The 111,964-nt window shown below is 70.5% G+C and carries 106 protein-coding genes and 4 pseudogenes (2 of these 110 cut by a window edge); 65 read left to right on the top strand and 45 right to left on the bottom strand.

Annotated features, from left to right (window positions below):
• Window positions 1-102, bottom strand: the start of a protein-coding gene (locus ACXKR8_RS05855; protein WP_458271819.1) for a universal stress protein. Its footprint begins 831 nt before the window's first position; only the first 102 of its 933 coding nucleotides appear in the window; its start codon is at window positions 100-102; the stop codon falls past the left edge of the window.
• Window positions 103-342: 240 nt separating this feature from the next.
• Between ACXKR8_RS05855 and ACXKR8_RS05860 the strand changes: the two genes are divergently transcribed.
• From ACXKR8_RS05860 to ACXKR8_RS05885, 6 genes and pseudogenes are all read left to right on the top strand, one after another.
• Window positions 343-786 (top strand): universal stress protein, encoded by a 444-nt coding sequence (locus ACXKR8_RS05860; RefSeq protein ID WP_458271820.1) that lies wholly within the window; start codon window positions 343-345, stop codon window positions 784-786.
• A 16-nt stretch (window positions 787-802) separates the two neighbouring features.
• Window positions 803-3,235 carry a lysylphosphatidylglycerol synthase transmembrane domain-containing protein gene (locus ACXKR8_RS05865; protein WP_458271821.1) on the top strand — a complete coding sequence of 811 codons (2,433 nt, stop codon included), beginning with the start codon at window positions 803-805 and terminating at the stop codon, window positions 3,233-3,235.
• 144 nt (window positions 3,236-3,379) lie between these two features.
• Window positions 3,380-4,981, top strand: a complete 1,602-nt coding sequence (locus ACXKR8_RS05870) for an oleate hydratase (RefSeq protein WP_458271822.1) — start codon at window positions 3,380-3,382, stop codon at window positions 4,979-4,981.
• Between the two features lie 136 nt (window positions 4,982-5,117).
• The gene (locus tag ACXKR8_RS05875) at window positions 5,118-6,053 is read left to right on the top strand and encodes an NADP-dependent oxidoreductase (protein WP_458271823.1); all 936 of its coding nucleotides are present in this window, start codon (window positions 5,118-5,120) and stop codon (window positions 6,051-6,053) included.
• A gap of 33 nt (window positions 6,054-6,086) precedes the next feature.
• A complete protein-coding gene (locus ACXKR8_RS05880) occupies window positions 6,087-6,293 on the top strand; it encodes a three-helix bundle dimerization domain-containing protein (protein WP_458271824.1) in 207 nt (68 codons plus the stop codon).
• Between the two features lie 109 nt (window positions 6,294-6,402).
• Window positions 6,403-6,591 (top strand): annotated as a pseudogene (locus ACXKR8_RS05885) (DUF1918 domain-containing protein); the annotation flags it as partial.
• 158 nt (window positions 6,592-6,749) lie between these two features.
• Here ACXKR8_RS05885 and ACXKR8_RS05890 read toward each other — a convergent pair.
• Entirely contained in the window at window positions 6,750-7,334 is a 585-nt protein-coding gene (locus ACXKR8_RS05890) for a hypothetical protein (protein WP_458271825.1), read from the bottom strand.
• 183 nt (window positions 7,335-7,517) lie between these two features.
• Here ACXKR8_RS05890 and ACXKR8_RS05895 point away from each other — a divergent pair, with 183 nt between their 5' ends.
• Window positions 7,518-8,762, top strand: coding sequence for a sensor histidine kinase (locus tag ACXKR8_RS05895; RefSeq protein WP_458271826.1), 1,245 nt, complete (start codon window positions 7,518-7,520; stop codon window positions 8,760-8,762).
• Window positions 8,750-9,398, top strand: a pseudogene (locus ACXKR8_RS05900) (response regulator). The gene ACXKR8_RS05895 and the pseudogene ACXKR8_RS05900 overlap by 13 nt, the downstream one beginning before the upstream one ends.
• A gap of 179 nt (window positions 9,399-9,577) precedes the next feature.
• On the opposite strand, the gene ACXKR8_RS05905 reads toward ACXKR8_RS05900, so the two are convergent.
• Together ACXKR8_RS05905 and ACXKR8_RS05910 are read right to left on the bottom strand one after the other, a co-directional pair.
• Window positions 9,578-9,928: a mycothiol transferase gene (locus ACXKR8_RS05905; RefSeq protein WP_462100350.1), complete on the bottom strand. Its 351-nt coding sequence runs from the start codon at window positions 9,926-9,928 to the stop codon at window positions 9,578-9,580.
• A 78-nt stretch (window positions 9,929-10,006) separates the two neighbouring features.
• Window positions 10,007-10,513 carry a cupin domain-containing protein gene (locus tag ACXKR8_RS05910; protein ID WP_458271829.1) on the bottom strand — a complete coding sequence of 169 codons (507 nt, stop codon included), beginning with the start codon at window positions 10,511-10,513 and terminating at the stop codon, window positions 10,007-10,009.
• 236 nt (window positions 10,514-10,749) lie between these two features.
• Between ACXKR8_RS05910 and ACXKR8_RS05915 the strand changes: the two genes are divergently transcribed.
• Window positions 10,750-11,133 (top strand): winged helix-turn-helix transcriptional regulator, encoded by a 384-nt coding sequence (locus ACXKR8_RS05915; RefSeq protein ID WP_458271830.1) that lies wholly within the window; start codon window positions 10,750-10,752, stop codon window positions 11,131-11,133.
• Between the two features lie 187 nt (window positions 11,134-11,320).
• On the opposite strand, the gene ACXKR8_RS05920 is transcribed toward ACXKR8_RS05915, so the two are convergent.
• The 5 genes from ACXKR8_RS05920 to ACXKR8_RS05940 all read right to left on the bottom strand — a co-directional run bounded on the left by ACXKR8_RS05920 (window position 11,321) and on the right by ACXKR8_RS05940 (window position 15,039).
• Entirely contained in the window at window positions 11,321-11,533 is a 213-nt protein-coding gene (locus ACXKR8_RS05920; RefSeq protein WP_458271831.1) for a DUF6126 family protein, read from the bottom strand.
• A 198-nt stretch (window positions 11,534-11,731) separates the two neighbouring features.
• Complete coding sequence (locus ACXKR8_RS05925) at window positions 11,732-12,412, bottom strand: CBS domain-containing protein (RefSeq protein WP_458271832.1); 681 nt, start codon at window positions 12,410-12,412, stop codon at window positions 11,732-11,734.
• A 47-nt stretch (window positions 12,413-12,459) separates the two neighbouring features.
• Window positions 12,460-13,239 carry a CBS domain-containing protein gene (locus ACXKR8_RS05930; protein WP_458271833.1) on the bottom strand — a complete coding sequence of 260 codons (780 nt, stop codon included), beginning with the start codon at window positions 13,237-13,239 and terminating at the stop codon, window positions 12,460-12,462.
• Between the two features lie 675 nt (window positions 13,240-13,914).
• A complete protein-coding gene (locus ACXKR8_RS05935; RefSeq protein ID WP_458271834.1) occupies window positions 13,915-14,409 on the bottom strand; it encodes a hypothetical protein in 495 nt (164 codons plus the stop codon).
• Window positions 14,410-14,523: 114 nt separating this feature from the next.
• On the bottom strand, window positions 14,524-15,039 hold the full coding sequence (locus ACXKR8_RS05940) for a sensor histidine kinase (protein ID WP_458271835.1): 516 nt from the start codon (window positions 15,037-15,039) through the stop codon (window positions 14,524-14,526).
• Between the two features lie 95 nt (window positions 15,040-15,134).
• Between ACXKR8_RS05940 and ACXKR8_RS05945 the strand changes: the two genes are divergently transcribed.
• From ACXKR8_RS05945 to ACXKR8_RS05970, 6 genes are all read left to right on the top strand, one after another.
• Window positions 15,135-15,500 (top strand): FMN-binding protein, encoded by a 366-nt coding sequence (locus tag ACXKR8_RS05945; protein WP_458271836.1) that lies wholly within the window; start codon window positions 15,135-15,137, stop codon window positions 15,498-15,500.
• A gap of 590 nt (window positions 15,501-16,090) precedes the next feature.
• Entirely contained in the window at window positions 16,091-17,053 is a 963-nt protein-coding gene (locus ACXKR8_RS05950) for an FAD:protein FMN transferase (RefSeq protein ID WP_458271837.1), read from the top strand.
• Window positions 17,050-17,790 carry a ferric reductase-like transmembrane domain-containing protein gene (locus tag ACXKR8_RS05955; protein WP_458271838.1) on the top strand — a complete coding sequence of 247 codons (741 nt, stop codon included), beginning with the start codon at window positions 17,050-17,052 and terminating at the stop codon, window positions 17,788-17,790. Before ACXKR8_RS05950 ends, ACXKR8_RS05955 begins: the two co-directional genes overlap by 4 nt.
• Window positions 17,787-19,127 (top strand): NADH-ubiquinone oxidoreductase-F iron-sulfur binding region domain-containing protein, encoded by a 1,341-nt coding sequence (locus ACXKR8_RS05960; protein ID WP_458271839.1) that lies wholly within the window; start codon window positions 17,787-17,789, stop codon window positions 19,125-19,127. Before ACXKR8_RS05955 ends, ACXKR8_RS05960 begins: the two co-directional genes overlap by 4 nt.
• Window positions 19,124-19,342, top strand: coding sequence for a ferredoxin (locus ACXKR8_RS05965; protein WP_462100351.1), 219 nt, complete (start codon window positions 19,124-19,126; stop codon window positions 19,340-19,342). The genes ACXKR8_RS05960 and ACXKR8_RS05965 overlap by 4 nt, the downstream gene beginning before the upstream one ends.
• A gap of 149 nt (window positions 19,343-19,491) precedes the next feature.
• Window positions 19,492-19,749: a hypothetical protein gene (locus ACXKR8_RS05970; protein WP_458271841.1), complete on the top strand. Its 258-nt coding sequence runs from the start codon at window positions 19,492-19,494 to the stop codon at window positions 19,747-19,749.
• Between the two features lie 228 nt (window positions 19,750-19,977).
• On the opposite strand, the gene ACXKR8_RS05975 is transcribed toward ACXKR8_RS05970, so the two are convergent.
• Complete coding sequence (locus ACXKR8_RS05975; protein ID WP_458271842.1) at window positions 19,978-20,577, bottom strand: cation diffusion facilitator family transporter; 600 nt, start codon at window positions 20,575-20,577, stop codon at window positions 19,978-19,980.
• Between the two features lie 48 nt (window positions 20,578-20,625).
• Window positions 20,626-22,635, bottom strand: a complete 2,010-nt coding sequence (locus ACXKR8_RS05980; RefSeq protein ID WP_458271843.1) for a heavy metal translocating P-type ATPase — start codon at window positions 22,633-22,635, stop codon at window positions 20,626-20,628.
• Between the two features lie 94 nt (window positions 22,636-22,729).
• Here ACXKR8_RS05980 and ACXKR8_RS05985 point away from each other — a divergent pair, with 94 nt between their 5' ends.
• The 3 genes from ACXKR8_RS05985 to ACXKR8_RS05995 all read left to right on the top strand — a co-directional run bounded on the left by ACXKR8_RS05985 (window position 22,730) and on the right by ACXKR8_RS05995 (window position 25,271).
• The gene (locus tag ACXKR8_RS05985) at window positions 22,730-23,104 is read left to right on the top strand and encodes an ArsR/SmtB family transcription factor (RefSeq protein WP_458271844.1); all 375 of its coding nucleotides are present in this window, start codon (window positions 22,730-22,732) and stop codon (window positions 23,102-23,104) included.
• Window positions 23,105-23,177: 73 nt separating this feature from the next.
• On the top strand, window positions 23,178-23,849 hold the full coding sequence (locus ACXKR8_RS05990) for a response regulator transcription factor (RefSeq protein ID WP_458271845.1): 672 nt from the start codon (window positions 23,178-23,180) through the stop codon (window positions 23,847-23,849).
• A gap of 6 nt (window positions 23,850-23,855) precedes the next feature.
• The gene (locus tag ACXKR8_RS05995) at window positions 23,856-25,271 is read left to right on the top strand and encodes a sensor histidine kinase (protein ID WP_458271846.1); all 1,416 of its coding nucleotides are present in this window, start codon (window positions 23,856-23,858) and stop codon (window positions 25,269-25,271) included.
• Here ACXKR8_RS05995 and ACXKR8_RS06000 read toward each other — a convergent pair.
• On the bottom strand, window positions 25,218-25,631 hold the full coding sequence (locus tag ACXKR8_RS06000; protein ID WP_458271847.1) for a hypothetical protein: 414 nt from the start codon (window positions 25,629-25,631) through the stop codon (window positions 25,218-25,220). The genes ACXKR8_RS05995 and ACXKR8_RS06000 overlap by 54 nt on opposite strands.
• A 774-nt stretch (window positions 25,632-26,405) precedes the next feature.
• On the opposite strand from ACXKR8_RS06000, the gene ACXKR8_RS06005 reads away from it, so the two are divergent.
• Window positions 26,406-28,298 (top strand): Ig domain-containing protein, encoded by a 1,893-nt coding sequence (locus tag ACXKR8_RS06005; RefSeq protein ID WP_458271848.1) that lies wholly within the window; start codon window positions 26,406-26,408, stop codon window positions 28,296-28,298.
• A gap of 266 nt (window positions 28,299-28,564) precedes the next feature.
• Window positions 28,565-28,894, top strand: a complete 330-nt coding sequence (locus ACXKR8_RS06010) for a hypothetical protein (protein WP_458271849.1) — start codon at window positions 28,565-28,567, stop codon at window positions 28,892-28,894.
• A gap of 965 nt (window positions 28,895-29,859) precedes the next feature.
• Here ACXKR8_RS06010 and istB read toward each other — a convergent pair.
• Window positions 29,860-30,633, bottom strand: a complete 774-nt coding sequence (gene istB / locus ACXKR8_RS06015) for an IS21-like element helper ATPase IstB (protein WP_458267423.1) — start codon at window positions 30,631-30,633, stop codon at window positions 29,860-29,862.
• A gap of 44 nt (window positions 30,634-30,677) precedes the next feature.
• On the bottom strand, window positions 30,678-32,192 hold the full coding sequence (gene istA / locus ACXKR8_RS06020; protein WP_458267424.1) for an IS21 family transposase: 1,515 nt from the start codon (window positions 32,190-32,192) through the stop codon (window positions 30,678-30,680).
• Between the two features lie 197 nt (window positions 32,193-32,389).
• On the opposite strand from istA, the gene ACXKR8_RS06025 reads away from it, so the two are divergent.
• A complete protein-coding gene (locus ACXKR8_RS06025; protein ID WP_458271850.1) occupies window positions 32,390-33,667 on the top strand; it encodes an MFS transporter in 1,278 nt (425 codons plus the stop codon).
• A gap of 276 nt (window positions 33,668-33,943) precedes the next feature.
• On the opposite strand, the gene ACXKR8_RS06030 is transcribed toward ACXKR8_RS06025, so the two are convergent.
• Together ACXKR8_RS06030 and ACXKR8_RS06035 are read right to left on the bottom strand one after the other, a co-directional pair.
• A complete protein-coding gene (locus tag ACXKR8_RS06030) occupies window positions 33,944-34,495 on the bottom strand; it encodes a TetR-like C-terminal domain-containing protein (RefSeq protein WP_458271851.1) in 552 nt (183 codons plus the stop codon).
• A 46-nt stretch (window positions 34,496-34,541) separates the two neighbouring features.
• Complete coding sequence (locus ACXKR8_RS06035; RefSeq protein WP_458271852.1) at window positions 34,542-35,378, bottom strand: alpha/beta fold hydrolase; 837 nt, start codon at window positions 35,376-35,378, stop codon at window positions 34,542-34,544.
• A 199-nt stretch (window positions 35,379-35,577) separates the two neighbouring features.
• Here ACXKR8_RS06035 and ACXKR8_RS06040 point away from each other — a divergent pair, with 199 nt between their 5' ends.
• Together ACXKR8_RS06040 and ACXKR8_RS06045 are read left to right on the top strand one after the other, a co-directional pair.
• A complete protein-coding gene (locus tag ACXKR8_RS06040) occupies window positions 35,578-36,240 on the top strand; it encodes a TetR/AcrR family transcriptional regulator (protein WP_458271853.1) in 663 nt (220 codons plus the stop codon).
• Between the two features lie 210 nt (window positions 36,241-36,450).
• Complete coding sequence (locus ACXKR8_RS06045) at window positions 36,451-37,584, top strand: epoxide hydrolase family protein (RefSeq protein ID WP_458271854.1); 1,134 nt, start codon at window positions 36,451-36,453, stop codon at window positions 37,582-37,584.
• 56 nt (window positions 37,585-37,640) lie between these two features.
• Here ACXKR8_RS06045 and ACXKR8_RS06050 read toward each other — a convergent pair whose 3' ends face one another.
• A complete protein-coding gene (locus ACXKR8_RS06050) occupies window positions 37,641-39,554 on the bottom strand; it encodes a hypothetical protein (RefSeq protein WP_458271855.1) in 1,914 nt (637 codons plus the stop codon).
• An 804-nt stretch (window positions 39,555-40,358) separates the two neighbouring features.
• On the opposite strand from ACXKR8_RS06050, the gene ACXKR8_RS06055 reads away from it, so the two are divergent.
• Window positions 40,359-40,883, top strand: coding sequence for a hypothetical protein (locus ACXKR8_RS06055; RefSeq protein ID WP_458271856.1), 525 nt, complete (start codon window positions 40,359-40,361; stop codon window positions 40,881-40,883).
• 33 nt (window positions 40,884-40,916) lie between these two features.
• Here ACXKR8_RS06055 and ACXKR8_RS06060 read toward each other — a convergent pair whose 3' ends face one another.
• The 3 genes from ACXKR8_RS06060 to ACXKR8_RS06070 are packed head-to-tail and all read right to left on the bottom strand — an operon-like array spanning window position 40,917 to window position 43,570.
• Window positions 40,917-41,930: an NAD(P)/FAD-dependent oxidoreductase gene (locus ACXKR8_RS06060; protein ID WP_458271857.1), complete on the bottom strand. Its 1,014-nt coding sequence runs from the start codon at window positions 41,928-41,930 to the stop codon at window positions 40,917-40,919.
• Window positions 41,931-41,940: 10 nt separating this feature from the next.
• Window positions 41,941-42,480 carry an isoprenylcysteine carboxyl methyltransferase family protein gene (locus ACXKR8_RS06065; RefSeq protein ID WP_458271858.1) on the bottom strand — a complete coding sequence of 180 codons (540 nt, stop codon included), beginning with the start codon at window positions 42,478-42,480 and terminating at the stop codon, window positions 41,941-41,943.
• A gap of 7 nt (window positions 42,481-42,487) precedes the next feature.
• On the bottom strand, window positions 42,488-43,570 hold the full coding sequence (locus ACXKR8_RS06070; RefSeq protein ID WP_458271859.1) for a type III polyketide synthase: 1,083 nt from the start codon (window positions 43,568-43,570) through the stop codon (window positions 42,488-42,490).
• A 49-nt stretch (window positions 43,571-43,619) separates the two neighbouring features.
• Here ACXKR8_RS06070 and ACXKR8_RS06075 point away from each other — a divergent pair, with 49 nt between their 5' ends.
• Window positions 43,620-43,805, top strand: a complete 186-nt coding sequence (locus ACXKR8_RS06075; protein ID WP_458271860.1) for a WhiB family transcriptional regulator — start codon at window positions 43,620-43,622, stop codon at window positions 43,803-43,805.
• On the opposite strand, the gene ACXKR8_RS06080 is transcribed toward ACXKR8_RS06075, so the two are convergent.
• Window positions 43,721-44,785, bottom strand: coding sequence for a transporter (locus ACXKR8_RS06080; protein ID WP_458271861.1), 1,065 nt, complete (start codon window positions 44,783-44,785; stop codon window positions 43,721-43,723). The genes ACXKR8_RS06075 and ACXKR8_RS06080 overlap by 85 nt on opposite strands.
• The gene (locus ACXKR8_RS06085; protein ID WP_462100352.1) at window positions 44,782-45,675 is read right to left on the bottom strand and encodes an ABC transporter ATP-binding protein; all 894 of its coding nucleotides are present in this window, start codon (window positions 45,673-45,675) and stop codon (window positions 44,782-44,784) included. Before ACXKR8_RS06085 ends, ACXKR8_RS06080 begins: the two co-directional genes overlap by 4 nt.
• A 156-nt stretch (window positions 45,676-45,831) precedes the next feature.
• Between ACXKR8_RS06085 and ACXKR8_RS06090 the strand changes: the two genes are divergently transcribed.
• A complete protein-coding gene (locus ACXKR8_RS06090) occupies window positions 45,832-47,052 on the top strand; it encodes a sensor histidine kinase (RefSeq protein WP_458271863.1) in 1,221 nt (406 codons plus the stop codon).
• 70 nt (window positions 47,053-47,122) lie between these two features.
• Window positions 47,123-47,791: a response regulator gene (locus ACXKR8_RS06095; RefSeq protein ID WP_458271864.1), complete on the top strand. Its 669-nt coding sequence runs from the start codon at window positions 47,123-47,125 to the stop codon at window positions 47,789-47,791.
• Window positions 47,792-47,838: 47 nt separating this feature from the next.
• On the opposite strand, the gene ACXKR8_RS06100 is transcribed toward ACXKR8_RS06095, so the two are convergent.
• Window positions 47,839-48,261 carry a hypothetical protein gene (locus ACXKR8_RS06100; RefSeq protein ID WP_458271865.1) on the bottom strand — a complete coding sequence of 141 codons (423 nt, stop codon included), beginning with the start codon at window positions 48,259-48,261 and terminating at the stop codon, window positions 47,839-47,841.
• A gap of 196 nt (window positions 48,262-48,457) precedes the next feature.
• Between ACXKR8_RS06100 and ACXKR8_RS06105 the strand changes: the two genes are divergently transcribed.
• Together ACXKR8_RS06105 and ACXKR8_RS06110 are read left to right on the top strand one after the other, a co-directional pair.
• Entirely contained in the window at window positions 48,458-48,631 is a 174-nt protein-coding gene (locus ACXKR8_RS06105; protein ID WP_458271866.1) for a hypothetical protein, read from the top strand.
• Window positions 48,628-49,197, top strand: coding sequence for a TIGR03086 family metal-binding protein (locus ACXKR8_RS06110; RefSeq protein WP_458271867.1), 570 nt, complete (start codon window positions 48,628-48,630; stop codon window positions 49,195-49,197). The genes ACXKR8_RS06105 and ACXKR8_RS06110 overlap by 4 nt, the downstream gene beginning before the upstream one ends.
• Before the next feature lie 136 nt (window positions 49,198-49,333).
• Here ACXKR8_RS06110 and ACXKR8_RS06115 read toward each other — a convergent pair whose 3' ends face one another.
• Complete coding sequence (locus ACXKR8_RS06115) at window positions 49,334-50,065, bottom strand: hypothetical protein (protein ID WP_458271868.1); 732 nt, start codon at window positions 50,063-50,065, stop codon at window positions 49,334-49,336.
• Between ACXKR8_RS06115 and ACXKR8_RS06120 the strand changes: the two genes are divergently transcribed.
• Complete coding sequence (locus ACXKR8_RS06120) at window positions 50,064-50,243, top strand: hypothetical protein (RefSeq protein ID WP_458271869.1); 180 nt, start codon at window positions 50,064-50,066, stop codon at window positions 50,241-50,243. The genes ACXKR8_RS06115 and ACXKR8_RS06120 overlap by 2 nt on opposite strands.
• A gap of 126 nt (window positions 50,244-50,369) precedes the next feature.
• Here ACXKR8_RS06120 and ACXKR8_RS06125 read toward each other — a convergent pair whose 3' ends face one another.
• The 3 genes from ACXKR8_RS06125 to ACXKR8_RS06135 all read right to left on the bottom strand — a co-directional run bounded on the left by ACXKR8_RS06125 (window position 50,370) and on the right by ACXKR8_RS06135 (window position 52,633).
• Window positions 50,370-51,053: a hypothetical protein gene (locus ACXKR8_RS06125; protein WP_458271870.1), complete on the bottom strand. Its 684-nt coding sequence runs from the start codon at window positions 51,051-51,053 to the stop codon at window positions 50,370-50,372.
• A gap of 117 nt (window positions 51,054-51,170) precedes the next feature.
• On the bottom strand, window positions 51,171-51,953 hold the full coding sequence (locus ACXKR8_RS06130) for a maleylpyruvate isomerase family mycothiol-dependent enzyme (protein ID WP_458271871.1): 783 nt from the start codon (window positions 51,951-51,953) through the stop codon (window positions 51,171-51,173).
• 290 nt (window positions 51,954-52,243) lie between these two features.
• Entirely contained in the window at window positions 52,244-52,633 is a 390-nt protein-coding gene (locus tag ACXKR8_RS06135) for a VOC family protein (RefSeq protein WP_458271872.1), read from the bottom strand.
• Window positions 52,634-52,844: 211 nt separating this feature from the next.
• Here ACXKR8_RS06135 and ACXKR8_RS06140 point away from each other — a divergent pair, with 211 nt between their 5' ends.
• The 4 genes from ACXKR8_RS06140 (at window position 52,845) to ACXKR8_RS06155 (ending at window position 56,279) form a co-directional block, all read left to right on the top strand.
• A complete protein-coding gene (locus ACXKR8_RS06140; protein WP_458271873.1) occupies window positions 52,845-53,249 on the top strand; it encodes a BlaI/MecI/CopY family transcriptional regulator in 405 nt (134 codons plus the stop codon).
• A complete protein-coding gene (locus ACXKR8_RS06145; protein WP_458271874.1) occupies window positions 53,246-54,328 on the top strand; it encodes a M56 family metallopeptidase in 1,083 nt (360 codons plus the stop codon). The genes ACXKR8_RS06140 and ACXKR8_RS06145 overlap by 4 nt, the downstream gene beginning before the upstream one ends.
• A gap of 62 nt (window positions 54,329-54,390) precedes the next feature.
• Window positions 54,391-55,623: a sensor histidine kinase gene (locus ACXKR8_RS06150; RefSeq protein WP_458274910.1), complete on the top strand. Its 1,233-nt coding sequence runs from the start codon at window positions 54,391-54,393 to the stop codon at window positions 55,621-55,623.
• The gene (locus ACXKR8_RS06155) at window positions 55,620-56,279 is read left to right on the top strand and encodes a response regulator (RefSeq protein WP_458271875.1); all 660 of its coding nucleotides are present in this window, start codon (window positions 55,620-55,622) and stop codon (window positions 56,277-56,279) included. Before ACXKR8_RS06150 ends, ACXKR8_RS06155 begins: the two co-directional genes overlap by 4 nt.
• Before the next feature lie 238 nt (window positions 56,280-56,517).
• Here ACXKR8_RS06155 and ACXKR8_RS06160 read toward each other — a convergent pair whose 3' ends face one another.
• Entirely contained in the window at window positions 56,518-56,907 is a 390-nt protein-coding gene (locus tag ACXKR8_RS06160) for a DUF732 domain-containing protein (protein WP_458271876.1), read from the bottom strand.
• Window positions 56,908-57,155: 248 nt separating this feature from the next.
• Between ACXKR8_RS06160 and ACXKR8_RS06165 the strand changes: the two genes are divergently transcribed.
• A complete protein-coding gene (locus ACXKR8_RS06165; RefSeq protein WP_458271877.1) occupies window positions 57,156-58,658 on the top strand; it encodes a bifunctional phosphatase PAP2/diacylglycerol kinase family protein in 1,503 nt (500 codons plus the stop codon).
• Window positions 58,659-58,744: 86 nt separating this feature from the next.
• Here the strand turns inward: ACXKR8_RS06165 and ACXKR8_RS06170 are convergent, their stop codons facing one another.
• Entirely contained in the window at window positions 58,745-59,350 is a 606-nt protein-coding gene (locus ACXKR8_RS06170; RefSeq protein WP_462100353.1) for a trypsin-like serine protease, read from the bottom strand.
• Between the two features lie 40 nt (window positions 59,351-59,390).
• On the opposite strand from ACXKR8_RS06170, the gene ACXKR8_RS06175 reads away from it, so the two are divergent.
• Together ACXKR8_RS06175 and ACXKR8_RS06180 are read left to right on the top strand one after the other, a co-directional pair.
• Window positions 59,391-59,573 carry a hypothetical protein gene (locus tag ACXKR8_RS06175; RefSeq protein ID WP_462100354.1) on the top strand — a complete coding sequence of 61 codons (183 nt, stop codon included), beginning with the start codon at window positions 59,391-59,393 and terminating at the stop codon, window positions 59,571-59,573.
• 999 nt (window positions 59,574-60,572) lie between these two features.
• The gene (locus ACXKR8_RS06180; protein WP_458271879.1) at window positions 60,573-60,860 is read left to right on the top strand and encodes a hypothetical protein; all 288 of its coding nucleotides are present in this window, start codon (window positions 60,573-60,575) and stop codon (window positions 60,858-60,860) included.
• Here ACXKR8_RS06180 and ACXKR8_RS06185 read toward each other — a convergent pair.
• Entirely contained in the window at window positions 60,832-62,853 is a 2,022-nt protein-coding gene (locus ACXKR8_RS06185) for a hypothetical protein (RefSeq protein ID WP_458271880.1), read from the bottom strand. The genes ACXKR8_RS06180 and ACXKR8_RS06185 overlap by 29 nt on opposite strands.
• Window positions 62,854-63,043: 190 nt before the next feature.
• Entirely contained in the window at window positions 63,044-63,691 is a 648-nt protein-coding gene (locus ACXKR8_RS06190) for a hypothetical protein (protein WP_458271881.1), read from the bottom strand.
• Here ACXKR8_RS06190 and ACXKR8_RS06195 point away from each other — a divergent pair.
• Window positions 63,682-64,299 carry a hypothetical protein gene (locus tag ACXKR8_RS06195; protein WP_458271882.1) on the top strand — a complete coding sequence of 206 codons (618 nt, stop codon included), beginning with the start codon at window positions 63,682-63,684 and terminating at the stop codon, window positions 64,297-64,299. The two genes, ACXKR8_RS06190 and ACXKR8_RS06195, sit on opposite strands and share 10 nt — an antisense overlap.
• A gap of 6 nt (window positions 64,300-64,305) precedes the next feature.
• Here ACXKR8_RS06195 and ACXKR8_RS06200 read toward each other — a convergent pair whose 3' ends face one another.
• Both ACXKR8_RS06200 and ACXKR8_RS06205 read right to left on the bottom strand, forming a co-directional pair.
• The gene (locus ACXKR8_RS06200; RefSeq protein ID WP_458271883.1) at window positions 64,306-65,880 is read right to left on the bottom strand and encodes a hypothetical protein; all 1,575 of its coding nucleotides are present in this window, start codon (window positions 65,878-65,880) and stop codon (window positions 64,306-64,308) included.
• A 671-nt stretch (window positions 65,881-66,551) separates the two neighbouring features.
• Entirely contained in the window at window positions 66,552-67,994 is a 1,443-nt protein-coding gene (locus ACXKR8_RS06205; RefSeq protein WP_458274911.1) for an NF041680 family putative transposase, read from the bottom strand.
• A gap of 139 nt (window positions 67,995-68,133) precedes the next feature.
• Here ACXKR8_RS06205 and ACXKR8_RS06210 point away from each other — a divergent pair, with 139 nt between their 5' ends.
• Window positions 68,134-68,412, top strand: coding sequence for a hypothetical protein (locus ACXKR8_RS06210; RefSeq protein ID WP_458271884.1), 279 nt, complete (start codon window positions 68,134-68,136; stop codon window positions 68,410-68,412).
• 51 nt (window positions 68,413-68,463) lie between these two features.
• Here ACXKR8_RS06210 and ACXKR8_RS06215 read toward each other — a convergent pair whose 3' ends face one another.
• Both ACXKR8_RS06215 and ACXKR8_RS06220 read right to left on the bottom strand, forming a co-directional pair.
• Window positions 68,464-69,144, bottom strand: a complete 681-nt coding sequence (locus ACXKR8_RS06215) for a hypothetical protein (RefSeq protein ID WP_458271885.1) — start codon at window positions 69,142-69,144, stop codon at window positions 68,464-68,466.
• The gene (locus ACXKR8_RS06220) at window positions 69,141-69,647 is read right to left on the bottom strand and encodes a sigma-70 family RNA polymerase sigma factor (protein ID WP_458271886.1); all 507 of its coding nucleotides are present in this window, start codon (window positions 69,645-69,647) and stop codon (window positions 69,141-69,143) included. Before ACXKR8_RS06220 ends, ACXKR8_RS06215 begins: the two co-directional genes overlap by 4 nt.
• A gap of 118 nt (window positions 69,648-69,765) precedes the next feature.
• Here ACXKR8_RS06220 and ACXKR8_RS06225 point away from each other — a divergent pair, with 118 nt between their 5' ends.
• Window positions 69,766-70,692 (top strand): UbiA family prenyltransferase, encoded by a 927-nt coding sequence (locus ACXKR8_RS06225; RefSeq protein WP_458271887.1) that lies wholly within the window; start codon window positions 69,766-69,768, stop codon window positions 70,690-70,692.
• A 41-nt stretch (window positions 70,693-70,733) separates the two neighbouring features.
• Here ACXKR8_RS06225 and ACXKR8_RS06230 read toward each other — a convergent pair whose 3' ends face one another.
• The 3 genes from ACXKR8_RS06230 to ACXKR8_RS06240 form a co-directional block, all read right to left on the bottom strand.
• Window positions 70,734-73,490 carry a bifunctional YncE family protein/alkaline phosphatase family protein gene (locus tag ACXKR8_RS06230; RefSeq protein ID WP_458271888.1) on the bottom strand — a complete coding sequence of 919 codons (2,757 nt, stop codon included), beginning with the start codon at window positions 73,488-73,490 and terminating at the stop codon, window positions 70,734-70,736.
• Between the two features lie 4 nt (window positions 73,491-73,494).
• The gene (locus ACXKR8_RS06235; RefSeq protein WP_458274912.1) at window positions 73,495-74,829 is read right to left on the bottom strand and encodes an ABC transporter permease; all 1,335 of its coding nucleotides are present in this window, start codon (window positions 74,827-74,829) and stop codon (window positions 73,495-73,497) included.
• Window positions 74,830-74,906: 77 nt separating this feature from the next.
• Window positions 74,907-75,848 (bottom strand): ABC transporter ATP-binding protein, encoded by a 942-nt coding sequence (locus tag ACXKR8_RS06240; protein ID WP_458271889.1) that lies wholly within the window; start codon window positions 75,846-75,848, stop codon window positions 74,907-74,909.
• Between the two features lie 235 nt (window positions 75,849-76,083).
• Between ACXKR8_RS06240 and ACXKR8_RS06245 the strand changes: the two genes are divergently transcribed.
• On the top strand, window positions 76,084-78,696 hold the full coding sequence (locus tag ACXKR8_RS06245) for a WD40/YVTN/BNR-like repeat-containing protein (protein WP_458271890.1): 2,613 nt from the start codon (window positions 76,084-76,086) through the stop codon (window positions 78,694-78,696).
• Window positions 78,697-79,020: 324 nt separating this feature from the next.
• Complete coding sequence (locus ACXKR8_RS06250; RefSeq protein WP_458271891.1) at window positions 79,021-81,408, top strand: ricin-type beta-trefoil lectin domain protein; 2,388 nt, start codon at window positions 79,021-79,023, stop codon at window positions 81,406-81,408.
• Window positions 81,409-81,551: 143 nt separating this feature from the next.
• Here the strand turns inward: ACXKR8_RS06250 and ACXKR8_RS06255 are convergent, their stop codons facing one another.
• Both ACXKR8_RS06255 and ACXKR8_RS06260 read right to left on the bottom strand, forming a co-directional pair.
• Entirely contained in the window at window positions 81,552-83,141 is a 1,590-nt protein-coding gene (locus tag ACXKR8_RS06255) for a sodium/solute symporter (protein ID WP_458271892.1), read from the bottom strand.
• The gene (locus ACXKR8_RS06260) at window positions 83,138-83,467 is read right to left on the bottom strand and encodes a hypothetical protein (RefSeq protein ID WP_458271893.1); all 330 of its coding nucleotides are present in this window, start codon (window positions 83,465-83,467) and stop codon (window positions 83,138-83,140) included. Before ACXKR8_RS06260 ends, ACXKR8_RS06255 begins: the two co-directional genes overlap by 4 nt.
• A 148-nt stretch (window positions 83,468-83,615) precedes the next feature.
• Here ACXKR8_RS06260 and ACXKR8_RS06265 point away from each other — a divergent pair, with 148 nt between their 5' ends.
• On the top strand, window positions 83,616-83,924 hold the full coding sequence (locus tag ACXKR8_RS06265) for a DUF6059 family protein (RefSeq protein WP_458271894.1): 309 nt from the start codon (window positions 83,616-83,618) through the stop codon (window positions 83,922-83,924).
• 42 nt (window positions 83,925-83,966) lie between these two features.
• Here ACXKR8_RS06265 and ACXKR8_RS06270 read toward each other — a convergent pair whose 3' ends face one another.
• Window positions 83,967-84,431, bottom strand: coding sequence for a CocE/NonD family hydrolase C-terminal non-catalytic domain-containing protein (locus tag ACXKR8_RS06270; RefSeq protein ID WP_462100355.1), 465 nt, complete (start codon window positions 84,429-84,431; stop codon window positions 83,967-83,969).
• Complete coding sequence (locus ACXKR8_RS06275; protein WP_462100356.1) at window positions 84,347-85,726, bottom strand: CocE/NonD family hydrolase; 1,380 nt, start codon at window positions 85,724-85,726, stop codon at window positions 84,347-84,349. Before ACXKR8_RS06275 ends, ACXKR8_RS06270 begins: the two co-directional genes overlap by 85 nt.
• Before the next feature lie 341 nt (window positions 85,727-86,067).
• On the opposite strand from ACXKR8_RS06275, the pseudogene ACXKR8_RS06280 reads away from it, so the two are divergent.
• From ACXKR8_RS06280 to ACXKR8_RS06310, 7 genes and pseudogenes are all read left to right on the top strand, one after another.
• Window positions 86,068-86,487, top strand: a pseudogene (locus tag ACXKR8_RS06280) (FadR/GntR family transcriptional regulator); the annotation flags it as partial.
• A gap of 236 nt (window positions 86,488-86,723) precedes the next feature.
• Window positions 86,724-86,918, top strand: a pseudogene (locus tag ACXKR8_RS06285) (GntR family transcriptional regulator); the annotation flags it as partial.
• Window positions 86,919-86,935: 17 nt separating this feature from the next.
• Window positions 86,936-87,397 carry a FadR/GntR family transcriptional regulator gene (locus ACXKR8_RS06290; protein WP_462100357.1) on the top strand — a complete coding sequence of 154 codons (462 nt, stop codon included), beginning with the start codon at window positions 86,936-86,938 and terminating at the stop codon, window positions 87,395-87,397.
• Between the two features lie 274 nt (window positions 87,398-87,671).
• The gene (locus tag ACXKR8_RS06295) at window positions 87,672-88,814 is read left to right on the top strand and encodes a sugar ABC transporter substrate-binding protein (RefSeq protein ID WP_458271897.1); all 1,143 of its coding nucleotides are present in this window, start codon (window positions 87,672-87,674) and stop codon (window positions 88,812-88,814) included.
• A complete protein-coding gene (locus ACXKR8_RS06300) occupies window positions 88,814-90,361 on the top strand; it encodes a sugar ABC transporter ATP-binding protein (protein WP_458271898.1) in 1,548 nt (515 codons plus the stop codon). Before ACXKR8_RS06295 ends, ACXKR8_RS06300 begins: the two co-directional genes overlap by 1 nt.
• A gap of 6 nt (window positions 90,362-90,367) precedes the next feature.
• The gene (locus ACXKR8_RS06305; RefSeq protein ID WP_462100358.1) at window positions 90,368-92,500 is read left to right on the top strand and encodes an ABC transporter permease; all 2,133 of its coding nucleotides are present in this window, start codon (window positions 90,368-90,370) and stop codon (window positions 92,498-92,500) included.
• 10 nt (window positions 92,501-92,510) lie between these two features.
• Window positions 92,511-93,683, top strand: a complete 1,173-nt coding sequence (locus ACXKR8_RS06310) for a flavin reductase (RefSeq protein ID WP_458271900.1) — start codon at window positions 92,511-92,513, stop codon at window positions 93,681-93,683.
• Here the strand turns inward: ACXKR8_RS06310 and ACXKR8_RS06315 are convergent.
• Window positions 93,664-94,323 (bottom strand): TetR/AcrR family transcriptional regulator, encoded by a 660-nt coding sequence (locus ACXKR8_RS06315; protein WP_458271901.1) that lies wholly within the window; start codon window positions 94,321-94,323, stop codon window positions 93,664-93,666. The two genes, ACXKR8_RS06310 and ACXKR8_RS06315, sit on opposite strands and share 20 nt — an antisense overlap.
• Window positions 94,324-94,436: 113 nt before the next feature.
• Between ACXKR8_RS06315 and ACXKR8_RS06320 the strand changes: the two genes are divergently transcribed.
• From ACXKR8_RS06320 to ACXKR8_RS06335, 4 genes are read left to right on the top strand one after another with little or no spacing between them, the layout of a single operon-like run.
• On the top strand, window positions 94,437-95,135 hold the full coding sequence (locus ACXKR8_RS06320) for a hypothetical protein (protein WP_458271902.1): 699 nt from the start codon (window positions 94,437-94,439) through the stop codon (window positions 95,133-95,135).
• A gap of 55 nt (window positions 95,136-95,190) precedes the next feature.
• Window positions 95,191-97,113, top strand: coding sequence for an acetate--CoA ligase (gene acs, locus ACXKR8_RS06325; RefSeq protein ID WP_458271903.1), 1,923 nt, complete (start codon window positions 95,191-95,193; stop codon window positions 97,111-97,113).
• A complete protein-coding gene (locus ACXKR8_RS06330) occupies window positions 97,110-97,625 on the top strand; it encodes an SDR family oxidoreductase (protein ID WP_462100359.1) in 516 nt (171 codons plus the stop codon). The genes acs and ACXKR8_RS06330 overlap by 4 nt, the downstream gene beginning before the upstream one ends.
• Window positions 97,622-97,972 (top strand): hypothetical protein, encoded by a 351-nt coding sequence (locus tag ACXKR8_RS06335; RefSeq protein ID WP_462100360.1) that lies wholly within the window; start codon window positions 97,622-97,624, stop codon window positions 97,970-97,972. The genes ACXKR8_RS06330 and ACXKR8_RS06335 overlap by 4 nt, the downstream gene beginning before the upstream one ends.
• Before the next feature lie 18 nt (window positions 97,973-97,990).
• Here ACXKR8_RS06335 and ACXKR8_RS06340 read toward each other — a convergent pair whose 3' ends face one another.
• Window positions 97,991-98,698, bottom strand: a complete 708-nt coding sequence (locus ACXKR8_RS06340; RefSeq protein ID WP_458271905.1) for a GntR family transcriptional regulator — start codon at window positions 98,696-98,698, stop codon at window positions 97,991-97,993.
• 288 nt (window positions 98,699-98,986) lie between these two features.
• Here ACXKR8_RS06340 and ACXKR8_RS06345 point away from each other — a divergent pair, with 288 nt between their 5' ends.
• The 11 genes from ACXKR8_RS06345 to ACXKR8_RS06395 all read left to right on the top strand — a co-directional run bounded on the left by ACXKR8_RS06345 (window position 98,987) and on the right by ACXKR8_RS06395 (window position 110,293).
• Window positions 98,987-99,340, top strand: coding sequence for a cupin domain-containing protein (locus ACXKR8_RS06345; protein WP_458271906.1), 354 nt, complete (start codon window positions 98,987-98,989; stop codon window positions 99,338-99,340).
• A complete protein-coding gene (locus tag ACXKR8_RS06350; RefSeq protein ID WP_458271907.1) occupies window positions 99,337-100,542 on the top strand; it encodes a CaiB/BaiF CoA transferase family protein in 1,206 nt (401 codons plus the stop codon). The genes ACXKR8_RS06345 and ACXKR8_RS06350 overlap by 4 nt, the downstream gene beginning before the upstream one ends.
• A 62-nt stretch (window positions 100,543-100,604) precedes the next feature.
• Window positions 100,605-101,909, top strand: coding sequence for an acyl-CoA dehydrogenase family protein (locus ACXKR8_RS06355; protein ID WP_458271908.1), 1,305 nt, complete (start codon window positions 100,605-100,607; stop codon window positions 101,907-101,909).
• A 30-nt stretch (window positions 101,910-101,939) separates the two neighbouring features.
• The gene (locus ACXKR8_RS06360) at window positions 101,940-102,959 is read left to right on the top strand and encodes a quinone oxidoreductase family protein (protein WP_462100361.1); all 1,020 of its coding nucleotides are present in this window, start codon (window positions 101,940-101,942) and stop codon (window positions 102,957-102,959) included.
• Window positions 102,956-104,596: a bifunctional 3-(3-hydroxy-phenyl)propionate/3-hydroxycinnamic acid hydroxylase MhpA gene (gene mhpA, locus ACXKR8_RS06365; RefSeq protein WP_458271910.1), complete on the top strand. Its 1,641-nt coding sequence runs from the start codon at window positions 102,956-102,958 to the stop codon at window positions 104,594-104,596. The genes ACXKR8_RS06360 and mhpA overlap by 4 nt, the downstream gene beginning before the upstream one ends.
• Complete coding sequence (locus ACXKR8_RS06370) at window positions 104,593-105,747, top strand: DUF3500 domain-containing protein (RefSeq protein WP_458271911.1); 1,155 nt, start codon at window positions 104,593-104,595, stop codon at window positions 105,745-105,747. Before mhpA ends, ACXKR8_RS06370 begins: the two co-directional genes overlap by 4 nt.
• Complete coding sequence (locus tag ACXKR8_RS06375; RefSeq protein WP_458271912.1) at window positions 105,744-106,610, top strand: fumarylacetoacetate hydrolase family protein; 867 nt, start codon at window positions 105,744-105,746, stop codon at window positions 106,608-106,610. The genes ACXKR8_RS06370 and ACXKR8_RS06375 overlap by 4 nt, the downstream gene beginning before the upstream one ends.
• 68 nt (window positions 106,611-106,678) lie before the next feature.
• Window positions 106,679-107,218 (top strand): nuclear transport factor 2 family protein, encoded by a 540-nt coding sequence (locus ACXKR8_RS06380; RefSeq protein WP_458271913.1) that lies wholly within the window; start codon window positions 106,679-106,681, stop codon window positions 107,216-107,218.
• Between the two features lie 481 nt (window positions 107,219-107,699).
• Window positions 107,700-109,094, top strand: coding sequence for a hypothetical protein (locus ACXKR8_RS06385; RefSeq protein ID WP_458271914.1), 1,395 nt, complete (start codon window positions 107,700-107,702; stop codon window positions 109,092-109,094).
• 162 nt (window positions 109,095-109,256) lie between these two features.
• The gene (locus ACXKR8_RS06390; RefSeq protein ID WP_458271915.1) at window positions 109,257-109,799 is read left to right on the top strand and encodes a universal stress protein; all 543 of its coding nucleotides are present in this window, start codon (window positions 109,257-109,259) and stop codon (window positions 109,797-109,799) included.
• Between the two features lie 77 nt (window positions 109,800-109,876).
• Window positions 109,877-110,293, top strand: a complete 417-nt coding sequence (locus ACXKR8_RS06395; RefSeq protein WP_458271916.1) for a hypothetical protein — start codon at window positions 109,877-109,879, stop codon at window positions 110,291-110,293.
• A 101-nt stretch (window positions 110,294-110,394) separates the two neighbouring features.
• Here ACXKR8_RS06395 and kdpA read toward each other — a convergent pair whose 3' ends face one another.
• Window positions 110,395-111,964, bottom strand: partial view of a potassium-transporting ATPase subunit KdpA gene (gene kdpA / locus ACXKR8_RS06400; protein ID WP_458271917.1) — the 3' portion only. Its footprint extends 86 nt past the window's final position; the window shows 1,570 of its 1,656 coding nt (coding positions 87-1,656); the start codon falls outside the window, past its right edge; its stop codon occupies window positions 110,395-110,397.

The raw sequence follows: 111,964 nt of genomic DNA on the forward strand, positions 1-111,964 counted from the left end.
TGCGCGCAGCACGGCCTCGTCCGCGGCCCAGTCCAGGGCCTCCTGGGCGTGGCTCGAGGCGTCGATGCCCACCACCACGCTTCGTACGGTCGAACCACTCATGGCTAGCTCCTCAGGTAGGGACGTGCGGGCAGCCCCTTGATCCGCTGTGCTGACGCACGGGGCACAACACCCAGCATCCGGTCCTCCCCTCGCCCAGGGCAGGGGCCAACCGGCCCCCGGCCGGGGACCACCGGCGCACACCACGCCGAACGGCCCTGGGGTTGGGGACCGCTCGGCCCTGTCCCGGGCACCGCGCGCGGGCACAGGATGCGGAGTGTCAACCGAGCAGCGAGGTGTCCCATGGACAGAACAGCGAACAGCCCCGCGCGGATCGTCGTGGGAGTCGACGGCTCACCGTCCTCGCGAGCGGCACTGAGCTGGGCGCTTCGCCAGGCCCGACTGGTCGGCGGAGTCCTCGACGCCGTGATCACCTGGGACTACCCGGCGCTGTACGGGTGGGAGGCGCCGATGCAGGACGCCGGCTTCTCGGAGTACGCGGGCAAGGTGCTTGCGGAGGCCGTCCACCAGGCGGTCGGGGACGACACCCCCGTCGACGTCCGGGAAACGGTGGCGCTCGGCAATGCGGCCCAGGTGCTGCTGGACACCTCCCGCAGCGCTGACCTGCTGGTTCTCGGCAGCCGAGGACTCGGCGGATTCGCCGGCGCCACCCTGGGTTCAGTGAGCCAGCACTGCGTCCAGCACGCGACCTGCCCTGTGGTCATCGTCCGGGACCAGGAGCGTTGACCCGGTCGGGGCTGAGATGGAGCAATCCGTCGACGACGGAGGCGTCGGAGTCCTACCCGAGGCCCTCCTCCTCCCGGCCCGGGCGCGTCGTGCCGAGGACCTGATCCGTCTGGTCCTCGGCCTCCTGCTGATCGGCCTGACCCTGCTGGTGGCCGACGCCGCCCAGGACACGGCGGGCGGCCTCAACGCCGACGTGGTCCGAGGCGCAGGTCACGCTCCGTCGCTGCTGCTGGGTGCGGCCCGGTCGCTCTCCACCCTCGCGGTCCTGCTGCTACCGGTCGCGTTCGCCGCGCAGCGGATCATCCGACGCGACACCGCCCGCCTGGCCGACGGCGTGCTCGCGGCTGCCCTGGCCTACGCGTCGGCCCTCGCTGTGGACCTGTGGGTCACCCACCTGGCTCCGCACCCGGTCGTCGCCGCACTGACCCACCCGGCGCCCACCGGGTCGGGCGCGACCGAGCCGGTGCTCGGCCACCTCGCGCTGGTGCTCGCTCTGATGATGGCCGCCGGGGCGACGAAACGACCGCGCTGGACGGCCGCGCTGCTGGTCCTGCCGAGCCTGGACGCACTGACCGCGCTGGCCGGCGGCTACACGAGCGCGCTGTCGCTGCTACTGACTCTGCTGATCGCCTGGACTGTCGCACACGGCACGACCTACCTCCTCGGCGCCCCCAATGCGCGTCCCAGCCTGGAGGGCCTGTTCGCCAGTCTGCGCCGGCTCGGCTTCACCCCGGTGTCCGCGGTCCTGACTCCCGCGACCACGCCGCACGAACCGCACCACTACCTGGTGAACCAGGGGCCGGGTCATCAGGATCTCGATATCGAGATCCTGGACCGGGAGCTGTCGGCCTCCGGTTTCCTGGTCCGGGTCTGGCGACACCTGCGCCTGCGCATCGCGCCCCAGCGCCGCAGCCTGCTGTCGCCGCGTGGTGCGCTGAAGCAGGAAGCGCTGCTCTGCTTCGCCGCCCAGGCCGCCGGCGTTCGCACCCGGCAACTGCTGGCCGCCTCTGAGCTGGGCCCGGACGCCGCCCTGAACGTGTTCGAGCCGCTGACCGGACGCACCCTGGACCAGCTCGCCGACGCCGAGCTCACCGACACCCTTCTGGCCGACGCCTGGGAGCAGCTGAAGCTCCTCCGCGGTCGGCGCATCGTCCACCGCACCCTGGTCCCCGCCTCACTGATCGTCGACGAACACCGCGCCGTCCACCTGGTGAACCTTCAGGACGGCGACATCGCGGCCGGGGACATCGCACTGCGCTCGGACGTCGCCCAACTGCTCACGACCTTGGCCCTGCGGGTGGGACCGGAACGCGCCGTCGCCTCCTCGTTCGCCGTCCTCGGTCGAGAAGCGGTCGGCGCGTCGGTACCGCTGCTCCAACCGCTGGCCCTGTCCGGCAGCACCCGGGCCGCGCTCAAGAAAGCCACCGGCCCCGCTCCACCGCCGGACCTGCTCGCCCAGATCCGCGACGAGATCCTGCATACCCTGCCCCAGGCACCGGTTCAGCCCGTGCGTCTGGAGCGGCTGCGCCCGCGCACCCTGGTGACCGTGTTCGGCGGCACCGTGGCCGGCTACTTCCTGGTGCTCCAGCTCTCCAGCGGGAACGGAAATCCGCTCAGCGCCTTCACCAGGGCGCAGCCCGGCTGGGTGGCCTTCGCCGCGCTCGCCTCGGTCGTCAGCTACGTGGCCGCCACGATGAGCTTTGTGGGATTCGTGCCCGAGAAGCTGAACCTGCGTCAGGCAGGTCTGGTGCAGCTTGCCGGCTCCTTCGTCAATCTGATCACACCCAGCGGGGTGGGCGGCATGGCGATCAATACGCGCTTTCTGCAGCGCGCCGGGATCCCTCCGCGCAAGGCCATCGCCAGCGTGGGCGCCTCCCAGGTGATCGGACTGATTCTGCATCTCCTGCTGGTGCTGGTCTTCGGCTACCTGGCCAGTGGCCACTACAGCCCGTCACTCTCCGCCTCCCCCACCTTGATCGTCGGTCTGCTCGTCGCGGCCGTCGTCGTCCTGGCGGGGGCCGGCGTCGGGCCGGTGCGACGGCGAGCCTCCGCACGGCTGCATCAGCTGTTCGTCGGAGTGCTGCCACGTCTGCTGGATCTGCTCCAGCATCCGCGCAGGCTGGCCGTCGGAATCGTCGGACAGCTCCTGGTCTCGTTGACCTCGGCGCTCTGCCTCTACGGGTGCGCCCTGGCCCTCGGCCAGCATCCTGGCTTCGCCGCCGTGGCGATCGCCGACCTGATCGGCGGCGCCCTGGGAGCCGCGGTTCCGACCCCCGGCGGGGTGGGCGGCGTGGAGGCCGTGCTGAGCGGCGCCCTGGCGCAGACCACCGGGATTCCCTACGCCGACGCGCTGACCGCGGTCCTGCTGTTCCGGCTGCTGACGTTCTGGCTGCCCGTGCTGCCCGGCTGGCTCGCCTTCGCCTGGCTGCAGCGCCGCAAAGCGCTCTGAACGGCCGACGGAAGGGACCGGTCGTCCGCGACGCAGGGGCCGTTCGGCCCTCTGTGTACGCGGCGCCGCGGGCCGAGAGTGGAGACACCCGCCGAACCCGGCGGATGCGCCGCTTCGGCGCGGGAACCAGATGCGGGAGCAATCATGGGCAACGGCGGACTCGGCAACAAGGCCTACGTGGTGGGTGCGGGCATCGCCGGCATGTCGGCGGCGGCCTTCCTGATCCGGGACGCCGACTTCCCGGGGGAGAACATCCACATCCTGGAGGAGCTCCCGGTCCCGGGCGGTTCGTTGGACGGCAGCGGCGCCGCCGAGCAGGGGTATGTGACCCGTGGCGGGAGAATGCTGGAGGACGAGGCCTACACCTGCCTGTGGAACCTGCTGGAGACCATCCCCACCCTGGACGACGCGGCGGTCTCGGTGCGCGAGGAGATCCGGGAGTTCAACGAGAAGTGGCCCACCGAGGCCCACGCCCGGCTGATCGGCCGCGACCAGGGCATCCTGGACGCCTCGCAGCTGGGGTTCAACGCCCACGACCGGGTCGAGCTGGCCCGCCTGCTGGCCCTGCCGGAAGCGGTGATCGGGTCGCGGCGGATCGACGAGTTCTTCTCCGAGCACTTCTTCGCCACCAACTTCTGGGCGATGTGGCGCACCACCTTCGCCTTCCAGAACTGGCACAGCGCGATCGAGCTCAAGCGCTACTTCCTGCGCTTCATGCAGGAGTTCTCCCGCATCCACACCCTGTCCGGGGTCCGCAGGACCCGGCTGAACCAGTACGACTCCATCGTCCGCCCGCTGCACAGCTGGCTCACCGAGCAGGGCGTGCACTTCGAGCACGGCGTCACGGTCACCGACGTGGACTTCACCGGCACCGCCACCGGCGTCAGCGCCGGCCGCCACGCGCAGCGGATCCACCTGGAGCGCGACGGCAGCCCCGAGGTCTGCGAACTGGGCACCGGCGACCTGGTGTTCCTCACCCTCGGCTCGATGACCGCCGACGCCGGCCACGGCGGTGACCACACCGTCCCCGAGCTGGTCCGCGACCACCGCGACGGCGGCTGGGCGCTGTGGGAGACCCTGGCCCGCAAGGCCCCCGACTTCGGCCGCCCCGGCGTCTTCAACGGCAATGTCGGCGAAGCGAAGTGGGAGTCCTTCACGCTGACCATGCGCAGCCCGCTGCTGCTGGAGCGGATCGAGAAGTTCACCGGCGACGCCCCCGGCGCCGGCGCGCTGATGACCTTCAAGGACTCCAACTGGCTGATGTCGATCGTGGTCCCGCACCAGCCGCACTTCGCCGGTCAGCCCGAGGGCGTGTTCACCCTCTGGGGCTACAGCCTGTTCGTCGACACCACCGGCGACCACATCGCCAAGAAGATGTCCGAGGCCACCGGCCAGGAGATCCTCACCGAACTGCTCGGACACCTCGGCTTCGCGGACATCGCCGAGGAGGTGCACGCCACCACGACCGTGACCACGGCGATGATGCCCTACATCACCAGCCAGTTCTCCCGCCGCAGCACCCACGACCGCCCGCTGGTCATCCCCCGCGGCGCCACCAACTTCGCCTTCCTCGGCCAGTACGTCGAGCTGCCCGAGGACGTGGTCTTCACCGTCGAGTACTCGGTCCGCGGCGCCATGCACGCCGTCTACGGCCTGCTCGGCATCGACAAGACCGTCCCCCCGATCTACCACGCCCTCTCCGACCCCAAGACCGCGTTCCTCGCCCTGAAGACCGCCTTCGCCTGACATCGCCGAGCGGCCCGGCGCTCACCGCGCGGTGGGGACCGAGTCGGAATAGAACAGAAGGCGGAGGCCGAGCAGGCCCGCCTCCATCCCTTCGCACTCCCGCACTCCCGCACTCTCACGATCGAGGAGTTCCACCATGAAGGCTCTCGTGGCCACCGGATACGGTCCGCTCGACAAGATCACCATCACCACCGCCACAACGCCCAGCCCTGGGCCCGGGCAGGTGCTGGTGAAGGTGCAGGCCGCCGCGCTCAACCCGCTGGACCTCGCCCTGATCACGGGGGCAGCCAAAGCGCTGTTCCCGGTCGAACACCCGCTGACCGTGGGGATGGACGCCGCGGGAACCGTCGAGGCGATCGGCAGCGGCGTCACCGGCTACGCACCTGGCGACGCGGTCATCGCCTTCGTCGGCCAGGCCGGCTCGGTGGCCGAGTACACCGTCGTCGATGTCGGCCCCCACCTGGCCGAACGCCCTGCCGGGCTCAGCGCGGAGGCCGGCGCGGCCATCCCCGAGTCCGGTATGACCGCCACCTGCCTCCTGCGCGCCGTCGGCCTCGGCGCAGGGCAGAGCGTCCTGATCATCGGCGCCACCGGCGGTATCGGCCTCTATGCCGTCCAGCTCGCGCGGGCGGCCGGCGCCCGGGTGATCGCCACAGCCACGCAGGAGGACGCTTCCTACCTCCGTGCACTGGGGGCGGATGAGACCGTCGACTACAGGACGGGCGACCTCGTCGCGGACACCCTGCGCCTGGTGCCCGGCGGGGTGGACGTGGTCGTGGACCTGATCAACAGCGGCGCCGCCCTCGCCGGCACCGCCCGCGCCGCCCACCCCGGCGGCAAGGTGGTCTCTCCCCTGAACGGCCCCGTCGACCTCGGGCGGGACATCACCGGCACCTACATCGGCAGTTTCACCGCCGAGCCCGGAGACCTCCAGGATCTGGCGGACCGGGCGGCATCCGGCGCGCTGCAGATCGAGATCGGAGCCCGCTACCCCTTCGACGACGCGGTCCAGGCCGTCTCCGACTTCGCCGGCAAGCACCTGCGCGGAAAGGTGGTCATCGCCCTCCCCTGAGCGTGCCCACCGGATGCAGGGGGAAGGAGACACATGTCCCCGGCAATAGCCGACAACGAGACATTCACCCAGATTGCCGCCCGACTCAGAGGCGACTACGGACAGCGCCGAACCCCGGAGCAGATCGACACGGCCGTCACGGCCGCGCTCGACCACTTCAGCGACAGCCGGCTCCGTGCCTTCGTCCCCGTCCTGGCCGAACGCCGTGCTCGCGCCGCCCTGGAGTCGACTGCGGCCTGACTCCCACTTCCGTCGCCGCCAGGGATCGGGCCTGTGGCCTCAGGCCGATCGCGGACACAGCCGCCCGCGGCGGCACCCGTACACGCAGAGGAGAAAACGGATGTCCATGATGACAGCTGCCCTCGGAGACGAGATCGTGGTCGAGAAGACGCGCACCGGCACCGTCCGCAGAGACGGCGAGGTCGTCGGACTGCACCATCCCGACGGCACTCCCCCGTTCGACGTCCGCTGGTCGGACAACGGCCGGACCACGGTGTTCTTCCCCGGCCCGGACTCGCACATCGTGCACCTCACCCACGGCACAGACCGCGCGTGACCGCCCTCCCTTGGATCCCTGCCAGTTCAGCCGGACCGGTCGGGCCGGTGGTTTGGGTGGCGCGCCCCAGGCAAGAGCACCAATCGGTGCGGACCGGATGACTGCTGAGACCACCGTCGTGCTCCGCTCGTGGCTCGGATTCACGGTCGGCGACCCAAGAGCCTGGGACGGCGCCCCGCGCCGGCGGTACGGCCGAGGAGGGCTGCCTGTTCTCTCTTGAGAAGGGTGAATCGGTCGCGCGTGTAGGCTCTCAACTCCCTTCCAGGGTAGGCGATGAGTGATGTGTGCTCCTCGTAGCGACCTTGTGACCATCGTGCGGCGGTGATCTCGTAGCCGGAGACATGGGCACACAGCTGGAGCAGAGAAGGGGGCATTTCCTGCTCGATGAGAAGATCGGCCTTGGTGACCACGACGTCGCGCATCGCCTGGATGTTGGGGATGAAGATGGTGGTGGCCCACGTGCGCCACTCGCTGAGCTCGTCCGCCGTGGGCGGTATCTCATGGTCGAACGGATCGCGCCCATCGGGTCGGGCGTACTTCTCGGCGAAGGTGTCGTAGGTCCTGCTGTTGGCCTCCATCAGCGCGAACAGAGGGCCGTAGAACTCACTCAACTGCAGGTTGACGCGAGCCAGGCGAGCCTGTCGTTGTGCCAGTCGCACACTGTTGAGGTAGGTCGCCAAGTACCCGACGAGTGCCAGTCCACCGGTCACGAGCAGTGTGTTCATGGATGTTGATGCTAGAGCGTGGTGAAGCGAATGGCGTTCGGTTGCCCGGGGTAGGTGATCTCTTGCAGAAAAGGGACTTGACGTCCTCTGAGACCCGGCCCCGGCGTGGTGGTACTGGGTTCACCATGGATGCGGATACAAGATCCATGGCAGGCCCGTGTTGAGGTGCTCTAACGTCGAGCCATGACGATTCCACCCCGGTTGGGGCGCCTGGCACGGCGGGCGCGGCGGGACACCGGCTTCCTGGCCACGGGTGTCCCGGTGCACCTGGCGCTGGTGCCCGTGTGGTCCTGGGGCGCGACGACCACTGCCAGGACGGGGAACTGGGCGCTCGCGCTCCCGGTGTCCGTCGCCCTGGTGCTGAGCGGCGTCCCGGTGCTGACGGCGGTTCAGCGGTACCGGCACCGGGCGCTGCTCGGGGTGGACATCCGTCGCTCGGCGCCCGTGCCGCAGCGGTGGTCGCCGGCCACGGCCCTGCGGTGGCTCTCCTCGCCGCGCGCCTGGCGCCAGGTCGGGTACCACCTGCTGCTGGGCCCGCTGCTGGCCATGTCGGAGCTATTGGTGCTGGCGGCGGCGGCGGTGGGTCTGGCGGGCGCCACCGGGTACGGCTGGGTGTGGGCGGTGCCGGTCGGAGTGCGGCGCGACTGGTTTGGCTGGGCGACGCTGATGCCGTGCTACACCGTGCTCGGCCTCTTTCTGCTGTCCCTCCTTCCCTGGCTCGCCGGGGTGGTAGCCCGGGCGGAGTCGCGCTCCGCCGTGGCGCTGCTCGGACCCAGCCGGGCCGATCGGCTCCAGGAGCGGGTCGCGTACCTGGCGGGCAGCCGCACCGACCTGATCGAGGCGGTCGATGCCGAGCGCCGCCGGATCGAGCGCGACCTGCACGACGGCACCCAGCAGCGGCTGGTCTCGCTGGCGGTCAACCTGGGACTGGCCATGGCCACCCGCCCCGACCTGCCGGGCGAGGCCCGCGAGGTGCTGGCGGAAGCGCACCTGGAGGCGAAGGCGGCGATCGCCGAACTCGGGGATCTGGTACGCGGGTTGCACCCGGCGGTGCTCGAAGACCGGGGCCTGGACGCGGCGTTGTCCGGACTGGCCGCCCGAGTTCCGCTGCCGGTGCGCCTGCGGGTCGAGCTGCCGGAACGGGCGGCGCCCGCCGTGGAGTCGGTTGCGTACTTCGTGGTCTCCGAGGCGCTGGCGAACGTGACCAAGCACGCCGGCGCCTCGCGGGTCGAGGTGACGGTCCGACGGGTCGGGACGGTCCTGCGGGTGAACGTCACCGACGACGGGCTGGGCGGCGCCGACCCCTCCGGTGGCACGGGGTTGAGCGGGCTGGCCAAGCGGGTGGGCTCCGTCGACGGCGTCTTCCGGCTCAGCAGCCCCGTCGGGGGACCGACGACCGTGACGGTGGAGCTGCCGTGCGCGCGGTGATCGCCGAGGACTCGGTGCTGTTGCGGGTCGGCCTGGTCAAAGTGCTGGAGATGGGCGGCTTCCAGGTCGTCGCGGAAGTCGGCGATGCGGAAGCGCTGTTGGCCGCCGTCGAGGAGCACCAGCCCGAACTCGCTCTGGTGGACGTCCGGATGCCGCCCACCTTCACCGACGAGGGCGTGCGGGCGGCCGCGGTGATCCGCCGCGGCCGGCCGCGCACGGCGGTGGTCCTGCTCTCGCAGTACGTGGAGGAGCGGTACGCCACTGACCTGTTGGCGACCAACACGGGCGGAGTGGGCTACCTGCTCAAGCAAACGCGTGGCCGATGTCCAGGACTTCGCAGCAGCGGTACGGCGGGTGGCCGAGGGGGGAACGGCGCTGGACCCCCAGGTCGTCGCCCAACTTCTGCTCCGCCGCGGCGACCCCCTGGCCGTTCTGACCCGGCGCGAGCGGGAGGTGCTGGCCCTGATGGCGGAGGGCCGGTCCAACGCCGGCATCGCCGAGGCGCTGACGGTCAGTGAGAGCGCGGTGGCCAAGCACATCAACAACATCTTCGCCAAACTCGACCTGCCGGTGGCCGATGCGGACCACCGCCGGGTGCTCGCCGTGCTGCGCTTCCTGGGCGCGTCCAGGGGCTGAACCCCGGGGGCACGCCTGCCGTCATCACGGCGACGGGCTCGGCGCCGGCCCACGCTGCGCCGCGTCCGGGGGCACGGGGACGCTGACCGCGGTGACGTTGTAGCACAGGGTCCAGGCCAAGGTCGGCGGTGGCTGCATGTCGCCTTCCTGGAACCGGCCACCCGTCTGGGCGACCTCGGTCATCGCGCTCCGGTGGGCGATGTCACGAGTACGGTCGCCGCCTTTCCGCAGTGCCGCGAGGAGCGCCACCGCGGTGTCCTCGGGGAGGACCTGCCAGCGCCCCTCGATGTCGTCGTCCCCGAAGGGCTCGGGATCGGCTCGGCCAGAAAGCCCCACACCAGCCAGCGCCGCTCCATGTACACCAGGTGATTGAGCAGTTGGAGCGGTGACCATCCGGACGGCAGCCGACTGGTGCGCAGCTCTTCCTCGCTCAGCCCCTCGATCTTCCGGGCGACAGCCGAGCGGTAGTAGTCCAGGAAGCCCAGCAGCAGCGCGGCCGGGTCGGCCTGGCTGCGGTCCGGCTTGTGCATGCCGCGAGTCACCACCCGAGCTTGCCACAGCGAAACGTGAGAGGCCTGCTCAGTCGAATCGAGATGGCCCGTGTTCCGTCATTGCTCCCGGCCCATCATGACGACCGCGATGACGGCGTCCACGGAGTACGGATTCCGCCAGTGGTGCGGGGTGCCCTGCTGGGCGAACGCCTGCCCCGCCGACAGCTCCGCGGACGTCCCGTCCTCCATCTCCAGCACGATCCGCCCGGACAGGACGAACCCGACGTCGAGGGTGGACGTGTGGTGGAACTCCGCGGGCGGCGGAGCGTCAGGGGCCTCGGGGGGCACGGTCACCGACCAGAACCGCACCCCGCCCACCCCTGGGAAGAACGGCGACTCCACCGCGTCGTCCCCTGATTCCAACGCGTCGCCGCCCGGCAGCACCCCGTCGCCCTCCCAGAGCCGGCCCAGGCCGCGCCCGTCCGGGACGGTATCGACGGGCACGACCTCGTCCCGGGCGATCGTCGAGAGGCCCGCCCCGGTCACCCCGGTTTCGACCACTCGGTAGCTGCTCGGCGGCGGTGTTCCATCCTGCTGCCCATACGTCGGTGCGGATCCGGACATGTAGTGCCTCCCAGTGAGTCAGGGGTGGGTGCGCCAACGCGCGCACGTTCGGCCTCGGCGGCTGGTCTCCCGGGCTCGTGCGAAGCCCCGTCCGTATGCGTTGGCCAGATCGATGTGCACCGGTCAGAACATCCTGACCTGGACACTTACGATTGGTATGTAGCATCACGATAGGCCAGTATGAGAAGGCCTACAAAAGGCACATCCGTGTCCGTTACCGAAGGAGAATGTCCGCAATGGACGCCGCCCAGGGGCCTTGCTCCCGCATCCCGGCCGAGCACGCGGAGTTCGTCCGCCAGATCATGGATCGGGTCGGGGACAAGTGGACGTTGATGGTGATCGCGACCCTGCAGGACGGCCGGATGCGCTACACCGAACTGCTGCACGCCATCCCCGGCATCTCCCAGCGCATGCTCTCGCGCACCCTGTCCCAGCTCCACCAGGACGGCCTGATCACCAGGACCGCCTACGCCGAGGTGCCGCCACGCGTGGAATACGCCCTCGCCCCGCTGAGCGCGAGCCTCATCGGCATCGTGGTCTCCCTGATCGACTGGGCCATCACCCACCACGACGAGATCCGCCAGCACCGGGCCAGCGTCGAGACAGCCGACACCCACTAGCGAGGCACGCCCGCGGGGGTGACCGAAAACTGGAGCGGTCGACGGCGGCCGGGACCGGACAGGACATCGGCCGTTCCGCCGACCCACGGCTCCCTCGCCTGGCGGCATCCATGGCGGTGGCACTGGCGTCTCCCGGCTCAGTTCGCCGGGAGGACCGCGACTATGGACGTCCGGGCGATGCGGTAGCTCAGCGGCCGCGTCCACCGAAGAAGAACAGCAGCATCACGAACCCGGCGAAGATATGGAAACCGATGACGTAGATGAACGCCCTGATCCACACGCCGCGGTTGGCGCGCGAGGTGCCCTCGGTGGAACCGGTCACCGACTCGGGCGCGACCGTGGCCGTGGCCGTGGCCGGTGAAGCCGTGACCGGCTCGGGTACGTGGGTCTGTTCGGTCATGGCGGCGGGGCTCCTTGGGCAAGTAGCGGCGTGGGGTTCTCCGTTGGGCGCAGCTCGGAGGCGGGGGCGGATATGCCGGCGGCCCCGTGTGGTCCAGGCCCGGGCCAGCAGGTCGCCGACGCCGGCGGCGTCGGTCGAAGGGCTGGCGGGAGCGTACGTGCGCCACCCGAAGTGGGCGGACGGCGCACGGCGGCGGAGTCAGTAGAGCTCGTTGAACTGCGGCAGGGGACCCACATGGTGCACATCGTCGAGGCGCACCTGGACGTCGACGACTCCTTCAACCGCGCGGACGACCCTGACCACGGTGGAAGCCGTCCTGGTGTCGTCCAGGGCGCCGCCGATGGTGACCCGGCCGTCCTCGACGGTGGCCGTGAGGCGACCGGTGTCGGTGCCCGGGAGTGCCTGCCTCAGCTCGGCGAGCACGGCGCCGGTGAGCTGCTCGTCGCTGACCAGAAAGACCTTGAGCAGGTCGCTGCGACTGACGATGCCGACCACCTGTTCACGTCCGTCCACGACCGGTAGCCGACGCACGTGGCGTCTCGCCATGATCCTGGCGGCTTGGCTGAGGGTGGCGTGCGGACCGATGACAGCGACGGGAACGGTCATGATGTCGCCGACGGTGATGCCACCTGCCTTCTCGAACTCCTCCAGGTGCAGCAGCATCTCGCGCCGGGTGGGGACGCGGTCACGGTAGGCCTCCTTGGGAAGCAGGTCCCCCTGCGAGACGATGCCGACGATGAGGCCGTGGTCGTCCAGCACCGGAACTGCGCTGATGCGGTGTGAGCTGAGCAGCTCGGCCACGTCTTTGAAGGCGGTCTGGCGGGTCACCGAGATCGGTTCGGTGGTCATGACGTCGCGGACCGTGTGCAGGGTGGTCATGATTGCTCATCCCTTTCCGGGAATGGCGGCGGTCGAAGCCGCGGTGGTCACAGGCGGTGCGGGGTCAGTGGGGTGAGGAGGTCGTCGATATCCCAGCGCAGGGTTTCCGCGACGTCGACGACGCCCTCGACCGCACGGACGCGGTCCAGGAGCGTGTTGGCCTGGCTGCGCCGGGTGGTGCGGGCGTCGAGCAGGATCCGGCCGTGGTCGCAGTCCACCCGCAGGGTGGCTCGGTCGGTGCCGGTGTCGGTGGCGAGGGCGAGGTGGAGGACCTCGGAGCGGATCTCCGCGTCGTCCCGGTTCACGGCCTTGAGCAGGTCGCACAGGCAGACCATGCCCACCAGGCGGTGCTGGTCGTCGGTGACGGGCAGGTGGTGGATGCGGTGCCGTAGGGCCACCCAGGACGCGTCGGCGGCGCTGGTCCGGGCCGTGACGGTCCAGGCCGGGGTGGTCATCAGCTCACTGGCCACGACGGCCGCGCCCTTGCGGCGCAATGCGCGGAGCTGGCGGGTTTCGAAGCGGATACCCCGCGGCGGGATGGCCGTCAAGGCGAGCTTGGCGAGAAGGTCAGAGGCTGCGACCAGGCCCATGACCCGGCGTTCGGCATCGACGACGGGCAGCAGGTCATGGTGGTGGTCGCGCACCGCGGCGACCAGCGTGGCGAAGTCGGTCCTGGGGTTGACCGCGACGACCTGGTGGCTCATCAGGTCACCGACGGGGGTGTGCCGAGGCAGCCCGTCCCAGGGGATCCGCGCGGAGGCGGGACGCGGCTCGCGTGCTGTCGTGCCCGTCGTGCCCGTCGTGCCGTGATGATGTGTCGCTGCCATGGCCTTCTCCTGGTGTCCCTCGTCGTTGACCTCACTGTGCGCGCGCCGGCGGGATCCGGCATGGGGCCGATCGGCCCGGATCGTGCGCCGGACGGCATGCCGTGCCCGCATCGGCGGAACGGGTGCGCGGAGGTAGCAACGAGACGACCACTGGCTGGGGGTTAGGGGGTCGGAGGTTCAAATCCTGTCGTCCCGACCAGCATTCGTGCAGGTCACAGGCCTCTTCCGCCGGAAGGCGGGGACGACCTCCGCTGCTTTCCCGGGCCATGTTGCCGCAGGAGCGGGCCGATCTCGGTCTTGGCAGATTTTCGCTGAAGCCGTGAGCAGTTCCGCCAGTTCGGGAGGCGGCCGCAGACAGGCGAGCCGGTATCCGGTCGAACCGGACCGATCACCGTGTCCTGCCCGGACCGGAGGTCCGCGAACAGATGAAAAGCCGTAGTCCAGCGCGACATCTGCAGGAGAAGCGCTGACTGCCGACGGCCCGACAGCGCTGTGAGACCAGAAGCTCGTTCAGAACCGGTAAAGACCAGCCCACTTCGCGCGTTGTCGAGACAGGATGGGATCACCGGCGCTGCAGAGCGTCGCGGACTCGACCCCGCTCCTCGCTCCGCTGTGAGGCAGCGGGGTCGACTTGGTTGCGGCCGGCTGGCTCGTCGAGAAGACTGCCTGCACCCGCTACACCCCCGTGCGGGCCGCACCGGGTTGCGGTTGCGTCGGCTGCGGCAGGGCCGCGCGGGCCGGGGCGAGGCGCACCAGTGCTTCGTAGGTCGCGACGCCGATCACGATGTGCATCACCATCAGGACGGCCACCGCCTGCGCGGACTGGCCCAGTGCCAGGATGTAGACGTCCGGGAGCAGCAGGACCAGGGTGACCAGAACGGCCATCCGCAGGAACAGCCAGCGCGGATCCGAGCTGATCCTTGTGGTGACAGGCCAGGCGAGGCAGGCGATGACCACACCGATGACGGTCAGCTTGCTGTAGTCGGCGAACTGGAAGTGCACGTATCCCTTGGTCGCGGGGAACACGGCCTCGCTCAGAACGACCAGCAGAGCGTCCGCTGCCAGCGAGCCGACGATCGCGCACAGGCTCGCCAGGACGAAGCGCAGCGGGTCGGGCTGACGGTGGGATGGTGCGAAGTCCAGACGCAGACGCGCGGCGAGCGTGTTCACGGAGAGGGTCCTTCCTTGGCTGCCGGGAGGAATCCCATGGTGGTTGGCACGTGAGGTTGTGAAGCATTCTGCCGCACCAGGTACTAAGAACTGGTTCAGCTGGGCTGAGGGTGGTCAGGGCAGGTCGAGTCGGAACTCGGTGCGGCCCGGCCGGCTGCGGACTGCCAGGGTGCCGTTGTGGGCAGCGGCGACGGCATGGGCGACGGCCAAACCCAGTCCGCTGCCGCCGTCGCTCCGGGAGCGGCCTTCTCCACCGCGGGTGAAGCGTTCGAACAGACGGTCCTGGAGTTTTTCGGGGATGCCGGGGCCGTCGTCGGTGACGGTATCCGTGACGCCGGTGGGGAGCTGTACGACGCGCAGGCGGACGGTGGTGCCGGGCGGGGTGTGCAGGCGGGCGTCGGACAGCAGGTTCGCCAGGGCCTGGTGCAGCCGGTCCCGGTCACCGGTGGTCAGGACGGGGGTCTCGGGCAGGTCCAGCAGCCACTGGTGGTCCGGGCCGGCGGCCTGGGATGGCGGCCAGCGGGGTGCGCAGTTCGTGGCCGGCGTCGGCGGCGAAGCTGCGCAGGCGTTCCTGGGAGGCGTGCCGTTGCGCCAGCGCGGTCTCGACGTGGTTGAGCAGCCCGGCTCCACTACCTGCTCGGTTCCCGCGCCGAGGTAGGCGAGCCGCTGGAAGCGCGCACGCTTCTGCCAAACCGCACCACACCACCGCTCTCGCCGTCCCGGCCGTGGTGGCACCGACCCGGCAGCCCACCGCGCCCGCGACCTCCGCCACACCCGCGCCCGGCACCTCCGCCGCCCCCAAGTCCTCCCAGAATTCCGTGCGCACCGTCACCGGCGGCACCGTGGAAACCCGTTGGGGCCCGGTCCAGGTCAAAGTCACCCTCACCGGAACGAAGATGACCGCCGTCGACCTCCTCCAGCAGCCCGACGGCAACTCCCGCGACCAGGAGATCAACTCCCAGGCCATCCCGATCCTCACCCAGGAAGGTCTGGCCGCCCAGAGCGCGAGAATAGACGCGGTCTCCGGGGCCGGCTACACCAGCGAGGGCTACATCGCCTCCCTGCAGAGCGCCCTCGACGCCGCCAAGTAGTACGTCGGCCCGCCCTCCGCCGCCGCAAGCTTTACGGCTTCCGAAGGTTTTCTGAACCGGTTCCCGCCGGTCGTTCGCGGAGTCTGGGAAGTGGACACCCAGTCGGGTTCCCCCAGGGGCATGACGTGGACGGTGCGCGGACGGCTCCTGGGAGGTCGATTCACGAGGAGCCGTACGATGCCCCACTTCGGTCACCTGCCGGGCGGTCGAGCGGTACGGCAACGCGACCGGGGACGGCGCAGGGTCCAGTTGGCCACTGTCGGGATCAGTGTCGCCGCCGCGGCCGGCTCGATCGTGCTCGCCACCGGCTACGCCCAGTCGCTGCCGGGCAAGGCGGCACCGGCTTCGATACCGGTCCCGGCCACCAGTAAGGCGCCCGCCGCTCCGTCGGCCAGTGGTACGGCCACCCTGGTTCCCCCGCCCACGGCGTCACACGCACCGGCATCTCCGTCTGCCTCGGCGACCCGCCACACGCGCCGACCGGCTGCGGTCGCGCCGAGTCTGACACCGCCTGCCCAGCCGCCCACCACAGCACCGGCACCGGCGCAGCAGCCGCCGCAGCCCGCTCCCACGACGAAATCCGGTGCCTCGTGACCGTGGCCCCCACCGGCCCCGCCACGATCAGCTTCCCGGCGCTCGGCACGACCGCGGTGCTGGTGGTCGCCCAGGGCGCGGCGACGGCAGCGGCCCGGCGAGTGCTGGAGCAGGAGCTCGCGGCGATCGACCTGGCCTGCAGCCGGTTCCGCCCCGACTCCGAACTCTCCCGCGCCAACGCCGCCCAGGGCCGTCCGTTCCAGGTCGGTGCGCTGTTCGCGCAAGCCCTGGACGTCGCGCTGCGCGCCGCCGAACTGACCGGCGGCCTGGTGGACCCGACCGTGGGCCCGGCACTGGCGGCGCTGGGCTACGACCGGACCTTCGCCGCTGTTCGCCCCGAGGACGTCCGGCCTGCGGTGCCTGTTCCGGCAGCCGGCTGGCGACAGATCGAGTGGGACCCCGCAACGCGGTGGCTCCGTCTTCCCGCCGGGACGGCTCTGGACCTGGGCGCCACCGCCAAGGCCCTGGCCGCGGACCGGGCCGCCGCACGGGCAGCCCGTGCGGCCGGCTGCGGCGTGCTGGTCAGCCTGGGCGGGGACCTGTCCGCCGCCGGCGGGGCGCCCGCGGACGGCTGGCAGGTCGAGATCGCCGACCACCACGCCGCTGCGACTCCCGTCCCGGGGCCGGTCGTGGCCGTGCGCGGCGGCGGCCTGGCGACATCCGGGATCGTCGCGCGGACCTGGCGCCGCGGGGGCCGGACCCTGCACCACCTCGTTGATCCCGCTACCGGCGATGTCCCCGCACCCTGCTGGCGCACGGTCAGCGTGGCCGCCGCAACCTGCGTGGACGCCAACACCGCCAGCACCGCCGCCGTGCTCCTCGGTGAACGGGCACCCCGTTGGTTGCAGGAGCGCTCCCTGCCCGCGCGCCTGGTGCGTTCCGACGGCAGCGTGGTCAGTACCGGCGGCTGGCCCGCCGACCCGATCGTCCCGGTCTCCGTCGAACGAGGTGCGCGATGACGACGACCGCCGCGGTCCCACTCGCCGCCGCGGGCCCCAGCCCGCTGTGGTACGCCACCCGGGCCGGCGGCACCGTTGCGCTGGTGCTGCTGACGGCGACCATGGTGCTCGGCATCGTCGTGGGCGGCCAGTACGCACCCAAGCGGATGGCCCGGTTCGAGATCAGCACCCTGCACCGCAATCTGTCGCTGCTGAGCCTGGCGTTCCTGGTCCTGCACATCGTCACCGCGATCGCCGACACCTTCGTCCATCTGACGTGGTGGGACGCGGTCCTGCCGTTCGTCTCCTCCTACCGGACCCTGTGGCTGGGCCTGGGCACCCTGGCCTTCGACCTGCTGCTCGCGGTCCTGGCCACCAGCGCCGTCCGGCTGCGGCTGGGAGTGCGGCGCTGGAAGGCCGTGCACTGGGCGGCCTACGCCTGCTGGCCGCTGGCCGTCTTCCACGGGGCCGGCAGCGGCACCGACACCAAACTCACCCTGCAACTGCTGCTCTACGCGGCCTGCGTGGCCGCGGTCGTGGCGGCCGTGTGGTGGCGGCTGCACCGCGCCGGACCGGAACGGCGCACCGTCCGGATCTGGGCCGGTGCCGCGACCGTGGCAGTCCCGCTGCTGCTGGCCGCGTTCCTGGTCGGCGGGCCGCTCAAGGCCGGTTGGGCCACCCGCGCGACCGGCCCCTCCCCCACCACCGCAGCCGCTGCCGTGGCCGCGTTCCCCGACCGCACGGGAGGACTCCAGTGAACCGGGATCCCGCAACCGCCCTGGCCGACTCGGTGTACCAGCAGCCGCGTGTGCCGTACGGCAGCCGCCTGCTCACCGGCTGGTACACCACCGGACGACCGGCCGACCTGGCCGAGCACCAGCACCGCTACGGCCCGATGCGCCCCTCCCGCGGCCACGAGGCCGCCGGCCTGATCCGGGCCGTGGAGCAGGCCGGACTGACCGGGCGCGGCGGGGCGGCCTTCCCCACCGGCCGCAAGCTGCGCACCGTGGCCGAAGCCCGCGGCCGGGCGGTGGTCGTGGTCAACGCCATGGAGAGCGAACCGGCCAGCAGCAAGGACCAGGTCCTGCTGAACCTGGCCCCGCACCTGGTCCTGGACGGGGCAGCCCTGGCCGCGGCGGCGGTGGGCGCCGACGAGATCCACCTGTGCCTGCCGCGCACCCGCGAGGACCAGCGCCGCGCCCTGGTCCTGGCCGCCTCGGCCCGACGGCACCAGGGGGTCGACACCCTGCCGGTGCAGGTCCACTCGCTGCCGCACCACTACGTCTCCAGCGAGGAGACCTCGCTGGTGCGCTGGCTCAACGGCGGCGAAGCCCGCCCGCTGGCCACCCCGCCGCGCCCCTTCGAGAAGGGCGTCGGCGGGCGCCCCACCCTGATCGACAACGTGGAGACCCTGGCCCACCTGGCCCTGATCGCCCGCTACGGCCCCGATTGGTTCCGCACCCTGGGCACCCCCGGCGCGCCGGGCACCACCCTGGTCACCGTCTCCGGCGCGGTCCGCACCCCCAGCGTCTACGAGATCCCGCTCGGCACCACCCTGGGCACCGTCGTCGACATGGCCGGCGGCCCCGCCCACCCGCTGGAGGCCGTGCTGGTCGGAGGCTTCTTCGGCAGCTGGCTCCCGGCCGGTCAGGCCATGGCCACACCCTTCACCAAGACCGCCCTGGCCGCGGTCGGCGCCGGGCCGGGCGCCGGGGTCCTGGTGGCACTCCCCCAGGACGCCTGCGGACTGGCCGAGACCGCACGAATCCTGTCCTACCTCGCCGCCCAGAGCGCCCGCCAGTGCGGGCCGTGCCTGTTCGGCCTGCCCGCCGTGGCCGAGGACTTCGCCCACCTGGCCTGGGGACGGACCGACTACGACCGGTTCGACCGACTCCACCGCAGAGTCGGCCTGCTGCCCGGCCGCGGAGCCTGCCGTCACCCCGACGGAGCCTCCCGGCTCGCCGCCACCGCGCTGGACGCCTTCGCCGACGACGTCCGCCACCACCTGACCCGCGGCCCGTGCGCGGCGGCAGGCCGACGTCCCGTCATCCACATCCCCGACCACCCGGGACCCGCCCAGGAGGGATGGCTGTGACCGGTGACGCCCGCCTCGGCATCGACCGCATCGCCTGCGAGGGGAGGGGCCTGTGCGCCGAACTGCTTCCGGAACGGATCAGCCTCGACGAGTGGGGCTACCCGATCATCCCCGAGCCCTCGGTGCCCGCCCCTCTGCTCGCCCACGCCCGGCGCGCGGTGGCCGCCTGCCCGGTCCTGGCCCTGCGGTTGGAACGCCCCCCGACCCAGCGCTGAACCCGGCGGCACGGCGAGCGCTGATCTTAGGAGAAACTGCAGGCTTTCCAAGGCAGTTGCCAACAGGTCGCGCCACACACTGGGAGCAGGGCAGTGCGCCGGACGCGGGCCCCATACCCGGGGGTCCCGTCGGCGGCACGCCCGGGGAGGTGAGGGCGACGGACATCCACCGCAGCCTTGAACGCGATCACGCACTGGCCAGGGCAGCGTCCTGGACCCGCGCCACGGCCGTGGCCGCCGTCGTTGCGTGCGCGGCACTCGGGGCAGGCTTCGCGCACGTCCTCCCCGGCCACACCGCCGCGCAGACCGGCACCGGCAGTGGCACCTCGCCGCGCACCCAGCCGGCTCCCGCACAGCCCCCTGCCCCTGGCCAGGGCCCCGGCCAGGTCACCTCCGGTGCGTCGTGAGCGGGGAATTCCCCTCCGCTGTGGCGTTCGCCCCCGCCTGGGGAGTACTGGCCCGCAGGCACCGTCACCCTGGCCGCGGCCCGCACCGCGATCGGCACGGACTGGACCACCGCACTGGCGAAGCTCGGTCTGAACTGACCCGACACCCCGTCAGCTCGCCTGCGGTGCCGCAGGGCGCTGGGCAAGCGGGATGCCCGTGTCCTGGTTCAACCGCCTCGGCTCCCTAGGTCAGCGGTCGCCGGAGAAGATCTCCTCGACCTCGCGGGCCGCGTAGTAGACCAGGACGTATCCGGCGGCCGGGTCCGCCCACCACCAGCCCAGGGCGAAGTTCGCCAGCAGGCCGAGCAGGACGGCGGCGGCCAGCAGCCCGTCGATCATGGTGACCCGGCCCTCGGCCTGCAGCACCGGATTCCCAAGGGCCGCCCCGGTGCGGGCCTTGCCCGCCGCGAGCGCGAACATCACCGCGGCCGTGACCGCGGTCCAGGCGACCCCCAGCAGCGAGTGACCCGGGTGGAAGCCCGCGACCAGGACCCAGGTGCTCTGGACGAGCAGGTACAGGGCCAGGACGGCGAAGCCCGCGCCGATCAGTCCCAGGGCGCGGCGCCGGCGCTCCTCACCGGTGGCGGACAGTTCCCAGAGCACGACGGTGGAGGCGCCGATCTCGATCAGGGAGTCCAGGCCGAAGCCGGCCAGCGCCACCGACCGGGCACTGATCGCGGCCAGCGCCAGCACCACGATGCCGACCACGTTCCAGGCCAAGGTGGCGTACTCCAGCGCGAACCCGCGCCGCAGCAGCGCGGCAGGTGCCGGATCGAGGGGGACGGTCAAGGCGGGGCTCCCATCAGGCGGGGCGTGGGCTGCGCGGAGTAGGCCTGCTCACCGGCCGGCCCCGCCCGGAACCGCGGCGCCGGCTTGAGCTGCGCGCCGCCACGCGGCGTCACGCAGCAGCCGCAGGCCGTTCAGGCCCACGATGACGGTGGAGCCCTCGTGGCCCAGCACGCCGAGCGGCAGCGGCAGGTGGCCGACCAGGTCCCAGACGACCAGGGTGGTGATGAACACCGAGGCGATGACCAGATTCTGCACCACCAGGCCGCGGGCCCGCCGCGAGAGCGCCACCACGGTGGGGACGGTGGCCAGTTCGTCGCGCACGATGACCGCGTCGGCGGTCTCCAGCGCGAGGTCGGAGCCGGCCCGGCCCAACGCGACGCCGATGTGGGCGGCGGCCAGCGCCGGGGCGTCGTTCACTCCGTCGCCGACCACCAGCACCCGGCGCCCGGCGGCTTCCTGCTCCCGGACGACGGCGACCTTGTCCTGGGGCAGCAGCCCGGCACGGACGTCGCCGATGCCGACCTCGGCCGCGAGGCGCGCGGCGGCCCGCGGGTTGTCGCCGGTCACGAGCATCGGCGCGGAACCGGTCAGTGCCGTCAGCGCGGCGACAGCGGCGGCGGCGTCGGGGCGCAGCCGGTCGGCGATGCCGAGGATGCCGACCGGGGACCCGTCGCGTTCGACCAGGACTGCCGTGCGGCCCCCGTGCTCCAGTTCCTCCGCGAGGGCGGTGGCCCTGGCGGACCGCGCGTTCGTGGAGCCGCTCAGCAGCCGGGCCGGAGCGCCGACAGCGACCGCGGCTCCTTCGACTGTGGCGGTGACGCCGATGCCCGGGGCTGAGGTGAAGTCCCGCGCGGTCGGCAGGACCAGGCCGCGCTCGCGGGCCGCATCCAGCACGGCCCGCGCGAGCGGGTGCTCACTGGGGTGCTCGGCCGACGCCGCCAGGGTGAGCAGGGCGTCCTCGGTCAGGCCGCTGCCGGCCAGGGGGCGGATGTCGGTGATCCGAGGGGTGCCCTCGGTCAGGGTGCCGGTCTTGTCCAGCGCCACCGCGTCGACCTGGCCCAGGCGTTCCATGACCACGGCGGACTTCACCAGCACCCCGTGCCGCCCGGCGATGGCGATCGCCGAGAGCAGGGGCGGCATGGTGGCCAGCACCACCGCGCAGGGGGATGCGACGATCATGAAGGTCATCGCCCGCAGCAGCGAGCCGGTCACGGCCGCCCCGAACGCCCATGGGATCAGGAACACCGCCAGGGTGGCGACGACCATGCCGAGCGAGTAGCGCTGCTCGACCTTCTCGATGAACAGTTGGGTGGGGGCCTTGGTCCCGGAGGCCTCCTCGACCATCCTCACGATCCGGGCGATCACCGAGTCGGAGGCGTCGCGCTCCACCGTGACGCGCAGGGACCCGGTGCCGTTCAGGGTGCCGGCGAAGACCTCCTCGCCGCTCTCCTTGGCCACCGGCAGGGGTTCACCGGTGATGGTGGCCTGGTCGACCTCGCTCGCACCGTCCAGGACGCGGCCGTCGGCGCCGACCCGCTCGCCGGGCCGGATCAGGATGGTGTCGCCCAACGTCAGGGCCGCGGTGGCGACCGTCTCCTCGGTGCCGTCGTCCAGCAGTCGGGTGGCGGTGGTGGGGGCCAGGTCGAGCAGGCCGCGCACCGAGTCCTGGGTGCGGGCGGTCGCCAGGGCCTCCAGTGCGCCGGAGGTGGCGAAGATGACGACCAGCAGCGCGCCGTCCATCACCTGACCGATCGTGGCCGCGCCGAGGGCGGCCACGATCATCAGCAGGTCCACGTCCAGGGTCTTCTCCCGCAGCGCCCGCAGCCCGGCCCAGCCCGGCTCCCAGCCACCGGCGACATAGGCGACCGCATACAGCGGCCCCCATGCCCAAGGGCCGGCGCCGGCCAGTTGCAACGGCAGGGCGATCAGGAACGCGACCGTGGCGGCTGCCGCCCAGCGGGCCTCGGCCAGCGCGAACACCCGGGTGCGCCGCCCGGGGGCCGGCGAGTCACCGCGGACCGCGGCGGGAGCGGGCCGTCGGGTGAGGGTCGTGGACATCGGTGGTTCCTTCGCAAGGGCAGGACGGGGGCGACCCGTCCACCATAGCGGAATGATTGAACAGTCATTCACGCATCATCGGTAGGATGCAGGTATGGGACACGGAGTCGACGAGAGAGCGCGCGCCAGTGCACGCGAGCGCCTGGACCACGTCGGCAGCGCGAGTGTGGCCACCATGCTCCAGGCCCTGGCCACCCCGTCCCGGCTGCTGATCCTGGCCCGTCTGGTCGAGGGCCCCTGCGCGGCCAGCGACCTGGCGACGGCGGCCGGCATGGAGCGCTCCGCCTGCTCGCACCAGCTACGGCTGCTGAAGAACCTCGGCCTGGTGGTCGCCGAACGGCACGGCCGCTCGATGGTCTACGCCCTGTACGACAACCATGTCGCCGAACTCCTGGACCAGGCCGTCTACCACGTCGAACATCTGAGACTGGGCCTGACCGACGTCGAGGACATCGCCACCGCCGAATGACGGCGACGTGCTGGACCTCTTGGCCGGTCGACCCTCGCCGCGGATCTAGGCTGTGCGCATGCAGGAGCCGGAAATGAGCGCAGGGGTCGTACGGGTGCTGGTGGTCGAGGACGATCCAGGGATCGCCCGGTCGCTGGTCCGCGGGCTGGACCGGGCCGGATACCAGGCGCACAGCGTCGATACCGGGCGCGCCGCCCTGACGGCCGAGCCGTTGCCCGACCTGGTGCTGCTGGACCTCGGACTGCCCGACCTCGACGGGCTGGAGGTCTGCCGGATGCTGCGCCGGCGCTCGGACCTGGCGATCATCGTGGTGACCGCGCGCGGCGAGGAGGGCGACCGGGTCTCGGCTCTGGACGACGGGGCCGACGACTACCTGGTCAAACCCTTCGGCCTGTCCGAGCTGCTGGCCCGGATCCGGGCGGTGCTGCGCCGCACCCACCCCGCGGTGCCGGAACTGCTGCGGCACGGGCCGCTCGCCGTCGATCCTCGGACCCGCAAGGTGACCGTCGCCGACCACGAGATCCTGCTGACGCCCAAGGAGTTCGACATCCTGGAATGCCTGGCCGTGGATCCCGGGCGGGTGGTGACCCGTCAGGAGATCCTGGAGCGGGCCTGGGACGCGCACTGGTACGGCCCCAGCAAGGTCCTGGACGTCCACATGGCCGCGCTGCGCCGCAAACTCGGCGTCCCCGGAATCGTCGAGACGGTCTACGGCCGGGGCTTCCGCCTCGGCGAACTGGACTGACCGGCGATGACGCGCCGTATCGCGCTGACGGTCCTGGCCCTGGTCACCGTGCTGCTGCTGCTGGCCGTGGTGCCGCTGGGCTGGCTGCTGACCGAGCGTGAGCAGACCTCCTACCGCAGCAGCGCCCAGGCCGACGCCCGAGCGATCTCCTCAGCCGCCGAGGAGCACCTGTCCGATCACAAGTCCGACGCCCTGATGCGCCAACTCCTGGACCAGGCACAGGAACGGGGTGACTGCGCGGCGGTCTACGACGCGCACGGCGCGGTCTTCGCACGCACGTCGTGCAGCACTGCCACGACCGGGAGCGTCCCTGTCCTGGCCGCCGACACCCTCGCGGATCCGACCACCCGCACGAAGGACGCCCACAACCGGCTGACGGTGGCCGAGCCGGTCGGGGACAGCGAGGACGCGGTCGGTGTCGCCGTGCTGGTGCGCTCCCTCGACCCGCTGGGTGACCGGCTCATGGCGGTCTGGGGCTGGCTGGCGCTGATCGCCGTGACCGGGCTGCTCGCCGGGTCGCTGGTCTCGGTCCGCCTGGCCCGCTGGGTGGGCCGTCCGCTCCAGGCGGTCGACCAGGTCGCCCAGCGGCTGGGCGAGGGCGCGCTGGAGGTACGGGCCGAGGCCGGCAGCGGGCCGCCGGAGGTGCGGCGGCTGGCGGCGACGTTCAACACCATGGCGGCGCGTACGGAGACCCTGATCCACGGCCACCGCACGGTCATCGCGGACGTGTCGCACCAGCTGCGGACACCGCTGGCGGCACTCCGGCTGCGTCTTGACCTGCTGGCCGGCGATGTCGACGGCGACGCGGCACAGGAACTGGCAGGTGCTCAGGAAGAGATCGCCCGCCTGTCGCGGCTGGTGGACGGACTGCTCGCGGTCGCCCGGGCCGAGAGCGCGGTACCCAAATCGGTCTCGGTGCGGATCGACGAGTCGGTCGCCGAACGCGTCGCGGCCTGGGATCCGGTGGCGGGCGAGCGGCAGGTGGCACTGACGGCCCACTGCCGCCAGGGACTCAGCGCCCTGCTCGGCACCGGCGACCTGGAGCAGGTGCTCGACAACCTGATCGCCAACGCCCTGGACGCCGTTCCGGCGCGGGGCCGGGTCCGCATCGAGGCGGAGTCGGGGCCGGGCTCACTGGGCCGGGAAACGGTCCACCTCCGGGTGGTCGACGACGGGCCGGGGATGACCGCCCGCGCCAGGGAGTCCGCGTTCCGCCGCTTCGGCAACCCCGAGGCGCGCGGCAGCGGACTGGGCCTGGCCATCGTGCACCGGTTGGTCACCGCCAACGGCGGCACCGCCGCACTCAAGGACACACCGGGAGGCGGCCTGACCGTGGCGCTGGAACTCCCTGCCGCGCGCCCCGCTCGGCTACTCGGCCCCGACGGAGACGGGCTCGGCATGCTCGGCGTCCAGGGCCACTGAGGTCCTGGCAGCACGGAGGGCCAGTAGGGCGAGTACCAGCAGGACGCCTTCCACCACCACGCTGATCAGACCCAGCGGCTCGGTCCAGTTCCCCCTGTCGTCGCTGTAGTCCGGCAGCCCGGGTCCGCGCGACAGGACGAAGCCGACCAGCGGACCCAGCGCCACACCCGCGGCGAGAGGCCATCCGAGCGTCGGCAGCAGCCTGCCGCCCACCAGGAGGAGCAGAGCGCCGAGGACTCCGGCTGCCTCCAGCAGGTAGTAGCCGACACCCACGTACCCGGGGGACTTGCTGCCGGCGAACCCGCCCTGGTCCTGGATGTGGATCCAGGAGACCGCGAGGCACAACACGGCCGCGCCCACGCGAGCGGACCATGAACGTAACACGTTATTCATGCTCATGACACTCTTTTCTTCGTAGGGATACGTCTTTCGTGGACTGCGTCGATGCATTCCCACACTAATGCCGTGACGCCCGTTTCGTGCAAGGCATCAAAATGGCGAGATTCCGCCATCCCAAGTTTGCGTTAATACGTCGGCCGGCTGTGATCAATTCATTTCCCGAGAATGTCACGGCCTCACATGGATTTCCGTGGGCCGGCCACTGCCCCGCGGATGCCGAGTTCATGATCGCGGTGCGGCGAGGCCGCTGCTCCAGCTCCAGGGCCGCAGGATGACTGCAGGACAGGGCGGTCGCCCAGTTTTCCGACCGTCCGAAGGGCTGCCATCTGGCATCTTAGTGACTTCTTAGTAATTGATCTCGCTTTGCGCCAGCTGTGAGGGTATTGACCCGTATCCATCAACTCTGCTTTGCTTCTGCTCGGCAACCGGTACACCACTTGAGGTGGTGTCACCTGGGAAGCTCCCTCAAGCCGCCTGAACAGATACTTCACGACAGCTCTGCGGATCGATAGGGCCCGCATGCTCCTGCTTATTCGAGGTCTCTGCGGGGTGAATCAATTCACCGCGCACAAGGGGGGATCTCGAGTCGGCAGCCATGGGTGCGGATGATCCGCAGAGCTGTCGTGAACCAGGCCCGTGAGGGGCAGTCAGCACCACCGCCCCGCCCGTTCCATGCACGTGATCCCGTGTCGCCCACCGGCAGACACGCCATCAGCATGAGAGGAACCCTCAACCATGGGGACACCCCACGCCCCGCACCGGACTCGGCGCCCAGTCCTGACCGGACTGCTCGGCGTCGCGCTCGCTGCAGCGGCCCTCACCGCCACGGCACCCACGGCCGTGGCCGCGCCGACGGCATCGCACACGCAGAGCAACCCGATCGTCGACCCGTACAGCCCCGCGTACCAGCACGCCTACCGGCACGGCGTGGTACCGACCCTGCAGCAGAACAGCAGGATGAAGTCCTGGGCGGCTGCCCAGGTCTCCCCCAGTGTCGCGACCGGACCGGAGACCCTGTCCTACGGCGGCGGCATCGACGGCATCGGCGTCCAGGACGGCCACTCCAAGGTCTACCTGGTGTTCTACGGCACCCAGTGGGGCACCCAGAGCACCAACTCCAGCGGGGACGCGACCTTCTCCGGTGACGCCAAGGGCGCGGCGCCCGTCGCCCAGGAGATGTTCAAGGGCATCGGCACCGGCAACGAGCTGTGGTCCGCGGACCTGACCCAGTGGTGTGACGGCCCCAATGTGTCGACCGGCGCGACCAGTTGCCCGTCGAACGCCAGCTTCGTCCCCTACCAGAGCGGTGGCGTGCTCGCCGGCGTGTGGTACGACAACGCGGGCGCGTCGCCGAGTACGGCGAGCGGACACCAGCTCGGCGTGGAGGCGGTCAACGCGGCCGCCCACTTCGGCAACACCACCGCGGCGGCCAACCGGGACGCCTACTACGTGATCCTCTCGCCGCACGGCACCAACCCGGACAGCTACCAGAACCAGTACTGCGCCTGGCACGACTACAACGGCGACAGCACCCTGACCGGCGGCGCGGTGACGTCCAACTACGGCGACATCGCGTTCAGCAACCAGCCCTACAACATGGATTCGGGTGCGGGCTGCGGCGTGGGGTTCGTCAACTCCCCCGGCACCCTCGACGGCTGGACCATGACCCTCGGCCACGAGTGGCACGAGATGATGTCCGACCAGAACCCGGCCGGCGGCTGGACCAACAACACCGGCAGCTCCTACAACGGCCAGGAGAACTCCGACGAGTGCGCCTGGCTCAACCCCGGCACCAGCGGTGGCGCGGCCAACGTGACCATGGGCACCGGCACCTTCACCGAGCAGGCCAGCTGGTCCAATGACACCAATGCCTGCGCCATCTCCCACCCGATCGTCGGGGGCGGCAGCACCGGCAACACGGTGACCGTCACCAACCCGGGCAGCCAGAGCACCGTCGTCAACACCGCGGCCTCGCTCCAGATCCACGCCACCGACTCGGGTTCGGGGCAGACGCTGACCTACTCGGCCACCGGTCTTCCGACCGGCCTGTCCATCAGCTCCTCCACCGGGCTGATCTCCGGCACCCCGACCGCCACCGGCACGTCCTCGGTCACCGTCACAGCCAAGGACGGCACCAACGCGACCGGAACCACGAGCTTCAGCTGGGCCGTCACCAGCTCCGGCGGAGGCGGCGGCGGCGTCACCAACGGCGGCTTCGAGACCGGCTCCCTCACCGGCTGGACCTCGGCCGGCAGCACCTCCGCCATCGCGGCGGCCGCCCACAGCGGCAGCTACGGCGCGATGGTCGGCTCCACCAGCGCCAGCAACACCTCCTCGCTCACGCAGACCTTCACCGCCCCGACCGCCACCACCAAGATCTCCCTGGCCTACAAGGTGACCTGCCCCGACACCGTCACCTACGACTGGGCCACGGTCACGCTCAAGGACAACACCAGCGGGACCACCGCCACCCTGCTCGCCAAGACCTGCACCAACGGCGCCGGCTGGAAGACCGCGACCGGCAGCCTGACCGCCGGCCACAGCTACACACTCACCCTCACCAGCAAGGACGACAACTACCCCGGCGACCCCACCTACACCTACTACGACGACGTCACCGTCTCCTGATCAGACCCTGACTCGACGCGCCCCGGGAGGGAACCCCTCCCGGGGCAGCGGCGTCGCACCCATGGCTTCGAGGCGCCACCGAACGGACTCGCACCGACCGAAGGGCCCCGCACATGACCACCGTCCGCAGCTCAGCACGCAGCAGGCGAACCGCGGCCGCGCTGCTCACGGCCCTGACGCTGGGAGGCTGTGCAGCGCATGGAGCAGGCAGTGAGCGCCCGACTCCTACGCCCACCACCGCGACGAGCACCGCAGCAGTCCGCACGGTGACGCTGGATGAACACGCCTCGGGAACCACGGTCACCGTGCCCCGCGGAGCCACGCTGCTGCTCACTCTGCACAGCACCTACTGGGGGGCACCGCACAGTTCCGTCCCCGCGCTCCTGCGACCGCTGGGCGAGGCCACCTCATCGGCAACAGCTGTCGGCCCGAGCTGCCACCCCGGCTCCGGCTGCGGCACGGTCAGCGCCCGCTTCCTCGCCGTCCGGAGCGGGAGTGCCAGCCTGACCTCCTCCCGGAGCAGCTGCGGCGAGGCCATGGCCTGCCCGCCCAGCTCCCGGACCTGGACCGTCAAGGTCGTCGTGACCGCCTCCTGAACCAGGGTGTTTGCGCTGGTTGCGAGCGCAGGAGGAGCCACGCGGCGACCTAGTGACAGGACTCGGCCCAAGGGCCGGTCCGCCACCTCACTAGCCGTACTCGTGGCACCAGCGCACCACGCGGGCCTCGGTCTGAGCGGGAGCTCAGGAGGCTCGGGCGCAGTGAGAGGTCAGGCGTCGAGGCCTGGGCCTCCTGAGGCGTCCGTCCGGTGTCCACGCGGCACCACCACGATGCGTATCCAGGAACCGAACGGTTCCCTGCTTCCAGGACGGTCCGTGCGCCGCTCTCAGTGGAGGTCTGGTCGGCCCGGGTCCAAGAAGACGTCACGGTCCCGCACTCGAACACTTCAGCAGCCGTCGCGGAGCTCTGCTGGAGTCGCTACCAACGAATGAGGGCCTCCTGGATCGCTTGTTGGCGTAGACACCTAACGAGCTACCAAGAGGCCCTGCTTTCATGCCCGGCACCTGCCGCGACCACCCGAACGAGACCCCTGTTCGACCAACACCACTCAAGATCGGAACGACAACAGCCACTTCACCGGCAACCCGCCCGCCAGCGGTGTTCCAGTGCCATAAGACGGGAGGCTGCAAAAGTCGCTTCAAGGTGCACGGCGAAAAGCCCGCGTCCGTCCGGGGGTGCTTTGCCCCCTGGGGATGGACGTGTCCGAGCGGCCACCGCCGGGAAAGGAGCGCAGCCCTTCAGTTGATCCACGCCAGCGGGGACTGCAAAGCCGTTGACAGCCACCCCGATGCACCGAAACGGTATGCCACGCTCATCCTCACGGCTGACAAGCATCTTCTCCCTCGAGACACGACACCCACGAACCCGAGGACTTCAAGGACTTCAAGGACTTCAAGGTGTCAACGGTCATTGAGATCCCCAGGTAGGTGGTCGTGGGTTCACCAGGCTGGTGGCCATCAGAAACCCAGGCCTGTGGTCAGTGGTGCTCCTGGGGTGGGGGAGGTCAGTTCAGAGGGACCACGCCCTTGCCGGCGAGGGCTTCGGCGAGGCGGTGGGAGTCGCCGGTGGTGGTGACGAGGTGGGCGTGGTGCATGAGGCGGTCGGTGCTGGCACCCGCGAGGGTCTTGGGCATGATCGTGTCGAAGCCTGAGGGGTGAATGTTGCTGGTCACCGCGATGGAGCGGCGCTCGTAGGCGGCGTCGATGATGCGGTAGAACGCCTCGGCGGCGTCCTCGCCGACCGGCAGCAGGCCAATATCGTCCAAAACGATCAGATCAGCGCGGCAGATCCGGGCGACGGTGCGGGCGGTGGACCCGTCGACCTTCGACTTGCCGATCGCGGCGGTCAGGGTCTCCAGGGTGAACCAGGCCACCTTCAGGTCCTTCTCGATCGCGGCCTGGGCCAGACCCTCGGTGAAGTGGCTTTTCCCGGTCCCCGAGGGACCGGCGATGACCAGGTTCTCGGCTCGGCCGATCCATTCCAGGGTCGTCAGGGAGTTCTGGGTGGGTTCGGGGATGGTGGAATCCTCGGTGCGCCAGGACGCGAGGGTCTTGCCGGTGGGGAAGTTCGCCGAGTGACGCCGAAGGCGTCGGGTGGCGGCGTCGCGGCCGGTGACCTCCTCGGCGATCAGCAGCCGTAGGACCTCGGCGGGGTCCCAGCGTTGGGCGCGGGCGGTGGCCAGGACGTCGGGGGCGGCCTTGCGCATGTAGGGCAGGCGCATGCGGCGCATCAGCTTGTCGAGTTCCTCGGGGATGGCGGGCGGGTTGGGGAAGGACATGGCGGTGCCGATCGTCTGGTGATGGATAGTCAGGGTGGGTGTGGTCAGCGTGGGTTGTTCTGCTGGCCCAGGGCTTGCCAGCCCGAGGTGCCGCTCTGGGCGGAGTGGCTCTCGTCCGCGCGCACGACCTCGCCCAGGGGCGTGCTGCCCTGGAGGTGTTCCAGGATGGAGACCAGGTCGTCGTCGGCGAAGCGTCCGGCTGTGGCTGCCAGCCCCAGGGCCCGGTCGACGTTGTCGCTGCCCATGACGGTGGCCAGCTCGACCGCGCGGGCCATCTTCGCGCGGATGCGCACCGCGCCGGCGGGTCCGGCCTCCTTGAGCCAGCGCCCCGCCCCGGGGCCGATGCCCACGAACGCGATCTCCGCCTCCGAGCGCGGTGCCAGCCGCGGCGCGAGGATGCTCCGGCCCTCGGGGTGGTCGGGGTAGTGCGCGTCGATGATCTGCGGGACCCCCGGGGTCGACAGCTGGTGGCGCCAGATCTCGGCGAGGTCGCCGGTGTCGGTGCGCGCGGTGATCGACAGTTCCTCACCCACCACCCGGCACCACACCCGCTGCCCGGTATAGCCCGGCGGCGTCGAGTAGCGCACCGCGTTGAAACTGACAGTCCGGTCCGCGCCCACCGTCCTCTCAGCGCCCAGCGCCAACGCCAACGGCTCGGCGGGAAGGACGTGCAAGGTCGCACGTTCGATCTCCAGCCGCAGGTCAGGGATCTGCGCGGTCGAGCGGTGGCGCCGCGCGTTGACCTCCAGGCACCAACTGCGGCAGGCATCGGCCAGCTCGGCGAAGGTGTCGTAGGAGGGCCGCAGGTTCGCGGTGGTGGGCACCAGGTCGGCCTTCGCGATGCGGACCGTGGCCTCCGCGCCGCCCTTGGACTCGGGGTCGTAGGGCACGCAGGAGACGATCTGGCAGCCGTAGTGCCGGCCGGCGGCGACCATCTGCGGGTGCCGCACCGGTATCCCCGCGATGTGGTCGACGGTGACGGTCTTCGCGTTGTCGGTCAGGATGTAGGTCGGCGCTCCGCCGATCCTGCGCAACGTGGTGTCCAGGCAGGCCACCAGGGTGCCCAACGTGCAGTCCCAGACCGGGATAACGACCCGGAACCGCGACCACGACAGCCACGCGCAGAACAGCCAGGTCCGCCGCCCGCCGATGCGCGGGCCCTCGCCCCAGTCGAACTGCAGCCACATCCCCGGCTCGGTGATCCACGGCCGGTAGGAGCGCCGCCGCCCGGACCGCCACGCGCCCTTCGCCGCGTTCACCGCCCGCCTGGTCGAGCGCGCACTGCCCGCGAAGCCCATCCGCACGAGCTTGTCGTGGGCCACGTCCGCCCGGATCGCCGCGTGGGTCTGGTCGACCCACTCCTCGATCTTCTCCAGGTAGGCGTCGATCATCTTCGGCCGCGGCGCGTGCTCGAAGGGATTGAGCCCGTGGTCACGGGCCTGGACATACCGCTTGACGGTCTTGGGGTCGTGCCCGCTCAGGGCCGCCGCCGACCAGACGGTCTCCGTCAGGTCGTACGCCTCAAAGATTTCCATGATCTCTCTGTCAGACTTCGTCATAGGACCTCTCCGGCCGGTAGCTGATGCTCGCAAACACCAGCAAACCGGACGGAGGGGTCTTCTTCAGATAAAGGGAGCGATCAGGAACACCACAGGTCAACAGGCCATCCACCTGGATTTCCGGTGGCCATCAGCCTGGACTCAACTGGCCGCACACCTGGACTCTGCCACGGCCGCCGACATTCAAGGACAGGTGAATGGCTTTAAGCGGTGGGCAGAAGGATCAGACGCCGATTCCCCTCTGGCGGAACCGTGATTTCCTCCTGCTGTGGACGGGGCAGGTCGTTTCGACGATCGGTGCCCGGGTCAGCGGTATCGCGTACCCGCTGATCGTGCTGGCCGTCACCGGCTCGGCGGCGCAGGCCGGCCTGGTGGCCGCCGCGCAGACTGCCCCGTTCCTGATCTGGTTCATGCCGGCGGGCGCCCTCGTCGACCGCTGGCCTCGCAAGCGGATCATGCTCGCCGCCGACGCCGGCCGGGCGGTGGCCCTGGCATCAGTCGCGGTGGCCGTCCTACTCGGACGGATCATGATCGGTTACCTCATCGTCGTGGTGTTCGTCGAAGGGACGCTGTACGTCTTCTTCCTGCTCGCCGAGAGCGCTGCCCTGCCCTATGTGGTGCCCAAACCGCAGTTGCCGGCGGCGGTCGCCCAGAACCAGGCCCGCGATCAGGGCGCCGACCTGGTCGGCCAGCCCCTGGGAGGCTTCCTGTTCGCGCTGAGCCACGCCATGCCGTTCGCGTTCGACGCGGTGTCATACCTGGTGGGCGCCGCCATGACCGCCTCGATTCGGCGGACCTTGGAGGAGGAACGGCCGCCGGAGCGCCGCCACCTGCTGGTGGAGCTCTCCGAGGGCGTGCGCTGGCTGTGGGGGCAGCATCTCCTTCGCGCACTCGTGGCGATCGCGGCGGTCGGCAACCTCGCCTTCAGCGCCCTCGTCCTGACCATCATCGTGCGCGCCAAGGACCTCGGCGCGTCCTCGACCTCCATCGGTGTTCTCCTGGGCCTGTTCGGCGTCGGCGCGATCGTCGGTGCAGTCGCGGCCCCGCCAATACAGCGCCTCGTCCCTCTCAACGTGATCCTGCTCGGCGCTCTTTGGTGGTGGGTCGTGGAGATGGTTGCGCTCGCGCTGGCTCCGACCGTGTTCGCGCTGGGCGCGATCTACACGATCGGCGCCCTGATGGGCCCGATCTTCCAGACCGCCAATACCACCTACCGCTACGCCCTGACCCCCGACCGCCTCCAGGGCCGCGTCTACGGAGTATCCCGAATGATCGGATGGTGCACCCGCCCCTTGGGCGCCCTCCTCGGCGGCATTTCTCTGCAAACGATGGGCGCGGTGCCGACCTTCGCCGCCTTGGCGACCTGCCTGGCAATCGCCGCGACCGCGTCGACGGCGAGCCGGCAGATCAGACGGGCCTCGACGCCGGAACATCACAGAACTGAGCAGGCCGCGGCTCAGCCAGGACCCTCCTAGCCGTTGATCTTGGCCGAAGAGATGTGCGACGGTGCTCCGCCAAGGGTCATCCAACGAGCTACCAAGAGGCCCTGCCTTCATGCCCGACACCTGCCGCGACCACCCGAACGAGACCCCTGTTCGACGAACACCACTCAAGGGTGAGTAGCGTCCCAGCAACTGTCGCCACCTCAGCCGAGCGCGGCCTGCAGGTTCTGGACGCCCTGTGGTCACTCCCCCCGAGGTCGCTGTGCGACCCGGGGGCGGTGGTCGGCCTGGTCGTCCGGCAGGGTCCTTTCACCCATCGCCATCAGCCTGGGCGCTGTTTGTGCCGGTGGCTGCGATTGCCCGCAGGCCGCGGTCGATGAAGGCGATCATCCAGGTGAAGCTGTCGTCGATATCAGTGCTGAACTGGAACCCGCCGACGACTTCCAGGGATGCGAATCCATGCAGGGCAGTGCGTAGCATCCGCAGCGCGTGGATCTTCTGGCTGGGATCGATTCGGTACCCGTGCAGCATGGCCGCCCAGGAGGCGACGACCCGGTTGCTGGCCGCGATGAAAGGGTCCTCGGGTCCGGTCGGGCAGGCTGCGTTGGCCGCGGCGTACCGGCCGGGGTGTTCCTTGACGAACGTCCGCATCGCTTGCGCGCCGGCAGCCAGGGCGTCAGGGCCGGCCCGGCCCTGGATGGCGTCGCGGATGGCGTCGGCGCACTCGGTCATGGCCAGGACGGCGATCCGGTGGGTGACGTCGGCCTGGCTGGTGACGTGCTTGTACAGCGAGGGGGTCTTGATCCCGAGCCGCTCGGCGAGCAGGCCCATGCCGAACTGGTCGATGCCGACCTCATCCATCAGGGCGGCGCCGGCCTCGGTGACCGCCGCTGCCGTGAGTCCGGCCCTAGGCACCTACGGCCGTCTTTGCTAGGAACGGCAGGGCCAGCGCGAGGATCTGATCGGGTGTCTGGGCGTGCGGGTAGTGTCCGGCGCCGTCGATCACGACCAACTCACCGAGACCCGCGGGCAGGTCATCGATGATCTTCTGGCCCTCGGCGCGGGGGTCGGCCCAGTCGGGGTCCAGACTGCCTTCCACTATCAGGACCGGACAGGTGACGTTGGCCAGTTGGGCGCCGGCGTCGCCGGGGTCGGCCTTGCACATGGCCTGCAGCGCCGCCATCCGGCCCGGCTCGCCCAGCTTGGCCTTGATGCGGGCCAGTTCGCCGTTCCAGTCGGCGGGCTTGACCGGGTACGCCACGTCGAGGTACTTCAGCCAGTTCGCCAGCCGCCCGCGGACGATGACCATCGCCATCTGCGTGTACCCGGCCCGGAAGCGCTTGACCCGCACCAGCCCGCCCAGGTCGACCGACTGCGCACGGGTGAACGGGGCCAGTTCGATGACACCTGTGATCACGTCGGGTGCGGTGGCGGCGGCAATCGTCGCGGCGCCCCCGCTGATCGACTGACCGATGATCACGGCCGGGCCGCCGAGGTGGCGTACGACGGCGACCAGGTCGCCGGCGATGTCGGTGCGGCTGTAGCCCTCCCAGCCGAGGCTGGAGTCGCCGCACCCGCGGATGTCGACGTTGGCGACCCGGTAGCCGGCGGCGGCCAGGCCCGGGACCAGGAAGCGGTAGGAGTGTCGACTGTCGCCGATACCGTGCGCGAGGACCACCAGGGGGCCCTCCCCGGTCACGTCGTAGGCGATGGTGTTCGTGCCGATTTCCAGGTACTGGGTCATGGCGTCCTCAAGGAATAGCTAACGATATTACCCAAAGGCTAGTGACGTTAGCTGGATGGGTCAACACCCCGGACACAGAGGATGGCGAGCGGCCGATTTGTGCGGGACACGGTAAGCGCGGGGTGTGCTGCCGTGGCGTGACGGCGATGGGCATCCATTGATTTGTACATCTGTTCTTAAGGCTTGTACGTTTGTGCGCATGCTGCACGTCGAACCGCCGTCGGCGGACCCTCCCGAAAGTGAAACGGCCAAGGAAAGGGCCGATGGCGAACGTCGGACCTCCGCCGAATCGGTGGGCGGGCGGCGCCGGACCCGTCGCAACGACCCCGGCCGCAAGACGAACATCCTGGACGCCACCCTCGACGTCATCGCGGATCATGGGGTGGCCGGGACGACGCATCGGCACATCGCCGCCCGGGCCGCCGTGCCGCTCGGGTCGATCACCTACCACTTCGCCAGCTTGACCGATCTCCAGGCGCAGGCATTCGCCCGGTATGTCGAATTGCAGTCCGCGGTGTTTGAGAACCTGTTCGAGAACGTCGATACGCGCGAGCAATTCGTTGATGTCCTGGTCGATCTCGTCCACGGAGGTCCTGCCAGGCACCGCAGTGCCGTCCTCGGCTTCGAACTGCACCTGGCGGCCCTCCGCAACCCCGGACTCCGAGACCTCACACAGGCATGGACGCAGGACAGCCGCACCGTTCTGGCCCGTTTCACCGGCCCGGACAACGCCGGCCGCCTGGACGCCCTGCTTGAGGGAATGATCATGCATGCTCTGCTCACGACCGCTCCGGAGTCGCGTGAGAGAACGCGGGACGCGATCGACCAGACGCTCGGCCCGGCCGGCCGGCCGGGATCGTGACCGTAGCGTCTGCCGCCGTCCCGGCGGCGCCGACAGGGCGGGAGGTGCCGGCGGGCGCGAGAGCGATGATCGGTTCCCTCGGAAACCGGACCACTGTCGGGCAGGCCCTGCTCGTCGTCGCGATCCTCATGGCCTTGTCCGCTGTGATCGCCGGGACCACCCGCCGGTTCGCACCGCTGTCAAGTGAGAACGAACCCCTTGGAGACCCCCATGACCCGCCACGCGCCCGCGATCGCCGTCCCCGAGGCCGAGCTGAACGAGCTGCGCTCACGGCTGCTCAACACACGCTGGCCGACCCCTTGGCCCGCCACAGGCTGGGAGGCCGGCACCGACTCCGGCGAACTGCGACGCCTCGTCACCTACTGGGCCTCCGCATACGACTGGCGTGCCCACGAAGCCACCATCAACGCCCTGCCGTCCCATCTCGCGGACATCGACGGAACCCCCGTCCACTACCTCCGCTTCGACGGCGAACACGCCGGCGCCCTGCCGATCGTTCTGACGAACGGGTGGCCCAGTTCCTTCCTCGAGCTGACCGCCCTCGCCCGCCGACTGGCTACGCCGTCGCGGTACGGGGGTGACGCCGCCGACGCGTTCACCGTCATTGTCCCCTCGCTGCCCGGATTCGCCCTCTCACCTCAACGGCCCTCGCTCGCGGAGCCGCCGCAGACACATGAGATCTGGCACCGGCTCATGCACGACGAACTCGGCTTCGAGCGCTACGTCGCGCACGGGGGCGACCTGGGTGCCGACATCACCTCCAGGCTCGGCGAAGCTCACCCCGAGGCCGTGGTGGGCATCCATCTGACGGCGATCGCCAGCCCAGTCGCCTATGACCCGGCCGGTGTCACCCCCGAGGAGCAGGAGTACCTCGATTCCGTCGCGGTGTGGTCCGCGGAAGAGGGCGGGTACCAGCACCAACAGAGCACCCGCCCCTTCACGCTGAGCTATGGTCTGGCCGACTCGCCGACCGGGTTGCTTGCCTGGATCGTCGAGAAGTACCGTGCGTGGAGCGACTGCGGTGGTGACCTGTCATCCCGGTTCAGCGACGACTTCCTCCTCACGCAGGCGTCGCTCTACTGGTTCACCGGCAGCATCTCGACCTCCTTCCGGCCCTACTACGAATACGCCCAGCGGCTGACGAGGCGGGTGGAGCGGGTCAACGTGCCCACAGCCCTCGCTCTGTTCCCCGCCGACCTCACCCAGCCGCCCCGCAGCTGGGCCGAGCGCACGTACAACATCACGAGGTACACCCGCATGCCCCGCGGCGGACACTTCGCCGCCCACGAAGAACCCGAACTCCTCGCGCACGACCTCACCGAGTTCTTCCGCTCACACCGGTGAGCACCCCGCACCCACGAGATCACTTCGGCGGCGTGGCAGCGGTCAGTGGTTGGTGGTTAGTGGATGAGCGGTGCGAACAGCACCTTTGTCGTGGGCACCCAGCCGCTGTTCAGATCGTTGCCGATCTTTTCGGACAGCCGCCTGTCGCCGACCAGGATCGTAGGTGGTGACGGCAGCCCGCGGACCAGCCGCCGCAATTGCTCCAGGGACTCCTGGTACTTGGCGCCACTGATGTAGCTTCCACCCATGTTCACGTTGACCAGCAGCGGAAAGTTCGTCGTCATCAGGCCGTTGCTCCGCAGCAGGGACTGCGCCAGATAGGTGGTCTGCCAGTTGAGGGTGCCGGTTCCCCGGTAGAGGGTGATCACCGGTGCCGTCGACCTCGCCATGTCCCTGGTCATGAACGTATGGGCACTGTCGGCGAGCTGGTTTCCCTGCCGCTCGGTGGACCAGGTGACCAGCGAGCTGAGCCGCCATGGGGCGGAGGTCGCGTCGACGGAGGGGATGCCCCATTGGAAGCCGGCGAAGAGGCTCAGCGCCGCCGCGCCCACGCCGACCGCGAGCAGCGGTTCCTGCAGTCTGCGCGGCAGTGGTGCGGTTCGGCCCCGGGGGGCGAGCGGGCGTAGCAGTCCGCCGACGGATCCCAGGCAGATCAGGAAGATGACGAAGGCGGCGAAGGCCATTTTTTCGAAGTAGTAGGAGACGGTGCCGCTGCGGTGGATCTGCCAGGCCGCGAACAGCCCGAGCACCACCACCGTGCCCACCGCGGTGGCCAGAATCAGACGCAGCGTCGCAGTCAACCGGTTCATCGAGAACAACGGGGAGACGATCACCACGGCACCCAGGCCGATCACGGTCGCCCGATCGAGAGGAATCATTGCTCCGTTGGCAACCGACTGCTGGCCGATGTCGAAGGGGGAGAGCAGGCTCAGCACGCTGGGGAGCACGGCGACGGCGACGGCGGCGGCGAGCGAGAGCAGCAGTGCCACCCGGTGTCGGCGTTGGCGGCGGCGGAGCACCAGTAGTCCGGCTGCGATCGGTAGGGCCACGAAGACCATGTAGATGTTGTAGCTGTAGCCGACGGTGATCAGTCCGGCTGCGGCCACCAGTGCGTATTCGACCTGGCCCATCGCCGGGCGTAGTAGTAGTGCCGCGGAGACGGCGAGGAAGGCCAGTCCGACGATTTCGGAGTCGAAGCCCTGGCGGAGCAGTTCGGTCAGTGGTGCGGCCAGGACCAGGCAGGCGGCGACCGTGCAGACTGCCCCTGTTCGCCAGCCGGCCAGGCGTGGGCCGGCGACCCAGCGGGTGGCCCACACCACGCTGGCGCACAGGAGTACGAACGCGAGCAGGACGTAGGTGAAGTAGCGGGACAGGGACTGCGGGGTGCTGAGCGGGACGGTGCTGGAGCGGACGAAGACGTCGACCCAGGCGAACAGGAAGTGTGAGCCCTGCGGGTATTCCGCGGCGGTGTTGCCCAGGGTGGAGACCCGGCCGGCGCTCTGGTGCAGGAAGAGGTAGCCGCCGATGCGGCCGATCGACTCGAAGAGCGCGAAGTGGGAGAAGCGGTCTCCCACCATCATCATGCCGTTGCCGAGCCGGCCGGTGACGCCGCGGTGGACGAAGTGCCACACGACCAGGCCGGTGCCCAGGATGACGCTGTCCGACCAGCGCAGCCGCAGCGGAAGACGTGGCCTGCGGTTGCCGTACCAGCCGGCCAGGGCGATCACCGAGAGCAGCACCGCGCCCGCGGGCAGCGGATCCAGCCGCCAGGGCCACACCGAGGCGATCAGCCCGAAGGCCATCAGCGCACCCGACAGCAGCAGCCCGGAGACCATCAGCCGGTCCACCAGCCCGCCCCCGACCCGCACCAGCGAGCCGATCGCCAGCAGCGCCACCACCAGGGTCAGCACCTGCAGGTGCAACACCCCGAGAACCAGCGGCAGCAACCAGCACAGCACCAGAGCGGACACCAAAACCTTGGGACTGCGACCGCCGAGGCCCGAGCCTGAGGGCCGACGGAGGAGCGCCGACCTCCGCAGTGGACCCTGGACCGGACCCTCGATCAGCGGCCGTACGGCCACGGCGAACGTCCGACCCCCGTTGCGTTCCTGGCCCGTCACTTCCGCTCCCCCGCATCCGAAGAATCATTGGCATTCATCGTCGAATTCACACCCGTATTGTCTGTTTCTTACCACGTGCGACGGAGCCGCCTCGGCGAGACGGCCGTTCCTTGAGTTCGCCCTGCAGCAGGACAGGACGAATGTGCAGAGGCCGCATCCCCGGAGAGGAACTCGCACATGAATACCAGGGGTCGGCCGGAAGAAATCTGGGCGGCAAAAGAACTGGATGCGCCCCGATCCGCGTACAACCCGTACTGACGTCCAGCAAATCATTCCGTCAAAGATGCGCATCCTGAGGTCAACACATTAGCCCGAATGAATATCCTGCCCGTCCTGTTCAGGTTAGGGAGCCGGTAGGTAAGGGCGGGGCCCCTCGACGGGGCGGGGGCCGGCGTGCGTCCCGTCACGCCTGCCGCGCAGGGCGGATGCGTCTCAGCAGGTGATCTTGAGGAGTCGCGCCGGGCGCAGCCGGCGGTGCACATCAGAGGATTGCCGCGGCGTCTGAGCCTCCGGTCCGACCCACCGCGGCTGTTGGAAACGCGGAGGGCGTCCACTGTTTACCGCCAGGGGTCTACACGCGTAACCCGGTCCAGTGATGTCATGTACGCATCGCTCCGGTACCCGCCGGACAGCACCCAAACGGGAGACGCGTCCATGCCCAGAAACCGCCTCACCGCCGTCCTCGGATCCCTCGCCCTCACCGCGGGCGGCCTGCTGCTCGCCACTGCCGGGCCCGCGCACGCCGTCACCGCCTGCTCCCAGTCCTACCTTCCGCTGCCCGACCCCGGCTGCCAGCCCGGCGCCTACAACCCGGTCGTCACCCAGTCCACCATCGGCTCCACCATCTGCGTGTCCGGCTGGACCGCCACCGTGCGCCCGCCGACCTCCTACACCAACGCGCTGAAGGTGGCCCAGATCGACCAGTACGGGTACGCCGACACCTCCACCGCGGACTACGAGGAGGACCACTTCATACCCCTGGAGCTCGGCGGCGCTCCCCGTGACGTGCACAACCTGTGGCCCGAGCCGCGCTACGGCGCCAAGACCGCCACCGGCAAGGACGGTGTGGAGACCAAGCTGAAGAACGCCGTCTGCAAGGGCACCGTCACCCTGGCCGCGGCCCGCACCGCGATCGGCACGGACTGGACCACCGCACTGGCGAAGCTCGGCCTCAACTGACCCGCTATCCCGCCCTGGTCCGCCGCGCAGAACCTAGGCGAGCCGGTTGACGAGGGTGGTGAAAACGGCCGGCAGGCGGGTGGCCGCGGGGACGATGTACGGGGCCAGGCGGCGGCGGTGCCGGATCCACAGCAGCGTTTCGGTGAGCAGTCGGTGTCGGCGTGAGATCCGGAGCCATTCCCGTTCGTAGTCCTGGGGCCGGTCGTTGCGCACGCACTGCACCAGTTGGGCGGCTGCCGCGAACGACAGCGACAGTCCCTCACCGGTCAGCGCATCGATATAACCCGCCGCGTCCCCCACCAGCAGCACGCGCCCGCTCACCCGGGAGGTGACGCGTTGGCGCAACGGGCCGGCCCCGCGCACCGACGTGGCGGTGGCGGACGGGAGGTGGTGCCGGAGCCGGGGGAACTGCTCCAGGTGGGTGTCGAACGCCCCGCGCCGGGCGGTCAGCACCGCGACCCCGACCAGCCCTGGGCCCAGCGGGGTGACGTAGGCCTCGGCGTGCCGGGACCAGTGCACTTCCACGCAGTCGGTCCACGGCTCCATGGCGTAGTGGCGGCGCAGGCCGTAGCGGGGCGAGCGCGGGTCCGGGTGTTCCAGGAGGAGTCGCCGTCTGATCGGCGAGTGCAGTCCGTCGGCGGCCGCGAGGTAGCGGGCGGTGATCCCGCCTGCGGTGACGCTGCGGCTGTCCTGGTGCAGGCCCTGAACCCGGAGCGGGAGCACCGGGATGCCGAGGTCGGCGGCTCGGCGGGCCAGGGCGGTGTGGAGTTCGGTGCGTCGCACGCCTCTGCCGGGGCCCGCACGGAACAGCGCCTGGGCCGCGTTCCGGTCGTCCAGGTAGCGGATGCCGCGCAGCGGGTGTCCGTCCACCTGGACGCCCAGGTCGGCCAGGGCGTGCACGGCGCCGGGCATGAGCCCTTCCCCGCAGGCCTTGTCGATGGGACCGGACCGCGGTTCGACAACGGTGACGTCCAGTCCGGCGCGGGCGGCGTGGATCGCGGTGGCGAGCCCGGCGGGGCCGCCGCCGACGACCAGGAGGTCGATCACCGGTCCGCCGTCACGTGGCCGCGACCGCGGGCACGGCTGCCGGCGCGGCTCCGGCCAGGGCACTGTTCTCGCAGCGGACCCGGGTCGCCAGCAGCGGCAGGTTGAGCGCGGTGAAGCCGATCGCCGTGATCCAGTTGGAGTGCACCAGCGGGAGCGCGGCTCCCTCGACGATGACAGCGACGTAGTTGGGGTGGCTGAACCACCGGTAGGGCCCACCGGTGACCAGCGGCAGTTCGGGCACCACGATGACCCGGGTGTTCCAGCGCGGGCCCAGCGTGCTGATGCACCACCAGCGCAGCACCTGGGAGCCCAGCGCCAGCGCCAGCATCGGCCAGCCCAGGGCCGGCAGGAACGGGCGTCCGCCCAGCCAGGACTCCGCCAAGCAGGCGGCCAGCAGTCCGGTGTGCAGGGCCACCATCACCGGGTAGTGGCCGCCGCCGTACTCGACGCCGCCGCGCTCGCGGCTCCAGGCGGCGTTGCGACGGGCGACCACGAGTTCGGCAAGGCGTTCGACGCCCACCAGCAGGACCAGCAGAGTGTAGGGGATCACGGGGCGGCTACCAGTTCAGGAGGACGAGTTCGGTGCAGAAGCCCGGACCCATCGCGAGGAGGAGCCCGGGGGTCCCGGGCAGGGGCGGGGCCTGGGCCAGCGTGTCCCGCAGCACGTGCAGCACCGAGGCGGAGGAGAGGTTGCCGACCTCGGCCAGCGAACGCCAGGTCATCTCCAAGGCGCGGACCGGTAGTTCCAGCGATTCCCGGACCGCCTCCAGGACCTGGGGCCCGCCGGGGTGGCAGACCCAGGCCGTCACGTCCTGCGGCTTGAGGTCGTGGTCGCCGAGGAAGTCCCGCACCTCGTCGCCCAGCCGGCGGCGGACCAGGTCCGGCAGGTCGGGGCCGAGCACGATCTGGAAACCGCTGTCGCGGATGTCCCAGCCCAGCAGGCGCTCGGTATCGGGGAAGAGATGGCTGCGGGTGGCGGTCACCTCCGGCGTCAGCAGAGGGGCCGGGGACGATTCCTGCCGACTGTGCGGGTGGGTCCGGCCCACCGCGATCAGCGCCGCCGCGCCGTCCCCGAACAGCGCACCGGCCACCAGGTTGGTCATGCTGGCGTCGGTGCGTTGGAGGGTCAGCGAGCACAGCTCGACGGAGAGCAGCAGGGCGACCTGGTCCGGGTGGCCCTCCAGGTAGTCGTGCAGTCGGGCGATCCCGGCGGCGCCGGCCACGCAGCCCAGCCCGAAGATCGGCACCCGCTTCACGTCCGGGCGCAGCCCGAGCCGTCCGGCCAGCCGCGCCTCCAGGGACGGGGCCGCGATGCCGGTCACCGAGGTGGTGACGACCAGGTCGATGTCCTCGCCGCGCAGTCCGGCCTGCGCCAGCGCGCCGAGGACGGCCTGCTCCCCCAGTTGCAGCGCCACCCTGATGAAGGCGTCGTTGGCCTGGCCGAAGCCGGTGAGCGAGGCGTATTCCTCCAGCGGCAGGGCCAGGTGGCGGCTGCGAACCGTGGCGGAGCTGTGCAGGCGTTCGACCACCGTGTGGGCCCGGCCCGGGGCCAGGCACATATCGGCGAACGCCTCAGTGATCTCGGACTGTTGGTACCGGTGGGGCGGGAGCACGCCGTGGACCGCGACGATTCGCGTCATGGCGTCATGGTAGGGGCGATGCGATTCATTTTCCTGTTGACCTACCGTCATGAGGACACACCAGGCCCGCGACCAGGCAGCGAAGCAGGTCTGCGGGCACTGCCCGGTCCGCGAACCGTGCTTGCAGTTCGCGCTGGACGCTCGCGAGCCCTACGGGGTCTGGGGCGGCCTGACCGAAGAGGAGCGGATGCGCCGGACGCAGAACACTGCCAACGCTCCGGCGAGCATCAGGTAGACGGCCGCCTCGGACCACTGGAACCGCCAGTAGCGGCCTGCGGGCTGATAGGTCACCACCTGCCGGAGGTTCAACCGGTCGATCGATGCGAAGCATGCCTGCGGCGTCGCGTTCGTCGCCGCGCAGGCCGGGGTGACCGGTCCGGTGAACGGGCGTCCGGCCGGGTCCACCGTCTGCGTCGAGAGGACCCAGGCTCCGGGGATGTTGACCGCCATGCTCACCGTCATGCGATCGCCCTCCTGGTCGAAGTGCGTCCCCGGTCCCCCGCTCGTCCGGAGCGCGGTGACGGTGTGGTCCGGAGCAGCGAGGTGCGGCCAGACGTTCATGGGCAGCACGACCAGGGCGGCGACGAGAACCGCGAAGGTGACGGCCATCGCAGGCAGGGTCCGGCGGATGAGCAGTCCGACGGCCACGCCGAGGACGAGCGCGAACGCTGCGCAGCCCACCGGCAGGATGTCCCGCGCACCGAAGATCAGGGGGTTGAACCGGTTCGGGATCGCCTGCGGGTTGTAGCCGGGCAGGGCGTCGGCTCTGTCGATGGGCCCGGACCACCAGGTGATCAGCCAGCTGAGAAGCCCCGCGAGGGCCATGCCGGCGAGCGCGATGACGCCGAGCTTCACGGCCAGCCAGCGGGTGCGGGTGGTGCTCTGGTTCCAGGTCAGGCGGAAGGTCCCGGCCTCCAGTTCGCGGGCGACGAGCGGAGCGCCCCAGAACATCCCGATGCCGGCCGGCGCGAGGTAGCTGCCGCCGATACCGACGAAATAGAGGATCGGATAGAGGGTGTCGCCCTTCACCCGGTCGAGGAACGCCGACTGTGCCGCGGAACACGCGGCGGCGGTGCGGCAGGTGGCGATCCCGCTGGAGTCGAACATCTGGTGCAGATTCTGGCCGGTGCAGCAATAGAGGACCGCGACAGCGGCGAGGATGCCGGACGCCGCCATGGCCTGGGTGCGGAATTGGCGCCAGGTGAGCCAGATCATTGCTGCGCCTCCCGTACGGTTCGGTCGCCGCGAGGCGCCGGGTCGCGGCTCATGTACGCCAGAACGAGGTCTTCGAGGCTCGGCTGCGGCGCGCTCCACGCGGGGTGCGCCGCAGCACGGCCGGCCAGTTCGCCGATGCTGACGACGGACGGGCTGCGCCGATCGCCGCCGTCGCCCGGACCGGTGACGACGCGGTGCCCGGCGAGCAGCTCCGCCACAGGGCCGGCCACCTGCACGCGCCCGGACGTCAGCACGATGAGGTAGTCGCACACCCGTTCCAGGTCGGCGATCAGGTGCGAGGACAGGATCACGCTGATGTCCGCTTCGCCTGCCGCGTCGGCCAGGTCCGTCAGGAAGTCACGCCGGGCCAGCGGGTCGAGGCTGGCGACGGGCTCGTCGAGGATCAGCAGCTCGGGCCGCTTGGCGATCGCCAGGGTCAGCGCGAGCTGCGCGCGCTGGCCGCCGGACAGTCCTCCGGCGCGCTGGCCGGGGTCCACGCCGAGCCTGCCGATCCGGCGCTGGGCGTACGGCGCGTCCCAGGTCCGGTTCAGCTTGGCCCCGAGTTTAAGGTGGTCCGCGACCGAGAGCCCCGCGTAGAGCGACGGGTCCTGCGCGACGAAGCCGACTCGTGCGAGCTGCGCGGGAGTCGACCCGGGACGTGCACCGAGGACCTCCACCCTGCCCGAGGTGGGCCGGGTCAGCCCGACGGCCAGGTTCAGCAGCGTCGACTTGCCGGCGCCGTTCGGCCCGACCAGACCGACGACGCGCCCGGCCGGGACGGACAGGGAGCAGTCAGCGAGCGCCCAGTTCGCACGGTAGCGCTTGCCGAGCCCGCGGGCCACGAGAATGGCGGTCATGACGGCTTGCGATCGGTTCGGCGGTGCGGGCATCGGAGGTTTCCCATGGCTCCAACCGTGCCGTCGACGCCCGGGAACGGCGTCCGACCCAGGGGCAGCCCGCAAGCCCTTGAGCTGGCCGCAGGTACCACTGCACGCGTCGTACCCAGGTACGACTCGCATGGCGGACAAGGGAGTTATCGTCTGCACATGGACCCGCCGCACACACCGCTGCTGAAGCGTCTGACACGCGCGCACTGGGTCGCGATCGACTGCGTGGCCGTCCTGTTCCTCACGTTCCTCTACCGGACGACCTTCCGGGGAGCGGGTGGTCTGGCGGGTTCCCAGGCCGCCGACTCCGCCCTCGTCCTCGCCGCCATGTTCCCTGCCGCCTTGCGCAGGATCTGGCCGCGGACGGTGCTGGCCGTGGTCGTCATCGCCTGGGTGGCGGTCGTGGCGCGCAGCTATCTGCCTGAGCAGCCGGCCGTCGCGATCGCCTTCGTCAGCTACCTCGTCCCCCTGCGATTCCCGCGACGTGAGGCGCTGCTGCTACTGATCGGGTCACTGGCGGTGACGACGGCCGGCTTCGTCGCCGCACATCCGTTCCCGAACGGCTACGGCTATCTCATCGGGAACGCGGTACTGATCAGCGGTGTCTGGCTGCTGGGGCTCCTGGTCCGGCAGCAGCGCGCGTACGCGGCGGGAATGCAGGACCTCGCGGAACGGCGCGCGCGGGCGATGCTGGTCGAGGACCGGCTGCAGATCGCCCGGGAGTTGCACGACGTCGTCGCGCACACGCTGAGCCTGATCGCGGTGCAGGCCGGAGTCGCGAACTTCGTGGTCGCCGAGCGGCCGGAAGAGGCTCCGCGCGCGTTGGCGTCGATCGAGGAGATCAGTCGGAGCGCGCTGGCCGAGATGCGCGCGATGCTGGGGATGCTCCGCGCCGACGACCAGGGCGCCGGGCTCGGGCCCGCGCCCGGGCTTGCGGATCTCACAGCTCTGGTGGACCGGACGGCCGAAGCCGGCGTCCGGGTCGTGCTGGATGTCAGGGGCGAGCGGACGCACCTGTCCGCTGGAATCGACCTCGCGGCCTACCGGGTGGTCCAGGAGGCCGTCACCAACGTGGTCAAGCACTCTGCGGCTGACGCCTGCCGAGTCACGGTGACCTACGCGGACGACGCGCTGAAGCTGGAGGTGACGGATTCCGGACGCGGCATGCGTGACGACGGCGGCGTTCGGAGTTCAGGGCACGGCATCGTCGGCATGAGGGAGCGCGTGGGAATGTACAGCGGCGAGTTCGAGGCCGGCCCGGGGCCGGAGCACGGTTTCCGGGTCGCCGCGCGGTTCCCGCTCTGCGGGTCGGGGCTGTCGGACGGTTCGGGCTCGCTTCACCGCTCCGGCCCGTCACCTGCGTCAGGTACGGCGGCGTGACCAGCACGGCGCCCCTCCCGAGGCGGGCGCCCCTCCCGATGCCGGTGATTCGTCCGAGGGCCGCGGCCGAATGATCCGCGTACTCGTCGCCGATGACCAGGCACTCGTCCGCGGCAGCTTCCGCGTCCTCGTCGACACGGCCCCCGACCTCACCGTCGTCGGAGAAGCGGCAACCGGCGCCGAGGCCGTCGAGCTGGCCGGGAGCGAGCTGCCCGACGTCGTCCTGATGGACATCCGGATGCCGGAGCTCGACGGCATCGAGGCGACCCGGCGGATCACGTCGTCGCCGGGCACCTGTGGGGTCAGAGTCCTGATCCTCACCACGTTCGGCATCGACGAGTACGTCTTCGCCGCCCTGCGCGCCGGCGCCGGCGGCTTCCTCCTCAAGGACACTCCCCCGGGCGACCTGCTCGCCGCCATCCGCATCATCGCGGCCGGCGAAGCACTGCTCGCGCCGGCCGTGACGCGCAGACTCATTGAGGAGTTCACCCGACGTCCCGAGGCCGGGCAACGCCCTTCATCAGCACTCGACGAGACCACGGAGCGAGAGCGCGAGGTCCTGACCCTGGTCGGCCTCGGCCTGTCCAACACCGAGATCGCCGACCAGCTGTACGTGAGCCTGTCCACCGCCAAGACCCACATCGGTCGCCTGCTCATGAAGCTTGGCGCGCGCGACCGGGCTCAGCTCGTCATCGCCGCCTACGACGCCGGCTTGGTCCGGCCCCGGTCGCAGGGGTAGGGCCCGTTTGATCCTGAATACCCCTTGGCTGCGGATTTCCTCCGACGTCATGGTGGCCCTGGTCGAGACAGAGCCATGCAGGCGCTTTTGGTGATACCGCCTTCTGCTTCGGAGACCTCGTATTCGGTGCGGCCGTTGTCGGCTGTCGGCATTTTCAGGCATCCCTGAAAGCTTGCACGACTTGAACTCGGGCTGCTGGAGAGGAAGCAGGCCGCCCCCGGGTCATCCGCCGGCAGCCAGTCCCCCTCCAGCTGCAGCGAATCCTTGGCAGCGATCTTCGTGGCTCCGGGAAAGTCGGGCCGATTCTGGGAGCAGGACACGAGCCACACGTCCTGCCGCAGGTCATTCGTGATCCTGTACCCGGAGTTGTCTCCGCTGAGGACGCTGGCGCAAGATGCTGTGGATGCCAGGAACAGGGCCGTGACCAGCACACGAAGCCTCAATGAGGATGTACCGCCCTGCATCACCATGCGATATCCACGTGGCCCCGTCCGTTCCTACTCCCCTAGAGGCCCGGAAGCCGTAAGCGTGCTCGACCGAGATACTCTCACGCCCCGCGGCCGGCCACGGAGTCGGCCGGCGAGGCGACCTGGCCTTCGTTGGTGTAGGTGTAGGTGTAGGTGGTGGTGGACGGGATCGAGTCCGCTCGACACGTGAGGAGACGGCATGATCGACACGACGATGGCCCTGGACCGCTGGGACGCCGGCGCCGGCGGCAGTTGGCGCCGCGTCGCCGCCCGGGACGTGGCCAAGGTCGGCGTGGACCAGGGCTGCGCCGAATTGGACACCCTGCTCGCCCCCGGCGGGATCGCCGGGACCGCCGAGGGAGCGCAGGCATGAACCTCCCCACAGGCCCGGCCGGGCGCCATCGCGCGGTGACCACCGGGTTCACCGCCCGGGTGCGGGGCACGTCCGACTGGAACGCGCCGGCCCCGGTAGCCGGATGGCGCGCCCGGGACGTGGTCGGTCACCTGGTCGACTGGTTCCCGGACTTCCTCAAGAGCGCGACTGGCCTGGTGCTCGACCGCGGCCCGTCACCGGAGGAGGATCCGGTCGCCTCCTGGCAGGTGCACACCGACGCGGTTCAGCGGCTGCTCGACGGGCCCGAGGCGGCCACCCCCTTCCGGCACCCGCTGGTGGGTGAGATGCCGCTGCCGGACGCGGTCGACCGGTTCTACACCTCGGACGTGTTCATGCACACCTGGGACCTGGCCCGCGCCACCGGCCAGGACGAGCGGCTCGACCCGCAGACCTGCGCCGACCTGCTCGCCGGGATGGCGCCGATCGAGGACCTGTTGCGGTCCTCGGGGCAGTACGGGCCCCGGGTGCCGGTGCCGGGCGACGCCGACGCGCAGACCCGCCTGCTCGGCTTCATCGGTCGCGACCCGCTGCGCGACAGGGAATGACGTGCGAGCCGAGGGCCGGGTCACCATGATCGACGGGCACGGGCAAGGCGGGGCTCCCCTCAGGCGGGTGCCCGACCAGGTCCCAGACGACCAGGGTGGTGGTGAACGCCTAGGCGATGACCAGATTCTGCACCTGTCAGCTCACATCCACGGTGATCGCCGCGGTGTGCAGCGTTCCCGCAGTCCGGAACTGCAGGAACAGCCGCCAGTTGCCGGCGCTCGCCAGTTCGGCGTGGAAGGACAGGGTCGGACCCCCGTGGTCACCGGTCACGGCGGTGGTGGGGTGCAGGTGTGCGAAGGCGCTGTCTCCTTCGTGGAAGGCGGTCAGGTGGGCGTAGGTGTCCAGGTAGGGCTGAAGGTCGGTGACGGGCTTGCCGGCCTTGGTGATCGTGACGGTCAGCGGGTGGGCCATGCCCGCCACCAGCCCACCGGTCAGGGAGACGGTGTAGCCGTCGACGGTGGTGCTGGTGGACGCCGGCGGCAGGGCGGTGTCCATGGGCGTGCCGGGCACGTTGACCGTGCGGCTGAGGACGAAGTCGGCGCCTTTGCCGGAGCCGGTGGCGGGGGTGAAGGTGGCGAACAGCCGCCAGGTCCCGGGAGTGAGGGCGGCCAGGGGCGCGGTCCAGGTCCCGTCGGCGGCCATGGTCGGGTGGATGTGCTGGAACCCGGTCAGGTCGGATCGGATCGCGTAGAAGTGGAGCGTCTTGGTCTGGTCGACGGCGAAGCCGGTGACCGGCTTGCCGTCCGGCCCGATGATCGTGAACCGGTAGCCGGATGCCTTCCCCGCAGGCAGCGTGGTGGCGGCGGGGGTGAGGGTGTAGCCGCCACTGGTCGCGGCCAGTCCGTCGCCCGACGGCATGGGGCCCATGCCGTCCATGGTGGGCATCGCGGACGCGGAGGCCGAAGTGGTCGTGGACGGCACGGCACTGGCGGTCATGCCCGGCATGCCGGGCATGACCGAGCCGTTCCTGGTGCTGGAGCCGCAGGCCGCCAGGCTCAGGGCCAGGGCGGACGCCGCCAGAGCCACGGCTGCGGCGGCTCGCTGACGGGAGGTGAGCAGGAGGGAAGAGGACATGGGTACGGTCTTTCGGTGGGCACCGAACAGCGGCGCACGGACAGGGCAGGACCAGCCCCGGCACCCCTCGCGTCGGGCGAGGGGACCGGTGGTCCTGTCAGGTCCGGTCGATGCACACCCTAAGAAGTAGCTGTCGGCCGCCGGCCGGTGGTGGGCCTCGTCGCCGGGCGGCCGGTCCGCTGCCGAGGCGACCGGTCCCGATCAGCACAGTCAGCGCGGCCAGGACCGCGAATGCCATCAGTGGCGCGGCCGGGAGCGTGACGTGGTCTCGGGTCAGGGTGGACACGCAGCTGGTTCCCTGCGCGCCGGTTGCCGCGTCGCTCGGCCGCTGCGCCTGCGCGGCCGGGTTGACGACCAACGGCGCGGTGGCTGCCATGGGATGCGTCCCGGGCAGGGTCAGCGACATCGAGCCGTGGCAGTCGCCCATCGCGGTGGTAGGGGCGCCGTGCATGAGGAACATGCCGACCAGGACCGCGAGCACGGCAAGCAGTCGGGCCGGGCCCGTGTGCCTGCGTGTGCTGTCCACTGCTGTCCTCGCCCTTCCGCGCCCCGGTACTGCCCTGATGACCCGTCGACCGTAGCAGCCGCACACTTCCGCGGCGGGCGCGGTGCAGCGATGGAAACCCACCGTGACACCCAGACCGGTGAACGTGTACAGGGCCAGCGCGAGCAACACGTCGGTGGGGCCGATCAGGCTGCCCCACAGCACCCACGCTCCCAGGACCAGCGCCAGCAGCGGGAAGGCAGCGGGGACCTGACCGCCGCAGCGGTCAGGTCGCACGCACAACGCTGCATCTCACGTCGTGGACCCGAAGGACGTGCCCCTCCAGGCCCATTCACCGCAGGTGTTCCCGCTCTGGAGGCACGTATGCCCTCCCCGCTCGGCGGTGGCGTGTCGTCACGCCCAGTCCTCCGGTTCCCAGGCGTGGAGCAGGTCGAGCAGCTGTGGGTCCCCGTCGAGTTGCAGGGAGTCCACCGAAATGCGCTGGTACTGGTAGAGGACCAGATCACTGGCCGTGCCGCGAATGGAGAGGCCTGCCGCGTCCCGGTCCTCGCCGGTAGCGGGCAGCCGGGTGGTCCGTGCACCGTCGCCGTCGACCGTGAGGCGCCAGGAGCGGCCCTCGGTGGCGTGGAAGTCGAAGGCGGTGGGCTTGTGCGGCCAGGCGCTCCTCGTGAAGCAGGTGATGAACAGGTTCTCCTCGACACCGTCGAGGGCCACCTCGGCCGGCAGCGGCTGCGGGGCGCCCACGGCGACCTGGGCGTCGTAGGTGTGCACCGCGATCTCCTGGACCTGGTGCCGGGCGACGGAACCGCAGGTGTCCGTCAACTGCGTGGGACCCCACGGTGTCCAGCAGCCGCGCTCCGGGCCGGACTCCTGCAGCGCGTCCAGTAGCTCCTGCGTCGTTGCGGCCAACCAGGCCAGCAGGGCCTCGCGCTCCTGAGTCGCGGCAAGGGTGCTCGTGGACTTGGGCGGAGGGTCGGCGTCGGGTCCTGCGGCGACGATGGTGGCCCAACGGCGTCGCCCGGCGCCCAGGTGCTGCACCAGATCCGACAGCGTCCACTCGGGGCAGGTCGGCACCTGCACGTCGAGGCTGGGCGCGGAGGCGATGGCGGCGCGGAAGGCGGTCGCACGTTCGTCGATCAGCCGCAGCAGATCGGGAAACTCCAGAGTCATATGCACAGCGGCAGTTCTACCACCTTGATCCACTTTCCCGACAGCGGTTTTCCCAGCAGGCGACAGACCCACGATCCACTCGATCGCTCCGGCCGCCCCGGCCTCGGCCGGGGCGACTTCCAGGTCGCGACGCATCGCTTCGCTCCGTTCAGCACTTGCTCCCGAAGGTTGCACAGTGCAGCGTGCCGCGTGCACCTGTTCAGTGAATGCCAGCACCTCCGTCGGCGCACAGAGTTGCAACTGGTGCCGGAGCCCCCAACGCCCCGGCCGCGACACAGCCGACCGAGTGACGCCGGTCATGTCCGGTCCTCGTCGAAGCACAGGCAGAAGGGGTGGCCGGCCGGGTCGAAGAGCACCCGGACGTGCTTCTGCGGTTGGTGCTCCGCCAGAGTGGCGCCCAGGGCGACCGCCTCGGCGACCGCCGAGTCCAGATCGCCGACCTGGAAGTCGAAGTGCATCATCGGGCGCTGTTGCCCGTCGGCCGGAGGCCAGACCGGGGCCCGGTAGCCGTCCGCCTGCTGGAACACGAAGAACGGTCCTTGCGGTGAGGCGGCGACGACGGCCGTTCCCGGCTCCTCGTGCCCGATGTGCCAACCCAGGAGTTCGGCGTAGAACCTGGCCAGGCCGCTGGGGTCCGGCGCCTCGATCGTCGTGCCCCACCACATGCCACCCGTCCGTGATTTCATTCCGACAGTCTGCCGCATGATCACGTTCCTGTCGTGGGCCGACCGGCGACTGCCAGGGGTCGCGTGACGTCATGGTTCCGCCGCCCCGAGCCGAACCCGAAGGCAATGTCTACAATGTTGTAGTCGCCTTGTGCCACTCTGGTGGGCGACAGCACTCCCCTCCAGGGGGATCCCGGCAGCAGGGGACGAAGGGCGGAACACCTTGGCAGCGATGGAGCCCCAGCGCCGTCACCACGGCGAGCTCGAGGCCGGGGTCCTGGCCGTGCTCTGGGCAGCTGAGCAGGCGCTCACGCCCGCGGACGTCCAACGCGCCCTGCCCGGGAGCCTCGCCCGCACCACGGTGAACACCATCCTGGCCCGGCTCCACGACAAGGGCCTGCTCATCCGCACCCGTGCGGGGCGGGCCTTCGCGTACGCGCCCGCACAGGAAGCGCAGGACGCGCCGGGGCTCGCCGCCCGGCGGATGCGCTCGGAACTGGAGAAGGAGACCGACCGGCAGACCGTGCTCACCCGCTTCGTCTCCGGGCTGAACCCGGAAGACGAGGAATCGCTCAGGAGTCTGTTCCAGGCCGAGCACGAGCGTATCCAGCCCATGAACGGGGGGACGGCGCCATGACACCGACCGTCTGGGCGCCACTGGCACTGCCGCTGCTCCTGGCCCCCCTGCTCGCCCTGCCCAGCATCCGCTCGCTACCGGACCGGCTCCCGCCACGAGCGGCTGTATGGCTGCTCACCGCGACCTGCGTCGGCCTGGCGGGGGCCGGGGCCGTCGCGCTCGGACTGCTGTCCCTGGCAGCGCTGCTGCAGCTTCCGGTGATCGCAGCCATGGGCCACCTCGAACTGCCGGTCGCCCGTCATCTCGCTCCCCCCGCGGTGGTCCCCCTCGGTGCGGTCGCCGGCCTGCTGCTGGCGGCCGCGGCCCTTCGCGCCGTCCAGGTCCTGGGTCGCCATCGGCGCCAGTACATCAAGGCCCGCGTGCTGGTGGCGGTGCACGGTGCGGGAGGAGACCTGGTGGTGCTGCCCGATTCCCGGCCGGACGCCTACGCCCTGCCGGGCAGCCTGCGACGGGGCAGTCCGGGGAGGATCGTCGTCACCGCCGGCATGCTCCGGGCTCTGGCGGAGGACGAGCGCGGCGTGCTGCTCGCCCACGAGCGGGCCCACCTGTCGGGCCACCACCACCGCTTCGTGCTGCTGGCCGACCTCGCCGTCGCGCTCCACCCGCTGCTGCGTCCCCTGCGCGACGGCGTGGCCTACAGCGTCGAGCGCTGGGCGGACGAGGCCGCCGCCGCCAGGCTCGGCGACCGACGGCTCGTCGCCCGGGCGGTCGGCCGCGCCGCCCTGGCGGGACTGGCCCACCAGCGCGGTGCGACCGGAAGAGCCGGCGTCGCGCTCGGCATGGCGGCAGGACCGGTGCCGCGCCGGGTGGCCGCCCTGCTGGGCCAGGATCCGGCGACAGCGGCAAGAAGCGACCTGCGCCGCCCCGTCCTTGCCGCCGCACTCCTGGCCTCGGTACTCCTGCTCTCCAGCGGCACCGCGCTGGACGCGGCCACCGATCTGCACCAGCAGGTCGAAGCAGGTCAGCAGTACTCACTCACCCATGAGCACGGCGAGGGCAGCGCCACCCACCGGCACCTGCCGGGACACGGCAGGCACGGCAGGCACGGCACGACAGTGCGAACGGGAGCCCCGGCGTGACCTGGTTGGTCTCGACCCCGGCCGCGTCTCTCGGTCGATGGTCGGACACGGTCTCCGGACGACTGTCAGGCCTACGGAGCTTCGCGACGGATTTCGGCGCTCGCCGGCCAGTCGCCGTCGACGGTGCGTCAGCTGTCGTGGTCATGGTGGTGACCTCGGCAGATCGCGGCTTCGAGCAGCAGACTCGCTGGCTGTGGCTGCTGCACGCCGCGCTGGTACTCCCCCTGGTCTGGCGGCGCCGGGCGCCCATGCCGATGTTCTGTGTGGTCGCGGCACTCGCCTTCGTCCAGTGGGTGGTGCTCGTCCATGTCATGCCGGCCGACATCGCCGTGCTCATCGCCCTCTACACCGTCGCCGCCCACTCCTCGCGTCTGCCCACCTGGACGGCCCTCGCCGTCGCCGAGACGGGTGCCTTCCTGGCCGCACTGAGCGGAGCACCACTGCACCGTCACAGCACCTCCGAGGTGCACATCACCAAGACGTTCGTGCTCTACTCCGGCACCGTCGTCGCCGCCGTGGTCCTGGGACTCAACACGCGCGGCCGGCGCGCCCGACTGGCCGTCCTCGAACAGCGGGCCGCGGACCTGGAGCGTGAGCGCGACCAGCAGGCAGCCCTCGCGGTGGCCGCGGAACGCTCGCGGATCGCCCGGGAGATGCACGACATCGTCACCCACAGCCTGTCCGTGATGGTCGCCCTGGCGGACGGATCGGTCTACGCCAACGACCGCACCCCGCGCAAAGCCACTGCCGCCATGCAGCAGTGCGCCGAGACCGGCCGCCAGGCGCTGACGGACATGCGCCGCTTCCTGGGAGTACTCCGCGACGACGAACCTGACGCGCTGCGGCATCCCCAACCGGGAATCGAGGAACTGGCCGAACTGGTCCAGCAGGTGCGCGCGGCCGGCCATCCCACCGAACTGGACGTCGACGGTGCGGCGGAGCTGCTCTCCCCCGGGGCCCAGCTGACGGTGTACCGGCTGGTGCAGGAGTCGCTGACCAATGTCCTCAAGCACTCCCGCGCCGGCTCCCAGGCCTGGGTCGCCCTGCGCTGGACGTCCCACGAGTTGTCGGTCGAGATCCGCGACAACGGATACCAGGAGGGTGCCCGGGCCGAACGTGCCGAACGCGCCGGCCACGGCCTGGTCGGCATGCGTGAACGGACGACCGCTTTCGGTGGAACCCTGGCGGCCGGCCCCGATCCGGACCACGGATGGTGCGTGAAGGCGACGCTCGACCTGACCACGACCAATGCCGCCGGCTCCGGGCCGCTTCGGAACGCACGGGAGCAGGCATGACCATCCGAGTCCTCCTCGCGGACGACCAACCCCTGCTGCGCCTGGCCTTTTCGCTGCTGATCGACTCCCAGCCGGACCTCTCCGTCTGCGGAGAGGCAGCGAACGGGACCGAGGCCATCGAGATGGCCGTCACGCGGAAGCCGGATCTGGTGCTGATGGACGTGCGCATGCCCGGGGTGGACGGCATCGAGGCCACGCGGGAGATCGTGGCTCGCTGCCCGGACACCCGGGTGCTCATCCTGACCACGTTCGACCTGGATGAGTACGCCTTCACCGGGCTGACCGCGGGAGCCTCGGGGTTCCTGCTGAAGAACGCACGGCCGGACGAACTGCTCGGCGCCATCCGCGTCATCGCAGCCGGCGAGGCTGTGATCGCGCCCCGGGTCACCAGGCGCCTCCTGGAGACTTTCGCCCACCGCTTCCCCACGGTCCGGGAGCCGACCGACACCGCGCTGGCGTCCTTGACCGCACGCGAGCGCGGGGTTCTGACCTATGTCGCCCAGGGCCTGTCGAACGCGGAGATCGCAACCGAACTCGGCGTGGCCGAAAACACCGTCAAAACCCACGTCAGCCGGATGCTGATCAAACTGGGCCTGCGCGACCGGGTCCAGGCCGTCGTCTTCGCCTACGACCATCGCCTGGTCCTCCCCTCATGACACCGGGTCCTGCCCCTATGTCCACTTCGTCTGGAGCTGTTGGGGCAGCCTCGCAGCTGACGAGACCAAGGACGTGGTGACCCTCCGGTATTCCATCGCGCGCATGGCGGCGGGGGCGAACTCCCTAAACTGTGTGCCGCCCGCTGGTACCGGATGACACACGGCGGATCGCGCTTCCTCCTCATCCAGACTTCGTCCCACGACAGCGCCCCGAGCCCTGCCTCGGAGCGCACCGGACCTACGGGCCAGGGGTTTTGACCAGTGCATCCACGGTCACATCCTGGCCGGTGCAGTAGACATCGGCAGCGGTGCCCGCCAAGACCTCCGCATCCTTGGCGCCGTAGGTGGCCGCCAGCCCGGCCGTGGCATTCGCCACGGCGGTGCCCGCGCTCAGAGCGGCGCAGAACTGACGCCCGGCCGCCACGATGGAGGCATCGTCGAGCGTGTTGACCAGGTCGGGTGCGTTGGCCTGGGCAGTGGTGACATAGACGGTGTTCTGGGCCGCGGCGGCGATCGCCGCACTGCTGGTCACCACCGGCAAACTGCTGCTCGGGCTCGCCCCGGACGAAGTGCAGCCGGCCAGCGCGAGCAGCAGCGCGACACCGGTGAACGTGAGAGTTCGACGCATCCCCGAAGCATGGCAGCACCGGGTAAGTTTCCACTCTCACCAACCAGGGGGGGATCAGGCCGCCGTGCGACAGTGTCCTCGACTTCAGCACGGCACGCCGCCCAGGGTGCGGCGCCAGCGGGCCGGCACGACCACCCCGGCTGCCCCGCCCCCCCGGCCCCGGCCCGCCTGCGGAAAGCCGTTCCACCGCTCGAACGTGACGCTTCGTCCGAGCGCGTGTTCGGAGCCGATCGGGGTATCCGGCCCCCATGGGACGACTGCAGAACCTCGACGTGCGCCTGTTCGACCGCGTGGCCGCCGCGCATCCCCGCGGACTGGACCCGGTCCTGCCGCGCCTGGGACGCAGTGCCAACCACGGAATGCTCTGGGTGGCCGGGGCCGCCGCGCTCGGGCTCTCGCGCAACCGGAGCGCGCGCCGCGCCGCCATGCGCGGTGTCGGCTCCCTCGCCCTGGCGTCCACCGCCGCCAACGTCGTCGCCAAGCAGTTGGCCGGCCGCCGACGCCCCGTCAGCACCGCTGTACCGATCGCACGCCGACTGCTCCATCCGCCGATCACCACCTCCTTCCCGTCCGGGCACACCGCCTCGGCAGCAGCTTTCGCCACCGCTGTGGCCTTGGAGTCACCCTGGCTGGGCGCAGCCGCGATTCCGCTGGCAGCGGCGGTGGCGGGTTCGCGCGTCTACACCGGAGCCCACTACCCCAGCGACGTGCTCGCCGGAGCAGCACTGGGCGTCGGCATGGCCGCGCTCACGCTGCGGTGGTGGCCGCTGCGCGACGACGCCCCCGCAGCCGCGGCCCGGGCCCGGGTCCAGGTGCCGGCCCTGCCCGAGGGCCGCGGGCTGGTCGTGGTGGTCAACAGTTCCTCGGGCAGCGCCGACAGCGTGGAGACGGACCTGCTGGCCCAACTGCCCCAGGCGGACCTGCGGATCCGCGAGGGCGACCAGGACCTGCTCGCCCTGCTCGAACAGGCCGCCGCCGACGTCCAAGCAGCCGACGGCGACAGCGCGCTGGGCGTGGCCGGAGGCGACGGCACCATCAACGCCGCGGCCCTGATCGCAGCCAAGCACCGGCTCCCGCTGGCGGTCTTCCCCGGCGGCACACTCAACCACTTCGCTGCCGACCTGGGCATCTTCACCCTGCAGGACGCGGTCGACGCCGTCCAGGGGGGCCACGGCGGATCAGTGGACCTGGGACGGGTCACCCCCAAGGGCGCCATCAACGGCAGGTCAGAAGGCGAGCCGGAAGCGGCCTACTTCCTCAACACCTTCAGCATCGGGGTCTACCCCGAACTGGTGCACGCCCGCGAATCGCTGCAGAAGTACCTCGGCAAATGGCCCGCCCTGGGCGTGGGACTGGTCCGGGTGCTGGCCCAGGGCAGGCCCACCCGCGCGGTCATCGACGGCAAGGAGCGCAGCCTGTGGCTGCTGTTCGCGGGCAACGGACGCTACGACCCGCCCGGCTTCGCCCCCAGCTTCCGCCGCAGCCTGGACGACGGAACCCTCGACATCCGCGTGGTCGACGGCAGCCATCCCATGGCCCGCACCCGGCTGGTGGCGGCCTTCCTCACCGGCACCCTGGCCCGGTCCCGGGTCTACCAGGCCGCCGCCGTCTCCCAGCTGCGTATCGACGGCATCCACGACACCGAGCACTACGCCCGCGACGGAGAGATAGACCCCGCCGCCGAAACCCTGATCCTCGACAAGGCGCTCCACGCCCTGAACGTCTACCTCCCGCACCGCGACGTCGACTGACTCACCGAACGACCCGGGTCAACGGTTGCCGATCGAGCCCGTGCCCCGGGCACCGATCGGTGCCCGGGGCGACAGAGTGCTGGGGGTCAGCACGGGCAGGAGTGGCCGCCAATCATGTTGCTCACCGCGATCCACGGGGTGAAATAGATGTTGTTGCCGGGGCCCTGGCCGGGGCCGTTGCCGATGTTGCCGCCGGACAGGATGCCGTGCTGGAGCATGTTGCCGGACACGACCGGGCCGCCGGAGTCGCCGTGGTCCATCAGGCGCGAATTGCTGCTGGAGTGGGCGCTGCACATGTGGTAAGCGACCCCGGCGCTGCCGTAGTCGGCCTTGACGTCGCAGGAGTCGATGATGCCGCTGCAGTTCTCACCGGTGACGGAGCCGTCGGAGCAGAACGCGCCGCCGTTCCAGTTGAATCCGGTGCCGCCGACGGGCCAGAAGGTGCTGCTGGACGAGCCTCCGTTGTAGATCTCCTGGAGGATCCCGTTACCGTCGACCTCTGTGATCAGCGCGGCGTCGGTGTTGCCCGCGTTGAAGGTCTGCCAGCCGGTGATGCCGACCCGGCGCGAGAACGAGCTGTTGCTGCCGCTGAACCAGGACCAGCCCTGGGGGCCGCAGTGGCCGGCCGTGAGCATCTGCACCGGAGCGTAGTACGGGTCGGTCCAGCCGAACGCGGCCGTGCAGGTGGTCACGTTGAACCAGCCCGGCTGGTTCGGGATGGGGTCCCAGTGCTTGATCTGGATACCGCCCTTCCACCATGGCTGGTCCCACTGCCTGCTCGCCCCGGACTGGGTGTCCTGGGGCCGGACCGCGCTCGGCTTGACGAAGACCTTTCTGACGCAGGTCGCCCAGGTGCGGGTCGGCCTGGATCAGGTCCACCATGCCGCCGTACTGCTTGGCCAGCTCGGCGCGTAGGGCCGGGGTGGGCTTGGTGACGCCGAGCACGACCTGGTTCAGGGCCGGATTGGTGCCGACCGTGCGCCACTTCACCCCGTCGACGTTCTTGTGGGCGCTCAAGGCATCGGCGAGGGCGGTGAGCGCGGCCTGGGAGTGCGCGACCGGCTTGTACACGATGGTGTAGCCGGTGGTCGCGGCGAGCGCCGGATCCTCCCCGCCGGCGAGCGCCGGGCTGGCGTTGTGCTGCGCGGCCAGTGCGGTCCGCGCCTTCGCAATCGCCTGGTCGCCAGTGGCGGTGTAGACGGTGAGGGTATGGGCCTTCTCATCGATCGTGAGGCCGGCGAAGTCCTCGGTCTTGGACTGGATCGTCTGCCCGAGCCGGCCGAGGTCCAGGGTCCTGTTGACGGCGATCCGGTTGGCCGCCGGAGCGGCCGGGGCCGCGGTCGCGCCGCTGGTCGCAAAGCTGGTGAGCAGAGCCGCGACGGATATGCCGATGGCGGTCAGAACACGCGTTTTCCCCACGCTGCATCCCCCTGATCGAAGGTGAAGACTCCCCTGGCAGGGGAGCCAGTGCGATCATTCCAAAACCTGTGAGGTGTCTGTCAACGGAACTGCGGCAGGTGGGACGGGGCCTTCCGGTTCCGGACGGGCCCCAAAAAGCGTCGCGGCGACGTAGTGCGCGGGGGCGGCCGTCGGGGTCGGCGATCAGCCGTTGCAGCGGGGTGCTCAGCAGAGTCGTGGTGCGGGCGAGGTGCGGGGTCCGGTACCGGCGCAGCCGCCCGGGCGGGCGCGGGCCGGTGCGCCCGGAGGCGTGCCAGGCGTCCAGGGCGGCGGCCGACCCGGCGAAGGCGCGGAAGGCCTCGACGGGATCGCAGAGCCCGTCCGCTCCCCCGCTGCCTTCGGCCCCCGGGCTGCGATCCGGGGCGCGGGGGCCCTCTGGGCGGCCTGCTGACCACCGGCTCCTACGCCGCGGACCTGCACGGTGCCGCACGATCGGCGGGGAGTGTGTTCGCTGTCATGACCGTCGTGCTGCCCTGCCTGCTGCGCCTCCTGACGGGCCGTCTGCTCAGCCGCGGCGGCGGACTGCTGACGCCGGTCCTGCCGCTGGTACGGGTGGCGCACCTGGTCGCGGTGGTCACCCTGAGCTACACCAATGCCTGCGGCGCGCTGCAGCAGGTCGTCAGCAGGCCCGATCCGGACTTCCTCCTGCTGAGGGTCCTGCCGCCCGCACGGACGACAGGACCCGAATCCCACTCCACTGATCAGCCGACGGCGGTCAGCGGGTCCAGTGCGGACGCAGGGTGACGCTCAGGATGGTGCGGTACTCGGCCCGCTGGGCAGCCGGGACGGTGTAGGGGCTGCTCGGGTCGGTGCCCTGCACGGAACCGGTGGCCGGCAGCGGCTTGGGTGTGGAGTAGCCGGCGAACAGCATGGTCAGCGTGCCGTTGCTGTTCTGGACCACGGTGGGGTCGTAGACCCGGCCGGAGTAGTAGCCGGACAGGTCGAGCCCGCCGCCGCTCGCCTGCTTCGCCAGGGCGGAGAAGGTGTAGTCGGTGCCGAGCAGCTTCTGCGGTGCGCTCCAGTTCTTCCCGTCCCTGGAGGAGGAGTAGAAGATCTGGTTGAAGGCGTCGCTGTCGCCGTCCGAGGCATAGGCGCCGGAGAGGAACAGCCCGTAGCTGCCGTCCGGGTTGGTGATCACCGTGCCGCGTGAACCGACCCAGCGCAGCACCGAGTCGCTGCTGGAGGCCGGGTCGTTGAGCCCGGCGACCTGGCCGAGGTCGGTGAAGTGCACCCCGTCGTAGGTGTAGGCGGCGCGGACCACGGAGTAGTCCTCGTTGTTGCCGTAGAGCGACTTGGGCTTGTTCTTGCCCTCGCCGATCTTCGCGAGCTGGTCGTAGGGGACGGTCGCCGCGCCGGGGGCGCCGACGCTGCTTCCCTTGGCGACCGCGCCGGTCCCGCCGGTGCAGCCGGTCAGGTCGGTGGCGTCCGCACCGGTGCAGCTGACCTGGACGATGCCTGCGGCGGTGCCCAGGCTGACCGTGACCGCGCCGCCCGCCACGCCGCCCGCCGGCTTCAGGGCGGAGCTGTCGGCCACCGGGATGGTCGCGGCGGGGAGGGTGAGGGCCGCCGTGGTGGTGGTCGGGGCGAAGTAGTTGACGATCTTCTCGGTGTAGAGGACGGCGACGCTGCCGCGCGGCGCCCCCTGGTAGTGCGGCAGGGTGCTGATGATGCCGTCCGGGGCGATCAGACCCGAGGTCTGCGCGGCGGCGGTCGCCGGGATGACGGCATCGGCCTTCACCGCGTCGCCGACGGCCACCTGCACGCCGACCGCGTCGCGGGTGGTGCAGCCGGTCAGCGCGGTGGTGGTCGCGGCCGCGTCGTTGCAGTCAACGGTGTGGCCGTCGACGGTGAAGTGGCCCGGCTGCTCGAAGTTCGCGGTCGAGCCGACGCTGACGGTGACGCCGGCGCCGGTGGGGCCGGCCGGGATGCTGACCGCGGCGGTCGCCGTGCTGCTGCCGCCCATGCCGACCGGCTCGACGGCCGGGAGCCCGGCCAGCGGGTTCCCGCCCTTGGGGGTGAGCTTGTGGACGATCATGTTGACGCCCAGTGCGTCCCCGGTGGGACGGCTCAGGGTGTAGAGGACCTGGGCCCGCTTGCCGCTGCCCGCCTGCCCGTTGCCCCCGTAGCCGGGGACCGACAGCACGAAGGCGTGGCCCTGGCCGTCGTCGTCGGTATTGCCCGTCGCGCACAGCCCCGGGTTCTGCTCCAGCGCCTCGCCGGTGTACTTCCAGCTCCGGCCGTGGTCGGTCGAAGTGGCCGAGACCACCGCCTCGTCGGTGTCCTTGGGCCGGTAGTCGAACAGCCCGGTCAGCGTGCGGCCGCCGTCGTCACTGGTGACGAAGGGGAAGTAGTAGGGCTGCATCGGCAGCACACTGCCCTTGGGCTGGCGCAGCACCGTGCCGGTGGCGGGGCCGGTGCCGTTGTCGGTGGAGCAGTAACCGGTCAGCGGCCCCGGTGTGCCGGTCACACCGCTCTGCGCGGGGACGGCCCCGGTCCCGGCGGGGTCGACGGCCGCGTTGGGGTAGGTCACCCCGCCGACGGAGATCGAGGAGCCGAACGCGGAGTCGCCCTGGGCGAGGGTCCACGGGCCACCCTTGACCTGGTCCACGACCGGGCTGCCGATCGAGTAGGTGAGGTGCTCGCGTGGGTGGAACAGACTGCTCTGCGGGACGGCGGCGACGCAGGAGAGCGTGGCCACGCCGACCGTTGCTGCCGTCGCGATGCGGCGACGAGTCATGGGGAGCCCTTCCAAGGGTGGGGCGGGACAGGATTCGGCGTGATCCTGACCTGTCCGAAGGGGCCGGCGGCAGTGCCTGGAGGGACTGTTCACCCGGTGTTCCGGGGAACACCCCCGCCCGGGCACCCGGGCGCTGACAAGTTGAGCCTGTTAACTCGGTGTTAGGTCCTCCGTGCGAGGCTTGGTCGGCCTATTCGCGCGGGCCGCGCACCGCGATCAGGGCGGTGCCGGCGGCGAAGGCCGCCCCCGCGCACAGGGCCGCACCCAGGTCGCGGCCGGAGTGCACGGGCCAGAACCACGGTGTGCGCCAGGCCTCCGTCAGGGCGAACTCGGCGACCACGGTGTAGGCCAGTGGTCCGACCCAGGCGAGTGCACCGCCGAGCACACCGGCCGACAGCAGGCCGATGCCGCACAGACCTGCGACATCACGCAGCAACTGCCCCGCACCACCCGGAAGTTCCGCACCGGCCGCACCGGCCCCGCCGGCGGCCAGGGCGCCGGCCGCAACCGCCGTCAGCGCCAGGGCGGCGACCAGCCGCAGATACGGCAATCGGCTGCCGGTGCTGCGCTCACTCTCGCCGAACGGGTTGTGGGCCGAGGCCGCGACCACCGAGGCGGCCGCCGCCTCGATCAGCAGCGGCACCTGCTCGGCGGTCCCGCGATCGCCCCTGGCCCAGTGCAGCAGCAGGACGGTGCGCAGGGCGACCCCGCAGCCGGCCAGCGCCGCCAGCGCGCCGGGGACCTGACGGCTGAGCAGGTGCAGCAGTACCAGCCGGGCCGCACTCCCCCACCGCCGCTCCCGGCCGACGCTGGGGCCCGCGGTGGTCAGTGCGGTCACGGCAGCTGCTCCAGGGTGATCCGACCGGCCCGGAGGTCGGCGAGGTGGGCGGCCAGCCAGGTGTGCCGGGTCGCGGCCGGCAGGGCGGCGAAGCGCTGCCCAGCGGCGTGGACCGGGTCACCGGGACCGGGAAGGTCGGCCGGGGCGTCATGGGTGGTGGCTCCCGTGAGTACGACGGCGAGGTCATCGGCGACAGCAGCGTGTACGTCCCCCCGGTGCGCAGGCTCTGCCGCAGCACAAGGGCGGCGGCAATGGCGGCCAGCGGCGCCGTGAAACGGCTGGGGAGCAGCACTCCGGCGGTGAATCCCACGGTGGCGAAGGCGACCAGCGCGACCTCGGTGACCGCGACCGGCCACCACAGCGGTTCGCCCGCCGCCCCCTGCGCGGCGGTCACCGCGTACAGCACACCCACGCAGAGCAGGTTGCCCAGCAGCGCCCAGCAGACGGTGGCAGAGCACGCGGTCGACCGGGCCGCCCAGCGCGGCAGTGCGGTGATGTCCACCTGCTCGGCGATCCCGCGCCGGCGGTCCCGGCCGCCGAGCCAGGCCGCCGCTCCCACCACGAAGGGCGCGAAGTCGTCCACTCTGGACGCTCGGCCCACGAGCTGAAGAGCTTCAGACGCTCCGTACAGGACTTCGAGGGCTGGCTGCGGGCTCGTCATCGCCCACGAACCCCGGCGACCGCTCTGCCAGGGCCCGGTCGCGGGAACGGGTGACGGTGGCAAGCGGAAGCAGCAGGATGCCGATCACGACCGGTCCGGTCATGTAGCGCCATACCGGGGCGGGATTCGCGGCGATGACGGTGAGTTGGAGCGACAGGGTGGGCAGCAGCAGGAGCAGCCACGTCCTGCTGCGTCGTACCCGGGCCAGGCGAAGGACCAGGGCGTAGCAGAGGTAGGCCCAGATCGCCCCGCGCCAGACGAGCCACTGGATCCAGACCGCCGTGGTGGAGGTGGAGTAGGTGCGTTCGAGGCGGTTGAGCCGGTCGGAGAGCGGGTGCTGCTTCTGCAGGATCTTCCAGTACGGGCTCTGTTTGATGTTGGAGCCGTGGTAGGACCAGTTGGCGTGGTCGTAGGTCCAGTTCAGCATGCTCTTGCTGACCCAGGGGGCTTTGATGCTGGTCTGGCCCTGCAGGGCTCTGGGGCCCTGGGTGATGCCCCAGGCGATCTGGGCGTGGCAGAGCCGGGATTTGGCGATGTCCTGTGGGGTGCGGAGCAGGACCCGGCTCCACAGGGCCAGGAGTTGGGAGCCGTCGGCAGCCACGGCCGGGCGGTTCATCGGCGGGGCCATCGTCCAGTCGGCGTCCCAGCAGTTCGCCGCCTGCCCGCTCCAGTCCGACAGCGGTGCCACGGCCGCCATGACCTTGAGGTCGGCCGGGGTGAACGAGTGGGGGGACTCCTTGTAGGAGACGGCGATGTCGGCGACGTTCAGCGCGATGACGGCGTCCTCGTGAGGGAGCTTGACCCCGACGGCAGGGTAGACGACGAGGGTCAGCAGCAGGGCGACGGTGGTGGTGGCCACGCCCGCGGCCAGGATTTTCAGGCGCACGCCCGGGACGAGCAGCAGGATACCGACGACGACCACGACGACGGCGGGGTAGTCGTTGTTGCGGAACACCAGGATGCAGGCGAAACCGGCCGTGATCCTCCACACCGCGGGCCGGGACACGGTCCGGTCGGCGGCCTTGCGCAGCCGCCCGTCCCTGGCGAGTTCGGCCAGCCGGACGCAGCCGGAGAACATCAGGACCGCGCCCAGCACGTAGGGCACGTCCTTCCAGACGAACACGAAGAAGGTGCCGGTCGAGGGCAGGATCACGACCAGGGCGGACGCGGCCGCGGTCCAGCGCGCGCGTACGCCGACGCGGTGCAGCGAGACGGCCGTGTCGGCCATCAGCAGCGAGGCGAAGAAGGTCTGCAGCAGGGTCAGCAGCCAGAGGTTGCCGGTGCCCTGCAGCGACAGCCAGACCAGCGAGTCATAGGCGATCGAGTGGTCCGACACCCAGTTCCCGGTGCTGACCTGCCACACGTAGGTGAAGGAGTCCGGGCTGTACAGCGCCGGCCAGAACGCGGCCCAGTGGACCAGGAACAGCCCCTGGCACAGGACGAGCACCGTGAGCGCCAACCGCCGCGAAGGGGTCAGCCGGCCCCATCTGCGGCCGACGGCACGGGCGGCGGGCGGCATGGCAGGCATGGTCGTTGCTCCCTCATCGTTCGGTTGACGTCTCACGGGAGTTGCACCCCCTTCGGGGGGGTCGGGCTGGTGATCTCCTCGACCTTGGCACCACTGCGGGCCTGTGCGGGCGGAGTTCACCTGGCATTCACGCTTGCACCCCGATCTGAGGGCCGGGCCTGCTCCTCTTACCTCCCCTGCTACCGCACTCGCCCGGGCAGACCTCGCAGCCCACCTTCCTGACCTGCACTGTTGCCCTTCTGTGCCGACCTCCTCGCAGCCCCGCGGCTTCGCCCCCTACCAGAGGGGAGCGCGGGGTCCGTCGAGCCCGGAAAGGGCTGGCGCTGGTGCTGAGCTCCTCCCGGGCCGCCCAGGAGGACCACTGTCTACATTCTTGTAGACGTCATACCCGGATCCGCTACCGGTACCGTCCTGGACGACTCGCCGTCAGGGCCGGGTTTGTAGAGTGGCCGGGTGGACGCGATCGAAGCAGGGCCTCGCGCCGTCCTGCCCTGGTGGACGGCTCGACCGCACCAATGATCGAAGCGGCAAGGCCGCCCCGCGGCCTTTTGCCCGCCGGCAACAGCGGCTCCAGCCTGGCCCATTGTCCGCTCGTCAGATTTCCACGCCCATAAGTGGATCACGGAAGACCTTGATCCACTTATGAAACGGACCCTAATCTTGTTCTTTATCTACCAGGATCTGCCAGGTCTACCGATGGCCTTGAGGGTTTCGGGGCGTTTGACGGTCTTGCCGACGTCGTAGCGGGGTGCCCGGCGTTTGTTCTTGGAACCGGGTGGCCGTCCGGGGCCGCTGCCTGTGGGTTGGGGAACACGGGTCGGGCAGGCGAGCTGAGCGCGGATGTTCCTGAACCCCCGGCGGACCCGTGCCGGGGTGAGTCGGTCGGAGGCGGTGGGTTTCTCCCAAGGCCGGCGGAGGTCAGCGGCCAGGGGCCGGGCGAGCCGGAGCTGGGTGTGAGCGACAATTAAGATCCAAGTCCAGCGGTCCGCGGCTTCGGGCGTACGGAGTTTCGGGGTGGTCCAGCCGAGAGTCTGTTTCGCGAACCGGAAGGTGTGCTCCAGATCGAAGCGGCGGAGAAATACCTGCCAGAAACGGTCCACATCGTCCGGCGTAGCTGCGGTCTTCGAGGACCATAGCCACACCGGCGGAGCGTCCCGTTCCTTCGATAGGTGCTCAACCTTCAGCCGGATCAACGTTCCCTCGACCAGGGGAAGTTCACCATCGTGATCGAGCCAGGAGGAACGGTGGGTGAGCCTTGGGTGGACCCGGTCCCATGCCTGGGCTTCGGCCCTGCCGTAGTGGGTGGTGTCCGTGACAGTGGTGATCGCGGGCTCGGGCCAGGTCTCCGGCTTGGCGAAGCGGAACTCCGGGCCGTGTTTGGGCGGCCGGCCGTTGACGCCGTGCATCCTCGGTGGTTTCGGCAGACGCATGACGCGGTCGGAGCGGACCCGGCCGACCAGCTCGACCGGCAGGTCGCGCAGGATCCAGGCCAGGCGGGTGACGTCGTAGCCGGCGTCGCTGACGATCACGATGGCCGGGTCCCCGGCCTGCCACTGGCCTGCGGTGACAAGCCGTTCTACGACGCCCCGTAGCTGATCGGCGGTGACCGCGGTCGCGTCATCCGCCGGTCCGAGCCGGACCGCGTCCAGGATCGCGGTCCATGAGGTGGCGCCCGGCTCCAGTACGGCGACGAAGGAGTAGGGCCAGCCCGGAATGAACTGCGAGGCTGTTTTCGCACGGCCGTGGACGTGGCAGAACAGCCGCTCCGCCGAGCACGCCGCGTCCGAACGCAGCCACGGCGACACATCGACCGCCAGCACCAAACGCCCGCCGTCGAAGCGGGGCAGCGACAACCCGGCCAGCACGGTCCGCAGCCGACCCATGTCGATCCGGCCGTGGTTCAGGCCGCCATACATCGCTCCGTGCCCACGACGATGCTCGGGCAGCAGCGTCAAGTCCACCGGGGACTTCACCGCGCCGTCCGCGCACAACAGCGCGTCGGACAGCTCGAACAGCGCATCGCGCCGAGTGGTCAGACACTCGTAGAACTCCCACCGGAAGCGCGACGCCTCCGCGAACGCCTCCCCGCGGACGGCATCAGGCACCAGACTCACCCTCACGGTCTTCGTCGTGGTCACTTGCACATTGGTCGCAGCACATGGTCAGGTGCAGGCCGCCCCCGCGTCCGGTGAATCCTCAGATGAGCGACCATGTTCGAGAGGCCGTTCGAGGCGAGCGCCGTACTCTCTCACCGTGCCTACTCTCCTGGACCTTCTGCAGTCCCTCGATGAACAGCCTGCCGAAGCGGTGATCTACGCAGCTAAGCCCTGGGCGGCCGCCTCAGACGCGGCCATAGCACCATTCGACGCGCCACCACCCAACCTCGCCTATCTACTCGAAGTCGAACTGGCCAAGGACGTCGTCGAAGTGTGGTCGTCCTGGCGAAACGGAGCCCAGCCCAACGCCTCGGAGAAGTGCCAGGCGGTCATCCACTACGCCGAGCACGACGCATACCTGGACGCACATCACTGAACATCGCCACGCAGTGACAAAGGCCTTCGACTGTCGTTGATAAAAAACAAGCTAATCGTGCGTCGGCGCCTGGGTGGTGCAGTTCAGGGTGACGCCGGTGGGGACCAGGCGCTCGACGGAGCCGGGTCGGCCCCCGCTGACGGTCAGCTGGGCGGCATCGAGGTAGCCGATGAAGAGCTGCTTGCCCGCAGGCATCGCCGAGGGGGTGAACACCAGGTCGACCCGGCCGTTGCTCTGCCGCTCGCCCTTCATGACCTGCGTGACTCCGGGGCCCTGACCGTGGCTCAAACTCGCGTCCTCGCCCGGCCCCAGACAGAACTCGCCGACCTTGATGATCACCGGGAGCCCGGCCTCGGCCAGGGCCGCCTGGAGACCGGCGTGGTCACTGAAGTACTTCGCCTTGTCCCAGCTGACGTGCACCGTGCCGTCCGTCTTGGTGTCCACGCTGAACGCGACGGTGTGGACATGCACAGCCCCCGCCCCGGTGCTGTCCCCGGCCGCGGGCGGCGCGGTCGCCGGATGGCCGTAGCTGCTGACGCCGAGCGCCAGCCCGGCCGCCGCCGCGGCGACGACGGAGACCTTGGCCAGGCGCCGCCGCCGGGACCGGGCCCGGCCTGCCGTGGCGATCCGCTCGACCGGGGCGTCCAGGGTGACGCCGTCCATGGACTGCCGCAGAGCGGCCAGGACCTGCTCGTCCCCGACGGTGTCCTCGTTCGTGCTGTGCAGGCTCATGACCTGACCTCCAGATTGTCCGTACTCACAAAGTGGCCGCGCAGGGTCGCGACGGCCCGGGCCAGATGGGCGGTGACGGTTCCGGGCGCTATCCCCAGAGCCGCGGCCGTGGCCTTGGTGTCAAGGTCGAGGAAGACCCGGAACGCGATCACCTCGCGCTGCCGCTCCGGCAGACCGCGCAGCGCCGCGAGCAGGTCGGGATCCAGCCCGGCGTCCGGACCACGGTCACCGGCGGCGACCTCCGGGACGTCGGGGACGACGTCGAGGGCGACCTCGCGCCGCCGTCTGCGCCACCACGACACCCGGGTGTTGAACGCGGTCCGGACCACCCAGGCGCGCGGCGCGGGATGCCGGCGCACCAGGTGCCACGACGTCCAGGCCCGAGTGAACGCCTCGGCGACCAGGTCCTCGGCCAGCTGCCGATCACCCACCCCGGCCAGCACCGCCCGCAGGCACATGTCCCGATTGGCCTCGTAGAACTCGCTGAACTCCAACTGCTTCACACCCCCTCAACGCTTCGGGGCGGCAATCCGCTTACCTGCTGCGCCGGCGACTGCTTCAGCCGGTCATGTCGAGGCCCGTACCTCGATCGATCGCGGGTGCGGTCGTTAGCATCACGATGTGCCCAGCGAAGCAGTCCCCGACCGCAGTCCGATCGAACGTCCCTTCCTCAGGGGAATATGGGCGCTGCTCATGGCGGCCCACCCCGCACCGACCGTCGCCGTCAGCGCGCTGATCACGGTCCTCGCCGCGGCAGCCGGACGCGACGCGGCGGGGTGCTGCCTGGTCGCGCTGGCCGTGCTCACCGGACAGCTCTCGGTCGGTTGGAGCAACGACCTGGTGGACCTGGCCCGCGACACCGCGGCGCAACGCCGCGACAAACCCCTGGTCGGCGGGGAGGTGAAGAGCCGCACCGTGGCCATCGCGGCCGGCGCGGCGCTGCTGCTGTGTGTCCCGTTGTCCCTGGCCAACGGGCTGCTCGCGGGCTGCGCCCATCTGATCGGCGTCGCCGCCGCCTGGTCCTACAACCTCGGGCTCAAGCGCACCCCGCTCTCCTGGTTGCCCTACGCGGTCGCGTTCGGGCTGCTCCCCGCGTTCGTCACGCTGGCGCTGCCGGGCCACCCCTGGCCGCCCGGCTGGCTGGTGGCCGCCGGCGCGCTGCTCGGTGTGGGGGCGCACCTGACCAATGTGCTCCCCGACATCGACAGCGACCTCGCCGCGGGTGTCCGCGGGCTGCCCCAACGCCTCGGCCAGCGCCGGGCCCGCACCCTGGCCGCCCTCGTCCTGCTGGCCGCCTCGCTGGTACTGGTGCTCGGGCCGCCGGGAACACCGGGCCCGATCGAATGGACCGGGCTGGCCGTCACCGGGGCCCTGGCCGTCGCCATCGTGCTGCCGATCGGCGCACCCCCACACTCCGCGTCGGGCTCAGGACCGGGCCCGTCGGACTCAGGACCGGGCACCGCCAGTCGGCTGCCGTTCCTGGCCACCCTCGGGCTGGCCGCCGTCGACGTCGCCCTCCTCCTGCTGCGCGGCACAGCGCTCGGCTGACGGCGACGCCGCGGCGGTTCGAGCCGGGTGGCCAGCCGTCGTCAGCCGTCGGTGTCGGAGGAGGGGATGTACGCGCCAGGTACGTCGTTCGGTGCGAAGATCACACTCTCACCGGGGTAGGGCTGCTTCCAGTTGTGCGTCTCGTACCACGTCAGGTGGTTCATCTGGGCCGGGTTCGCGTAGTCCGGCACCGCGTTGGGACCGGTCAGCCGCTGCTGCGACTTCCAGGTCGCCCACTGCGCCGCGACTGCCTTTTCCGCGGCCGGCACCGGCGTCGTCTGCGGCACGGCCGCCGCACGGGGGTTCTGCGGCGCCGGGGTGTCCACCCCGCAACTGGGCGGCGTGGCCAGGCCGTCGGTCAGCGAGGTCCGGTTGGGCAGGGCGGTGAACGGGGTGTAGTTCGGCTTGCTGGTGAAGGCCGTGGTCATCGGGGTGGCCGCGCTGTCCTTCTGGTTCATCGGGTGGATCCCTAGGATCTGCTCGATGGTGCGGATCATCGTGATCTGCGTGTAGTAGCGGTCGTCGACGACACCGTGCTGGGCCCAGGGGCTGATGATCTGGATCGGCGCCCGGTGGCCGTCGACATGATCGAGGCCGGCCTGGGAGTCGTCCTCGACCACGAAGATCGCCGAGTCCCTCCAGTACGGGCTGTGCGTGATCTCGTCGACGATCTTGCCGGTCGCCAGGTCGTTGTCGGCGACCTGGGCGGCCGGGCTCGCCGGACCGCCGGTGTGGTCGCTGGAGAGCCAGAACATGTTGAGGTTCGCCGGACCGTTCTTCTTGAAGTCCTGGTTCCAGATCTCGTACCGGTACTGGTCCGGGATGCTGGTGTCGAACTTCGGGAAGCCGGGCACCGAGACGCTGTTGAGGGAGGGGATCGGCGAGGAGGAGTTCAGCGTGTAGGCGGTGCCCTGCCCGGTCGTGTCCATGGTCTTGGCGTCGCAGTACAGGTTCTGCCAGGTCGCGGTGGCCGGCTTGGTGAGGAACTGCTGGAACTCGCCGAAGTCCCGCACGGTCTGGCCGGCCGCCTGCGCACCGGTCCACAGGAAGCCCGACGCCTGGTGCCCGAGGGCGTCGTCCTCGGTGTCGTAGCTGCGCAGGTACTCACCGGCGGAGGACTCGGTGTACTCCGGGTCGTCGGCCTGCATCAGCCAGTTGTGTCCCTCGGCGGAGTTGGTGCCTATGTCGTAGGTGTTGTCGTAGAGACCGAACTGCTCGGCCAGTGCGTGCTGGTTCGGCGTCACGTTCTGGCCGAACTGTGCCAGGGCCGGGGCGCCGTTGCCCTGCGGCATGTCGCCGAAGAGCTGGTCGTAGGTGCGGTTCTCCTTGACGATCAGGAAGACGTGCTTGATGGTCGAGGGGTCGCCGATCCGGGCCGGCACCGGCACCGGCTTCGCCTTGTGCTTGTTCGCCGTCGTGACCGCGCCGTTGGTCCAGCCGTTCTGCTGGAAGACCTTGGCGGTCTCGGACTTGATGACACGGTCGCTGGGCAGGGTGAACCGGGTCAGGCTCGACGTCGTGTCGTGGGTGTTGTGCGCGCCGCTGCTGTCGGGCCGTAGTGCGTCGACGCCACGGGTGTTGGAGACGACCACCTTCTTGCCCACGGTGGTGATCTCCGCCGGGAAGTAGTCCGTGGGCAGCAGGCCCACGTAGCTGACCGGCTCCTGCGGGCTGGTGTAGCGGTAGACGGCGACCGCGTCGGCGCGGCCGAGGGTGACCAGCAGGTGGCCGTCGTCGGTGAGCGTCACCGCGTCGGGCTCGTAGCCGACCGAGGCCTCCGGCCAGGGCTTGGTGGAGATGGTCTGGACGACCCTGTCGCGGCTGGAGTCGATGACCGACACGTCGTTGGTGGCCGTGTCGGTGACGAACACCGCCCCCTTCCTGGCGTAGACGGCCGTCGGGTGCAGACCGACGTTGATGGTCCTGACAGCGGCGGAGGGACTGGTCAAGCGGATCACGCTGACCGTGCCGGTCGTGGTGGCACCGGTGATCGGACTGGCCGGCACCTGGGTGTTGTAGGAGTTGAGGGTGGAGTCGCCGGCCTTCGCCGGTCGTCCGCCCTCATTGCTGACGTAGAGCTTGCTGCCGACCCGGACGATGCCACGCGGAGCGTTGCCCACCGCCCAGCTCTGCTCGACGACCCCGGTCGCGGCATTGATGGCGACCACCCGGTTCTGGCCGTTGACGGCGGAGTACACGGTGGAGCCGTCGGCCGAGAACACCGCCGCGCCCACCAGCGCGTGCTTGGCGCCGTCGGCCGGGATCGCGATGGCCACCGGGTTGGCGAGGGTGCCGTCCGGCTGCACGGTGAACCTGGTGTAGCCGTCGGTCTGACCCAGCCACAGCTGCGAGCCGTCGGGCGAGTACGTCGGGCCCTCCTGGCCCACCGCGCTGCTGCTGATGTGCAGGTCGTCCGCCGCGGCGCTGCCGACCCGCTGCTTCACCTGGCCGGTCCTGAGGTCCACGACGACCAGCGCGGCGTCACCGTCGGTGACCGACGCCGCCAGATGGCCGCCGTCCGGACTGACCGACGAGGACATGATCTTGCCGTCGTTGATGACGAGGCGGCTGCCGTACGGCGCCAGGTACTGATCGCTGGAGATGACCTCGCCCTTGGCGGTCACCTGGCCGACCTGCTCGGTGCCGAACTGGTGCGTCGATGCGAATGCGGTGCCGGTGGCGGCCAGGGCCAAGGCGGTCACGCAAGCGGTGACCAGCGTGGCCCGACGGCTGACAGGCTTGCCGAGGAAGACGAACTGCTCCTTCTCGACACCCCTACGGCGGCGCGTTACCTGCATGGGTTCAGCCCTTCTGGGAGGTGGGGATCAGTTCGACGTCGCCGTCGAACTGCCACAGCGGGTTCGGCGCGTCCCCGGTCGGGGTCCGTACCAGGAAGTAGCCGTTCACTTCCTTGGGTCCGTCGCCGTCGGCCACGATCCGTCCGTCCGAGGTGACGTCGAGTTGGTAGACGGCCGTCCCCGGGGCCGCGGCGCCGGGGAGGTGCCAGGTGACGACGCAGCGCCAGTCGTTGCCCGGCCCCGCGGGGTCGACCTGGCCGTCGCTCCGGTCGCACGCTGCGGTGACCCGCAGCTGCGCCTCGGTGACCGCGGGGCGGTGCAGCTGTTCGGTCTGCATCCGGTAGAGGTGGGCGAAGACGGTGGCGACCGACCGCTGCACCTTGGCCTGTGAGATCCCGGAGCCCAGGGACGGGGTGGCTGCGGCAACAGCCCCGAACGTGAGCGCGAGCAGTCCGGCCAACGGCAGCAGGGCGACCATCAGCGCGCGGCGCCCGATGCCGTCGTCGGACACATTGGTGAAGTCCCGCCGCATGAAGAGCTGATAGGCCAACCCGGTCGCGACCACGACCCACACCAGGCTCACCGCGACGGAGACAAGAAGCTCATAGGGCTGTGCCGGGCCGGCGAACAGCCCGTGCCAGGCGATGAAGGCGTAGCCGGGCAGGGCGAGGCGCAGCGCGACCGGCATCGGCAGCAGCTGGGCGAGCTGCATCGCGACCGCCACCAGCGCGGGCAGCAGCAGACCCATCGGAGAGCGTTTCAGCAGAACGGACCCGAGCAGGCCGATCGCCGCGAGTGCGAGGGTGGGCGCGAGCGCGCAGGCCCAGGCGAGCAGGACGTTCCCGGCGGCGTCCGACGGAGTCAGCAGGTGGCCGTCGAGGCCGGCCAGCGGCTGGTCGCCGACTGTCAGGAGTCCGCCGACCGTGCTGGAGACGACCAGTCCGGCCACGAGGAGCAGGATGACGGTGAGGCTGGCCAGTGCCTTGGCCGCGAAGATTCGGCGTGGAGACCTGACCGCCACCAGCAGATGGCGCCAGGTGCCCAGCCGGTCCTCGGCGGCGAACACGTCGCCCGCGACCACCGAGGTGAGCAAGGGCAGGGCCCAGGAGCCCGCGAACCCGAGGACGACCAGCGGTCCGGCCCACCCCGTGGCGTGCATCCAGCGACCGAAGGGGGTGTCGGTGGGCAGCGTGCCCTGCTGGCTGACCGCGGCGACGAACAGTCCCGGCGCGGTCCAGCAGACGAGAACAAGCAGACGGATCCGCCACTGCGAGACGAGCTTGACCAGTTCGAAGCGGCAGGCGCGGGACACCGGCACCCGGCCGGCATCGGGGTCAATGTCGACACCGGCACCGACCCCGGCACCCTCACCGGCATCAGTGTCGGCACCATCGTCGGCGGCGGTCACGGTCACGGTCACCTGTCGGCCTCCTGCGGTTCGGTCAGGGCGAGGAACGCGGCCTCCAGGGGCGACACCACGGGGGCGAGCTCGCGCACCGCGATGCCTGCCTTCACCAGTCCCACCATCAGTTCGTCCAGCGCCGGCACCAGCGCGCTCACGACCAGCACCTCGCCGCCGCGCCAAGCACCGGCACCCTCAAGGACGCGAATCCCGGCCGTTTCGGCGGCCAGTCGACGCGCGGCCTGCGGAGCGGACGTGAGCAGCCGGTAGTCGAGTTCACGGTTCTCGCTCGCCAAGGTGTTCAGCGGCCCGGAGAAGCGGACCCGCCCGGTCACCAGGATGGTGACCTCGGAGCACAGCGCCTCGATGTCGTCCATGCGGTGGCTGGAGAGCACGACGGTCGTGCCCTCATCGGCAAGCCGGGTCAGGACGCCGTGCACGTGCTTCTTGCCCGCCGGATCAAGACCGTTGCAGGGCTCGTCAAGTACCAGCAGCCGGGGGCTGGTGAGCAGAGCGGCGGCCAGCCCGAGCCGCTGGCGCATGCCCAGGGAGAAGCCCCGGGTCCGGTCGTCGGCGACATCCGTGAGCCCGACCTCGTCGAGCACGTCGTCGATCCGCGTCGTCCGCGCGTCCTGGCCGCGCAGGGCAGCCAGTGCGGCCAGGTTCTGTCTGGCGGTCAGCGAAGGGTACAGGCCGGGTCCGTCCACGAAGCCGGCGACACCGCGCGGAGCCGCCAGCGCCCGCCCCACCGGCACACCGAGGATCTCAAGGCTGCCACCGTCGGCGACGGCCAGCCCGAGCAGGAGGCCGAGCAGCGTCGTCTTGCCGGCACCGTTCGGTCCGACCAGGCCGTGGATCCGCCCCAGCCGCAGATCCAGATCGACGCCGTCGAGCGCGACGACGTCACCGAAGCACTTGGTCAACCCAAGCGCCCGCACTGCACGCTGTGTGTCCATAGGCCCCTCTCGCAGGACTCACAGGAAACCTAGGGCGTGACCCACAGCGCAGACAGGGGCAACTGATTGAACGTTCGCGAAACGAACGACCACCAATTCCCCCCACCCTGTGAGACAACGATTTGGCAAAGGTGGCGCACAGCCATCGCTGCCACCACTCCCAGTGTGGTCAAGTCGCCCTGCACACAAGCACAGCAGAGCGAACCAGTGACACCATCCACTTGGGGAGGACCTGTTGACCACAGCACACCGCAGGCGGCGAGGGCTCGCGATCGGAGCCTTCGCCGTCGCCGGACTGATGGCCGTGATACCGGCTCAAGCCGCGACCGGGGGGAACAGCGGAGCGAACGTCTTCGCCCCCGGCGTGGCCAAGGCCCACGCCCAGCACGCGAGCGGCCAACGAACCGCGGCGACCCCCGCGACCGCCGCCCCCGCCGACGACGGGAGCGAGGAGGCCGATGAGATAGCCGAGGGCGCGGCCCAGTGGTCCGAGGCGCGGACCTCCCCCGGTGTGGTCGCGCCCGGGGCCTACGGCGCCGCCTGGAACGCGCTGCAGAAGCTGCCGAGCACCGGGGGCAGCTGGCAGAACGTCACCAACCTCCCCTACAACTCGGACGACCCGCGCTACCGTGACTACGACTCCAACTCCAGCGGCGGGTCAGGCCTGGTGACCGGCCGCACCGCCGCCCTCGCCGCGGACGACAGCGGCCACGTCTACACCGGGTCGGCAGGCGGCGGCGTGTGGCGCTCCAGCACCGGCGGTGGCACGTGGACGCCGATCAGCGACGGACTGTCCGCCCAGTCCACCGGCGCGCTCGCGCTGGACTCCAAAGACCGGCTGTGGCTGGGAACGGGCGAAGCCACCACCAATGCCGATGCCTACCTGGGCAGCGGCGTCTACCTGCTGGACCACCCCGAGCACGGCAGCTTCACCTCCCGTGACCGGGTCGGCGGCACCGAACTGCAGAGCACCAGCATCCACGAGCTGCGCTTCAGCGGCAGCACCGTGTGGGCAGCGACCAGCGAAGGCCTGTGGTCGCACTCCACGGCGCACCTGAACGGGCCCTGGAAGCTGGAGTTCGCCCCCAACCCCGCCTACCTGCCGGGCGGCTCCCTCGCGAACGACCCGTCCTCCGCCTACAAGAACATCATCAGCGACATCGCCTTCGACCCGAAGCACCCCTCCCGGGTGGTCGTCGCGGCCGGCTGGCGTTCCGGCGACACCTACAACGGCTTCTACACCAAGGTCGGCGGCACCTGGCAGCAGCTCACCTCGCTGGGCGACCTACCCGCGGACGCCGCCGACATCGGCAGCGTCACCTTCGCCCGCTCGGCCGACGGCTCGCGCTACTACGCCATCGACCAGTCCCCGGCCGGCCTCGCCGCCGGCACCAACGCCCTGGACGGCATCTTCGTCTCCAAGTCCGGCTCCCCGTTCGGCCCCTGGACCAGGATCGCCGACGCGGCCACCCTCGCCGCCTCCGGCTCCGCCCTGGACGCACCGGGCGACCAGGGCTGGTACGACCAGTTCCTGCAGGTCGACCCCCGCAACCCGGACCACCTCTTCGCCGGTCTCGAGGAGGTCTTCGAGACCAAGGACGGCGGCGCCAGCTGGACCACCCCTGGTCCCTACTGGAACTTCACCTTCCCCTGCTGGAGCATCGACCCGACCAAGCAGACCGGCGACTGCTCCCAGACCACCCACGCCGACCAGCACGCCGTCGCCGTGGGCAGCTACCACGGCAAGCCCGTGCTCTACGTCGGCAACGACGGCGGCGTCTACAAACGTCCGGTCAACGGCGCGGCCGACGCCTCGGGGCACGCCACCGACTGGACCTCGCTCAACGACGGCAGCATCGACACCCTGCAGTACTACTCCGTCGGCGTCGGCAAGGACCTGGCCAACGGCGGCGTCTCGGTCACCGGCGGCCTGCAGGACAACGGCCAGTCCATCCTGCGCAGCAACGACAAGGTCATGGGCTCCAACTTCGGCGGGGACGGCGGGATGACCCTCACCGACCCGACCAACGGCTGCAACATCGCCCAGGAGTACGTCTACCTGGAGATCAACGTCACCCAGAACTGCGCCGCCAACAACGGACTGGGCGCGCCCACCACCTACAACGTGCCGCCGCCGGACAACGCCGCCAGCAACGCCCGCTTCATCGCCCCCTTCACCGCGGACCTCAAGACCCCGACCACCTGGGTGGCCGGCGGCGAGAACGTGTGGGTGCAGACCCAGGGCTTCGCCATCCGCGACTCCAGCGCCTGGGCCAGCGCCTTCGACCTCGGCGCCGGACATGTCGCGACCGCCGTGGCCGCCTCCGGCGGCAAGGTCTACGCCGCCTGGTGCGGACCCTGCAACAGCCAGGGCTTCACCCGCGGCATCGCGGTCGGCAACGCCGACGGCACCGGCTGGCAGCAGATCACCCTGCCCGCCACCGGCAACGTCCCCAACCGCTACCTCTCCAGCCTCGCCATCGACCCCCACAACAGCAGCCACGTCTACCTCGCGGTCAACGGCTTCTCCCGCTCCTGGAACGAGGGCCCCGGCGCCGGCATCGGCCACCTCTACGAAAGCCGTGACGGCGGTCTCACCTGGACCGACATCTCCGCCAACCTGCCCGACATCCCGGCCGACTCCATCGCCCTGACCCCCGGCGGCGGCATCGCCCTGGGCACCGACCTCGGCGCCCTGTACCGGGCGCCCGGCAAGACGAAGTGGAAGGTCATCGGCGAACTGCCCGCCACCGCCGTCACCCAGGTCCTCACCGGCCCCGACGGCAAGCTCTACGCAGCCACCCACGGCCGCGGCATCTACGCGATCGACCTGCGCCCGCTCCACTGACGCAAGGATGCCGGCGTGCCTCCGTCCCGCACGGGACGGAGGCACGCCGGGCCCGCTCCTCCGGCGGCTCCTGGACGTTGTGGGCGATGTCGCGCAGCCGGCTCCGGGTCCTGGAAAGGGCGACGAGGTACTCGCACCGAGGGGACGACCGCCATGAGTAAGCAAAAGGTCGATGACTGTACCTTGTCAACGCCCTGGACCTGATTGCTTGCTGCGGAACATGATCCCTCTTGTTTGCTTCTGTTTCTTTGTCGGGAGTATTGACCCGACAACAAACACGAAGCCACACTGTGCGCCATCTCCCCCACCCGGAAGGCGTCAACTATGCGATATATCAGGAGACTTGCCCCGCTCTGGGTGCTGGCTCTGCTGGCCACGCTGCTGGCGGTGACCGTCGGTCCGGCCCAGGCCGCCGCAGCCACGTCGGTCACCGTGGACGGCAGCCAGGGCGGCCGCACCTTCGACGGTATCGGCGCGATCAGCGGGGGCGGCGGCAACTCGCGCCTGCTGACCAACTACCCGGCGGCCCAGCAGACCCAGATCCTGGACTACCTGTTCAAACCGGACTACGGCGCCAACCTGCAGATCCTCAAGGCCGAGATCGGCGGGGACGCGAACTCCACCGACGGCTCCGAGCCGTCCATCGAGCACAGCAAGGGCACCATCAACTGCAACGCGGGCTACGAGTTCTGGCTGATGCAGCAGGCCAAGGCCCGCAACCCGAACATCAAACTGTACGGTCTGGCCTGGGCCGCGCCCGGCTGGATCAGCGGCGGCTTCTGGTCCACCGACACCATCAACTACCTTGTCTCCTGGCTCGGTTGCGCCAAGCAGGACGGCCTGACGATCAACTACCTGGGCGGCTGGAACGAACGCGGCCACGACGTCAACTGGTACATCCAGCTCCGCTCGGCCCTGAACGCGGCCGGGTACTCGGCCGTGCAGATCGTCGGCGACGACAGCGGCTGGGGCGTCGCGGACGACATGGCGACCAACTCCGCGTTCAACAACGCCGTGCAGATCATCGGCGCGCACTACCCGTGCGCCGGGGGCGACGGCGGCAACGCGGACACCTGCTCCAGCACCGCCAACGCGAAGAACAACGGCAAGCCGCTGTGGGCGAGCGAGAACGGTTCGGAGGACATGAACTCCGGCGCCCCGGCACTGATCCGGTCGATCACTCGCGGTTACGTTGACGCGGATATGACTGCCTATCTCAACTGGCCTCTGGTCGCGGCGATCACTCCGAACCTGCCGTACTCCACCGTGGGCCTGGCCACCGCCGGCTCGCCCTGGTCGGGGAACTACAGCATCGGCGAGAACACCTGGGCCACCGCCCAGGTCACCCAATTCGCGCAACCCGGATGGAAGTTCATCGACCAAGGCTCCGGCTACCTGGGCGGATCCGAGTCCAACGGCAGCTACGTCACCCTGAAGTCCACGAACGGCACCGACTACTCCACGGTCCTGGAGACCACCACCGCAAGCTCGGCGCAGACCGCGAACTTCACCGTCAAGGGCGGCCTGTCCACCGGCACCGTCCACGTGTGGGCCACCGACGTCAACAACCCCAACCCATCGACGGATTTCATCCACACCCAGGACATCACCCCCAGTAACGGCAGCTACTCGCTGACCATGCAACCCGGCTACGTCTACACCGTCACCACCACCACCGGCCAGGGCAAGGGAACGGCTGTCACCACCGCACCGGCCAATCACGCGCTGGCGCTGCCGTACTCCGACACCTACGACGCCGACGCCACCGGCACCGAGGCGAAGTACTTCTCCGACATGCAGGGCTCCTACGAGGTCCAGCCCTGCTCCGGCCGCTCCGGGCAGTGCCTGCAGCAGATGGCGCCGGTCAAGCCCATCGAGTGGCAGGACGACTCCGACGCCTACTCCCTGGTCGGCGACACCACCTGGTCCAACTACACCGTCAACTCCGACGTCTACCTGCGCAGCGCAGGCACCACCGAACTGCTCGGGCGGGCCGGCACCCAGCAGCGCCCGCAGTCGCACATGAACGCCTACTACTTCCGGATCAGGGACACCGGGCAGTGGTGGATCGAGAAGATGTACACCGACGGCTCCAACCACACCCTGGCCACCGGGACCACGACCGCGCTGGGGACGGCCACCTGGCACAAGCTGTCGTTCACCTTCCAGGGCTCGCAGATCAGCGCCGCGGTCGACGGGAACACCGTGGGTTCGGTGACCGACACCTCCTTCACCAGCGGGCAGGCCGGTCTCGGCATCCAGGGCTACCGGACCGACCAGTTCGACAACCTCTCGATCACCCCGGGCAGCGGCACCGCTCAGCCCACGGTGGGCCAGATCACCTCGGGTATCGCGGGCAAGTGTGCCGATGACTACACCGGGTCGTCCACCGCAGGCGCGAAGGTCGACCTGTGGGACTGCAACACCTCACCGGCCCAGCAGTGGACCTTCACCGGAGGCACCCTGAAGGTGAACGGCCTGTGCCTGGACGTCACCGGCGCAGGGACGGCCAACGGCACCCTGGCCGAACTGTGGACCTGCAACGGCGGGGCCAACCAGCAGTGGCAGGTCAGCAACGGCGCACTGCTCAATCCCGTCTCCGGAAAGTGCCTGGACGACCCCGGCTTCAACGCCACCGACGGCACCCAGCTCGACATCTGGACCTGCGACGGCGGCGCCAACCAGCAGTGGAACCCGCCCGCGGGGTCATGACGTCATGACTCCCGTGATTGGCTCCAACTGACGGTCCGGGCAGCTGCCACCACGGCATCTGCCCGGACTCGTCCGTCCAACACCGTCGTCGTCAGCGCCACCATCGCGGGTACCTGACGAAGTCCTCCCGCCGCACCGTGAGATCAGCTGCGTGCACTGCTCAGGGCCCGCGCTTCCAGTTCTGGGTAAGGGACTTGGCCGTCGGTTCGGCCTGCGCTGAACCTGCTGCCGGCCCAGCCGAGGAGGAAACCGACCGGTGCCGACACCAGGCCGGTGGTGTGGAGCGGGAACCAGGCGAAGTCGCTGTGCGGGAAGAGCGCGGTGGGCTCGCCGGAGACGGCGGGCCCGAAGAACTGCAGCAGCAGGCAGCAACCGAGCCCACCGTAGACGGTCCACAGCAGACCGGTGCGGGTGTAGCCCTTCCAGAACAGCTCGTAGACCAGTGCGGGAAGGATCGCCGAGGCGCCCGCGGCGGCGACCACATGGGCGAGGAAGGCGACGGACCAGTTGTAACAGACGGCGGCCAGGACCAGGGTGGCGCAGCCGACGGCGACGGTCGTCCGGCGCACCGCCCTGATCTCGGCCTGTGCCTCCATCTGCCCGTCCCGGGTGGTGTGCGCGAGCACGTCGTGGACCAGCGAGGACGCCGCCGTCAGCAGGAGTGCGGCGACGACGGACAGGCTGGTGATGAACACGGCCGAGACCACGGCTGCCTGGAGCAGTCCGCCGGAGTCGAGTCGGTTGGCCAGCAGCAGCAGGGCGGAGCTCCCGCTGGGGTCGGCCCCGGCGATGACCTTCGCGCCGACCAGTGCGGCGGCGCCAAGACCGAGCACCACGGCCATGATGTGCAGGACGGTGACCGTGCCGAGGGCACTGGCCGCGGAGCGCCGGGCGGCCGCGCCGTCCTGGGAGGCGTTGAGCCGCATCAGCATGTGCGGCGCGACGGCCGCGCCGAGGATCACCGTGACCAGGAGGGACAGTTCTTCGAGTCGCCCGGTGGCGCTGGTTCCCAGCAGTAGGCCGGGCGCGTAGTAGCCGTTCGGATGTCCGCTGCCGTCGGCCGCGCCCTGCAGCAACGCGCTTGGGCCCCAGCCCAGGTGAACCAGCAGGGTGATGACGAGTACGGCCAGGGCGACCAGGAGCAGGACGGTCTTCACGACCTGGAGCAGGCTGATGCCGCGCATGCCGCCCACGGCCGCGGCGCAGATCATCATGACGCCGATCAGTACGGTACAGGCCTGCCCGGCGCCGATGCCGCTCAGTCCGGCCAGATAGGACGTAGCCCGCCCGGCCGCGGACAGTTGCACCATGGCCAGCGGGAGGCAGTAGGACAGGGTGGCGACGGCGCCGGCGATACGCGCGGCCCGGCCGGGGAACCGGGCCCGGAAGGTGTCGCCGAGGGTGAAGCGGCCGATGTTGCGCAGTGGCTGGGCCAGCACCAGCAGCACGCCCATGGCAGCGGCCGAGCCCACGGCCAGGATCAGGCCGTCGTACCCGGCGAGCGCCACGGATCCGGTGGCCGCCAGCAGGATGAGGACGGAGACGTAGTCGCCGCACAGCGCCAACGCGTTGCGCAGCGGGGTCAGCGAACCGCGCGCGGTGTAGAACTCGGCCAGATCGTCGCCGTCCGAGCCGAACATCATGCACAGGAAGAGCGTGGCGCACACGGTCATCAGGAAGGCGAGGATCGGCGTGATCGTCAGTCCGGTGCCGTCGGCGGCGAGGTGGGTCATCGGCCTGCTCCGTCGGTGCGGGTGGGCGCGGTGAGCGGGTCGCAGTGGGTGCGGCAGTCGCGGTCGAACCGGCGTGCGGTGGCCAGCAGCAGCACCGCCTGGGCCAGGAACGCCGCCATGCTGACGGTCAGTCCACCGACGATGTCGGTCGCCACGCCGCTTCCCGGCGTCAGGGGCAGCACCACGACCGCAACGAAGCAGCAGCCGTTCCAGACCAGGAAGCGCCGACGTGAACGCGTCGCGGCCCGGCGCAGCGGGCGCGCCGGCTCGGGGGTGACGGCGGCCGGAGGTCTCGCGCCGAACTGCGAGAGGTCGGACAAGCTCATGCGGTCTCTCCACGTTGAGAGTGATGGGTGTGTGTTGGAACCTTGACGCGCCCGTCTGCGGCTTCCATGATGACCAGGCCGAATGGTTAGGTTCATTTGCTTCGGCCTGACGCGGCGCCCCAGTTAACCCGATCAACGGAGACCGGACATGAACGGGCCAGAACAGTTTCGTCGTGCCCTCAGAAGCCTGCTGGCGGCCCTGGGTGAGGGCCTGATGGTCTTCGGCGGACGGGACATGTATCTCGCGTCCCAACAGGACGACCTGCCGCACTGGCAGTACCGCACCGGTATCGGCATGGTGTTCGCGCCCGGGTGCGACGGGCCGCCTCCCGGCCACCCGGAACGGCTGTGCCCCATGATGCCGCTGACGGGCCAGGAACGGCTGCTGGCCAGGGAGTTGAAGCATCTCGACTGGGCTTCCCTGAAGGGCCGGGACTGGTCCGGTCGGGCCGCATGACGGTGGGGCGGCCCGCGTCGGGCCGCCCCTCGATCGTTGCCGTCAGGCGTTCTTGCCGGGAAGTGGCAGTCTGACCGGAAGTTGCAGATAGGACGCGTGCTCCCCGCCGGTGTGGATGACGTGCTTTCCGCTGTTGCGGGGGAGGTAGTCGCGGGTGGCCGGCATGTGCGCGCCCAGTGCGTTCTGTGAGCTGACGACCAGCCGCAGGGACTCGCCGGGGTGGAACACCAGCCCGACCGGGGTCAGGTCGATCTCGACGTCGACGATCTCACCGGGCGTCAGCTTCTCGACCCGGTCGAAGCTGTGGGCGGGGACGTCGTCGGTGCTCAGCTTCTCGTCCAGGTGCCGGGCGGACACCCGCAGCCGTCCGTTCGAGCCCTTGTAGCGCAGCACGGACGCGCCGTGCTCGGTGATGTCGTGCATCAGCGCACTCCGGCTGGGCACGGTGAACTGCTGCAGCGGCGTGCCGTACCGGTCCAGCTTCTGGACCAGGACGAACAGGTCCATGTCGTCGGCGCCACGGCCTCGACCCACAGGTGCGCCTTGGGGTAGCCGACCAGGGTCGCCCCCTCCTCGAAGCCGACCGTGAAGGAGGCCAGACCCGGGCCCGCCCCGGTGTCGTAGACCACCGGCGTGCCCTCCGCGGCGGGCTCGGCGACCAGCCTGCGGAAGCTGCCGTCCAGGTAGTACCTGACCGAGGTGACGTCCTTCGGGGGGAAGGAGTCCGCGATCCGGCCCTCCCGGTCGCCGCCTTCGAGGTCGAGCAGGCTGTAGCGGACCCGCGGCGTGGTCTCCTCCCAGCCGTTGTCCTCGCCCTTCAGGTAGTGGTCGAAGAACCGGCGCAGGTCCTCGGTGTTGGCCGGGTCGTAGTAGTCGGGCCATTCCTGGGTGCTGTGGACGCGGAGCCACTTGTCCGGCGAGGCGATGCTGCGCCAGGCGCGGAAGGTGCCGGTCACATGCAGGGTGTTGGTGTAACTGGCGACGATGTAGGCCGGCACGGTGACCCGGTCGAACCGGGCGGTCTTGTCCTCCCACAGGCTGTTCATCAGCGGATGGCGCTCCACCTCCGTGAGGATGTCCTCGCGCTGGTTGAGGCCTGCGTAGCTGTTCTTCTGCAGCCGCTCGGCGAAGCCGATGTCGGGCATGCCACCGCGCATGGTGAGATCGCGGTAGATGTCACTGAAGCCCTCCACCGGGTTGATCGCCGCCAGGTGCGGCGGCTGTTCGGCGGCGGTGAACCACTGCGCGTGGGCCAGGTACGAGGTCCCGCTCATCCCGACCTTGCCGCTGCACCAGTCCTGGACGGCCAGCCACTCGATCAGGTCGTAGCAGTCCTCGCCCTCCTGGCGCCCGAACATCACACTGTCGCCCTCCGAGTGGCCGATGCCGCGGGGGTCGGGGTTGCAGACCGCGTAGCCCTGCGCGCACCAGTACGCCGGGTCGGGCCCCTCGAACTTCTGCAGCCCGGACAGGACCCCGTTGTCGATCCCGAGCATGCCGAACAGGCCGACCACGCTCGGGGCGGTGCCCTGGCTCTTGCCGTAGGGGCTCCAGGCGACCAGGACCGGTACCTTCTCACTGCCCGCCGGGCGCAGCACGTCCACGTAGATGGTGACGCCGTCGCGCAGGGTGACCGCGACGTCCTTCTCGAACACGATCTCCGTCGGCAGCGGCCGGTACCGCGGGTCCAACCGGAAGCCGACCGGCAGCGTCCGAACGCCCTGGTCGAACGCGCTCAGCAGTCCGTGCGCAGGCCCCGCCTCATAGCCGGAGGGCTCGAACGCTGTCTCTTCGTGGGTCATCTCTGCTTCCAACTCCGAATGAAAACTCTTGGTTAAATACCCGTATCTTTCGTGTGGTTGGATCCTGCTCTGACGGTAGTTGCCTGTCAAGGACTAGAATCCTTCGCATGTATTCACGCCCGCCCGGTCTCGCCCAAGCTCTCGCCTCCGAGATCGAGGCGCTGATCGGCACCCGCGGCCTGCGCTCCGGCGACCGGATCGCCACCATGGAGGAACTGCGGGAACAGACCGGCTACGGTCGCGCCACCATCGGGGAGACCGCCCGCCTGCTCACCGAGCGCGGCAGCGTCGATGTGCGCCCCGGGCGTGGGGGCGGGCTGTTCGTGGCCCAGGCCAGCCCCATGGTCCAGCTGCGCCAGACCCTGCTGACCGTGCCCCAGGGCGCGACGACCGTCACCGACGCGATCGCGGTCCGTGACGCCCTCGAGGAGCTCATCGCGGTCGAGGCCGCCACGCACCGGACCGAGCAGGACGTCCGCGACCTGGAGAAACTCCTGGACGCGATGCGGCGGGCCGGCGACGAGCTGGAGCCGTTCCTGCATGCCAACTGGTCCCTGCACGAGCGCATCGCCGCGATCACGCCGAACCACCTCGCCCGCGCGATGTACCTCGGCACGATGCGCTGCATCGAGGAACTCTCGGTCCGGGCCGACCCCCGGTCCGCCTCCGCCCAGGACGACTACCTGACCCACCGGCTGGACGTCCACGAGGGACTCGTGGCCGCGATCCGGCACGGCGACCAGGACCGCGCCAGGGCGGCCGTCGCGGCACACCGGGGGAACGCCGAACCGAGCGGGCCCCAGGGTGCCGCCGGCACCGGCGACGAAGCGCGGATCGCCGAACTGGAGCGGGAGAACCAGGAGCTGCGACGCGCGAACGACATCCTGAAGACCGCTTCGGCGTACTTCGCGGCGGAGCTCAACCGCTCCGAGCGGTGACGACCCCTGATGGTGACGACCCCTGATGGGGCATTGGCTGTATCCGATAGGCTTCATGCATGGTCCTGCCTGCTTACCGAACCCGCGCCGAGGAGGTCGTGGTCTTCGTCGAGGACTCGATCGAGAAGCGCGCCCTGCGCCCCGGTGACCACATCGGCACCCGGGCCGATCTGCGCGAGCAGACGGGCGTCGCCAAGGCCACGGTCAACGAGGCGATCCGGCTGCTGCAGGAACGGCGCCGGATCGTGGTCAGGCCCGGCCCCGGCGGGGGATGTTCGTCGCGGCGAACGATCCCGTGGTCCGACTGGGGCGCACCCTGCTCACCGTCCACGGCGAGCCGCTGGCGGTCGCCGGCGCCATCGAGGTCCGCGAGCAGCTCGAACCGCTGGTCGCCGCGCACGCGGCGCAGCACCGCACGGCCAAGGACGGACGCGAGCTCAAGTCGCTGATCACCGCGATGCGGAAGAACCTCGACGACGCCCCCCGGTTCGTCTCGCTCAACTGGGATCTGCACGTCCGCATCGCGGCCATCTCCCCGAACGCCGTCCTGCGCGGCACCTATGTCGGCCTCTACGAGTTCGTCAACCAGGTCTCGCTGGTCAACCCCCAGTCGCACGACCACGAGTACCTGGAGCAGCGGCTGCAGGTCCACAGCGACCTGGTCACCGCCATCGTCTCCGGCGACCCCGCCGCCGCCCGACAGGCCGCGGAAGCACACCGCCACTCCAGCTGAGCCCTGGAGCCGTCGGCCGCGCACCGGGCCTCCGCCCTGGCCGCAGTGCGCCGTAATCAGACCGAACCATTAGGTTTGGTAACCATCGGGCAACCCTGGCGCCGTCGCGCGGCGAAACCCTTGACACGCCCACGGAACCGATGGAGGGTACGGCCTATTGGTTCGGCCCATTTATCTCGGGAGCGTGTCGCAGGGATTGCGGCAGCAGCCCGTGGGCGAGCCCCGTGCGCTCAGCGTCACATCCTTCCTTCGCAGACCACTCGGAGTGTGAAAGATGCTCGCCAAATCCAGCGACAACCGCCGCAATGTCGCCAGAGCGGCCGCAGCTGCCGTCTCGGCGATCGCCGTCGTGTCCGTCGCCGCCTGCGGCTCCTCCTCAGCGACGAAGGAGGGTTCGCAGCAGTCGGCGAACATCGCAGCGGCGAAGGCGGCCATCGCCCCCTACACCGTCCCGCCCACCGACTTCCCGGTGAGCGAGCCGCTCGCACAGAAGCTTCCGGCGGGCAAGAAGTTCGTCTATCTGCAGTGCGGGACGCCCATCTGCGCCGCGGTGGGCACGTTCGTACAAGGGGCGGTCAAGGAGATCGGCGGGACTTACACCGCTGTCAACGCCGGCTCCACGGCGCAGACTGCGCAGGTCGCCGCGGCGACGGCCAACTCATTGAAGCCGGACGCCGTCATCCTCGGCGCGATCGACCCGGCCCTGTTCGGCGGCGGTCTGAAGAAGCTCTCCGACGGCGGCGCCAAGCTGGTCTCGCTCCAGATCGACAAGGACGTGAAGCCGTACGGCATCACCTTCAACTACCTGGGCGCCGACCTGAGTCAGCGCAACGGGAAACTCCTGGCCGACTGGGTGATCGCGAACAAGGGCGCGCAGGCCGACACCGTCCTCTACACCCTGCCCGCCCTGGACCTCTCGGCTCCGCTGCAGAAGTCCTTCCAGGACGAGATGAAGAGCAACTGCCCTGGTTGCAAGGTCCGCGTGGTCCCCCTCGACGTGACCACCATCGGGACCACCGCGCCGCGCACCGTCGTCACCGACCTGCAGGCCCACAAGGACACCAACACCGCGGTCTTCGTGAGCCTCTCGGCGGCCGGGGGCCTGCCGGCGGCGTTGAAGGCAGCCGGCCTGTCGGTCACCACCGTGGGCTTCGGCCCGACCGCCGGCAATCTGCAGGACATCAAGGACGGCTCGCTGACGGCCGCACTGAACATCGACTTCCCGGTGTCGACCTGGACGGCCGTGGACGCGGCCGCACGTCTGGTCGGGGGCGCCCAGCCGACGGCGAGCGAGCAGGCTGGCACCGTACCCGAGCAGTTCCTGGAGCAGAAGGACATCACCTTCGATCCCACCCGCGGCTGGTCGGCGTTCCCCGACTTCGCCCAGCGGTTCGCCAAGCTGTGGCAGGTGTCCTGATGACCGACACCGCGGCGCCACTGCTTCGGATCGAGGGCATGTCCAAGACGTTCCCGGGCCTGAAGGCCCTGGACGGCGTGTCGCTGGAGGTCCGCGCCGGGGAGGTCGTCGCGGTGCTGGGCCACAACGGCTCGGGCAAGTCGACCCTGGTCAAGATTCTGGCCGGGGTGCACCAGGCCGATCCCGGTTCGGTCATCGAGGTCCGTGACGCCGAGGGCGCGCTGGTCGCGGGATCGGCGGCCCGCGAAGGCCTGCACTTCATCCACCAGGATCTCGGCCTGGCCGACATCCTGACCACGGTGGAGAACCTCGGTCTTGGCGCATCGGCGCGTGGACGGGCGTTCGCGCCCGTCCACGGAGCCGCCGAGCGGCGCCGGGCCCAGCAGCTCATCGCCCGGTTCGGCGCCGACCTGGATGTGACGGTCCCGGTCGGAAAGTTGTCGCCGGCGCAGCGGACGATCGTCGCGATCGCCCGGGCACTGGACGGCTGGACCCGTCCGGACAACGTGCTGCTGCTCGACGAGCCCACGGCCGCGTTGCACGGCGACGAGGTGACAGTGCTGTTCGAGGCGATCCGACGAGTGGCCTCGTCCGGGGCCGGGGTCGTCTTCATCTCCCACCGGCTCGACGAGGTGCTCGAACTGGCCGACCGGGTGGTGGTGCTGCGCGACGGGCGGGTGGTCGCCGAGCAGGCCACCAGCGAGCTCGACCACGACGCCATGGTGACGCTCATCGCCGGTCGCGACATCGCCGGGACGGCCGTGACCGGTCGGAACGGGGCCGGGGAGCGGGTACTGACCGTGACCGGCATCAGCGGCGCCGAGATCAGCGACTTCTCGCTGAGCCTGCGGGCGGGTGAGATCGTCGGTGTCGGCGGCATCCTGGGTTCGGGACGGGAGCAGCTCGCACCGATGCTGTTCGGAGCCCAGCACCGGTCCGGTGGCCGGGTGGAGGTCGACGGGAGGGAGCTGGTTCCCGACGACGTCCCGGCCGCGATCGAGAGCGGGCTGGCCTATGTACCCGCCGACCGCCACCGGCACGGCGTGGTGGGGCAGCTGAGCGTCCGGGAGAACCTGACCCTGCCGCTGCTGCGACCGCTGCGCCGCTCCTTCGGCCGGCTCGATCGGCGGGCCGAACGGGAGGAAGCACGCTCCTGGATGCAGACCGTCGGGCTGCGCCCGCCCAACCCCGAGCAACCGCTGCAACTCTTCAGCGGCGGCAATCAGCAGAAGGTCGTGCTGGCCAAGTGGCTGCGCGTCCGTCCTCGGGTGCTCCTGCTCGACGAGCCCACCCAGGGCGTGGACGTGGGCGCCAAGGCCGCCGTCTATGAGTTGGTCCTGGCCGCGGCGCAGGAGGGGACGGGCGTCCTGGTGTGCTCCTCGGACACCAAGGAACTCGTCTCGCTGTGCGACCGCGTCCTGGTGCTCAAGGACGGCCGGGTGGTCAGCGAGATCCCGCGCGAGGCTCTGACCGAAGAACGGCTGGTCCGCGACGAGTTGGGGCTCGAAACGGCCGGAAGCCGCATCAGCACGAACAGACCGGAGTGAGGGAAGATGCAGACGACCGATAGCGTCGTGAGTCCCGAGCGGGCGCCCGACGGCGCGTCACCGGGAGCGGTGCCCGAAGGTGGCCGGCTGGTTCGGTTGCGGCGGGCACTGGCGTTCAGGAACATCTCCGCGCTGTATCTGCTGGCCCTGATGGTCGTGGTGTTCTCGCTGTGGGTCCCGGGCACGTTCCTGACCACCGGGACCTGGCGCTCGCTGCTGTCCGACCAGGCGGTCACCTGCCTGGTCGCGGTCGGACTCGTCATCCCTACCGCGGCCGGAGTCATCGACCTGGCCATCGGCGCCGAGGTCGGGCTCGGCGCGATCCTGGTCGCCCGGCTGCTGGTCGGCCACGTACCCGTCCCCGCCGCGATCGTGCTGTCCCTGCTGGCCGGAGCGGCGGTGGGGGCCTTCTCCTGGCTGATGATCACCAAAGCCCGGATCCCCTCCTTCATCGCCACCCTCGCCGTCAGCTCACTACTGGCCGCGGCAACCGCTTGGATCTCCAGCAGCCAACAGATCGTCAACCTGCCGCCTGGCTTCGCCACACTCGGCACCGGACAATTCCTCGGCATCACCTACCCCGTCTACCTCATGCTCGCCGTCGCCACCCTCCTCTGGTACGTCCTGGAACGGACACCGGCGGGCCGACGCGTCTACGCGACCGGCGGCAACGTCAATGCCATGGGCGGCAGCAGCGAGGCCGCCGTGCTGGCAGGGATCCGGGTCTCCCGGATCATCCTGTTCGCGCTGATGACCTCGGGTGCGGTCGCCGCACTGGCCGGACTGCTGCTGACCTCGCAGCTGTCCACCGGAGACCCCACCGTCGGACCCGGCTACCTGCTCCCCGTCATCGCCGCCGTCTTCCTCGGCTCCACCCAGTTCCGCGGCGGCCGCTTCAACATCTGGGGCACCGTCCTCGCCGCCTACACCCTCGCCATCGGCGTCAAAGGCCTCCAACTCGCCGGCCTCCCCATCTGGATCCCCGACCTGTTCAACGGCACCGCCCTCCTCGCCGCCGTCGGCCTCGCCGCCTGGCGGAAACCTGCGGTGACCCGGCGGGAGGCCGTCCTGCGGCTGATCCGGAACAACACCACCACCGCCTGGGCGGGCAGGCGCGCCCGAAGGACTGCGCTGCTCGCCCGAGCGGCCACCGCCAACGCTGCCGTGCCGTCCGAGCAGACGACCGGCGATGCGTGGGCGGTTCGGTTGCGGCGGGCGGTGGCGTTCCGGAACATCTCCGCGCTGTATCTGCTGGCCTTGATGGTCGTGGTGTTCTCGCTGTGGGTTCCTGGCACGTTCCTGACCACCGGGACCTGGCGTTCCCTGTTGTCCGACCAGGCGGTCACCTGCCTGGTCGCGGTCGGACTCGTCATTCCCACCGCGGCCGGAGTCATCGACCTGGCCATCGGCGCCGAGGTCGGGCTCGGCGCGATCCTGGTCGCCCGCCTGCTGGTGGGCCATGTGCCGATCCCGGCCGCGATCGTGCTGTCGCTGCTGGCCGGTGCGGCGGTGGGGCGCTCCTGGCTGATGATCACCAAAGCCCGGATCCCCTCCTTCATCGCCACCCTCGCCGTCAGCTCACTGCTCGCCGCAACGACCGCCTGGATCTCCAACAGCCAGCAGATCGTCAACCTCCCCACCGGCTTCAGCAAACTCGGCACTGGACAATTCCTCGGCATCACCTACCCCGTCTACCTCATGCTCGCCGTCGCCACCCTCCTCTGGTACGTCCTGGAACGCACACCCACCGGACGCCGCATCCACGCCACCGGAGGAAACCCCCAAGCCGCAACGCTCGTCGGCGTGCGCCCCACCCGGATTATCCTGTTCGCGCTGATGACCTCGGGTGCGGTCGCCGCACTGGCCGGACTGCTGCTGACCTCGCAGCTGTCCACCGGCGACCCCACCGTCGGACCCGGCTACCTGCTCCCCGTCATCGCCGCCGTCTTCCTCGGCTCCACCCAGTTCCGCGGCGGCCGCTTCAACATCTGGGGCACCGTCCTCGCCGCCTACACCCTCGCCATCGGCGTCAAAGGCCTCCAACTCGCCGGCCTCCCCATCTGGATCCCCGACCTGTTCAACGGCACCGCCCTCCTCGCCGCCGTCGGCCTCGCCGCCTGGCGCAGGACTCCCCACTGAAAGAGGCTCCATGTCCAATCCCATCGACCCCGCGCTGTTCCGCGAGACGCTGGGGCACTACCCGACCGGGGTGGCCGTGGTCACCGCGGTGGACCAGGACGGCCACCCGGCCGGCATGGTCGTCGGTACCTTCTCCTCGGTCTCCCTGGACCCGCCGATGGTCGCGTTCTTCCCGGCCACCAGCTCCAGGAGCTTCCAGCAGCTGCGGACCGCCTCGGCCTTCTGCGTCAACGTGCTGGCAGCCGACCAGGAGTCGCTGTGCCGTCTCATCGCGACCGGCGGGGCGGACAAGTTCGACGGTGTGCGCTGGCGGCCCGGGCCGCTCGGTTCGCCCATCCTCGAGGACGCCGTGTCCTGGGTCGAGTGCACCTTCCAGGACATCCGGGAGGCGGGCGACCACTTCGTCGTCCTCGGGCTCGTCCACGACCTGGCCGTCGAGCGGTCGACGCTCCCGCTGCTGTTCTTCCAGGGCGGCTACGGGCGGTTCTCCCCCGGCTCCTTCATCGCCACCCCGGCTGACGACCTGATCCAGGCGGCCCAGCTGGCCGAGACGGTGCGGTCCCTGGTCGAGGACCTCAGCGTCGAACTCGCTGTCAACTGCGGCGTCCTGGTCAAGATCCGCGGGGACGCGGTGCAGGTCCTCGCCGCCAACCGGGGATCCGCCGACGAGCCGTTTCCGCTCGGCCACCGGCAGCCGATCATTCCGCCGCTGGGAGCGGCCTTCCTGGTCGACGCGACGCCGGAGGAGGTCGAGGAGTGGCTGCGGCGTGCCCCGGACTACAGTGACGACCGTCGTGGTCTGCACCGGGACCAGCTCGACAAGGTGCGCGCGTGCGGCTACTCCCTCCTTGCCGCCGAACCGGAACTGCTCCAGCGCCAGCAGGCGGCGTTGTCCGCGTTCGAGCAGTCCGACCGCCTGCCGCGCCACGAGCGCGCGGTGCGGCAGGCGACGTCCGAGCTGGCCGAACTGTTCTGCCCCGATCTGCTGCCCGGCGAGCTGTACGATCTCGCCTCGATCGTCGTGCCGGTCCCCGTCCCCACGGACGCGGGCCTGCCGCCGATGGCGATCCGGATGACGGGCCTGCCCGGCGGCGTGCCGACCGAACGGGTCGAGTCCTGGGTCCACCGGCTGCAGCAGGTCGCGGCCGCCGCCGGAGAGGCCATCACCGGTGCGCGCGGGTGACCGGTGTGCGGAGGTCGGGCGTGAGCAGGTAGGCCATGGCCATGTCGCTGAGCTCGTCCGCGTAACGGCGTCTGGCCGCCTCGTCGGGGACGGGGTCGGGGCGCACGGAGTTGTGGAAGCAGGCGCCGAGGATGGCGCGGGCCACGGTATCCAGCGCCTTCGCCGGGTCGGAGCGCCTGATCTGGTCGGCGTAGGGAGCAGCGGCTTCCAGCAGCAGGCGGTGGATCAGCACGATGGTGCGGGCCCCGCGGTCCAGGGACCTGGCTCCTCGCACCCGCATCAGCTCGGGGAAGAGCGCGCTGCTGTCGGCGAAGGACTGCAGCAGGGCGTGCGCGTAGGCGTCCATCACGCCGGAGAGCGAGGGCTCGGCCGAGCGAAGTTGCTCGGCCAGGTACTCCTCGCGCCGTTCCAGCATCCGCTCGGTCAGGGCGGTGATCAGCTGTTCCCGGTCCTCGAAACGGCGGTAGATGGTGCCGACCGAGACGCCGGCGCGTTCGGCGACGGCGGCGATCGTCATCGCGTCCAGACCGGCCGAGGAGGCCACCTCCTCGGCAGCCTGGAGGACACGGGCCAGTGTGGCGGCGCTGCGTGCCTGCCGGGGTTCCCGGTAGGGCGCCGGGCGGTCCGGATCTTGAATCATGCCCCGCATCGTATCGGTGGCGGGCTCAGCGGAACCCCTTGACAAGCAGCGCACCCTCTTGGGTACTCTCGAAATGCGAATGTAACTTCGCATTCACATATGGAGGTTTGACCATGACCGACGCCCAGACTCCCCCGCCCGTGACCGTGACCCTTGTGTCGGGTCCCACCGGTGCCGAGAGCATCGACGACCTTGAGCTGTTCTACTCCCGCCGCGCCCTGGAGCGCTTCCGGACCAGGCTGGGACGCGAGGGGCTGCTCGAGCTCCTGGCCGCCGACATCGAGGAGGGCAACGCCTTCCTGCGCGAGAGCGCCCGCACCTCCGAGGGCAGCTTCAAGGCTGGCACGACGGTGCTCGCGACGCAGGGCCTCAGCTCGGGAGCGTTCCTGGCCTGGATGGACAAGGCCTTCGCGGGCACCGACGAGAACGCGCTCCTCGCGGCGCACCCCGAGCACTATGTGATGGGCACCGACGCCACCGGAGCGCGCGTGGTCGAGAACATCGGCCCCCACGTCGCCGATTTCTACATGGGCGGCTGGGGAACGGCCGCACTGGCCTGGGCCGAGGACGCGGCCGAACTCCTCCCGGAGTCCGAGTTCCCGCGCAAGATGTCCTCCAACCTCTTCCTCGCCGACGGCACCGTCGTCGGCCGGGCCCTGATCCAGTTCGGCGACACCGCCGACGGCTTCACCGCCAACCTGACGGTCTACTTCCCCAGCACCTGCCCGGACGAGGTCCTGGACCACCACTTGCGGCACTACGCCGTCGAGTTCAGGAACTGGATCGTCGCCGCGGCAGCCGCTCAGGCCTGATCAGGCGCGGGCGACGCTCAGCACTGGTCGGGTCAATCCGAGGAAGGAAACAGACATGTCCGCATCGCCGCATCCGTTCGCCCCGCCTGCTGAGCTCGCCGCCGCCGCGAATGTGACCGCCGCCGCCTACGCCGAGGCGAAGGAGGACCGGCTCGCCTTCTGGGCCAAGCAGGCCCGTCGGCTGAGCTGGGCCACCGAGCCGACCGAGACCCTGGACTGGTCGAACCCGCCGTTCGCCAAGTGGTTCGCCGACGGCGAGCTGAACGTGGCCTACAACTGCGTGGACCGCCATGTCGAGGCGGGTAATGGCGACCGGGTGGCGATCCACTTCGAGGGCGAGCCCGGTGACAGCCGCGCGATCACCTACGCGCAGCTCAAGGACGAGGTCTCCAAGGCCGCCCACGCGCTCACCGAACTCGGCGTCGAGAAGGGCGACCGGGTCGCCATCTACCTGCCGATGATCCCCGAGGCGGCGGTGGCGATGCTCGCCTGCGCCCGGATCGGCGCCGCGCATTCGGTGGTCTTCGGTGGTTTCTCGGCCGAGGCGGTGGCCTCGCGGGTGCAGGACGCGGATGCCAAGCTGGTCATCACCGCGGACGGCGGCTACCGCCGCGGCAAGCCCATGGCGCTCAAGCCCGCCATCGACGAGGCCGTCCTGTCCTGTCCGACCGTGCAGCATGTGCTGGTCGTGCGCCGTACCGGCCAGGACACCGCCTTCACCGAAGGCCGGGACGTGTGGTGGCACGAGATCACCGAGCGTCAGTCCACCGAGCATGTTGCCGCTGCACACAGTGCCGAGCACCCGCTGTTCATCCTCTACACCAGCGGGACCACCGGTAAGCCCAAGGGCATCCTGCACACCACCGGCGGCTACCTCACCCAGGCCTCCTACACCCACCACGCGGTCTTCGACCTCAAACCGGAAACCGACGTCTACTGGTGCACCGCCGACATCGGCTGGGTCACCGGACACTCCTACATCGTCTACGGGCCGCTCTCCAACGGCGCCACCCAGGTCATGTACGAAGGCACCCCCGACACCCCGCACCAGGGCCGGTTCTGGGAGATCATCCAGAAGTACAAGGTCACCCTGCTCTACACCGCGCCCACCGCGATCCGCACCTTCATGAAGTGGGGCGACGACATCCCCGCCCAGTTCGACCTGTCCTCGCTGCGGATCCTTGGATCCGTCGGCGAGCCGATCAACCCCGAGGCCTGGATCTGGTACCGCGAGCACATCGGCACCGGGAAGACCCCGATCGTGGACACCTGGTGGCAGACCGAGACCGGCGCCATGATGATCAGCCCGCTGCCCGGCGTCACCCACACCAAGCCCGGCTCCGCCCAGACCCCCCTGCCCGGCATCAGCGCCACCGTGGTCGACGACGAGGCCCGCGAGGTCCCCGACGGCGGCGGCGGCTACCTGGTGCTCACCGAGCCCTGGCCCTCCATGCTGCGGACCATCTGGGGCGACGATCAGCGCTACCTCGAAACCTACTGGTCCCGCTTTCCGGGGAAGTACTTCGCCGGCGACGGCGCCAAGAAGGACGAGGACGGCGACCTCTGGCTGCTCGGCCGCGTCGACGACGTGATGCTGGTCTCGGGCCACAACATCTCCACCACCGAGGTCGAATCCGCCCTGGTCTCCCACCCCAAGGTCGCCGAGGCCGCCGTGGTCGGCGCCACCGACGCCACCACCGGCCAGGCCATCGCCGCCTTCGTGATCCTGCGCGGCAGCGCCCACAACGACAGCGAACTGGTCACGGACCTGCGCAACCATGTCGGCAAGGTGCTCGGCCCGATCGCCAAGCCCAAGACCGTCCTGGTGGTCAGCGAACTGCCCAAGACCCGCTCCGGCAAGATCATGCGCCGCCTGCTGCGCGACATCGCCGAAGGCCGCGCCGTCGGCGACACCACCACCCTGGCCGACTCCACCGTCATGGACCTCATCCAGACCCAGCGGGGGACCTTCTCGTGATACTGATCACCGCAGCGAACGGCAATCAGGGCAGGCTACTTGTCCCCAGGCTCCTGGCAGCAGGCCAAGCCCTCCGCGCCTGTGTCCGATCCGAGGCGTCGGCGGAATCCCTTCGCGCCGCCGGTGTGGCGGACGTCGTCGTCGGCGACCTCGCCGACTCCGAGGTGATGGCCCGCGCCATGGACGGCATGGAGAAGGTCTACTACGTCGGCCCGACCCTGCATCCCAGGGAGCGGGAGATGGGGTTCGCGGCCGTTGACGCCGCGCGCGCGGCCGGTGTGCAGCACTTCGTCTTCAGTTCGGTGCTGCACGCGATCCTCACCGACCTCACCCAGCACGAGATCAAACGGGACGTCGAGGAGCACCTGCTCTCCTCGGGCTTGGAGTTCACCATCCTCCAGCCACGAACTACATGCTGCGCCACCGGCTCCGACCGCCGATCGAGCAGGGCGTCTTCCTGCTCTCGTGGGCACTCGACCGGTACCAGTCGATGGTCGACCTGGGCGACGTGACGGAGGTGGCCGCCACGGTGCTCATCGACAGCAACCGCCACGCCGGAGCAACATACGAACTCGTCGCGCCCGGGCGCTACACGGCGCACGACATCGCCGAGGTCATCTCCGACGTGCTCGGTCAGCCGATCACGGCCGAGCAGATCGACGCGGACGTATTCATGGCGAGGTCCCTCGGGGCGGACCACCAGAGCCGGTTCCCCTACCAGACCGCGGCCGCACGGGCGATCAGCAAGCGCTACAGCAGCCATGACTTCATTGGGAACCCCAATGTGCTCACCTGGCTGCTCGGTCGGGAGCCGACGACGTTCAAGGAGTTCGTCCAGCGGGAGCTCGTCGCACGATGAATCGCGGCGCGCGACCCGCTACGGCCGGCAGGCGACGTCCAGGGCCCTGCGGATCCGGACCGGATCGTAGGTGGGCGACGCCATCGACAGGACGACGAGGGCGGTGCGGCCGAGGTGGGCCGCCAGTGCGCGGGCGGCGGCGTCCCCGTCGCCCGACTTCACCGCCTGGGCGATGGTGTGGTGCTGCTCGCTGGTGCCCGCCTGCCACTCGAGCGTGTTCCACGACACGAAACAGAGGCGATAGCGCGTGGCATGGTCCGACAGCAGGGCGAGTTCGCGTTCGAGCCGCGGGCCGGACAGGCGAACCAGGGCGCGGTGGAACTGCTCGTGCGGGCGCTCCCACTGCTCGATGTCGCCGGAGCGTGACGTCTCGTCCATCTCCTCGAGCAACTCATCGAGGAGACGCAGATCGTCATCGCCCATACGCGGGACGGCGATCCCGATCGCGAGCGCTTCGAGGCTGATGCGCATGGCATACAGCTCGTCCAGGTCCTCGTCGCTGAACTCCGCGACGCGGGCCCGGTGCTGGGACTCCTGTCGGACGAAGCCCTCCCGCTGCAGGATGCGCAGCGCCTCGCGCAGGGGCCCGCGACTGACTCCGAGCCGGCGGGCGAGCTCGACCTGCGACAGCGGATCGCCGGCGCGCAGTTCTCCGCGCATGATCGCGCGCCGCAGCTCGTGGTGGGCCCTGCTCACCTCGTCGGGATGCGCGAGCTTGTCCGCCACCTCGACTGACCGTGCTGTCATCGCCTGCTGGCCTCTCGCGGGTTCCTCAAAGCGCCTGAACGGATTGCCAGTATCACCGTAGCCCACCACAGCCGCGAAACTGTTGACATTTTTCCGCTGCTCTCCTTCACAATATGGGTCATAACCCGTATTTTCCAGCACTGAGACTCCAAAGTGTTGACATTTTATGGACTCCTCCTAGAGTGAGGTCTCAACACCAGCACCTTCTCCGCTGAAGCCGACAGGCGCACAGACCCTGCCGTCCAGCCAGAACGGAACGCTTCGATCATGTCGATAGACATCGCCCGGCTCGCCCAGGCACAACGCTTCCAGCCCGTCGGCCATCACGACGTCGGCCCCGTCCACCTCTTCGGCGGCGAGTCCTACGACGGCGCCGTGACGGTCGCCCTGTCGCACTACCTGCCCGGCGGCCGCGCGGACCTGTCCCCCGTCCCGGCGGAGACCGTCTACCTCGTGCTGACCGGCGAGTTGAGCCTCACCGACGCCGACGGCCACACCGAGGTGCTCCGTCCCCTCGACGGGGCGCGGCTCACCTCGGGAACCCCCCGCAGCGTGGAGAACCGCACCAACCTCCCGTCGAGCATGCTGGTGATCCGGCCGAACCCGGGGGCCCGGACATGAGCGGGCCGCTCGCCGGGCTCCTCGTCGTCGACCTCAGCCGCGCGCTGGCCGGCCCCCAGGCCGGGATGATGCTCGGCGACCTCGGCGCGCGGGTGATCAAGGTCGAAACCCCGGCCGGGGACGACACCCGGTCCTGGGGACCGCCCTTCGTCCGCGCCGACGACGGCACCGAGGTGTCCACGTACTTCCTGTCCTGCAACCGCAACAAGGAGTCGATCACCCTCGACCTGAAGCGCGGCGAGGACGCGGACGCGCTCGCCCGGCTGGTCGAGCGGGCCGACGTCCTGCTGGAGAACTACCGGCCGGGCACGCTCAAGCGCCTGGGCTTCGGCACCGACCGGCTGATGCGGCTCAACCCGCGCCTGGTGGTGCTGTCGATCAGCGGCTTCGGGCACGACGGGCCCGAGTCCGCCCGCGCCGGGTACGACCAGATCGCTCAGGGCGAGGCCGGGCTGATGTCCCTCACCGGAGCCGATCCGGACCACCCCCAGCGGGTGGGGGTGCCGATCGGCGACCTGCTGGCCGGCCTGAACGGCGCCTTCGGTGTGCTGGCGGCGCTGCGGGAGCGCGACCGCACAGGCAGGGGCCAGATCGTCCGCACCTCGCTGCTCGCGGCGGTGGTCGGGGCCCACGCCTTCCAGGGAACGGGCTGGACCGTGGCCGGCGAGGTCGGCCGGGCGCAGGGGAACCACCACCCCTCGATCGCCCCCTACGGACTGTTCCGCTGCGCGGGCGGCAGTGTGCAGATCGCCTGCGGGAACGATGCCATGTGGGGCCGGCTCTGCGCCGCGTTCCACCTGGAGGCGGACGACCCGCGCTTTGCGGCCAACTCCGGCCGGGTGGCCCACCGGGACCTCCTCGCCAGGCTGTTGGAGACCGCGTTCGCGCCGTACGAACCGGCCGAGCTGCTGGAGCGGCTGGCCGACGCGGGGATTCCCGCGGGCCGGGTCCGCAGCCTCGACGAGGTCTATGAGTGGGAGCAGACCCGCTCCCAGCGGCTGCTGCTCGACGTCGAGCACCCGAGCCTGGGGAAGATCACCCTGCCCGGCTCGACGCTGCGGACCTTCACCGTCGACGACACCGGCGTGGAGACCGAGACCACCTGCATCGGCGACAGTCCCCCGCCCCTGCTCGACGCCGACGCCGACGCCGTCCGCCGGTGGCTGGACCAGCCGCTGCCCTCCGTCGGCACGCCGCGGTGACCTCCGCCGGCACCCCGCAACACCGCTTGTGACCAGTGAGAACGACACAGGAGATGACAAAGATGTCAGCGACCCACGAGACATCCACGAAGCTGGCCGAGGTCCTGGAGAAGGTCAGGGCGCTCGGGCCCACCCTGCGCGAACGCGCGCCGGAGGCGGAGCGCGCCGGACGCCACTCGGACGCCACCATCTCCGACCTGGACGCCACCGGCGCCTTCGCCATCGGCAGTCCCGCCGAGTACGGCGGGTACGAGTTCTCCGTGCGGCAGCAGCTCGACGTCGTCTCCGAGGTCGCCGCGTGGGACGGCTCCGCCGGCTGGACGGTGTGGGTGGGCGCTTCGACCAACTGGATCCCCGCAGGTTCCGGGGCCCGGGTCGTCGAGGAGGTCTACGGCACCGAGTGGGTGGGGCCGCGGGTCGCCGCCTCCAGCCACTTCCCGGCCTCCCGGGGGCGGGCCAAGCGGGTCGAGGACGGCTGGATCCTGTCCGGCGGCCCCTGGACCTTCGGGAGCGACGCGCTGTGGGCCCCCTTCACCAACCTCGGCTGCATCGCCGACGACGGTGAAGGCCCCTACCTGGTGGGAGCGCAGGTGTCCCTGTTCGACCTGCGGTTCCTGGACGACTGGAAGGTCGCCGGGATGCGCGCCACCGGCAGCGTGTCGGTCACCCTCGCCGGTGACGAGCTGTTCGTCCCGGAGCACCGCTGCGTCGACTTCCGCGACATCACCGGCGCACGCATCGACAGCGGCCTCAAGGGGTCCCTCTGGAAGGCGCCGTCGCTGGGCTGGGCGTTCAGCCTGATGGCGGGGATGTCGATCGGTATCGCCCAGGGCGTTCTTGAGCGCTTCCTGGAGCGCTCGGCCGGCCGGCCGATCCGCGGCACCACGTACAAGAACCAGCTGGAAGCCCCGCTGACGCACCTGATGCTGTCCGAGGTCCACTCCAAGCTCCAGTCCGCGACCCTGATGGCCCGGGCCAACGCCGAGGAGACCGACCGCCTCGGGGTGCTGGCCGCGGCCGGGACCCCGGCCGATCCGGAGTACCTGCAGAAGTTCAGCGCCCGGGTCCTGGTGGAGACCGCCTACGCGGCCAAGTGGTGCGCGGAGGCGATCGAACTGCTGCAGCGGAACTCCGGCTCCACCGCGATCATGGAGAGCGAGCCGATCCAGCGGGCCTGGCGCGACGCGCGGGTGATCACCCTGCACGGCGCCCTCAACCTGGAAGCCCTCTCCGAGAACTACGGACGGCTGATGGCGGGATCCCAGCCGCACAACTTCGCCGGCATCACCACCCTGGACCGCTTCGCGCCCGCCCCGGCCACAGCTCCGGCTCCGGCTCCGGCTCCGGCTCCGGCAAACCAGGGCTGAGCGGTGACGAACCGTCAGGCGCAGCCAGGCGTGGCAGCCGCGATCGTCGACTCCCCCGGCGCCGAACCGCGGATCGGCACGGTCGTGCTGCCGCCGCGGACGGCCAGCAGCACCCTGATCGCCGTGGCCGCGGCGCCGTTGAATCCGCTGGACCTGGCCATCGCCTCCGGAACGTTCCACTCGGCCCGCCATGAAGCCGCCTATGTCCCGGGCAGCGAGTGCGTGGGCATGGTGCTCGACTCCGACCGCTATCCGTCCGGCTGCTGGGTCTATGCCGAGTGCCACGCCGCACCGGCCACCCCCGGCGCCTTCGCCACGCAGGTGCTCGTCCCCGACGACGACCTGCTGCCGCTGCCCCACGGCCTCGACCCGGTGTCGGCCGCGGCCGTCGGCAACTCCGGCACCGCCGCGTTCATACCCCTGGTGGAGCAGGCCGGCCTGCGCGCCGGGGAGACCGTGCTGATCCTGGGCGCCACCGGCGCGGTCGGACGGCTCGCCGTCCAGGTGGCACGTCGGACCGGAGCGGGCCGGGTGGTCGGCGTGGCCCGCGACCAGGCCGCACTGGAGCGCCTGCTCTCCCTCGGCGCCGACGCCGTGGTCGTACTGCGCGTCGACGAGGGCGCGGACGACCTGGCCACCCGGCTGCTGGCGGCCGCCGGACCGGTGGACGTCGTCCTCGACGGCCTGTACGGAGTGCCACTGGAAGCAGCACTGCGGGTGTGCGCGCCACGGGCGCGGGTGGTCAACATCGGCAACCCGGCCGGGGCGACCGCGCAGGTGCCGGCCGGGCTGCTGCGCGGCAAGCAGCTGACCCTGTCGGGCTTCGCCGGCCTGCACACCCCGCTGAAGGACAAGCGGTCAGCACTGACCTGGCTGTGGGCCGCCCTCTCCCGCGGATCACTCCAGGTCGAGGTCCGCACCTTCCCGCTCGACGAACTCCCGTCGGTCTGGCGTGCGCAGGCGGCCTCCCCGCACGCCAAGTACGTCCTGCTGCCCAACATCGGCCGTCTCCCCCACCCGCCACGACCCGACCGGAGCACGCGACCGTGACCTACCCTCACCCACCGTCCGCGGTCAGGCCGGAGGTCGACTGCGTCATCGTCGGCGGCGGCCCCGTCGGCCTGCTGACCGCCGTCCTCCTCGGCCAGACGGGCCTCCAGGTGGCCGTCGTGGAACGCCAGGCGCAGCGGTATCCGCTGCCGCGGGCGTGCACCATCGACCACGAGGCGCTCCGGATCCTCCAGGCCGCGGGGTTCATGGCCCAACACACGGACCTGTTCGAACCCTCCCAGGGCGAGCGGGGAGGCTACGAATTCCGCAACGGCGAGGGCGAACTGCTGCAGACCATCGACTGGAACCGGCCGGCCGAGTCGGGCTGGGCGAACACCAATGGCTTCCACCAGCCCGACCTGGAGGCGGCCCTTGAGGACTTGGCGGTCGCGACCCCGGGCGTGCGGGTCCATCGCGGTTACAGCTTCCGGTCCCTGACCCAGCATGGTGAGGGGGTCACCGTACAGCTGGTCTCCACCGACCGGCCGGACGAACCCGTTCAGATCCGCTCACGGTGGCTGATCGGCGCCGACGGGGCCAACAGCGCCGTTCGCTCCCACCTCGGCATCGGCGTCGGGGACTCGGGATTCCAGGCCGACTGGCTGGTGGTGGACTACCTGCCGCTGGTCGAGGAGAAGTGGACCGCCTTCGTCACCCAGTACTGCGACCCGGCGCAGCCGGCCACCGCGGTGAACAGCGGCCCGGGACGGCGTCGGTTCGAGTTCATGCGCCGCGCGGACACGACCGTAGAGGCGCTGGGGCGGGACAGCACCGCCTGGCGGCTGATGGAGCCCTGGGGCGTGACCCCGGAGACGGCCAGGCTGGAGCGGCACGCCGTCTACACCTTCCGGGGCCGGTGGGCGGAGACCTGGCGTGAGGGGAACGTCTTCCTCGCCGGGGACGCGGCCCACCTCATGCCGCCCTTCCTCGGGCAGGGCCTCTGCGCGGGCCTGCGGGACGCACGGGCGCTGGCCTGGCGGCTGGGTATGGTGCACGGCCGACTGGCGGCGCCGGCCGTGCTCGACAGCTACGGGCCCGAACGCAGCGGACACGTCCGGGAGATCATCGACGAGGCGGTCGCCGCAGGGCGTGTCATCTGCGAACTCGACGCCGACCGCGCCGCTGCTCGCGACGCCGGGATGAGGAAGCGGTCGCTCGATCCCGAGTCCGCCACCCGTCAGCCGCCGCACCCCCGCCTGGGCGAGCCGTCGCTGACGCTGGCGGGCGGTGCGGGCGCGGCGGGCGGCGGGGGCGAGCCGGGCGGTGCGGGCGCGGAGGGGCGGTTGGCGCCCCAGGGACGGGTCCGGGTCAGCGACCGGACCGGCGACCGGACCGGCCTGTTCGACGATGTGGTCGGCGGCGGCTGGCAACTGGTCAGCCGTGGCGGCGACCCCGCCGGCCTGCTGACCGGCGAGGACCTGTCCTGGTTCCGCAGGATCGGAGGCACCGTGGCCGACGTGTCGGCGGCGGGGCCGGTCCAGGATCTCGACGGCGCCTACGCGCGCTGGTTCGGCGGGCACCGCTGCGAGGCCTTCCTCGCCCGCCCCGACTTCTATGTGTTCGCGGCCGGGGAGCACACCGACATCCCGCGCTTCGTCGCGCGCCTTCGCCAAGCGATCGCAGGAGGAACGTCATGACAGCGCTTCCGCACCACCACCCGGGCGGTGAGCTTCCCCGGGCGCACCGGCCGCGGCCCGGCGGTTCGTTCGACGCGACGGCGGTCACCTTCGCGGCGATGGGACTGTTCGACAGCCTCTCGGCCGACCAGCGCGCACGGCTGCTGCTGCCCGCGGACGACCCCGGCCGGACCCACTGGAACTTCCTGCCCGAGTCCGGCCGTCACGGCCTGGCCCTCGGCGAGCTGAACCGCCATCAGGAGGTGCTGGCGCACCGGCTGATCGCCGAGTCGATGTCGCTCCCCGCCTACGCGGGCGTGGTCCAGGTGATGGCCAACGAGCACCTGCTGCGCGAACTCAACCTGCCGGTGTTCGGCCACATCGCGGCGACCTTCCGCGACGCACGCGGCTACTTCCTCACCTTCTTCGGCCAGCCGCAGCCGGACACCAGCTGGGGCTGGCGGCTGGTCGGCCACCACCTGTCGCTCAACGTCACCGTCGTCGACGGCGACCTGGTCAACGCCACCCCGTTCCTGCTCGGCGCCGAGCCCGCCCGCTTCGGCCCCTTCCGGATCCTCGGCGAGGAGGAGGACACCGCCTTCACCCTGCTGGACAGCCTCACCGGCCCCCAGCGGCAGCGGGCGGTCATCCACTCCCGGCCGCCGGCCGACTTCGTCACCCGCACCGTCGCGTCCGTCGGCGAGGTCGAGTACCCCGACTACCACGGGGTCGGCCGCCGCGACGCGATGATCACCGACGAGGACCGCAGAGCCCTGGCCTACTTCCGCGACCACCCCCGCGGCATCCGGGCCGGCGACCTCTCTGCCGTCCAACGCGGGCACTTCGACGAACTGCTCGCCCGCTTCGTCGGGCGCGCCCGGCCCGGTCTGGTCGGCTTCGAGATGGACCGCATCGCGGCCGCCGGCGGCGTCGGCGAACTCCACTTCGCCTGGGCCGGCGGGACGTCGATCGAGCAGCCGCACTACTTCCGGATCCAGGGCCCGACCACCCTGGTCGAGTTCGACAACGCCGAGGACGACGCCAACCACGTGCACAGCGTCTGGCGCGACCCCGGCAACGACTTCGGCGCCGACCTGCTGATGCAGCACCACCTCGACCACGACCACAGCGGCACACCGGCGGACGACTCCGCCCGAAAGGGAGACACATGAAGATCGTGGGCGTCAGGCGACCCCGAGGCGACTCCGGCGTGGAGGTCGCCGCCCTGGCCGAGGACGATGTCACCGTCACTGTCATCGCCTCGCTCGCGGACTTCTGGGCCGATCCGGCAGCTCACCTGTCCCGGCCCGCCACCGGCCCGTCCCTCCCCGTCGCGTCCATCGAGCTGGTGCCCCCGGTGCTGCCCGACGCGCAGGTCTTCTGCATCGGGCTCAACTACCTCGAACACGCGGCGGAAGGCAGTTTCCGGGACCAGCCGCTGCCCGCGTATCCCTCCCTGTTCGGCCGCTGGCCCCGGTCCCTGAGCGTGGACGGGGCGACGGTGACCGTGCCGGCCGGCGAGGACGGCCTGGACTGGGAGGGCGAGGTCGTCGCCTGGATCGGCGCTCCGCTCGTCGAGGCCTCTCCCGAGGAGGCCCTGGCGGCGGTGATCGGCTACTCGGCGTTCAACGACCTGACAGCGCGCCGGGCCCAGAAGCTGACCTCGCAGTGGACCCTGGGCAAGAACGCGACCGGGTCGGGGGCACTGGGCCCGATGGTCCCCGCCACCGAGGTGGGCGACCTGAAGCAGGGCCTGCGGCTGCGAACCCGCGTCAACGGCGAGACCGTGCAGAGCGCCCGCACCGACCAGATGATCCACACAGTCGGGGAGACGCTCTCGCTGATCTCGCACACCCTGACCCTGCACCCCGGCGACCTCCTGGCAACCGGCACACCGGCAGGCGTCGGCTACAGCCGCACGCCCCCGCGGCTGCTCGTGCCCGGGGACGAGGTCGAGGTCGAGGTCGACCTGCTGGGCACCGTGCGCAACCTCGTCGTGGGCCGCGACCGGCCCGGCCGGCCCAGCCGGAACTGAACGTCCCAACGAGATTTCCCAATGAACCGCACAACCCCTGGACCACCACCAGTACCAAGGAGCACAGCATGACCGAGCAGCATGACAAGGCCGAGATCATCGAGATCCTGAACCTCTACGCCCTCGCCCTGGACGCCCACCAGTGGGACCTGTTCGACCGCGTCTTCGCGGAGGACGTGGTCGCGGAATTCGGACCGGCCGGCGCGGCCTGGCGGGGCCTGGCGGACTTCAAGCGCTCCTTCGCCGAGTTCCACGCAACCCTGGACGGCCACCAGCACACGATGACGAGCCACCTGGTGCACGTCGACGGCGACAAGGCGAACGCGTTCAGCTACGGCAACTGGGTACTGCTGCGCCACGCCGCCGAGGGCGGGCCGATCTGGGAGGGGACCGGCTGGTACGACGACGAGCTCGTCCGCACCGAGGACGGCTGGCGCATCCAGCGACGCGTCTGTCGGCTGATGTCCTGGAGCGGCAACCCCCTGGTCCCCGAGCCGAACGCCGAGCACAACCCCGACATGCAGCTGAACGTGCTGCGCACGCACAGCGACGCGGGCCGGATCGAGTTCCTGAAGGCCATCGGCGCGAACGCGGTCGCTCGACCGTAGCGTCCCAGTGCTCAGGGGAATGGTGTCACTGACGGGCCGTTGGGTGACTCCCGCCTGCGACAGGAGAGCGTCAAGATCCGCGGGTTGGGCGTCAGGGGCGCGTCAGGGCTGCTGGCGGGTGGGCGACGGCCTCGGCAGAGTGTCGGGCGGAGGTCGTTGAGACCTCTGGGGAGGTGCGGTGCGGGTCGGGCGGGGTTGCCGCCCGACCTGGCACATTCGCATGCCCGTCGGCATGGCACCGCTTCCTTCGTGCGGTCGGTTCGTGGGGGGCCGTGCGCGGGCCGGTCCGTTTCGGACCGGTTCATGGAGGGGGCGGTCAGGGAAGATGGCGACGGTCAGCGAACGCGATCCCGCAGTGGAGGCGGCTTTTGCGGACCCCGGCGAGGGGACGCAGGAGCCGCCGACACGGGGTGGGCAGCAGCGCGGGGAACTCGGGCAAGGGAGGAGTGCCCCGCGCCTGCCCCTCCGTCGCCTGCGGCTGGTGGGTGCGAGGAATGTGCCGTCGCGGCTGCGCTGGATCACCGCGGCCTGCCTTGGCCTGGCCCTCGCTCTGGCAGCCGTGGTACTGGTCGCTGCCACCGGTGTGCAGGGAACCTGGTCCGTCGTCAGTGCGCGGCAGGCGCCGCAGGTGCTGGATGCCACCGGCCTCTACCAGGCGCTGACCGACCTGGACGCGCAGAGCGCCAACATTCTGATGTTCGGTGACGATCCACAGCTCGCGGCGCAACGCAGGACCGCGCTGGCCCAGTACGCCCAGGACCGCACCAGCGCGGACCGGGACCTGCAACGGGCCGGCGTGGACGCGGCGGGCAGCCCACAGGCGCAGCAGGCGCTGGTTGGCGTGCTCGACGGCATGGGCCGCTACCAGGACCTGGCCGCGCGCGCGATGGAGCTCAACGACCGCGCCCGGGTGGGCGCCGGGCACCCGGACCCGACGGCGCTGGGGTTGTACCGGCAGGCCACCGATCTGATGCGGACCACGCTGCTGCCGGCCGCCGACCGGCTGGTGCAGACCAACAATGCCGCCTTCACCAGCAGTTACGACCGGCAGCGCGCTGATCTGGCGGATGTCGAGGGGTGGACGCCGGCGCTCGGCGGCCTCCTGCTGCTGGCTCTGCTGGGACTGCAACTGTGGCTGGCCCGGCATTTTCGGCGAATCATCAACCCACCGCTGGCTGCGGCCACCCTGCTCACCGCGGTCTTCCTCGGTCTGGCAGGCACCCTGCTGGCGGGCCAGGGTGCGCAGTTGCGGGTGGCCAGGCACGACGCCTTCGATTCGGTGGTGGCGCTGACCCGGGCCCGCGCGGTGGTCTACGACGCCAACGCCGACGAGAGCCGCTACCTGCTGGACCACGACCGTGCCCCGCAGTACCAGGATGCCTTCCAGGCCGCCTCGCAGCGGATCGTCGGACTCCCCGGTGCGGACATCGGCGACTACGACGCCGCCCTCGGCTCCGCCGTCACCGCCTACCAGGGGAACCAGGCCGACGTCGGCTTCGGCGGCTTCTACGGCACCGAGTTCCGCAACATCACGTTCCCCGGTGAACGCGCCGCCGCAGAAAAGGCACTGACGACCTACCAGGCCTATCAGCTCGACGACCGGAAGATCCGCGCCCTGGTCGCCGAGGGACGGCTGCGCGACGCCATCGCGTACTGCACCAGTCTCGCGCCCAGCGGCTCCAACGCCGACTTCGCAGCCCAGGACGCCGCGCTGCGGCAGGTCACCGCGATCAACTCCGCCGCCTTCGCGGCCGCGGTCGCCCACGGTCGCGGTGAGCTGTCCACCCGTATCCCGCTGCTGGCGGGGGACGCGGCGCTGGTGCTGCTGCTCTGTCTGCTGGGGGTCCGGCCCAGGTTGGCCGAGTTCCGGCGCTGAGCCGGCCATCGGGAGCAGGGGTCAGGAGCGGGGGTCAGGATGACGTCAAGGATGTCGGCCGCGGCGTAGATCCTGCGTCAAGGAGGGCGTTCCCGGCTCCGGGCCGGGGATGTCATGGAGACGCAGTCACCTGTGAGTGAGTTCGGAAGGAAGCGAATCGCCATGATCGAAGGCAGTCGGGTCGTCGTCGGGGTCGACGGGTCCCTCAGCAGTCTTGCTGCCGTGCGCCGTGCGGCGGTGGAGGCCCGTCGGCGGGACGCGGTGCTGGTTCCGCTGGCCGCGTGGATGGCCTGCGACGGGGACAGCCTGCGCCCGCTGTCGGAGCTGGAGTACGCCGCCCGGGTGCGGCTGGACAGCGTGGTCGAGCTGGCCTTCGACGGCCTCCCGCAGGGCCTGCGGATCCAGCCGCGGGTGGTGCGTGCCGAGGCGGGACGGGCGCTGGTGGCCGCGGCCGACCGCTCGTCCGACCTGCTGGTGGTGGGCAGCCGCCGCCACCGCGGTCAGCAGGGGGTCCTGCACGGCTCGGTGGCCAGGTACTGCTGGGCACGGGGCGCCTGCGAGGTGCTCATCGTGCCGTCGTCCGGAGAGCTGTGGCCTCCGGTCCCGGTGGCGGCGGAATCCGACACGGCGGTGCTGTCCTCGGCCGACGTGGTCCGGATCGGTGCCTCGGCGCGCTGCCATGCCGGTGCCGGCTACCTGAACTGACCCCCGGCCGGGTCGCGCGGCACCCGCCGACGGCCCAGACTTGTGCCGGAGCCGGGACGAGGTCGAAGGGGGAGCCAATGGGTCCGTCCGCCGTGGTGGTCACCGGGGTCTTCCTGGGCGTGGGCGGGTTCCTCGCCTATCTGGTCGGGGTCGGCGCGCTCGCCGAGACCCGCCGGTTGCACGGGGCCGGGGTGACGGTCTGGGCGCTGGTGAAACAGCGCCCTTCCGCGCGTGCCGACGCCGGCGGTGCGACCGGGCCGCTGTTGCAGTTCTCGACCGAGGACGGCGTGGTCGTGGAGGTGTTCGCCCCGGTGCCCTCCAACCGCTCCCACCCGATGGCGGACGGGGAGCGGTTGCGGGTGGTCTACGATCCCGCCGACCCGCGGACGGTCCTGGTGCTCGGCCGTGAGCGTCGCGGCCTCGACCGTGCCTTCGTCGTCCTGGGGGCCGGCCTGGTGCTCGCGGCGCTGGTCCTGCTGATCAGTGCCGCCTGAAAGCGATCAGTGCCGCCCGAAAGCCGGAGCGGGTTCTGCCGCCGTCCTCCCCGACGGCGGCAGACCCCGCTCCCTTCCCTCCCCCGCGGTCGCGGGACCGGTCAGTGCATCCCGTCCGCCAGCGGGCCGAGCGAGAGCGCGGGCAGGAAGTTGAGCAGGGCCAGCACCAGCGCCGCCCCGCTCGCCAGGACCAGGAAGTTCACCCCGTACGGGCGCAGCGTCCCCACGGTGACCGCCCCGGGCCGCTGGGCGGCCAGCCGTCCGGCCAGGGCCAGCACGAAGGCCATCGGCAGGTAGCGGCCGAGCAGCATGGCCGCGGTCATGGTCAGGTTGTAGAACGGCGTGTTGCCGCTCAAGCCGCTCATGGAACTGCCGTTGCTCTGCACATTGCTGGTGAAGGCGTAGATGATCTCGGTCAGGCCGTGCGCGCCGGGGTTGCCCATCCCGGCCCGGCCCTGCGGCAGGGCCGCGGCCAGTGCGCTGAAGACCAGGATCAGGGTGGGCGCGACGAGGGCGTAGCAGACCACGTACCGCATCTCGGCGAAGCCGATCCGCTTGCGCAGGTACTCGGGGGTGCGGCCGACCATCAGGCCGCCGACGAAGACCGCGAGCAGGACCGCGATCAGCAGTCCGTACAGGCCGCTGCCGGTGCCGCCGGGGCTGACCTCGCCGAGCATCATCGCGGCCAGCAGCACTCCGCCGCCGATGCTGGAGAAGCTGTCGTAGGAGGCGGCGCCCGCGCCGTCGGCGGAGCCGGTGGCGGAGACCCCGAACAGGGTGCTGCCGTTGACGCCGATCCTGGTCTCGGTGCCCTCGTACTGGCCGCCGACGGCGGTGGCGACGGTGCCGGTGTGGGCCGACTGGGCCAGGACGCCGGCGGTGAGCAGCAGGCCGAAGAGGATGCCCACCACGGTGAGCAGGGTCCAGCTCTGCTTGAGGCTGCCGACCATGCGGCCGAAGGTGCGGAGGAAGGCGGTGGGCACCAGCAGCATCAACAGGATCTCCAGCGCGTTGCTCCAGGCCGAGGGGTTCTCGAACGGGTGCGCGCTGCTGGCGTTGAAGAAGCCGCCGCCGTCGCCGGAGAGCAGTTTGATCGGCTCCCAGGAGCCGACCGGGCCGCCGATCAGGGTCTGGCTGCCGCCGGTGAGAGTGGTCACCGGGTGGGCGCCGTGCAGGTTCTGCTCCACGCCCAGGGCGATCAGCACGATGCCGAAGACGACCGCGAGCGGCAGCAGCACCCGCAGCACGCAGCGGAACAGGTCGACCCAGAAGTTGCCCAGGTCGCTGGTGCTGCGCCGGACCAGGCCGCGGATCAGGGCCAGCCCGACGCACATGCCGACGGCGGCCGAGGCGAAGGCCTGGACGCCGAGCCCGGCCATCACCGCGAGGTGCCCGGTGGCGGCCTCTCCGGCGTAGTTCTGCCAGCTGGTGTTGGTGGTGAAGCTGACGGCGGTGTCCAGGGCGAGCTGCCAGGGCATCCCGCGGTGGCCCAGCGACCAGGGCAGCCACTGCTGACAGGTGAACAGGCCGAACAGGGCCAACACGCTCACCACCGAGAAGGCGAGCAGGGAGACGAAGTAGTGCTTCCAGTCCTGCTCGCGGTCCGGGTCGATGCCGCAGACCCGGTAGAGCAGGCGTTCCCCCCGCGCGTGCGCGCCGCCGTCCAGCACC

The organism is Streptacidiphilus sp. PAMC 29251, assembly GCF_054208735.2.

What these genes read in the sequence shown, in the direction of transcription:
- ACXKR8_RS06160 (WP_458271876.1), bottom strand. Translation starts at nt 56,907, where the DNA reads ATGCGTCGAACTCTCACGTTCACCGGTGTCGCGCTGCTGCTCGCGCTG.
- ACXKR8_RS06155 (WP_458271875.1), top strand. Translation starts at nt 55,620, where the DNA reads ATGACCATCCGAGTCCTCCTCGCGGACGACCAACCCCTGCTGCGCCTG.
- ACXKR8_RS05875 (WP_458271823.1), top strand. Translation starts at nt 5,118, where the DNA reads ATGAAGGCTCTCGTGGCCACCGGATACGGTCCGCTCGACAAGATCACC.
- ACXKR8_RS06320 (WP_458271902.1), top strand. Translation starts at nt 94,437, where the DNA reads ATGACCGACGCCCAGACTCCCCCGCCCGTGACCGTGACCCTTGTGTCG.
- ACXKR8_RS05925 (WP_458271832.1), bottom strand. Translation starts at nt 12,412, where the DNA reads ATGACCACCCTGCACACGGTCCGCGACGTCATGACCACCGAACCGATC.
- ACXKR8_RS05870 (WP_458271822.1), top strand. Translation starts at nt 3,380, where the DNA reads ATGGGCAACGGCGGACTCGGCAACAAGGCCTACGTGGTGGGTGCGGGC.
- ACXKR8_RS06075 (WP_458271860.1), top strand. Translation starts at nt 43,620, where the DNA reads ATGAGGACACACCAGGCCCGCGACCAGGCAGCGAAGCAGGTCTGCGGG.
- ACXKR8_RS06145 (WP_458271874.1), top strand. Translation starts at nt 53,246, where the DNA reads ATGACACCGACCGTCTGGGCGCCACTGGCACTGCCGCTGCTCCTGGCC.
- ACXKR8_RS05915 (WP_458271830.1), top strand. Translation starts at nt 10,750, where the DNA reads ATGGACGCCGCCCAGGGGCCTTGCTCCCGCATCCCGGCCGAGCACGCG.
- ACXKR8_RS06135 (WP_458271872.1), bottom strand. Translation starts at nt 52,633, where the DNA reads ATGAAATCACGGACGGGTGGCATGTGGTGGGGCACGACGATCGAGGCG.
- ACXKR8_RS06045 (WP_458271854.1), top strand. Translation starts at nt 36,451, where the DNA reads ATGACCCGCCACGCGCCCGCGATCGCCGTCCCCGAGGCCGAGCTGAAC.
- ACXKR8_RS05955 (WP_458271838.1), top strand. Translation starts at nt 17,050, where the DNA reads ATGACGACGACCGCCGCGGTCCCACTCGCCGCCGCGGGCCCCAGCCCG.
- ACXKR8_RS06395 (WP_458271916.1), top strand. Translation starts at nt 109,877, where the DNA reads ATGGGTCCGTCCGCCGTGGTGGTCACCGGGGTCTTCCTGGGCGTGGGC.
- ACXKR8_RS06090 (WP_458271863.1), top strand. Translation starts at nt 45,832, where the DNA reads ATGGACCCGCCGCACACACCGCTGCTGAAGCGTCTGACACGCGCGCAC.
- ACXKR8_RS06345 (WP_458271906.1), top strand. Translation starts at nt 98,987, where the DNA reads ATGTCGATAGACATCGCCCGGCTCGCCCAGGCACAACGCTTCCAGCCC.
- istB (WP_458267423.1), bottom strand. Translation starts at nt 30,633, where the DNA reads ATGTCCTTCCCCAACCCGCCCGCCATCCCCGAGGAACTCGACAAGCTG.
- ACXKR8_RS06115 (WP_458271868.1), bottom strand. Translation starts at nt 50,065, where the DNA reads ATGGGCCCCATGCCGTCGGGCGACGGACTGGCCGCGACCAGTGGCGGC.
- ACXKR8_RS06240 (WP_458271889.1), bottom strand. Translation starts at nt 75,848, where the DNA reads ATGGACACACAGCGTGCAGTGCGGGCGCTTGGGTTGACCAAGTGCTTC.
- ACXKR8_RS06185 (WP_458271880.1), bottom strand. Translation starts at nt 62,853, where the DNA reads ATGACTCGTCGCCGCATCGCGACGGCAGCAACGGTCGGCGTGGCCACG.
- ACXKR8_RS06005 (WP_458271848.1), top strand. Translation starts at nt 26,406, where the DNA reads ATGGGGACACCCCACGCCCCGCACCGGACTCGGCGCCCAGTCCTGACC.
- ACXKR8_RS06180 (WP_458271879.1), top strand. Translation starts at nt 60,573, where the DNA reads ATGACCGTCGTGCTGCCCTGCCTGCTGCGCCTCCTGACGGGCCGTCTG.
- ACXKR8_RS06265 (WP_458271894.1), top strand. Translation starts at nt 83,616, where the DNA reads ATGAACGGGCCAGAACAGTTTCGTCGTGCCCTCAGAAGCCTGCTGGCG.
- ACXKR8_RS06260 (WP_458271893.1), bottom strand. Translation starts at nt 83,467, where the DNA reads ATGAGCTTGTCCGACCTCTCGCAGTTCGGCGCGAGACCTCCGGCCGCC.
- ACXKR8_RS06120 (WP_458271869.1), top strand. Translation starts at nt 50,064, where the DNA reads ATGCCGTCCATGGTGGGCATCGCGGACGCGGAGGCCGAAGTGGTCGTG.
- ACXKR8_RS06070 (WP_458271859.1), bottom strand. Translation starts at nt 43,570, where the DNA reads ATGACGCGAATCGTCGCGGTCCACGGCGTGCTCCCGCCCCACCGGTAC.
- ACXKR8_RS06375 (WP_458271912.1), top strand. Translation starts at nt 105,744, where the DNA reads ATGAAGATCGTGGGCGTCAGGCGACCCCGAGGCGACTCCGGCGTGGAG.
- ACXKR8_RS06230 (WP_458271888.1), bottom strand. Translation starts at nt 73,490, where the DNA reads ATGCAGGTAACGCGCCGCCGTAGGGGTGTCGAGAAGGAGCAGTTCGTC.
- ACXKR8_RS05890 (WP_458271825.1), bottom strand. Translation starts at nt 7,334, where the DNA reads ATGAACACACTGCTCGTGACCGGTGGACTGGCACTCGTCGGGTACTTG.
- ACXKR8_RS05990 (WP_458271845.1), top strand. Translation starts at nt 23,178, where the DNA reads ATGAGCGCAGGGGTCGTACGGGTGCTGGTGGTCGAGGACGATCCAGGG.
- ACXKR8_RS05930 (WP_458271833.1), bottom strand. Translation starts at nt 13,239, where the DNA reads ATGGCAGCGACACATCATCACGGCACGACGGGCACGACGGGCACGACA.
- ACXKR8_RS05905 (WP_462100350.1), bottom strand. Translation starts at nt 9,928, where the DNA reads ATGCACAAGCCGGACCGCAGCCAGGCCGACCCGGCCGCGCTGCTGCTG.
- ACXKR8_RS06085 (WP_462100352.1), bottom strand. Translation starts at nt 45,675, where the DNA reads ATGCCCGCACCGCCGAACCGATCGCAAGCCGTCATGACCGCCATTCTC.
- ACXKR8_RS06095 (WP_458271864.1), top strand. Translation starts at nt 47,123, where the DNA reads ATGATCCGCGTACTCGTCGCCGATGACCAGGCACTCGTCCGCGGCAGC.
- ACXKR8_RS06270 (WP_462100355.1), bottom strand. Translation starts at nt 84,431, where the DNA reads ATGGACCTGTTCGTCCTGGTCCAGAAGCTGGACCGGTACGGCACGCCG.
- ACXKR8_RS06165 (WP_458271877.1), top strand. Translation starts at nt 57,156, where the DNA reads ATGGGACGACTGCAGAACCTCGACGTGCGCCTGTTCGACCGCGTGGCC.
- ACXKR8_RS06380 (WP_458271913.1), top strand. Translation starts at nt 106,679, where the DNA reads ATGACCGAGCAGCATGACAAGGCCGAGATCATCGAGATCCTGAACCTC.
- ACXKR8_RS05865 (WP_458271821.1), top strand. Translation starts at nt 803, where the DNA reads ATGGAGCAATCCGTCGACGACGGAGGCGTCGGAGTCCTACCCGAGGCC.
- acs (WP_458271903.1), top strand. Translation starts at nt 95,191, where the DNA reads ATGTCCGCATCGCCGCATCCGTTCGCCCCGCCTGCTGAGCTCGCCGCC.
- ACXKR8_RS05860 (WP_458271820.1), top strand. Translation starts at nt 343, where the DNA reads ATGGACAGAACAGCGAACAGCCCCGCGCGGATCGTCGTGGGAGTCGAC.
- ACXKR8_RS06025 (WP_458271850.1), top strand. Translation starts at nt 32,390, where the DNA reads ATGGCTTTAAGCGGTGGGCAGAAGGATCAGACGCCGATTCCCCTCTGG.
- ACXKR8_RS06295 (WP_458271897.1), top strand. Translation starts at nt 87,672, where the DNA reads ATGCTCGCCAAATCCAGCGACAACCGCCGCAATGTCGCCAGAGCGGCC.
- ACXKR8_RS06275 (WP_462100356.1), bottom strand. Translation starts at nt 85,726, where the DNA reads ATGACCCACGAAGAGACAGCGTTCGAGCCCTCCGGCTATGAGGCGGGG.
- ACXKR8_RS05910 (WP_458271829.1), bottom strand. Translation starts at nt 10,513, where the DNA reads ATGTCCGGATCCGCACCGACGTATGGGCAGCAGGATGGAACACCGCCG.
- ACXKR8_RS06055 (WP_458271856.1), top strand. Translation starts at nt 40,359, where the DNA reads ATGCCCAGAAACCGCCTCACCGCCGTCCTCGGATCCCTCGCCCTCACC.
- ACXKR8_RS06035 (WP_458271852.1), bottom strand. Translation starts at nt 35,378, where the DNA reads ATGACCCAGTACCTGGAAATCGGCACGAACACCATCGCCTACGACGTG.
- ACXKR8_RS06315 (WP_458271901.1), bottom strand. Translation starts at nt 94,323, where the DNA reads ATGATTCAAGATCCGGACCGCCCGGCGCCCTACCGGGAACCCCGGCAG.
- istA (WP_458267424.1), bottom strand. Translation starts at nt 32,192, where the DNA reads ATGACGAAGTCTGACAGAGAGATCATGGAAATCTTTGAGGCGTACGAC.
- ACXKR8_RS06300 (WP_458271898.1), top strand. Translation starts at nt 88,814, where the DNA reads ATGACCGACACCGCGGCGCCACTGCTTCGGATCGAGGGCATGTCCAAG.
- ACXKR8_RS06355 (WP_458271908.1), top strand. Translation starts at nt 100,605, where the DNA reads ATGTCAGCGACCCACGAGACATCCACGAAGCTGGCCGAGGTCCTGGAG.
- ACXKR8_RS06105 (WP_458271866.1), top strand. Translation starts at nt 48,458, where the DNA reads ATGATCGACACGACGATGGCCCTGGACCGCTGGGACGCCGGCGCCGGC.
- ACXKR8_RS05920 (WP_458271831.1), bottom strand. Translation starts at nt 11,533, where the DNA reads ATGACCGAACAGACCCACGTACCCGAGCCGGTCACGGCTTCACCGGCC.
- ACXKR8_RS06215 (WP_458271885.1), bottom strand. Translation starts at nt 69,144, where the DNA reads ATGAGCCTGCACAGCACGAACGAGGACACCGTCGGGGACGAGCAGGTC.
- ACXKR8_RS05980 (WP_458271843.1), bottom strand. Translation starts at nt 22,635, where the DNA reads ATGTCCACGACCCTCACCCGACGGCCCGCTCCCGCCGCGGTCCGCGGT.
- ACXKR8_RS05985 (WP_458271844.1), top strand. Translation starts at nt 22,730, where the DNA reads ATGGGACACGGAGTCGACGAGAGAGCGCGCGCCAGTGCACGCGAGCGC.
- ACXKR8_RS06110 (WP_458271867.1), top strand. Translation starts at nt 48,628, where the DNA reads ATGAACCTCCCCACAGGCCCGGCCGGGCGCCATCGCGCGGTGACCACC.
- ACXKR8_RS06290 (WP_462100357.1), top strand. Translation starts at nt 86,936, where the DNA reads ATGTTCGTCGCGGCGAACGATCCCGTGGTCCGACTGGGGCGCACCCTG.
- ACXKR8_RS06305 (WP_462100358.1), top strand. Translation starts at nt 90,368, where the DNA reads ATGCAGACGACCGATAGCGTCGTGAGTCCCGAGCGGGCGCCCGACGGC.
- ACXKR8_RS06255 (WP_458271892.1), bottom strand. Translation starts at nt 83,141, where the DNA reads ATGACCCACCTCGCCGCCGACGGCACCGGACTGACGATCACGCCGATC.
- ACXKR8_RS05880 (WP_458271824.1), top strand. Translation starts at nt 6,087, where the DNA reads ATGTCCCCGGCAATAGCCGACAACGAGACATTCACCCAGATTGCCGCC.
- ACXKR8_RS06080 (WP_458271861.1), bottom strand. Translation starts at nt 44,785, where the DNA reads ATGATCTGGCTCACCTGGCGCCAATTCCGCACCCAGGCCATGGCGGCG.
- ACXKR8_RS06370 (WP_458271911.1), top strand. Translation starts at nt 104,593, where the DNA reads ATGACAGCGCTTCCGCACCACCACCCGGGCGGTGAGCTTCCCCGGGCG.
- ACXKR8_RS06250 (WP_458271891.1), top strand. Translation starts at nt 79,021, where the DNA reads ATGCGATATATCAGGAGACTTGCCCCGCTCTGGGTGCTGGCTCTGCTG.
- ACXKR8_RS06390 (WP_458271915.1), top strand. Translation starts at nt 109,257, where the DNA reads ATGATCGAAGGCAGTCGGGTCGTCGTCGGGGTCGACGGGTCCCTCAGC.
- ACXKR8_RS06030 (WP_458271851.1), bottom strand. Translation starts at nt 34,495, where the DNA reads ATGGATGAGGTCGGCATCGACCAGTTCGGCATGGGCCTGCTCGCCGAG.
- ACXKR8_RS06040 (WP_458271853.1), top strand. Translation starts at nt 35,578, where the DNA reads ATGCTGCACGTCGAACCGCCGTCGGCGGACCCTCCCGAAAGTGAAACG.
- ACXKR8_RS06200 (WP_458271883.1), bottom strand. Translation starts at nt 65,880, where the DNA reads ATGCCTGCCATGCCGCCCGCCGCCCGTGCCGTCGGCCGCAGATGGGGC.
- ACXKR8_RS05895 (WP_458271826.1), top strand. Translation starts at nt 7,518, where the DNA reads ATGACGATTCCACCCCGGTTGGGGCGCCTGGCACGGCGGGCGCGGCGG.
- ACXKR8_RS06100 (WP_458271865.1), bottom strand. Translation starts at nt 48,261, where the DNA reads ATGGTGATGCAGGGCGGTACATCCTCATTGAGGCTTCGTGTGCTGGTC.
- ACXKR8_RS06310 (WP_458271900.1), top strand. Translation starts at nt 92,511, where the DNA reads ATGTCCAATCCCATCGACCCCGCGCTGTTCCGCGAGACGCTGGGGCAC.
- ACXKR8_RS06350 (WP_458271907.1), top strand. Translation starts at nt 99,337, where the DNA reads ATGAGCGGGCCGCTCGCCGGGCTCCTCGTCGTCGACCTCAGCCGCGCG.
- ACXKR8_RS05995 (WP_458271846.1), top strand. Translation starts at nt 23,856, where the DNA reads ATGACGCGCCGTATCGCGCTGACGGTCCTGGCCCTGGTCACCGTGCTG.
- ACXKR8_RS06140 (WP_458271873.1), top strand. Translation starts at nt 52,845, where the DNA reads ATGGAGCCCCAGCGCCGTCACCACGGCGAGCTCGAGGCCGGGGTCCTG.